Source organism: Pseudomonas sp. FBCC-B1565 (assembly GCF_059133265.1).
Genome location: NZ_CP101438.1, coordinates 5,998,085 through 6,113,427, shown reverse-complemented (window position 1 = coordinate 6,113,427; position 115,343 = coordinate 5,998,085). Strand labels below are relative to the sequence as shown.

General features: G+C 61.8%; 89 protein-coding genes, 2 tRNA genes and 1 riboswitch (2 of these 92 running past the window's edge). Of the genes, 63 read left to right on the top strand and 28 right to left on the bottom strand.

What is annotated here, in order from left to right; translation table 11 throughout:
• Positions 1 to 803 carry the 5' portion of an O-acetylhomoserine aminocarboxypropyltransferase/cysteine synthase family protein gene (locus tag NL123_RS28220; protein ID WP_494356785.1) on the bottom strand. Its footprint begins 475 nt before the window's first position, so only the first 803 of its 1,278 coding nucleotides appear in the window; it begins with the start codon at positions 801 to 803; its stop codon lies beyond the left edge, outside the window.
• A 174-nt stretch (positions 804 to 977) separates the two neighbouring features.
• Here NL123_RS28220 and NL123_RS28215 point away from each other — a divergent pair, with 174 nt between their 5' ends.
• Positions 978 to 1,814, top strand: a complete 837-nt coding sequence (locus tag NL123_RS28215; RefSeq protein ID WP_494356784.1) for a 23S rRNA (adenine(2030)-N(6))-methyltransferase RlmJ — start codon at positions 978 to 980, stop codon at positions 1,812 to 1,814.
• Positions 1,815 to 1,949: 135 nt separating this feature from the next.
• Here the strand turns inward: NL123_RS28215 and msrA are convergent, their stop codons facing one another.
• The 4 genes from msrA to aceE all read right to left on the bottom strand — a co-directional run bounded on the left by msrA (position 1,950) and on the right by aceE (position 9,977).
• Positions 1,950 to 2,597 carry a peptide-methionine (S)-S-oxide reductase MsrA gene (gene msrA, locus NL123_RS28210; protein ID WP_248485811.1) on the bottom strand — a complete coding sequence of 216 codons (648 nt, stop codon included), beginning with the start codon at positions 2,595 to 2,597 and terminating at the stop codon, positions 1,950 to 1,952.
• Between the two features lie 73 nt (positions 2,598 to 2,670).
• Complete coding sequence (locus NL123_RS28205; protein ID WP_248485812.1) at positions 2,671 to 5,364, bottom strand: putative bifunctional diguanylate cyclase/phosphodiesterase; 2,694 nt, start codon at positions 5,362 to 5,364, stop codon at positions 2,671 to 2,673.
• Between the two features lie 315 nt (positions 5,365 to 5,679).
• Complete coding sequence (gene aceF, locus NL123_RS28200) at positions 5,680 to 7,320, bottom strand: dihydrolipoyllysine-residue acetyltransferase (protein WP_494356783.1); 1,641 nt, start codon at positions 7,318 to 7,320, stop codon at positions 5,680 to 5,682.
• An 11-nt stretch (positions 7,321 to 7,331) separates the two neighbouring features.
• On the bottom strand, positions 7,332 to 9,977 hold the full coding sequence (gene aceE / locus NL123_RS28195; RefSeq protein WP_071497153.1) for a pyruvate dehydrogenase (acetyl-transferring), homodimeric type: 2,646 nt from the start codon (positions 9,975 to 9,977) through the stop codon (positions 7,332 to 7,334).
• Between the two features lie 383 nt (positions 9,978 to 10,360).
• Between aceE and glnE the strand changes: the two genes are divergently transcribed.
• Genes glnE through NL123_RS28155 form a run of 8 tightly spaced genes read left to right on the top strand, consistent with a single transcriptional unit; the run spans position 10,361 to position 20,301 of the window.
• Positions 10,361 to 13,300 carry a bifunctional [glutamate--ammonia ligase]-adenylyl-L-tyrosine phosphorylase/[glutamate--ammonia-ligase] adenylyltransferase gene (gene glnE / locus NL123_RS28190; RefSeq protein WP_494356782.1) on the top strand — a complete coding sequence of 980 codons (2,940 nt, stop codon included), beginning with the start codon at positions 10,361 to 10,363 and terminating at the stop codon, positions 13,298 to 13,300.
• Between the two features lie 54 nt (positions 13,301 to 13,354).
• Positions 13,355 to 14,389 carry a lipopolysaccharide heptosyltransferase II gene (gene waaF, locus NL123_RS28185; RefSeq protein WP_248485816.1) on the top strand — a complete coding sequence of 345 codons (1,035 nt, stop codon included), beginning with the start codon at positions 13,355 to 13,357 and terminating at the stop codon, positions 14,387 to 14,389.
• A 1-nt stretch (position 14,390) separates the two neighbouring features.
• On the top strand, positions 14,391 to 15,452 hold the full coding sequence (waaC, locus tag NL123_RS28180) for a lipopolysaccharide heptosyltransferase I (RefSeq protein WP_494356781.1): 1,062 nt from the start codon (positions 14,391 to 14,393) through the stop codon (positions 15,450 to 15,452).
• Complete coding sequence (locus NL123_RS28175; protein ID WP_058423508.1) at positions 15,452 to 16,576, top strand: glycosyltransferase family 4 protein; 1,125 nt, start codon at positions 15,452 to 15,454, stop codon at positions 16,574 to 16,576. Before waaC ends, NL123_RS28175 begins: the two co-directional genes overlap by 1 nt.
• Complete coding sequence (rfaP, locus tag NL123_RS28170) at positions 16,573 to 17,379, top strand: lipopolysaccharide core heptose(I) kinase RfaP (protein WP_494356780.1); 807 nt, start codon at positions 16,573 to 16,575, stop codon at positions 17,377 to 17,379. The genes NL123_RS28175 and rfaP overlap by 4 nt, the downstream gene beginning before the upstream one ends.
• A complete protein-coding gene (locus NL123_RS28165; RefSeq protein ID WP_494356779.1) occupies positions 17,379 to 18,113 on the top strand; it encodes a lipopolysaccharide kinase InaA family protein in 735 nt (244 codons plus the stop codon). Before rfaP ends, NL123_RS28165 begins: the two co-directional genes overlap by 1 nt.
• Positions 18,110 to 18,862: a lipopolysaccharide kinase InaA family protein gene (locus NL123_RS28160; protein WP_494356778.1), complete on the top strand. Its 753-nt coding sequence runs from the start codon at positions 18,110 to 18,112 to the stop codon at positions 18,860 to 18,862. The genes NL123_RS28165 and NL123_RS28160 overlap by 4 nt, the downstream gene beginning before the upstream one ends.
• Positions 18,862 to 20,301 carry a lipopolysaccharide kinase InaA family protein gene (locus NL123_RS28155; protein WP_494356777.1) on the top strand — a complete coding sequence of 480 codons (1,440 nt, stop codon included), beginning with the start codon at positions 18,862 to 18,864 and terminating at the stop codon, positions 20,299 to 20,301. The genes NL123_RS28160 and NL123_RS28155 overlap by 1 nt, the downstream gene beginning before the upstream one ends.
• 132 nt (positions 20,302 to 20,433) lie before the next feature.
• Here NL123_RS28155 and NL123_RS28150 read toward each other — a convergent pair whose 3' ends face one another.
• Complete coding sequence (locus tag NL123_RS28150) at positions 20,434 to 22,521, bottom strand: TonB-dependent receptor family protein (RefSeq protein WP_494356776.1); 2,088 nt, start codon at positions 22,519 to 22,521, stop codon at positions 20,434 to 20,436.
• A 198-nt stretch (positions 22,522 to 22,719) separates the two neighbouring features.
• Between NL123_RS28150 and NL123_RS28145 the strand changes: the two genes are divergently transcribed.
• The 6 genes from NL123_RS28145 (at position 22,720) to NL123_RS28120 (ending at position 29,356) form a co-directional block, all read left to right on the top strand.
• On the top strand, positions 22,720 to 23,076 hold the full coding sequence (locus NL123_RS28145) for a YceK/YidQ family lipoprotein (protein ID WP_179029573.1): 357 nt from the start codon (positions 22,720 to 22,722) through the stop codon (positions 23,074 to 23,076).
• Positions 23,077 to 23,218: 142 nt separating this feature from the next.
• Entirely contained in the window at positions 23,219 to 24,976 is a 1,758-nt protein-coding gene (locus tag NL123_RS28140) for a carbamoyltransferase family protein (protein WP_034095562.1), read from the top strand.
• Positions 24,977 to 25,873 carry an antimicrobial resistance protein Mig-14 gene (locus tag NL123_RS28135; RefSeq protein WP_248485825.1) on the top strand — a complete coding sequence of 299 codons (897 nt, stop codon included), beginning with the start codon at positions 24,977 to 24,979 and terminating at the stop codon, positions 25,871 to 25,873.
• Entirely contained in the window at positions 25,870 to 27,270 is a 1,401-nt protein-coding gene (locus NL123_RS28130; RefSeq protein WP_494356775.1) for a PIG-L deacetylase family protein, read from the top strand. The genes NL123_RS28135 and NL123_RS28130 overlap by 4 nt, the downstream gene beginning before the upstream one ends.
• A gap of 59 nt (positions 27,271 to 27,329) precedes the next feature.
• Positions 27,330 to 28,478: a glycosyltransferase gene (locus tag NL123_RS28125; protein ID WP_248485827.1), complete on the top strand. Its 1,149-nt coding sequence runs from the start codon at positions 27,330 to 27,332 to the stop codon at positions 28,476 to 28,478.
• Positions 28,475 to 29,356, top strand: coding sequence for a glycosyltransferase (locus NL123_RS28120; RefSeq protein WP_092246568.1), 882 nt, complete (start codon positions 28,475 to 28,477; stop codon positions 29,354 to 29,356). The genes NL123_RS28125 and NL123_RS28120 overlap by 4 nt, the downstream gene beginning before the upstream one ends.
• Before the next feature lie 53 nt (positions 29,357 to 29,409).
• Here the strand turns inward: NL123_RS28120 and NL123_RS28115 are convergent, their stop codons facing one another.
• Positions 29,410 to 31,266 (bottom strand): O-antigen ligase family protein, encoded by a 1,857-nt coding sequence (locus NL123_RS28115; protein WP_494356774.1) that lies wholly within the window; start codon positions 31,264 to 31,266, stop codon positions 29,410 to 29,412.
• Between the two features lie 157 nt (positions 31,267 to 31,423).
• On the opposite strand from NL123_RS28115, the gene msbA reads away from it, so the two are divergent.
• From msbA to NL123_RS28100, 3 genes are all read left to right on the top strand, one after another.
• Positions 31,424 to 33,229 (top strand): lipid A export permease/ATP-binding protein MsbA, encoded by a 1,806-nt coding sequence (msbA, locus tag NL123_RS28110; protein WP_058423495.1) that lies wholly within the window; start codon positions 31,424 to 31,426, stop codon positions 33,227 to 33,229.
• Positions 33,230 to 33,338: 109 nt separating this feature from the next.
• Positions 33,339 to 34,763: a bifunctional D-glycero-beta-D-manno-heptose-7-phosphate kinase/D-glycero-beta-D-manno-heptose 1-phosphate adenylyltransferase HldE gene (gene hldE / locus NL123_RS28105; RefSeq protein ID WP_071497176.1), complete on the top strand. Its 1,425-nt coding sequence runs from the start codon at positions 33,339 to 33,341 to the stop codon at positions 34,761 to 34,763.
• Positions 34,756 to 35,682, top strand: a complete 927-nt coding sequence (locus NL123_RS28100; RefSeq protein ID WP_494356773.1) for an NAD-dependent epimerase/dehydratase family protein — start codon at positions 34,756 to 34,758, stop codon at positions 35,680 to 35,682. Before hldE ends, NL123_RS28100 begins: the two co-directional genes overlap by 8 nt.
• Before the next feature lie 18 nt (positions 35,683 to 35,700).
• Here the strand turns inward: NL123_RS28100 and NL123_RS28095 are convergent, their stop codons facing one another.
• The 4 genes from NL123_RS28095 to NL123_RS28080 are packed head-to-tail and all read right to left on the bottom strand — an operon-like array spanning position 35,701 to position 39,077.
• Entirely contained in the window at positions 35,701 to 36,660 is a 960-nt protein-coding gene (locus tag NL123_RS28095; RefSeq protein ID WP_494356772.1) for a metal ABC transporter ATPase, read from the bottom strand.
• A 41-nt stretch (positions 36,661 to 36,701) separates the two neighbouring features.
• Positions 36,702 to 37,514 (bottom strand): aldo/keto reductase, encoded by an 813-nt coding sequence (locus tag NL123_RS28090; protein WP_248485832.1) that lies wholly within the window; start codon positions 37,512 to 37,514, stop codon positions 36,702 to 36,704.
• The gene (locus NL123_RS28085) at positions 37,511 to 38,686 is read right to left on the bottom strand and encodes an NAD(P)/FAD-dependent oxidoreductase (protein WP_494356771.1); all 1,176 of its coding nucleotides are present in this window, start codon (positions 38,684 to 38,686) and stop codon (positions 37,511 to 37,513) included. Before NL123_RS28085 ends, NL123_RS28090 begins: the two co-directional genes overlap by 4 nt.
• Before the next feature lie 55 nt (positions 38,687 to 38,741).
• Positions 38,742 to 39,077 carry a DMT family transporter gene (locus NL123_RS28080; protein ID WP_003188013.1) on the bottom strand — a complete coding sequence of 112 codons (336 nt, stop codon included), beginning with the start codon at positions 39,075 to 39,077 and terminating at the stop codon, positions 38,742 to 38,744.
• Between the two features lie 101 nt (positions 39,078 to 39,178).
• Here NL123_RS28080 and NL123_RS28075 point away from each other — a divergent pair, with 101 nt between their 5' ends.
• Positions 39,179 to 40,069, top strand: coding sequence for a LysR family transcriptional regulator (locus NL123_RS28075; RefSeq protein WP_494356770.1), 891 nt, complete (start codon positions 39,179 to 39,181; stop codon positions 40,067 to 40,069).
• A 23-nt stretch (positions 40,070 to 40,092) separates the two neighbouring features.
• Positions 40,093 to 41,370: a lipid IV(A) 3-deoxy-D-manno-octulosonic acid transferase gene (gene waaA, locus NL123_RS28070; RefSeq protein WP_494356769.1), complete on the top strand. Its 1,278-nt coding sequence runs from the start codon at positions 40,093 to 40,095 to the stop codon at positions 41,368 to 41,370.
• Positions 41,371 to 41,492: 122 nt separating this feature from the next.
• On the opposite strand, the gene NL123_RS28065 is transcribed toward waaA, so the two are convergent.
• Complete coding sequence (locus NL123_RS28065) at positions 41,493 to 42,932, bottom strand: TolC family outer membrane protein (protein WP_071497183.1); 1,440 nt, start codon at positions 42,930 to 42,932, stop codon at positions 41,493 to 41,495.
• Positions 42,933 to 43,128: 196 nt separating this feature from the next.
• Positions 43,129 to 43,234: riboswitch (TPP riboswitch) on the top strand.
• A gap of 149 nt (positions 43,235 to 43,383) precedes the next feature.
• Here NL123_RS28065 and thiC point away from each other — a divergent pair.
• Both thiC and cytX read left to right on the top strand, forming a co-directional pair.
• Positions 43,384 to 45,273: a phosphomethylpyrimidine synthase ThiC gene (gene thiC, locus NL123_RS28060; RefSeq protein WP_071497184.1), complete on the top strand. Its 1,890-nt coding sequence runs from the start codon at positions 43,384 to 43,386 to the stop codon at positions 45,271 to 45,273.
• A 123-nt stretch (positions 45,274 to 45,396) separates the two neighbouring features.
• On the top strand, positions 45,397 to 46,689 hold the full coding sequence (gene cytX / locus NL123_RS28055) for a putative hydroxymethylpyrimidine transporter CytX (RefSeq protein ID WP_494356768.1): 1,293 nt from the start codon (positions 45,397 to 45,399) through the stop codon (positions 46,687 to 46,689).
• Here the strand turns inward: cytX and NL123_RS28050 are convergent.
• Complete coding sequence (locus NL123_RS28050; RefSeq protein ID WP_494356767.1) at positions 46,655 to 47,392, bottom strand: RsiV family protein; 738 nt, start codon at positions 47,390 to 47,392, stop codon at positions 46,655 to 46,657. The genes cytX and NL123_RS28050 overlap by 35 nt on opposite strands.
• 193 nt (positions 47,393 to 47,585) lie before the next feature.
• Between NL123_RS28050 and NL123_RS28045 the strand changes: the two genes are divergently transcribed.
• The 8 genes from NL123_RS28045 (at position 47,586) to NL123_RS28010 (ending at position 56,518) form a co-directional block, all read left to right on the top strand.
• The gene (locus NL123_RS28045) at positions 47,586 to 48,203 is read left to right on the top strand and encodes an NUDIX domain-containing protein (protein ID WP_248485839.1); all 618 of its coding nucleotides are present in this window, start codon (positions 47,586 to 47,588) and stop codon (positions 48,201 to 48,203) included.
• The gene (locus NL123_RS28040) at positions 48,194 to 48,643 is read left to right on the top strand and encodes a DUF1249 domain-containing protein (RefSeq protein WP_012721893.1); all 450 of its coding nucleotides are present in this window, start codon (positions 48,194 to 48,196) and stop codon (positions 48,641 to 48,643) included. The genes NL123_RS28045 and NL123_RS28040 overlap by 10 nt, the downstream gene beginning before the upstream one ends.
• Before the next feature lie 97 nt (positions 48,644 to 48,740).
• Positions 48,741 to 49,556, top strand: coding sequence for a 3',5'-cyclic-AMP phosphodiesterase (gene cpdA, locus NL123_RS28035; protein ID WP_248485840.1), 816 nt, complete (start codon positions 48,741 to 48,743; stop codon positions 49,554 to 49,556).
• 184 nt (positions 49,557 to 49,740) lie between these two features.
• Complete coding sequence (locus NL123_RS28030) at positions 49,741 to 50,349, top strand: YqiA/YcfP family alpha/beta fold hydrolase (protein WP_248485841.1); 609 nt, start codon at positions 49,741 to 49,743, stop codon at positions 50,347 to 50,349.
• 44 nt (positions 50,350 to 50,393) lie between these two features.
• Complete coding sequence (parE, locus tag NL123_RS28025; protein ID WP_248485842.1) at positions 50,394 to 52,298, top strand: DNA topoisomerase IV subunit B; 1,905 nt, start codon at positions 50,394 to 50,396, stop codon at positions 52,296 to 52,298.
• Positions 52,298 to 53,293 (top strand): esterase-like activity of phytase family protein, encoded by a 996-nt coding sequence (locus NL123_RS28020; RefSeq protein ID WP_248485843.1) that lies wholly within the window; start codon positions 52,298 to 52,300, stop codon positions 53,291 to 53,293. Before parE ends, NL123_RS28020 begins: the two co-directional genes overlap by 1 nt.
• Positions 53,294 to 53,366: 73 nt before the next feature.
• Positions 53,367 to 55,631, top strand: a complete 2,265-nt coding sequence (gene parC, locus NL123_RS28015; RefSeq protein ID WP_058423478.1) for a DNA topoisomerase IV subunit A — start codon at positions 53,367 to 53,369, stop codon at positions 55,629 to 55,631.
• A gap of 176 nt (positions 55,632 to 55,807) precedes the next feature.
• On the top strand, positions 55,808 to 56,518 hold the full coding sequence (locus NL123_RS28010; RefSeq protein WP_248485844.1) for a PqiC family protein: 711 nt from the start codon (positions 55,808 to 55,810) through the stop codon (positions 56,516 to 56,518).
• Positions 56,519 to 56,622: 104 nt separating this feature from the next.
• Here the strand turns inward: NL123_RS28010 and NL123_RS28005 are convergent, their stop codons facing one another.
• On the bottom strand, positions 56,623 to 58,110 hold the full coding sequence (locus tag NL123_RS28005) for an AhpA/YtjB family protein (protein WP_248485845.1): 1,488 nt from the start codon (positions 58,108 to 58,110) through the stop codon (positions 56,623 to 56,625).
• Positions 58,111 to 58,243: 133 nt separating this feature from the next.
• Between NL123_RS28005 and serB the strand changes: the two genes are divergently transcribed.
• Positions 58,244 to 59,458, top strand: coding sequence for a phosphoserine phosphatase SerB (gene serB, locus NL123_RS28000; RefSeq protein ID WP_248485846.1), 1,215 nt, complete (start codon positions 58,244 to 58,246; stop codon positions 59,456 to 59,458).
• Between the two features lie 143 nt (positions 59,459 to 59,601).
• Here the strand turns inward: serB and asd are convergent, their stop codons facing one another.
• The 3 genes from asd to NL123_RS27985 are packed head-to-tail and all read right to left on the bottom strand — an operon-like array spanning position 59,602 to position 62,886.
• Positions 59,602 to 60,462 carry an archaetidylserine decarboxylase gene (asd, locus tag NL123_RS27995; protein WP_494356766.1) on the bottom strand — a complete coding sequence of 287 codons (861 nt, stop codon included), beginning with the start codon at positions 60,460 to 60,462 and terminating at the stop codon, positions 59,602 to 59,604.
• Between the two features lie 15 nt (positions 60,463 to 60,477).
• A complete protein-coding gene (locus tag NL123_RS27990; RefSeq protein ID WP_494356765.1) occupies positions 60,478 to 61,293 on the bottom strand; it encodes a rhodanese-like domain-containing protein in 816 nt (271 codons plus the stop codon).
• A gap of 57 nt (positions 61,294 to 61,350) precedes the next feature.
• Complete coding sequence (locus tag NL123_RS27985; protein WP_248485849.1) at positions 61,351 to 62,886, bottom strand: HDOD domain-containing protein; 1,536 nt, start codon at positions 62,884 to 62,886, stop codon at positions 61,351 to 61,353.
• A gap of 166 nt (positions 62,887 to 63,052) precedes the next feature.
• On the opposite strand from NL123_RS27985, the gene motA reads away from it, so the two are divergent.
• Positions 63,053 to 63,904 carry a flagellar motor stator protein MotA gene (gene motA, locus NL123_RS27980; RefSeq protein ID WP_058423471.1) on the top strand — a complete coding sequence of 284 codons (852 nt, stop codon included), beginning with the start codon at positions 63,053 to 63,055 and terminating at the stop codon, positions 63,902 to 63,904.
• Positions 63,905 to 63,907: 3 nt separating this feature from the next.
• Positions 63,908 to 64,927, top strand: a complete 1,020-nt coding sequence (gene motB / locus NL123_RS27975) for a flagellar motor protein MotB (protein WP_248485850.1) — start codon at positions 63,908 to 63,910, stop codon at positions 64,925 to 64,927.
• Between the two features lie 167 nt (positions 64,928 to 65,094).
• On the opposite strand, the gene rsgA is transcribed toward motB, so the two are convergent.
• On the bottom strand, positions 65,095 to 66,126 hold the full coding sequence (gene rsgA / locus NL123_RS27970; protein WP_017734951.1) for a small ribosomal subunit biogenesis GTPase RsgA: 1,032 nt from the start codon (positions 66,124 to 66,126) through the stop codon (positions 65,095 to 65,097).
• A 108-nt stretch (positions 66,127 to 66,234) separates the two neighbouring features.
• Here rsgA and orn point away from each other — a divergent pair, with 108 nt between their 5' ends.
• Positions 66,235 to 66,777 carry an oligoribonuclease gene (gene orn, locus NL123_RS27965; RefSeq protein WP_248485852.1) on the top strand — a complete coding sequence of 181 codons (543 nt, stop codon included), beginning with the start codon at positions 66,235 to 66,237 and terminating at the stop codon, positions 66,775 to 66,777.
• 50 nt (positions 66,778 to 66,827) lie between these two features.
• Positions 66,828 to 67,442 (top strand): trimeric intracellular cation channel family protein, encoded by a 615-nt coding sequence (locus tag NL123_RS27960; RefSeq protein WP_248485853.1) that lies wholly within the window; start codon positions 66,828 to 66,830, stop codon positions 67,440 to 67,442.
• Here the strand turns inward: NL123_RS27960 and queG are convergent.
• A complete protein-coding gene (gene queG / locus NL123_RS27955) occupies positions 67,439 to 68,503 on the bottom strand; it encodes a tRNA epoxyqueuosine(34) reductase QueG (protein WP_248485854.1) in 1,065 nt (354 codons plus the stop codon). The two genes, NL123_RS27960 and queG, sit on opposite strands and share 4 nt — an antisense overlap.
• 63 nt (positions 68,504 to 68,566) lie before the next feature.
• Between queG and NL123_RS27950 the strand changes: the two genes are divergently transcribed.
• The 12 genes from NL123_RS27950 to NL123_RS27895 all read left to right on the top strand — a co-directional run bounded on the left by NL123_RS27950 (position 68,567) and on the right by NL123_RS27895 (position 82,915).
• Positions 68,567 to 69,427, top strand: coding sequence for an NAD(P)H-hydrate dehydratase (locus NL123_RS27950; RefSeq protein WP_248485855.1), 861 nt, complete (start codon positions 68,567 to 68,569; stop codon positions 69,425 to 69,427).
• Positions 69,415 to 69,885 carry a tRNA (adenosine(37)-N6)-threonylcarbamoyltransferase complex ATPase subunit type 1 TsaE gene (gene tsaE, locus NL123_RS27945; RefSeq protein WP_071497202.1) on the top strand — a complete coding sequence of 157 codons (471 nt, stop codon included), beginning with the start codon at positions 69,415 to 69,417 and terminating at the stop codon, positions 69,883 to 69,885. Before NL123_RS27950 ends, tsaE begins: the two co-directional genes overlap by 13 nt.
• Before the next feature lie 15 nt (positions 69,886 to 69,900).
• Complete coding sequence (locus NL123_RS27940) at positions 69,901 to 71,322, top strand: N-acetylmuramoyl-L-alanine amidase (protein WP_248485856.1); 1,422 nt, start codon at positions 69,901 to 69,903, stop codon at positions 71,320 to 71,322.
• Entirely contained in the window at positions 71,322 to 73,238 is a 1,917-nt protein-coding gene (gene mutL, locus NL123_RS27935) for a DNA mismatch repair endonuclease MutL (protein ID WP_248485857.1), read from the top strand. Before NL123_RS27940 ends, mutL begins: the two co-directional genes overlap by 1 nt.
• Positions 73,238 to 74,209: a tRNA (adenosine(37)-N6)-dimethylallyltransferase MiaA gene (miaA, locus tag NL123_RS27930; protein WP_248485858.1), complete on the top strand. Its 972-nt coding sequence runs from the start codon at positions 73,238 to 73,240 to the stop codon at positions 74,207 to 74,209. The genes mutL and miaA overlap by 1 nt, the downstream gene beginning before the upstream one ends.
• Before the next feature lie 94 nt (positions 74,210 to 74,303).
• A complete protein-coding gene (gene hfq / locus NL123_RS27925) occupies positions 74,304 to 74,564 on the top strand; it encodes an RNA chaperone Hfq (RefSeq protein ID WP_248485859.1) in 261 nt (86 codons plus the stop codon).
• 12 nt (positions 74,565 to 74,576) lie between these two features.
• The gene (hflX, locus tag NL123_RS27920) at positions 74,577 to 75,878 is read left to right on the top strand and encodes a ribosome rescue GTPase HflX (protein ID WP_071491677.1); all 1,302 of its coding nucleotides are present in this window, start codon (positions 74,577 to 74,579) and stop codon (positions 75,876 to 75,878) included.
• Between the two features lie 96 nt (positions 75,879 to 75,974).
• Positions 75,975 to 77,150: an FtsH protease activity modulator HflK gene (gene hflK / locus NL123_RS27915; RefSeq protein ID WP_028615515.1), complete on the top strand. Its 1,176-nt coding sequence runs from the start codon at positions 75,975 to 75,977 to the stop codon at positions 77,148 to 77,150.
• On the top strand, positions 77,150 to 78,016 hold the full coding sequence (hflC, locus tag NL123_RS27910; protein WP_025857365.1) for a protease modulator HflC: 867 nt from the start codon (positions 77,150 to 77,152) through the stop codon (positions 78,014 to 78,016). Before hflK ends, hflC begins: the two co-directional genes overlap by 1 nt.
• 293 nt (positions 78,017 to 78,309) lie before the next feature.
• Positions 78,310 to 79,497: an ATP phosphoribosyltransferase regulatory subunit gene (locus tag NL123_RS27905; protein WP_248485860.1), complete on the top strand. Its 1,188-nt coding sequence runs from the start codon at positions 78,310 to 78,312 to the stop codon at positions 79,495 to 79,497.
• A 54-nt stretch (positions 79,498 to 79,551) separates the two neighbouring features.
• Complete coding sequence (locus NL123_RS27900) at positions 79,552 to 80,841, top strand: adenylosuccinate synthase (RefSeq protein ID WP_248485861.1); 1,290 nt, start codon at positions 79,552 to 79,554, stop codon at positions 80,839 to 80,841.
• 139 nt (positions 80,842 to 80,980) lie between these two features.
• Positions 80,981 to 82,915 (top strand): methyl-accepting chemotaxis protein, encoded by a 1,935-nt coding sequence (locus NL123_RS27895; RefSeq protein WP_248485862.1) that lies wholly within the window; start codon positions 80,981 to 80,983, stop codon positions 82,913 to 82,915.
• A 108-nt stretch (positions 82,916 to 83,023) separates the two neighbouring features.
• On the opposite strand, the gene NL123_RS27890 is transcribed toward NL123_RS27895, so the two are convergent.
• The 4 genes from NL123_RS27890 to NL123_RS27875 all read right to left on the bottom strand — a co-directional run bounded on the left by NL123_RS27890 (position 83,024) and on the right by NL123_RS27875 (position 86,079).
• Positions 83,024 to 84,583 (bottom strand): ABC transporter permease, encoded by a 1,560-nt coding sequence (locus NL123_RS27890; protein WP_494356764.1) that lies wholly within the window; start codon positions 84,581 to 84,583, stop codon positions 83,024 to 83,026.
• Positions 84,583 to 85,608, bottom strand: a complete 1,026-nt coding sequence (locus NL123_RS27885; protein ID WP_494356763.1) for an extracellular solute-binding protein — start codon at positions 85,606 to 85,608, stop codon at positions 84,583 to 84,585. The genes NL123_RS27890 and NL123_RS27885 overlap by 1 nt, the downstream gene beginning before the upstream one ends.
• A 145-nt stretch (positions 85,609 to 85,753) precedes the next feature.
• Positions 85,754 to 85,840 (bottom strand) — tRNA-Leu (locus NL123_RS27880).
• Positions 85,841 to 85,992: 152 nt separating this feature from the next.
• Positions 85,993 to 86,079 (bottom strand) — tRNA-Leu (locus NL123_RS27875).
• A 225-nt stretch (positions 86,080 to 86,304) separates the two neighbouring features.
• Here NL123_RS27875 and rnr point away from each other — a divergent pair.
• From rnr to dnaB, 7 genes are all read left to right on the top strand, one after another.
• The gene (gene rnr / locus NL123_RS27870; RefSeq protein ID WP_494356762.1) at positions 86,305 to 88,932 is read left to right on the top strand and encodes a ribonuclease R; all 2,628 of its coding nucleotides are present in this window, start codon (positions 86,305 to 86,307) and stop codon (positions 88,930 to 88,932) included.
• Positions 88,929 to 89,690 (top strand): 23S rRNA (guanosine(2251)-2'-O)-methyltransferase RlmB, encoded by a 762-nt coding sequence (rlmB, locus tag NL123_RS27865; RefSeq protein WP_003188074.1) that lies wholly within the window; start codon positions 88,929 to 88,931, stop codon positions 89,688 to 89,690. Before rnr ends, rlmB begins: the two co-directional genes overlap by 4 nt.
• Before the next feature lie 290 nt (positions 89,691 to 89,980).
• Positions 89,981 to 90,403, top strand: coding sequence for a 30S ribosomal protein S6 (rpsF, locus tag NL123_RS27860; RefSeq protein ID WP_010563335.1), 423 nt, complete (start codon positions 89,981 to 89,983; stop codon positions 90,401 to 90,403).
• 28 nt (positions 90,404 to 90,431) lie between these two features.
• Positions 90,432 to 90,662, top strand: a complete 231-nt coding sequence (gene rpsR, locus NL123_RS27855; protein ID WP_002551829.1) for a 30S ribosomal protein S18 — start codon at positions 90,432 to 90,434, stop codon at positions 90,660 to 90,662.
• A 36-nt stretch (positions 90,663 to 90,698) separates the two neighbouring features.
• On the top strand, positions 90,699 to 91,592 hold the full coding sequence (locus NL123_RS27850) for a YybS family protein (RefSeq protein WP_071497212.1): 894 nt from the start codon (positions 90,699 to 90,701) through the stop codon (positions 91,590 to 91,592).
• 18 nt (positions 91,593 to 91,610) lie between these two features.
• Positions 91,611 to 92,057 (top strand): 50S ribosomal protein L9, encoded by a 447-nt coding sequence (gene rplI, locus NL123_RS27845; RefSeq protein WP_003171376.1) that lies wholly within the window; start codon positions 91,611 to 91,613, stop codon positions 92,055 to 92,057.
• 111 nt (positions 92,058 to 92,168) lie between these two features.
• Positions 92,169 to 93,566: a replicative DNA helicase gene (gene dnaB, locus NL123_RS27840; protein ID WP_016976916.1), complete on the top strand. Its 1,398-nt coding sequence runs from the start codon at positions 92,169 to 92,171 to the stop codon at positions 93,564 to 93,566.
• Between the two features lie 9 nt (positions 93,567 to 93,575).
• Here the strand turns inward: dnaB and NL123_RS27835 are convergent, their stop codons facing one another.
• On the bottom strand, positions 93,576 to 97,598 hold the full coding sequence (locus tag NL123_RS27835; RefSeq protein ID WP_494356761.1) for a dermonecrotic toxin domain-containing protein: 4,023 nt from the start codon (positions 97,596 to 97,598) through the stop codon (positions 93,576 to 93,578).
• Positions 97,599 to 97,809: 211 nt separating this feature from the next.
• On the opposite strand from NL123_RS27835, the gene NL123_RS27830 reads away from it, so the two are divergent.
• The 6 genes from NL123_RS27830 (at position 97,810) to NL123_RS27805 (ending at position 108,695) form a co-directional block, all read left to right on the top strand.
• On the top strand, positions 97,810 to 100,113 hold the full coding sequence (locus tag NL123_RS27830) for a YgiQ family radical SAM protein (protein ID WP_494356760.1): 2,304 nt from the start codon (positions 97,810 to 97,812) through the stop codon (positions 100,111 to 100,113).
• A 203-nt stretch (positions 100,114 to 100,316) separates the two neighbouring features.
• A complete protein-coding gene (gene ssp4, locus NL123_RS27825; RefSeq protein WP_494356759.1) occupies positions 100,317 to 101,237 on the top strand; it encodes an Ssp4 family T6SS effector in 921 nt (306 codons plus the stop codon).
• The gene (locus NL123_RS27820) at positions 101,234 to 101,683 is read left to right on the top strand and encodes a hypothetical protein (protein WP_494356758.1); all 450 of its coding nucleotides are present in this window, start codon (positions 101,234 to 101,236) and stop codon (positions 101,681 to 101,683) included. The genes ssp4 and NL123_RS27820 overlap by 4 nt, the downstream gene beginning before the upstream one ends.
• A gap of 187 nt (positions 101,684 to 101,870) precedes the next feature.
• Complete coding sequence (locus tag NL123_RS27815; RefSeq protein WP_494356757.1) at positions 101,871 to 105,161, top strand: transglutaminase family protein; 3,291 nt, start codon at positions 101,871 to 101,873, stop codon at positions 105,159 to 105,161.
• 157 nt (positions 105,162 to 105,318) lie between these two features.
• The gene (locus tag NL123_RS27810) at positions 105,319 to 107,805 is read left to right on the top strand and encodes a circularly permuted type 2 ATP-grasp protein (RefSeq protein WP_248485871.1); all 2,487 of its coding nucleotides are present in this window, start codon (positions 105,319 to 105,321) and stop codon (positions 107,803 to 107,805) included.
• Positions 107,805 to 108,695 (top strand): transglutaminase family protein, encoded by an 891-nt coding sequence (locus tag NL123_RS27805; protein ID WP_494356756.1) that lies wholly within the window; start codon positions 107,805 to 107,807, stop codon positions 108,693 to 108,695. The genes NL123_RS27810 and NL123_RS27805 overlap by 1 nt, the downstream gene beginning before the upstream one ends.
• Before the next feature lie 46 nt (positions 108,696 to 108,741).
• Here the strand turns inward: NL123_RS27805 and NL123_RS27800 are convergent, their stop codons facing one another.
• The gene (locus tag NL123_RS27800) at positions 108,742 to 108,924 is read right to left on the bottom strand and encodes a hypothetical protein (RefSeq protein ID WP_071491659.1); all 183 of its coding nucleotides are present in this window, start codon (positions 108,922 to 108,924) and stop codon (positions 108,742 to 108,744) included.
• A 332-nt stretch (positions 108,925 to 109,256) separates the two neighbouring features.
• Here NL123_RS27800 and azu point away from each other — a divergent pair, with 332 nt between their 5' ends.
• Entirely contained in the window at positions 109,257 to 109,703 is a 447-nt protein-coding gene (gene azu, locus NL123_RS27795; protein WP_222540871.1) for an azurin, read from the top strand.
• Positions 109,704 to 109,839: 136 nt separating this feature from the next.
• On the opposite strand, the gene nadE is transcribed toward azu, so the two are convergent.
• From nadE to NL123_RS27780, 3 genes are all read right to left on the bottom strand, one after another.
• Entirely contained in the window at positions 109,840 to 110,667 is an 828-nt protein-coding gene (gene nadE, locus NL123_RS27790) for an NAD(+) synthase (RefSeq protein ID WP_248485873.1), read from the bottom strand.
• 3 nt (positions 110,668 to 110,670) lie between these two features.
• Positions 110,671 to 111,885 (bottom strand): nicotinate phosphoribosyltransferase, encoded by a 1,215-nt coding sequence (gene pncB / locus NL123_RS27785; protein WP_058423444.1) that lies wholly within the window; start codon positions 111,883 to 111,885, stop codon positions 110,671 to 110,673.
• A 103-nt stretch (positions 111,886 to 111,988) separates the two neighbouring features.
• A complete protein-coding gene (locus NL123_RS27780; RefSeq protein ID WP_248485874.1) occupies positions 111,989 to 112,885 on the bottom strand; it encodes a LysR family transcriptional regulator in 897 nt (298 codons plus the stop codon).
• Between the two features lie 153 nt (positions 112,886 to 113,038).
• Between NL123_RS27780 and amaB the strand changes: the two genes are divergently transcribed.
• Together amaB and amaA are read left to right on the top strand one after the other, a co-directional pair.
• Positions 113,039 to 114,529, top strand: coding sequence for an L-piperidine-6-carboxylate dehydrogenase (gene amaB, locus NL123_RS27775; RefSeq protein WP_494356755.1), 1,491 nt, complete (start codon positions 113,039 to 113,041; stop codon positions 114,527 to 114,529).
• Between the two features lie 157 nt (positions 114,530 to 114,686).
• On the top strand, positions 114,687 to 115,343 hold the 5' portion of the coding sequence (gene amaA, locus NL123_RS27770) for an L-pipecolate oxidase (RefSeq protein WP_494356754.1). 627 nt of this gene lie beyond the right edge of the window; the window shows 657 of its 1,284 coding nt (coding positions 1–657); its start codon is at positions 114,687 to 114,689; its stop codon lies beyond the right edge, outside the window.

Below are 115,343 nucleotides of genomic sequence, written 5' to 3'. Positions count from 1 at the left end.
GTGTTGCGCAGTGGCACGGTGCGGGCGCGGGCGATGAAGGCGGCGGGGCCGAATTTTTCGGTGTAGACCACGCCGTGATAGGCGGGCTCGGGGTTGTTGAGCCCGGGGAATTTCTGCGGGTAGTCGGTCCAGGGGAAGTTGCCGCTGTCGACGATCACGCCGCCCAGGGAGTTGCCGTGGCCGCCGATGTACTTGGTCACCGAGTGCACCACGATATCGGCGCCGAACATGATGGGTTTGCACAGGATTGGCGTGGCCACGGTGTTGTCCACCACCAGCGGTACGCCGCGCGCGTGGGCGACCTTGGCCAGGGCCTGCAGGTCTACGATGTTGCCCGCCGGGTTGCCGATGCTTTCGCAGTACACCAGCTTGGTGTCGTCGTCGATCAGCTCGGCGATGGCTTCGGCGGAGTCATCCCGGGCAAAGCGTACATCGACGCCGAAACTGGGCAGCAAGTGTGCAAACAAGGTGTAGGTGCCGCCGTAAAGCTGCGGGGTGGTGACGATATTGTCTCCGGCGCGGGTGAGCGTCTGGATCGCATAGTGGATCGCCGCGCTGCCGGCGGACACCGCCAGGCCTGCGATACCGCCTTCGAGCGCGGCGATGCGCTGCTCCAGCACGTCATTGGTGGGGTTCATGATCCGCGTGTAGATATTGCCGGGCACGTCCAGGTTGAACAGGTCGGCACCGTGCTGGGCGTTGTCGAATTCGAAGGCGACATTCTGGTAGATCGGCACGGCCACGGCTTTGGTAGTCGGGTCTGAGGTGAAGCCGTGGTGCAGTGCGATAGTGGCGTCTTTCATGATGGTGATGGACCTCCCTGGAGTGTGGATCGCCACAATAAGTCCGAGTCATGGCTGATATTTAGACTTTTTCCAGGTGGATACCTGTCTTTTCGATATAAGCACCGCCCGGCACGTTGCTCTGCACCAACGCTCGCGTAAAAGGTAAACTTCGCCCCCTGCGCAGGAGCAACCATGAATTATCGTCACGCCTTTCACGCCGGCAACCATGCCGATGTCTTCAAACACCTGACCTTGATCCGCCTCATCGCCCTGATGTCGCGCAAGGAGCAGCCGTTCGCCTACCTCGACACCCATGCCGGGATCGGTCTGTACGACCTGCAGGGCGACCAGGCCAACCGCACCGGTGAGTACCTGGAAGGCATCGCTCGCCTGTGGGGCGAAAGCGACCTGCCACCGTTGACCGCCGATTACATGCGCGTGCTGCATGAGATGAACCCGGATGGCGAGTTGCGTTACTACCCCGGTTCGCCGGAACTGGCGCGGCGCCTGACGCGCCCTCAGGACCGCGTGCTGCTCAATGAGAAGCACCCGGAAGACGGTGTGTTGCTCAAGGACAACATGAAGGGTGACCGCCGCGTCAAAGTGCACCTGGGCGATGGCTGGCACGTACCGCGCGCGCTGTTGCCGGTGCCGGAAAAACGCGCGCTGATGCTGATCGACCCGCCGTTCGAAAAGCTCGACGAGATGCAACGCTGCGCCGCCTCCCTCAAGGAAGCCGTGGGCCGCATGCGCCAGACCGTCGCGGCGATCTGGTACCCGGTGAAGGACCAGCGCCTGTTGCGCCGCTTCTACCAGGACCTGGCTGGCACCGGTGCGCCGAAGTTGCTGCGGGTGGAGTTGCTGGTGCATCCGCTTGACACCCCCAACACCCTGACCGGCTCGGGCCTGGCCATCGCCAACCCGCCATGGGGGCTGGAAGAGGAACTGCGTGAGCTGCTGCCGTGGCTGTCCAAGAAGCTTGGGCAGACCCAGGGTGGGTGGCAGATGGATTGGCTGATCGCTGAATAACCGGATCTACAGGCATATATAAAAACAATGTGGGAGGGGGCTTGCCCCCGATAGCGATCTGTCAGTTACAGATGTACTGACTGACACACTGCCATCGGGGGCAAGCCCCCTCCCACATTTTGACCCGTGTCGGCTTCAGATCGGGCAGGTCACGCCGGTGCCGCCGATCCCGCAATAGCCCTGCGGATTCTTCGCCAGGTACTGCTGGTGATACGCCTCGGCGAAGTACACCGTCGGTGCTTCTGCGATTTCCGTGGTGATCGCACCCAACCCCGCCTTGGTCAGTTCTCCCTGATACGCCTCGGCACTGGCCTGCGCCGCCGCCAGTTGTTCCGGGGTGGTCGCATAGATCACCGAACGGTACTGGCTGCCGATGTCATTGCCCTGGCGCATGCCCTGGGTCGGGTTGTGCAGTTCCCAGAACATTTTCAACAAATCTTCGTATTTCACTTTGGCCTGGTCATACACCACCAGCACCACTTCGCTGTGGCCGGTCAGGCCCGAGCAGACTTCTTCATAGGTCGGGTTGGGCGTGTAGCCGCCGGCGTAGCCGACCACGGTGCTGACCACGCCATCGCGCTGCCAGAACCGGCGTTCGGCACCCCAGAAGCAACCCAGGCCGAAGATTGCAAAGCCGACATCATCGAGGAACGGGCCCAGCAGCGGGTTGCCATTGACGAAGTGCGTCTCCGGCAATGCCATCGGGGTTTCACGGCCAGGCAGAGCTTGTTCTTGAGTAGGCAGCACGTTTTTGTTCACCAGAATTTCCGAGCGCAAGACCATGATCAGTCCTCTCGTCAGGTTGAGTTAGCAATAAAGATTGAGACCGCCAGTGTGCCCGAGTGTTACAGCGCTGTCAGGCGATTGGCCCGCGCGGGTAGCGTTTGAGCATCGCCAGCAGCTCGGCGCCGGGGATCGGCCGGTCGAACAGGTAGCCTTGGCCCACATCGCAACGGTGCCGGCGCAGGAACGCCAGTTGCTCGGCGGTCTCGATGCCCTCGGCCACCACCTTGAGCTTGAGGTTGTGGGCCATGGCGATCACTGCGGAGGTGATTTCCATGTCGTCCTGGTTGTCCGGGATTTCGTGGATGAAGCTGCGGTCGATCTTGATGATATCGATGGGGAATTTTTTCAGGTAACTCAACGACGAGTAGCCGGTGCCGAAGTCGTCCATGGCCAGGGTCAGGCCGAAGCTCTTCAATTGATCTAGCTGCAGGCGCGTGTCTTCGGTGGCTTCCAGCAGCAGGCCTTCGGTCAGCTCCAGCTCCAGCAGGTTGGCCGGCAGTTGTTCTTCCTTGAGGATCGTGGCAATCGAGGCCACCAGGTCCGGGTCGGAAAACTGCTTGGGCGACAGGTTGATCGCCACCTGCAAGTTACCCATGCCAGCGGCGGTCAACTGTCGGCTCATGCGGCAGGCCTGGCGTGCGATCCATTTGCCGATGGGGATGATCAGGCCGGTTTCTTCAGCCACGCTGATGAATTGGTCGGGGCGGATCATGCCCTTTTCCGGATGGTTCCAGCGCAATAGCGCTTCCATGCCGAGCAGACGGCCACTGCGCAGGCACAGCTTGGGCTGGTAGAACACGTCCAGTTCGTTCTGGGTGAGGGCGCGGCGCAGGTTGTTCTCCACGAACAGCTTGTAGCTGGCCTCGGCATTCAGTGCTTCGGTAAAGATCTGCACCTGGTGTTTGCCATTGGCCTTGGCCTTGTGCAGGGCCAGGCCGGCGTTGCGCATCAGGGTCTGCGGGTCGCGGCCATGCAGTGGCGCGCAGGCCAGACCGACGGAGCCGGTGACACTGATCAATTGGTTGTCGACGAACATCGGCTTGTCGAGGGTCGCCAGCAATTGGCTGGCCACCAGTTGGCCGCTTTCCAGGTCGGTGTCGTCGAGCAACACCGCAAACTCGTTACTGGCAAAGCGCGCCAGGCTGCCGCCGGTGCTCAGGCTGTTGCGTAGGCGGCGAGCCAGGCTGATCAGCAGCTTGTCGCCGGTCTGGTGGCCGAGGCTGTCGTTGATGCGCTTGAAGTTGTCGATGTCCACCAGCAGCAGGCTGATCGGGCTGTCGCTGTCACGGGCAAAGCGTTCATCGAGGTTGCGGATGAACGCCGGACGGTTGCCCAGGTTGGTCAGGTTGTCGGTGTAGGCCAGGCGCTCGATGCGCTGCTGGGCCAGCTTGGTCTGGGTGATGTCTTCGTAGATGCCGATGTAGTGCGTCAACTCGCGGTTGTCGCCGTACACCTTGGAAATCGACAACTGGCCCCAATAGGGCTCCAGGTTCTTGCGCCGGCTTTTGAATTCACCCTGCCAGCTGTTGCTCTTGGCCAGGCTCGAGGGTGCGTCGAAGAGCAATTCGCTGAGGTTCTCCAGCGCTGGCAATTGGGCCAGGCGGTGGCCGTGGACCTCTTCGGCGCTGTACTGGGTGATCGCGGTAAAGCTTGGGTTGACGTACTCCACCACGCCGTCGCAGTTGACCAGCAGAAAGGCATTGGCGCTTTGTTCCACGGCACGCTGGAACAGGTGCAGGGCGCTGGTGGCGGTGCGGCGGTTGTGGTTGTTGATCACCTGGGCGAACTGGTCGGCGAGTTCGCCGGCAAAGGCAATTTCATCGGCTTGCCAGGCGCGGGTGCTGCCGCTTTGCTCCAGGCACAGCACGCCCACCACATGACCATCGACACGGATGCTGGCGTCGAGCATGGCGTGGATGTCTTTGTCGCGCAGGCTGTCGGCCATTTCCCGGGTGCGTGGGTCGCGCAGTGCGTTGGTGGCGTCAATGGCCCGGCTGGAGTGCAAGGCTTCCAGGTAGTCCGGGAAACAGCTGGCGTCGATGGGCTCGGGCAAGTGGTGCTGCCCGTCCGCGCGGTGATAGGCGGAGATCGGCACCAGGCGCTGGCCTTCAAGGTTCCAGATGCTGGCGCAGTCGATTTGGTAGATATCGCAGGCGCTGCGGGTGATCAGCTCGGCGGCTTCCTGCAATGAATTGTGGGTGGTGTAGCGCTGGCGGGCCAGCAGCAGGATCAGTTCCTGCTGGGCGCGCACCCGCTCCAGATGCTGCAACTGTTCCTGCTGGGCGCGCTGGTTGAGTTCCAGGGCGATCTGCAGGCGGCTGTTCTGGTTTTCCAGGTCTGCCGTGGGTGCGGCAGTGGGGATCTCACTGAACAGGCCGTCAACCACCATCAGGTAGCCGCGCAGCAAGTGGCGATTGTGTTGTTTATAGGCCTCACCCATTTCCAGCAGACTCAGCGGGCCGTCGCTGGTGTGCAGGGTATAGCGCACCAGGTAATGCGGGCTCTGGGTCAGTTGCTGCTGGATGGTGTCGTGCAGTTGATAGCGCGCCTGGGGCTCCATCAGGCTGGCGTATGGGGTGCCGATCAGCGCGCACAGCTCGACAGCCGGCAGGCCGAATTGGCGCTCGCAGTTAGGGTCGAGGTAAAGGAGGGCCCAGCTTGCCTCATTCAGCCGCTCGAAACGCAGCATACCGAGGCGCGAAGGCACCGGTAACTGCGTCACTACCTCGGCCGCCATACGGGCGACATCGGGCTGGCTTTTCATGGGGGAAACTCACTTGAAATTACGCGCACGGCGCCGGGCTCGCGCCCTCTTTTCTGTTGCCTGCGGCAAGGTTGCATCATGCGGCGCGGGCTGACAAGAGAGGATGAAGGCTAAGTGCTATAAGGGGGTTATCGGCTGTAGAAGGGATTTCTGCAATCGAGGTGATGGAAGGTGTACAAACCTGTTTTGCGCGTCCAGCTTCTTGCTTGAAAACCGGCAAAAAAAGCCCCGCCAAGTGGCGGGGTTGAGGTACGAGCGTGGCGCTCGAAAATCGATGCAGCCAGGCCTCCTCGGTGAAGAGGAGGCCGTGGCGGCTTACAGCAGGATAGTGCGGATATCGTTCAGCACTTGGCCCAGGCGCTGGGTGAAGCGCGCAGCGGCGGCGCCGTTGATCACACGGTGATCGTAGGACAGCGACAGCGGCAGCATCAGCTTCGGCTGGAACGCTTTACCGTCCCAAACCGGCTGGATAGTCGCCTTGGACACACCCAGGATCGCCACTTCCGGCGCGTTGACGATTGGCGTGAAGCCAGTGCCGCCAATGTGCCCGAGGCTGGAGATGGTGAAGCATGCACCCTGCATGTCGTCCGGGGTGAGCTTCTTGTCGCGGGCCTTGGCAGCCAGTGCGGCGGCTTCGGCAGCGAGCTGCAGCAGGCTCTTCTGGTCGACGTTCTTGATGACCGGTACCAGCAGGCCATCCGGGGTGTCGACCGCAAAGCCGATGTGCACGTACTTCTTGCGAATGATCGCCTTGCCGCTTGGCGCCAGCGAACTGTTGAAGTCCGGCAGCTCCTTGAGCAAGTAGGCACAGGCCTTGAGCAGCAGCGGCAGCACGGTCAGTTTCACGCCGGCTTTCTCGGCCACGGCTTTCTGCGCAACGCGGAAAGCTTCCAGGTCGGTGATGTCGGCCTGGTCGAACTGTGTCACGTGCGGGATGTTCAGCCAGCTGGCGTGAAGGCCGGCCGCGCCGATTTGCATCAGGCGGGTCATCGGCACTTCTTCGACTTCGCCGAAGCGGCTGAAGTCGACGGTGCGGATCGGCGGAATGCCCGAACCACTGGTAGCGCCGCCAGCAGCTGGCGCTTCCTTGGCTTTCTGCATCATGGCCTTGACGTAGACCTGCACGTCTTCCTTCAGCACGCGGCCGTGCGGGCCGGTGGCCGACACAGCATTCAGCTCAACGCCGAACTCACGGGCCAGCTGACGCACGGCAGGGCCGGCGTGAACCTTGGCACCGCTTGGCGCAGGTGCGGCAGCAGCAGGGGCTGGAGCAGCCTCGGCTTTTGCAGCAGGTGCAGGTGCAGCAGCCGGAGCCGCTTCAGCCTTGGCGGCCGGAGCAGCAGCCGGTGCTGGCGTGGCGGCCGGCGCAGCGCCTTGTACTTTCAGCTTGAGGATGAAGTCACCGGTGCCGACTTCGTCTTCCAGCTTGACCGCGATGCTTTCCACCACGCCGGCAGCCGGCGAAGGGATTTCCATGGAGGCCTTGTCGGACTCCAGGGTGATCAGCGACTGGTCGGCTTCGACGGTGTCGCCGACCTTGACCAGCAGCTCGATGATCTTGGCCTTGCCCGACGAGCCGATGTCCGGGACATGAATGTCCTGGACGCTGGCGGCGGCAGGTGCAGCTGCCGGGGCCGGAGCGGCCTCGGCAGCAGGTTTTTCAGCAGCAGGCGCTGGTGCAGCAGCGGCAGCAGGAGCCGCCGCAGGGGCCGCATCAGCGGCACCTTCGATTTCCAGCTCCAGCAGTTCGTCGCCTTCTTTCAGGCGGTCGCCCAGCTTCACTTTCAGGCTCTTGACCACGCCGGCCTTGGGAGCAGGGATTTCCATGCTCGCCTTGTCCGACTCCAGGGTCAGGATGCTCTGGTCGGCTTCGACGGTGTCGCCGACCTTCACAAACAGCTCGATTACTTCACCTTCACCGCTGCCGATGTCAGGTACGCGAATGAGTTCGCTCACAAAAAATCTCCTCAGCAGTCCAGTGGGTTGCGTTTTTCCGGGTTGATCCCGAACTTGACGATAGCGTCAGCCACCACCTTCGGTTCGATCTCACCACGGTCAGCCAAGGCTTCCAGGGCTGCCAACACCACGAAGTGACGGTCAACTTCGAAGAAGTGACGCAGCTTCTTGCGGCTGTCACTGCGGCCGAAACCGTCGGTGCCCAGGACTTTGAATTCCTTGGACGGGACCCACTGGCGAATTTGTTCAGCAAACAGTTTCATGTAGTCGGTCGAAGCGATCACCGGGCCTTTACGGCCGGTCAGGCACTCTTCAACGAAGGTGCGCTGTGGCTTCTGGCCAGGGTGCAGGCGGTTGTGACGCTCTACGGCCAGGCCATCGCGACGCAGTTCGTTGAAGCTGGTCACGCTCCACACATCGGCGCCGACGTTGAACTCGTCACGCAGGATCTTAGCCGCTTCACGCACTTCGCGCAGGATGGTGCCGGAGCCCATCAGCTGGACGTGGTGCGCCGCTTCCTTGGTGTCTTCTTCGAGCAGGTACATGCCCTTGATGATGCCTTCCTCGACACCGGCCGGCATGGCTGGCTGCTGGTAGGACTCGTTCATCACGGTGATGTAGTAGAAAACGTCCTGCTGCTCTTCGGTCATCTTCTTCATGCCGTCCTGGATGATCACCGCCAGCTCGTAGCCGTAGGTTGGATCAAAGGTGCGGCAGTTCGGGATGGTGGCAGCCAGGATATGGCTGTGACCGTCTTCGTGTTGCAGGCCTTCGCCGTTCAGCGTGGTACGGCCGGCGGTGCCGCCGATCAGGAAGCCACGGGTACGGCTGTCGCCTGCTGCCCAAGCCAGGTCGCCGATACGCTGGAAGCCGAACATCGAGTAGAAGATGTAGAACGGCAGCATCGGCTGGTTGTGGCTGGAGTACGAAGTACCGGCAGCGATGAAGGAGCTCATGGCGCCCGCTTCGTTGATGCCTTCTTCGAGGATCTGGCCCTTCTTGTCTTCCTTGTAGAACATCACCTGGTCTTTATCGACTGGCTCGTAGAGCTGGCCGACGGAGGAGTAGATGCCCAACTGACGGAACATGCCTTCCATACCGAAGGTACGGGCTTCGTCCGGGATAATCGGGACGATGCGCGGGCCGATGTCCTTGTCCTTGACCAACTGCGCCAGGATCCGCACGAAAGCCATGGTGGTGGAGATTTCACGGTCGCCCGAACCGTCAAGGATGGCCTTGAGGGTGCTGAGGTCCGGCGTCGGTACGCTGAAGCTCTGCGCACGGCGTTGTGGCACGAAACCACCCAGCGCGGCGCGGCGTTCGGCCAGGTAACGGGCTTCGGCGCTGTTTGGCTCCGGCTTGAAGAACGGCAGGTTTTCCAGCTCTTCGTCCTTGACCGGGATGTCGAAGCGGTCACGGAACAACTTCAGGCTGTCGACATCGACTTTCTTGGTGTTGTGCGCAGTGTTCTTCGCTTCGCCGGCACCGGTGCCATAACCCTTGATGGTCTTGGCCAGGATGACGGTCGGTTGTTCCTTGTGGTTCACCGCTTCGTGGTACGCCGCGTAGACCTTGTACGGGTCGTGGCCGCCACGGTTGAGTTTCCAGATCTCGTCGTCGGACAGGTCGGCAACCATCGCCTTGAGTTCAGGCGTGTTGAAGAAGTGTTCGCGGACGAACGCGCCGTCTTTGGCCTTGTAGTTCTGGTACTCGCCGTCGATGACTTCGTCCATGCGACGCTGCAGGATACCGTCGACGTCCTTGGCCAGCAGTGGGTCCCAGAAACGGCCCCAGATGACTTTGGTCACGTTCCACTGGGCGCCGCGGAATACGCCTTCAAGTTCCTGGATGATCTTGCCGTTGCCGCGAACCGGGCCGTCGAGGCGCTGCAGGTTGCAGTTGATGACGAAGATCAGGTTGTCCAGCTTCTCGCGGCCGGCCAGGGAGATGGCGCCCAGGGATTCCGGCTCGTCGCACTCGCCGTCGCCCAGGAAGCACCAGACCTTCTGCTTGCCTTCAGGGATGAAGCCACGGGCTTCCAGGTACTTCATGAAGCGTGCCTGGTAGATCGCTTGAATTGGACCCAGACCCATGGAAACGGTCGGGAACTGCCAGAAATCAGGCATCAGCCAAGGGTGCGGGTACGACGACAGGCCGTTACCGTCCACTTCCTGGCGGAAGTTGTTCATGTGTTCTTCGGTGATGCGGCCTTCCATGAACGCACGGGCGTAGACGCCTGGCGAGGTGTGGCCCTGGAAGTAGATCAGGTCGCCGCCGTGTTCGTCGGTCGGGGCCTGGAAGAAGTAGTTGAAGCCGATGTCATACAGGGTTGCACTGGAAGCGAAGCTGGAGATGTGACCGCCCAGGTCCGAATCTTTCAAGTTCGTGCGCATTACCATCGCCATGGCGTTCCAACGTACCAGCGAGCGAATGCGGCGTTCCATGAACAGGTCGCCAGGCATGCGTGCTTCGTGGGTAACGGGGATGGTGTTGCGGTATGGCGTCGTGATGGCGTAAGGCAGTTGCGAGCCGCTGCGGGTCGCGAGTTCGCCCATACGGGTCATCAGGTAGTGAGCACGGTCTTCGCCTTCTTTGTCGAGAACCGATTCCAGGGCGTCCAGCCATTCCTGGGTTTCGACGGGATCGAGGTCTTGCATGGCTTGCTCCAGGGCGGAAAGGCTACCAGAATCGGTTGCCTGAAGTTTGCGACTGGCCTTGTGGGCAGACGACATAAATTCTTGGATGGCCGAAGGTTGCTTCGGCGTCCTGTAGTTTTACTACAAATCGTCGGCCATTTCAGCCTTTCGAATGTATATACGAGTAGTAAAACTACACAAGACTGAGCGTATGGCTCGGTCTGGCTGGTGAGCATAATCGTTATTGTTGATCTTTTGCGAACAAGAAAAGGTGAAAGTTTGATGTTGGCTGCCAAAATGAAATTAATTTCAGCTATTTCTAACCTTTGTTCGACAGTCCTTCATAGAGCGTGGTTCTTGCGTTCACAACACGTAGCCAATTACACGCCGATCAAGGATAGACCATGAGCCTTCCAACACTGGCCCAACTCCCGGCCATTCTCTTGCCAAAAGCCCAGCGGGCCGAGCAGTCATTTCGTGACGCAGTGGCCGCGCTGGACGATGATCATGGACTTTCTGCGTGGACGCCGCAACGGTGGGCCGACTTCGCCCGCGTGTGCGCCGCCAGTGATTTCGTCATTGAACAGAGTGTTCGTGACCCTTTGATGTTGCTTGAGCTGGCCGCCTTGGGCGAACTGGACCGAGGTTTCGCACCTGGCGAGCTGTGCGGGCAGATTGCTGGCGCCGTGCGACAAGCCGAAACAGAAGATGAGCTGGGCCGTGTGCTGCGTCGCCAGCGCACACGCCAGCAAGTGCGCATCATCTGGCGCGACCTGACCCGTCAGGCCGACCTGGTGCAAACCTGCCGCGACCTCTCCGACATGGCCGACGCCAGCATCGACCAGGCCTACCAGTGGCTGTACCAACGCCACTGCGTACAGTTCGGCACGCCCACCGGCCGACGCAGCGGCGAGCCGCAGCACATGGTCATCCTCGGCATGGGCAAGCTCGGTGCGGTGGAGTTGAACCTGTCGTCGGACATTGACTTGATCTTCGCTTACCCGGAAGGCGGCGAGACGGTGGGTGTGAAGCGCGCCCTGGATAACCAGGAGTTCTTTATCCGGCTTGGTCAAAAATTGATCAAGGCCCTCGACCCGATGACCGTCGACGGCTTCGTGTTCCGCGTCGACATGCGCCTGCGCCCCTACGGTTCAGCCGGTGCGCTGGTTCTGAGCTTCAACGCGCTGGAGCAGTATTACCAGGATCAGGGCCGCGACTGGGAACGCTACGCCATGATCAAGGCGCGGGTTGTCGCCGGCGACCAGGTGGCCGGTGCGCAATTGCTCGACATGCTGCGGCCGTTCGTCTATCGCCGCTACCTGGACTTCTCCGCCATCGAAGCGCTGCGCACCATGAAGCAGTTGATCCAGCAGGAAGTGCGGCGCAAAGGCATGGCCGACAACATCAAGCTGGGCTCGGGCGGTATCCGCGAAGTGGAGTTCATCGCCCAGGCATTCCAATTGATTCACGGTGGGCGCGACTTGAGCCTGCAACAGCGCCCGTTGCTCAAGGTGCTCGACACTCTGGAAGGCCAGGGCTATCTGCCACCGGCGGTGATTGCCGAGTTGCGCAATGGCTACGAATTCCTGCGTTACACCGAACACGCGATCCAGGCGATTGCCGACCGCCAGACACAAATGCTCCCGGACAGCCCCGAAGACCAGGCGCGCATTGCCTTTATGTTGGGTTTTGCCGACTGGGACGCCTTCCATGAGCGCCTGATGTACTGGCGTGGCCGGGTGGACTGGCACTTCCGCCAAGTGATTGCCGATCCGGACGAAGAAGAGGGCGAAGAAAGCGAGTTGGTCGTGGGCGGTGAGTGGTTGCCGCTGTGGGAAGAGTCCCAAGATGAAGAGGCTGCCTGCCGTCAGTTGGCCGAAGGTGGTTTTTCCGACGCGGCCAAGGCCCTCAAGGCGTTGGCAGGCCTGCGCAACAGCCCGCAACTACGCGCCATGCAGCGTTTGGGGCGCGAGCGTCTGGATGCGTTCATCCCGCGTCTTCTGGCCCAGGCGGTCGAGCATGCCAACCCGGACCTGGTACTGGAACGTGTGCTGCCGCTGGTGGAAGCCGTCGCCCGACGTTCCGCCTACCTGGTGCTGCTCACGGAAAACCCCGATGCCCTGCGCCGCCTGCTGACCCTGTGCGCCGCCAGCCCGTGGATCGCCGAGCAGATCACGCGCTTCCCGCTGTTGCTCGATGAATTGCTCAACGAAGGCCGCCTGTTCAAGCCGCCGTTGGCGCCGGAGCTGGCCGCCGAGTTGCGCGAGCGCCTGACGCGCATCCCGGAAGACGACCTTGAACAACAGATGGAAGCCTTGCGGCACTTCAAGCTGGCCCACCGCCTGCGCGTGGCCGCCTCGGAAATCGCCGGCAGCCTGCCGCTGATGAAGGTCAGCGACTACCTGACCTGGCTCGCCGAAGCCATCCTCGAACAAGTGCTGGCCCTGGCCTGGCGCCAGACCGTGGCGCGACACGGCTCGCCGCAGCGCCTGGACGGCACCCTGTGCGATCCTGGCTTCATCATTGTCGGTTATGGGAAAGTCGGCGGCATCGAACTGGGGCATGGTTCGGACCTGGACCTGGTGTTTATCCACGACGGTGACCCCCAGGCCGAGACCGATGGCGCCAAGCCCATCGACGGTGCGCAGTTCTTCACGCGCCTGGGCCAGCGCATCATTCATTTGCTGACCACCCAGACCAACTCGGGCCAACTGTATGAAGTGGACATGCGCCTGCGACCTTCCGGCGCATCCGGTTTGCTGGTGAGTTCATTGGGCGCGTTTGAGCGCTATCAACAAAATGAAGCCTGGACCTGGGAGCATCAGGCCCTGATCCGGGCGCGGGTGCTGGTGGGCAGCCAGGATGTGGGCCAGGCGTTCGAGCAGGTACGGGCGAACGTATTGGGACAGGAACGGGACCTGGCGAAGCTGCGCCAGGAGGTCAGCGAGATGCGCGCCAAGATGCGTGACAACCTGGGCACCAAGGGCACGGCGGCCGGCACCGGCGCCAATGCCTTCGAAGCCACGGCGCTGTTCGACCTCAAGCAGGACGCCGGAGGTATCGTCGATATTGAATTTATGGTGCAATACGCGGCTCTGGCGTGGTCTGCGCAGCATCCATCGTTGCTGCGCTACACCGACAATATCCGCATTCTGGAAGGCCTGGAGCAGGTGGGCTTGATGCCCGCCGCCGATGCCCATCTGCTGCGCGAGGTGTATAAGGCCTACCGATCCGCCGCGCACCGCCAGGCCTTGCAGAACGAGGCCGGTACGGTGGCCGGGGATCAGTTCGCCGACGAACGGCGCCAGGTGATGCGAATCTGGCAGGCGCTGGAGTTGAGCTGAAACACTATTACGGCGGGGAGGCATAAGCCTCCCCGCATCGTTTGTGGAAACTACATGAATATTCTGATCGTTGGGCCCAGTTGGGTCGGTGACATGGTAATGGCGCAGACACTGTTCCAGTGCCTGCGCGTGCGTTACCCGGACTGCCAGATCGACGTGCTCGCCCCCGAGTGGAGTCGCCCGATCCTTGAGCGCATGCCCGAGGTGCGCAAGGCCTTGAGCTTCCCGCTCGGCCACGGCGCCCTGGAACTGGCGACCCGCCGTCGCATCGGTAAATCCCTGGCGGGTGAGTACGACCAGGCGATCCTGCTGCCCAACTCGCTCAAGTCGGCGCTGGTGCCGTATTTTGCCGGCATCCCCAAGCGCACCGGCTGGCGTGGCGAGTTCCGCTACGTGCTGCTCAACGACGTGCGCACACTCGACAAAGCCCGCTACCCGCTGATGATCGAACGGTTCATGGCCCTGGCCTACGAGCCGGGTGCCGAGTTGCCCAAGCCGTATCCGCGCCCGAGCCTGCAGATCGACCCGGCGAGCCGCGACGCGGCCCTGGCCAAGTTCGGCCTGACCCTGGACCGCCCGGTATTGGCCTTGTGCCCCGGCGCCGAATTCGGCGAATCCAAGCGCTGGCCGTCGGAGCACTACGCGAAGGTGGCCGAGGCGAAGATCCGTGAAGGCTGGCAGGTGTGGCTGTTCGGTTCGAAGAAGGACCATCCGGTGGGTGAAGACATTCGCCAGCGCCTGATTCCCGGCCTGCGCGAAGAGGCAGTGAACCTCAGTGGCGACACGTCCCTGGCCGAGGCCATCGACCTGCTGTCCTGTGCCGATTCGGTGGTGTCCAACGACTCCGGCCTCATGCACGTGGCGGCTGCGCTGAACCGCCCGTTGGTGGCGGTGTACGGCTCCACCTCGCCGGGCTTCACGCCGCCGCTGGCCGATCAGGTCGAAGTGGTGCGCCTGGGCCTGGAGTGCAGCCCGTGTTTTGACCGTACCTGCCGCTTCGGCCACTACAACTGTATGCGCCAATTGCTGCCGCAGCCGGTGAACGAAGCCTTGCAGCGGTTGCAGGGCTCTGCGGTCGAGGTCCGATAGTTTGCGCGTACTGGTAATCAAGACCTCATCCCTGGGCGACGTGATCCACGCCTTGCCGGCATTGACCGACGCGGCGCGGGCGAACCCCGGCATTCAATTCGACTGGGTAGTGGAAGAAGGCTTCGCCGAGATTCCCACCTGGCACCCGGCGGTCGACAAGGTGATCCCGGTGGCGATCCGCCGCTGGCGCAAAAATATCTGGCAAACCATCAAGAGTGGCGAGTGGCGGCGGTTCAAGCAGCAAGTGCAGTCGACCAAATACGATCTGGTGATCGATGCTCAGGGCCTGCTGAAAAGCGCCTGGCTGACCCGCTACGTGCGTGCGCCCATCGCCGGCTTCGACAAAAATTCCGCGCGCGAGCCGATGGCCGCACGTTTCTATTCCCGACGCCTCGCCGTAGCACGTGGGCAGCACGCGGTGGAGCGTCTGCGCCAGTTGTTCGCCGTGGCGCTCGGATATGACCTGCCCAAAGGCCTGGGCGACTACGGCCTGAGCACGGAAAAACTCCTGGGCTTGCCGCCGAAAAAGCCCTTTGTGCTGCTGCTGCACGGCACCACCTGGGACACCAAGCACTGGCCCGAAGCCTACTGGCGCGAGCTGGCCGAGCGCATGGGCCGCCTGGGCGTCGACGTGAAATTGCCCTGGGGTAACGCCGCTGAAAAAGCCCGTGCCGAACGCCTGGCCCAGGGCCTGCAAAACGCCGAGGTGCTGCCCAAGCTGAACCTGGCCGGTGTGGCCCGTGTATTGGCCGGCGCCCGTGCCTGTGTGGCGGTGGACACTGGCCTCGGGCACCTGGCTGCTGCGTTGGACGTGCCGACCATCTCCCTGTTCGGCCCGACCAACCCCGGCCTCACCGGCGCCTACGGCAAGGGCCAGATTCATCTGGCCAGCGACTTCCCCTGCGCGCCGTGCCTGCAAAAGCAATGTACCTATCAACCGACGGCCGACGACCTGCGTCGGTTCGACCTCAAGCGCGAGTCGCCCCTGTGCTTCACGCGCCTGAACCCTGAGCGTGTGGCAAGCCGACTGAGCACGTTGTTACTGGCTGAGGAGCTGCACTGATGCAACTGGCTTTTGTGCTGTACAAATATTTCCCCTTCGGTGGCCTGCAGCGCGACTTCATGCGCATCGCCCTGGAGTGCCAGCAGCGCGGCCATCAGATTCGTGTGTACACGCTGATCTGGGAAGGCGACATCCCGCCCGGCTTCGAAGTGCTGGTGGCGCCGGTCAAGGCGTTCTTCAACCATCGGCGCAACGAAAAACTCAGCGCATGGATGGCCGCCGACCTGGCCAAGCGCCCGGTGGACCGCCTGATCGGCTTCAACAAAATGCCCAACCTGGACGTGTACTACGCCGCCGACGGTTGCTTTGAAGACAAGGCGCAAAACCTGCGGCACTCGCTGTACCGCTACTTTGGCCGCTACAAGCATTTTGCCGAGTACGAGCGCGCGGTGTTCGCCAAGGACGCCAAGACCGAAGTCCTGATGATTTCCGAAGTGCAGCAACCACTGTTCATCAAGCATTACGACACCCCGGTGGAACGCTTCCACCTGCTGCCGCCGGGCATTGCCCAGGACCGTCGCGCGCCGCCGAATGCCGCCGAAATCCGCGAAGGTTTCCGCAAGGAATTCAACCTCGGTGACGACGAGCTGCTGCTGGTGCAGATCGGTTCGGGCTTCAAGACCAAGGGCGTCGACCGCAGCCTCAAGGCCGTGGCCGCGTTGCCGTCTGAACTGAAAAAACGCACGCGCCTGTTTGTAATCGGCCAGGACGACCCCAAGGTATTCCAACTGCAAAGCGCTACCTTGGGCCTGGGCGATAATGTGCAGTTTCTCAAGGGGCGCAGTGATATCCCGCGTTTCCTGCTGGGCGCCGACCTGTTGATCCACCCGGCGTACAACGAAAATACCGGCACCGTCTTGCTCGAAGCCTTGGTGGCCGGGCTGCCGGTACTGGTCTCGGCCGTGTGTGGGTATGCCCACTACATCGCCGAGGCCGACAGTGGCCTGGTACTGGATGAGCCGTTTGAACAAGCACAGCTCAATCAATACCTGACGCACATGCTCACCGACACTGCACAGCGCGCGGCCTGGAGCCGCAATGGCTTGGCCTTCGCTGAGACGGCCGACCTTTACAGCATGCCGCAGCACGCTGCGGATGTGATTCTGGCGGAGCCAAAACGATGAAGTTGATTCTTGCCGAACCGTTCAAGACTTTATGGGCCGGGCTCGATGCCTTTGCCGAAGTCGAGAAACTGCAAGGTGAAGTATTCCGTGAACTGGCGGCGCGTCGCACCCTGCGTACCGAGGTGGATGGCCGTCCGTATTTCGTGAAGATCCACCGTGGCATCGGCTGGGGTGAAATCTTCAAGAACCTGATCACCGCCAAGCTGCCGGTACTCGGGGCGGGCCTTGAGTGGGCGGCGATTCATCGCCTGCAGGAGCTCGGCGTGCCGACCATGACCGGTGTGGCGTTCGGCGAAAAGGGCAGCAACCCGGCGGACCAACACTCGTTCATCATCACCGAAGAGCTGGCGCCGACCCTCAGCCTCGAAGACGTCACGATCAACTGGGTCGCCGAACCGCCTGCACCCGCGTTGCGTCATGCCCTCACGGCCGAGCTGGCGCGCATGGTCGGCGATATGCACCGGGGGGGTGTGAACCACCGCGACTGCTACCTGTGCCATTTCCTGCTGGACACTGCCAAGCCCATCGATGCGAACAACATCAAGCTATCGGTGATCGACCTGCACCGCGCTCAACTGCGTGCCCACCTGCCGCTGCGCTGGCGCGACAAGGACCTCTCCGCGCTGTACTACTCGGCGTTGGATATCGGCCTGACCCGTCGCGACAAACTGCGTTTCCTCAAGGGCTACTTCCGTCAGCCGCTGCGCCAGATCCTCGCCGAGCAATCAGCGTCCCTGAGCTTGATGCAGCGCAAGGCCGACAAGCTGTATGCGCGCAAGCTGCGTTATGGGGATGCGATCTGATGGCGGGTTGGAACCTGGAAGCTGCGTACGCCAGCCTGGCGGATGATTTCGGCAGCCTCGAAGCGGTCTTCGCCCTGCAAGGCGAGCGCCTGACCCGCGATCCGCTGTCGGAAGTGATCCGCGTGGAGCGCGGCGGGGTCAACTATTACGTCAAGCGCTACATCGGTGCCGGCAAAGGGCTGCGGCGCTACCTGGGCAAGCCGCGGGTCAAGTCCGAATGGCAGAACCTCAAGCGTTTTGCCAAATGGGGCATTCCCACCGCCGATGTGGTTGCCTGGGGGCTGGAGCGCAAGGGCCTGGCCTATGATCGTGGGGCGATGATCACCCGCGAACTGCCGAAGACCGAAGACCTCTCGGTATTGGCCGAGCGCAACGATGCGCGCCTGCACGATCCCAAGTGGGTCAACGCGGTGAGCCGTCAGCTCGCCGAATACACGCGCACCATGCACGATCATCGCTTTACCCATAACGACTTGAAGTGGCGCAACCTGTTGATCGATGACCACCAGACCCTGTACCTGATCGACTGCCCCAACGGCGATTTCTGGCGCGGGTTCTGGCTCAAGTACCGCATCACCAAAGACCTGGCCTGCCTGGACAAGGTGGCCAAGTATCACCTGTCCGCCACCCAGCGCCTGCGTTTCTACATGCAATACCGTCAGCGCCAGCACCTGAGTGCAGCTGACAAACAGCGAATTCGCCACGTGGTGAAGTTTTTCGAGGGACGTGAATGAGTGATTTCCTGGCGGCTGAGGACCGGGCGCTGCTGGAGCGCAACGGCTTGGCGACGTTCGACGCCCTGTGGGCCAAACAACTGGATGCAGTGGATGAACCCAACACCAGTCGCGGCGGCTGGAGCAGCGTCTTTCGCCTGGAGCTCGACGGCCACGGTTATTACCTCAAGCGTCAGAGCAACTACCTGACGCGCAGCCTGCACCGTCCCTTTGGCGAGCCGAGTTTCTCCCGCGAGTTCCGTAATATCAGTCGTTACCGCAAGCTCGGCATCCCTGCCTTGCAGGCGGCGTTCTACGGCGAACGCAAGGTGGGCGGCGAGCATCGCGCCATGCTGCTGACCCGTGCCCTGGACGGCTGGAATGACCTGGATTCGCTGCTGGAGCAGTGGCCCCAACTGAGCGATGCCCAGCACCGCGCGATCCTGCGGGCCTGTGGTGAGCTTGCTCGTCGGTTGCACAGCGTCGGCCAGGTGCATGGCTGTTTTTATCCCAAACATATTTTCATGCAGGCTACCGGCGACGGTTATGCCGCGCAGTTGATCGACCTGGAGAAAACCCGCCCGCTGCTGTTCGGCTGGCGTGATCGGGTCAAGGACCTGGAGCCGTTGCTGCGACGTGCACCGCAGTGGTCGGATGAACAGGTACGCCAACTGTTGGCCGCCTATCTGGATCAATCGAAGGACAGCGCGCTGGTCGCCACCTGGCTGCAGAAACTGACCGCGCGCCGTAGTCACAAGGAAAACCGTTGATGCGTCTGTCCGAGCTGAAAACCGCCGGCCGTACCCCCGAGCTGCCCCTGACCCTTGAGCTGGCCGATGCGGCGGGCCCAGGCCAGTTGCAACTGCTGAGCCTGTTGCGTGTGCTGCCGGGCGAGCGTTATGTGGGGGCGGCGGTTTGGCGTGGTCGTCCGGTACTGGCCAAATTGTTGGTGGGCGGCAAGGCGGCGCGGCACTTTCAGCGTGAACTCGGCGGCGTGCGCTTGCTCGCCGAGCAAGGCCTGACCACGCCGTTGCTGCTGGCCGATGGCTTGCAGGAAGGCGAGGGCGGCTGGTTGCTGTTCGAGTTCATCGAGGGCGCCGAAAGCCTGGCCGATGCCTGGCAGGCCATCGAAGACCTGCCGCCGCTGGCTGACGAGCAAACCGCCGTGCTGGCCGAAGCGCTGGGTGCGATCGCCCAGATGCACACCAAGGGCCTATGGCAGGAAGACCTGCACCTGGACAACCTGCTGCGCCAGGACGGCAAGCTGTACCTGATCGATGGCGCCGGGATCCGCGTCGAAGAGGCGGGCAAACCGCTGTCACGCAACCGTGTGCTGGAAAACCTCGGCGTGTTTTTCGCCCAGTTGCCGAAGAATCTCGAGCCGTTTACCGAAGAACTGCTGGTGTACTACCTGCTGAGTAACGGCGAGCATGCCCTGCCGCTGGAGGCCCTGGAGAAACAGGTGCGCAAGGTCAGCGCCTGGCGCCTCAAGGACTTCCTGAACAAAGTCGGCCGCGAATGCACGTTGTTCAGCGTGGTGCGCGGCGCCTTTGCCTTGCGTGCGATCCGCCGGGAAGAAGAACCGGCCATGCTGCCGGTGCTGGAACAGGCTGATGCGCTGCTGGACCAGGGCCATTTGTACAAGACCGGCGGCGCCGCCAGCGTGGCCAAGGTCGAGGTGGCCGGTCGGCCGCTGGTGATCAAGCGCTACAACATCAAGGGCTTCGCCCACTGGCTCAAACGCTTCTGGCGTCCGAGCCGAGCCTGGCACTCCTGGCGCGAAGGCAATCGCCTGGCGTTCCTCGGCATCGCCACGCCCAAGCCGCTGGCGGTGCTGGAAAAACGCTTCTTCTGGTTGCGCAGTCGCGCTTACCTGGTCACCGAATACCTGCCCGGCCCGGACATCATCGAGCGCTTCGCACCTTACGTTGAAAATGGTGACGCGCCGGAAAACGAACTGCAGGCGCTGGATCACCTGTTCGCCGAGCTGATCCGTGAACGTATCAGCCATGGCGATTTCAAGGGCCACAACCTGTTTTGGGACAACGACCGCTGGTCGCTGATCGACCTGGACGCCATGTGTCAGCACGGCTCCGACGCGAGCTTCGCCCCGGCCTATGCCAAGGACAGGGCGCGGTTTATGCGCAATTGGTCATCGGAGAGTGCGTTGTACAAACTCATCGATCAGCGCTTGCCCAAGCAGGTCTGATCCGGCAGGTCGTATGCAGTTCAAACTGTGGGAGCGGGCTTGCTCGCGAATGCTGTTGAGCAGTCACACATGTACCGGCTGACACACCGCATTCGCGAGCAAGCCCGCTCTCACATTTGATTTGGGGTGATTTCAGAATGTGTATTCTGCGCCGGCACCGGCATACCACGAACGCCCTGGCGCGGCTTCGTAATAGCGGTTGTTGCCGTCGCCGACGATCACCGAGCCGACGTATTGGCGGTCGAGCAGGTTATCCAGGCGCAGGGTCTGGTGGAAGGTCCAGTGTTCGACTTTCTGCTCAAAGCGGGCGCGCCAGTTGAATACGCTGTAGGCCGGGGCGGCGTGTTGGCTGTTGGTGTCTTCGACGTAGACCTGGCTGCGGTACATGCCTTCGAGGGCGGTGCTGACCCAGTCGCGGGGCTTCCAGTTGAGCTCTGCGAACAGGGTGGTGTGCGGTACGCCGGGCAGGTAGTTGCCCTTGTCGACGGCGGTGTTGCCGCCGCTGACGAAGTCACTGTCGTAGGTAGCTTGCAGGCGGGTGTAGGCGAGGTTGGCGGTCCACTGTTCGCTGAGTTGGCTTTCGATGCCCAGTTCGAAGCCGCGGCGCAGGGTGCGGCCGGCGTTTTGGTAACTGGTGCGGCCGCCCAGGGATTGATAAACCACCAGTTCATCCTCGGTGGTTATCTGGAATATGGCAGCGTTGATTCGTGTGTTGTTGAGCTGAGCTTTCAGTCCCACCTCGTACTGGGTGCTTTCCGATGGCTTCAGGCCAAAGTTGAAACCCTCGACGCTGCCCGGTGCATAGGCCAATTCGGCCTGGGTCGGTGTTTCGAAGCCTTTGCCGGCGCTGACATAACCATGCAGTTCAGGCGTGAACGCGTACATCACGCTCATTGACGGCGTATTTTTCTGATAGGTTTTGTTGCCGCTGGAATCGCCATTGCTGAGGAACTGGTCGTCAACGTCCAACTGCATAGTGCTGTGTCGGACGCCGGCTTGCAGGGTCCAGCGGTCGAGGGCCCAGTTGGCCTGGATATAGGGATCGAGGCTGCGGGCGGTGTCGATTTCATCGCGGCGCAGTTGGCCTTTCACGCCGAGGGTGTTGCCGCTGTAGTTCTGGTAGCCGTGGCGACTGTCTTCGCTTTGATCGAAATCCAGGCCGGAGATGATCATTAGCTCGCCCGGTGCGCTTTCAATAGGCTGCATCCAACGCACGCTGCCGCCATAGAACTTGCGGTCGAATTGCACCACGCCGCCGCCACGCTCGTTGGCGGGTGTGCCTCTTGGAATCGACAAATACTGAATCACACTCCGCCGCCCCGTATACCCATTCACCTGCAGCGTCGCATCGCCAAAATACCGCTCGTAATTCATGCCCAATTGCTGATGATCAATGCTTTTGCGCGTGTTGTACGTCAGCGCGTTGGCGCTCACCGAGCGTGGGTCGGCCTTGTACGCCGCCCACGTCTGCCCCAGCGGGTCCTGGGTGCCGTTCTGTTCCAGGCTGCTGTAGATCAGCGCCAGTTTGCTGTCGTCATCCGGTTGGACGTTGAGCTTGGCGAAGGTCTGGTCGCGGCGTGCGCTGCTGTGGTCGCGGTAGCCGTTGGTGTCCATGCGCGAAGCGTCGAGCACAAAACCTGCGTCATTCGCTGCGCCTTCGGCGCTCAGGTGGTTTTTGTTCAGGCCGTCGCTGCCCACCAGGGTTTCGGCGCCGATACGCGGCGGGCCTTCGCCGTCTCGGGAGAACATCTGGATCACGCCGCCGGCATTGCTGCCATACAGGGTCGCGGCAGGGCCGCGCAGCACTTCGATGCGTTCGGCAGTGTCGAGGTTGAACGTGGCCGCCTGGCCCTGGCCGTCCGGGGTGCTGGCGGGAATGCCGTCGGCAATCAGCTTGATGCCGCGCACACCGAACGCCGAGCGGGCGCCAAAGCCACGGGAGGAAATCTGCAGGTCCTGTGCATAGTTCTGGCGGTTCTGTACCACCAGGCCGGGCACGCGGGACAGGGCTTCAGAGGCGTTGATGCCCAATTGGCCGTCGTTGATCTGTTCACGGCTGATGCCGTCCACCGAGTACGGCAGGTCGAAGGTCGGGCTGGCGTTGCGTGAGCCGGTGACCACGCTGGGGTCGAGGACCAGCGGGGCGTCTTCAGCCCGAGCGGCATCGCTCAGGGCGAACAGGCCAGGCAGCAGCAAGGTGAAGCGGGCGAGGTTTTTCATCGGTCAGCGGGAATCCATGGCGCGCATAGGCGGTAGACGCGCAAAGGGGCGCGAGTTTAGTGGCTCGGGCGATTTTTATCATTTGGGAATCGTCCTACGCTGCAAATCAATGTTGCTGCTTTGGGTCACCTGCCCTTGCGATGTTAGCGTGGTCAGCCTTGGCAATAACAATGGCAGATGGGCCATAAGGAGAGGGTCATGAGGATGGGGTCGAAAGTCTTGTGCAGTGTGCTGCCGCTTGTGTTGGCGGGCTGCGGAACCATCAATACCGTGTTCCGGCCAGACGCGGTTACCAGCCAGAACCTCAAGGACTCGCGCAGTCACTGCGAAAACGTGCCGCGCGTCTACAGCGGGGTGATCTACGGGTTCTGCACGCTCAATGGCGAACCGGCGCCCGACAAGAGCCTGAAGGACAACAGCCTGATCGACCATGGCGGTAGCATGCTACCCATTGTCGCGGTGGAGTTTGTCGCCTCCGGCGTCCTGGACACCCTGGTGCTGCCCTACACCGTTTATCGCCAAAGCCAGGACGGCAGCATCGAGATCTTCCGCTGATCCCTCTTGACGCTCGTCGCTAACAGCTTCCCGCCGCTTTTACGCTATAATCCCGCCCTTTAGCTGTTTCCCGCCCAGGCGGGAGGCACACTTTTTTCAGGCGCAACCCGCCTGCATGCAGACTAAAAGAGGCTAGACCCCTGTGGCATTGACGATTCTTGGCCTGTCCGGCGCCCTTAGCCATGATCCTTCCGCAGCCTTGTATATCGACGGCAAGCTGATCGCGGCCGCCGAAGAAGAACGCTTCGTACGTGACAAACATGCAAAGAACCGCATGCCCTACGAGTCGGCGAAGTTCTGCCTGGAGCAGGCCGGCATCAAGCCTTCCGACGTTGACGTGGTCGCGATCCCGTTCGCCCCGATCAGCCTGTTCGGCGAGGCGCGCTGGCACTACGCCAAGCGTTACTGGTACGCCCCGGACCGCGCCCTCGATGCGATCCTGATGGGCAACCGTCGCTACAAGCGCTACCGCAACAAGATCGTCTGGTGCCTGGAGCAACTGGGCTTCGATCCGAAGAAAATCAAGATCGAACCGGTTGAACACCACCTGGCCCACGCTTCCAGCGCCTACCACTGCTCCGGCTTCCAGGAGAAAACCGCGATCCTCGGTATCGACGGTAAAGGTGAGTACGCCACCACGTTCTTCGGCTACGGCGAGAACGGCAAGATCCACAAGATCAAGGAATTCTACGATCCGGACTCCCTCGGCGGCCTATACGGCGCGATCACCGAGTTCCTCGGTTTCGAGATGCTCGACGGTGAGTTCAAGGTCATGGGCATGGCGCCGTATGGCGATGCCAGCAAGTACGATTTCTCGCGCCTGGCCTCCTTTGAGAACGGCGAGTTGGTGATCAACACCGACTACGCCAACGTCATCGGCCTGCGTCGTTATAAAGAGAAGGGCAAGGGTTTCTACTTCTCGCCAAAACTGATCGAGTGGCTGGGGCCCAAGCGCGAAGGCGATATCGCCGACGAGCCGTACATCCATTACGCCGCCAGCATGCAGGCGCTGTTCGAGAAGCTGGCCCTGCAGATGATCGACCACTACCTGGGCGACATCCTCAAGGACACCGGCAAGCTGGCTTTCGCCGGCGGTTGCGCGCTGAACGTCAAGCTGAACCAGAAAATCATTGCCCGTGACGACGTCAAGGAGCTGTTCGTGCAGCCGGCGTCCGGCGATGCCGGTACTGCCGTGGGTGCGGCGGCCTACGTGTCCCACGCCCGGGGTGTGCCGGTGGAGAAGATGGAGCACGTCTACCTCGGCCCGTCCTACAGCAACGAAGACGTGATTGCCGCGTGCGCCAAGCACGAGAGCAAGCCGAACTGGCGCAAGATCGAGAACATGCCCCAGCGCATCGCCAAGATCATGGTCGACGGCAACCCGGTGGCCTGGTTCCAGGGGCGCATGGAGTTTGGCCCGCGCGCGTTGGGCGGTCGTTCGATCATCGGTTGCCCAAGCGCCACCGGCGTGGCGGATCGCATCAACCACCAGATCAAGTTCCGCGAGCGCTGGAGGCCTTTCTGCCCGTCGATGCTCGACACCGTTGCGCCGCAGATGATCAAGGTCGACCACCCGGCACCGTTTATGACCTTCACTTTTGAAGTGGCCGAAGAGTGGAAGACCCGCGTGCCGGAGGTGGTCCATGAAGATGGCACCTCCCGCGCCCAGGTGCTCAAGCGTGAGTACAACCCGCGCTACTACGACATGATGAAAGAACTCGAAGTGCTGACCGGCAACGGCGTGTCCCTGAACACCTCGCTCAACCGTCGCGGCGAAGCGATGATCTGCTCGCCGACCGACGCACTGAACATGTTCTTCGGCTCCGACCTGCAGTACCTGATCATGGAAGACATCCTGGTCGTCAAGGACGGCGTGGACCCTTATGACGCCGTGGTCTAAATGCTGAACCGCTTCCAGGCGTGGCGTGAGCGTGGCTGGACGCCTGTCGAGGCCGAGGTTTACGCCCAGGCCTGGCAGCGGTTTGGCGGCAGCGTTGCGACCCATCCGCAGTTTGTCGAGCGCTTGGCGGGCCTGGCGCAGATTCCGGTGCGTTACCTGGGCTGGGAACAGGACGGTGAACTCCGAGGGGCGATTGCCACCTGGGGGCGCGACCTGGCCTTGTCCAAGGACGTACTCAAGCGCAGCGGCAAGAAAGGCCTGTTTGACCTGGGCAATGCCGAGATCATCCTGCCGATCACTGCCGATGCGCAGTTGCCGGTGCGCCATCGCGGGCGCTACCTGTCAGCGCTGAACGAGGGCCGCATCAGCACCCTCAAGTCCCAGGCCGAGCAGTTGGCCATGGCGCGTACCCCCGAAGACCTGTCGAAGAAGTTTCGCTACAACCAGCGCCGCGAATTGCGTCTGCTGGAAGAGGCGGGCGGCGTGGTGCGGGCGGTGAGCGAGTTTTCCAGTGTGGAGCTGGCGGCGATCTACTGCGATCTGTTCCAGCGCCGCTGGGGCTTTCCCGCCACAGGCGCCGAGCGCCTGGCCGAGGTGCTGGCGCTGCTCAAAGAGTTCCTGATCGGCTCGGTGCTGTTTCTCAACGATGCTCCGATTGCCGTACAGCTTGTGTACCGCGTCGAGGCGCCGGAGTGGATCAGCATCGAGTACGTCAATGGCGGTGTCGACCCTGAAACCCGGGCATTCAGCCCCGGCAGTGTGCTGAGCTTCCTCAACACCCAAAGCGCCTGGGAACAGGCGCGGGCCGTGGATAAACCGCTGCGCTTTTCCTTCGGGCGTGCCGACCGCGAGTACAAGGAGCGCTGGTGCAACCCGGTGCCGGTGTTCAGCGTATGAGCCGCAAACAGCAACTGCTCAAGCGCCACCGGCGCAATAAACGCATTGCCCTGCTGATCGGGCTGCTGCTGTTGATCGCGGCCGGTGTGCTGGTGGCCTGGTGGTTACCACTGATCCTCGCGGTTGTGCTGTGGGTGGCCCATGAAGCCTGGTTTGCCGACCACCTGTTTTATTCGCCCAAGGACGACTACCAATATCGTTTTGCGTCGAGTGGCCAACAGGTCGGGCTGCGTCTGGAAGGCGGCAGGTTGCTGGCAGAGACGCCGCTCGAGCTGGCTGGCGATGAAACGCTGATCGTCGAAGTGCAGCTCAAAAGCAACCTATGGGGGCGTTTGTTTGATCCTGCAGTTGAATTTCTGGACGATCGCCAGGCGTTCGAACGTGGGGTGGCCGGCAAACGTTACCTCAACCTCACCGGTTCGGCGGCGGCATTGGTCGGCGGTGAACTGCGCCTGCGCGGTCGTTTTTGCCGCGTGATCGGACAGCCGGTCTTGTGGGTGTTTCGCCAGCCTGACGTAGCCCGTCAGCGTGTGATGGTGATCGCCCCCCATGCCGACGATGCCGAACTGGCCGCCTTCGGCCTTTACAGCCAGGCGGATGAAAGCTGGATCGTGACCCTGACCGCGGGTGAGATCGAGGCCGAGCACTATCAGCAAATGGGTTTGCCCAAGGCTGAAGCGGCGCGGATCAAAGGGCGCTTGCGTGCCTGGGACAGCATTGCCGTGCCGCGCTGGGCCGGCGTGCCCGAGGCGCACTGCGTGCAGTTGGGGTATTTCTGCCTGCAACTGCCGGCCATGCGTGACGCCCCCGATCAACCCCAGGCATCGCGCGAAGCGCAGTTGGACGATACGCGGCTGTTCCGCCAGTTCAATGCCTTGGCGTTGCCGGGGGATGTGGACGGTGCGCCGACCTGGAACAACCTGATTGCCGACCTGCGTGCAGTGTTGCTCAAGGCGCGTCCCGAGGTGATTGTGTTGCCGACGCCAGTGCTCGACCCTCACCCTGACCATATCTGCGCCCACACCGCGGTGGTGCAGGCATTGCAGGGGCTTGAGTGGCAGCCGACCATGTTGCTTGGCTATGCCAACCATCTGCACGATAACGACCGTTGGCCCATGGGTGATTCAGGCGCTGGCATCGCTTTGCCGCCGCAGTTCGATGCCGTCCAGGTACTTGAGCCCTATTGCCGGGTGCTCAGCCTGAGCCAGCAGCAGGACAAGGCCATGGCGCTGGGCATGATGCATGATCTGCAGCCCCGTGCACCGTTCAAGCGCCGGGTGCGTCGCCTGTTGCAGCAATGGCTGGCCGGCCGTGGTCCATCGCCTTACGGCGAGAACGAATTTTTCCGCAAGGCTGTGCGCCGTCACGAGCTGCTTTGGGTGCTGAAGCAGGACTGAAATTGACTTTTTTCGTCGGGCTGCCCGCGTGTAGCAGCCCGATTGCCTCATGGAGTGATATGAAGCCTCGTTTCAAGGTTTTGCAGTTGCAGCCTGACTACAACGTCAAACTGAATGACTTCGCCGATCTCGGCGAGCAGATCGTCAAGGCGCTGCCGACGGAGCGGTTCGAGGTGACGTCAGCCTTCCTGAGCGGTCGGCCGCAGCCGGGCCAGCCGTTGAGCGTGGCGGATCATTCCAAGTATTTCGAGTTTCCCGAGAAGGCCCTCAAAGGCATTCGCCTGGGCGCCATGTGGGAAATCTACAAGTACTGCCGTGAGCAGAAATTCGATGTAGTCATCTGTAACCGCTTCAAGTCGGTGAACATGATGCTGTCGCTCAATCGCTGGTTGAAGATTCCGTTGTGCATCGGTATTTCCCACGGTTTCGGCGAGTACGAACGCGCCTATCGCCGGCGCCAGACGCGCCGCCTGGTCAGCCCGGCCTGGCGCTTTGTCGGGGTATCGGCGGCAGTCAGGGATTACCTGATCGGCCTCAACTGCGGCTTTACCCGCGATAACACCACCTTCGTCACCAATGCTATCGATATTCCCCAGGCCGAAGCCTTGCAGTTGCCACGCGAGCAGGCTCGCCAGGCGCTCGGGCTGCCGCTCGACGCACGGATCATCGGCGCGCTGGGGCGCTTGGTGCCGATCAAGGGCCATACGCACCTGCTGCAGGCGTTTGCCCGTCTCAAGGACAAATACCCCAATGTCCAGGTCGGCATCATCGGTTCCGGCCGTGCCGAAGCCGACTTGCGCGCGGATATCGAGCGCCTTGGCCTCACTGGCCGTGCGCACTTGCTGGGCTTTCGCGAGGATGGCCTCAAATATGTACGCGCTTTCGATATCTGGACCATGCCTTCCTTGCTGGAGGGCCTGGGCCTGGCGTTGCTCGAAGGCATGAGTGGACGCCTGCCGGTGATTGCTTCCAACGGGCCGGCCATGCTGCCGCTGGTGGAAGGGGCGGGTGGTTTGTCCCACGAGCCTGGCAATGTCGAGCAACTGACAGCGGCCCTGGACACTTATCTGGCCATGAGCGACGAGCAATTGCGCGCCAAGGGTGAACAGGTATTCCGTTATCTGGAAGAGAACCACGCCCTGGCCGAGTTCCAGCAAAAGTACCTGAACCTCATCGAAACCGGTTTGAAAGAAGTAGGTAGAGCATGACAGCGCAACAACCCCTGGTCTCGGTGATCATCGCGTCCTACAACCACGGCCGGTACATCGAGGAGAGCATCCTCAGCGTGCTCGGCCAGACGTACCCGAACATCGAGCTGCTGGTGGTGGACGACGGTTCCAAGGATGACAGTGTCGAGCGGATCCAGCGCCTGCAGGCCGAGCACGGCTTTGATTTCCAGGTGCAGCAGAACCAGGGCCTGACCGCCACGCTCAACGGTGCCATCGCCCGCGCCAAGGGTAGCCTGATCGCACCCTTCGGCTCCGATGACATCATGCTGCCAGACCGTATCGCCACCCAGGTGGCCTACATGGAAGGTAAACCGAAGGTGGGCATGTGCGCTGGCAATATCGAGTTGATCGATGGTGACGGCAACCTGCACCCGGAGAAAAAGCAGCGCCGCGACGTACCGTTTCGCAGCCTGGATTTCGACGACATGTTCATGGACCGCAAGCCCTTCCCGCCGGCGCCGACCATGTTGATTCGCCGCGAAGTGCTGGAAGAAGTCGGCGGCTTCGACCCACTGATCCCTCTGGAAGACCTGCTGATCCAATTGAAGATCACCGCCGCGGGCTACACCATTGACGCGCTCGGCGTGGTGATGGCGCAGTATCGGCAGCACGCAAGCAACACCTACAAGAACCATCGCTACATGATCCAGAACATTCTCAAGACCTATGCCCATTTCAGCGAGCACCCGGCCTATGACGCGGTGCGCTACAACTTCCTCAACTCGATGTTCCTGAAGACGGCTGATCGGGACCGGCCACTGGCGCGGGAGATCCTCAAGCAGATCCCGCTGAAGTTCTGGGGGCGCAAGACCTTGCGTGGCTTGGTGCGGTTGTATCTGGCGCCCCTCAGGAAGTGAGGCGGGGGAGGTATGAAAAAGGCGACTATCAGCAGTGATAGTCGCCTTTTTTATCAGGTGGCGGGGCTGGCCAATGCCTGCACTTGCTCGCGGATCTTCGCCGTGGCGCCTTGGCTGGCAACGGACGCATAACCTTTGGCCAGCTGTTCGAAGTGTGTCTCGAACAACCAGGCGCGGTCCTGTGGGTAGCGCTGCATATGGCGCAGGTTGCGCTGGCGCAACGCGTTGCGCAGCGGCGACGGGAAGATGCGCAGGTCGGCAATATCGATCAGGGCAAACTCACCGTCATCCATCAACAGCACGTTACCCAGGTGCAGCGAACGGAAGTACACACCGCGCTCATGCAGCTTGGCCATGAACTGGCCGAAACGTTCGATCAGCGACTCACGCAGGCTGTTGTCCAGGCCTTGCAGGGCCTGGCGCAGGGTCAGGCCGGGCAGTGGCGCGTAGCTGACGGCGGTGCTGGCGTCGCGCAGGCTATAGAGGCCTAGAATCTGCGGCGTAGGGATGCTCAGGGTGCGCAATTGCTCGGCGTTGCTGGCAAACCGCTCGGAGTAGGGGTTGAAGCTGCCCGAGGTGTACCAGCGGCGCGCACGAAAGATCTTCAGGAAGCGGCCGTCGGCCAGGCGCAGGACTTTCGGGCCCAGCCCGTCGGCTTCGATCACATGGGCATTGCTGCACAGCTGGTCGAAAGCTGCGGGCTTGAGCGCTTGTACCGGCATGCGCAACAGGCTGTGACGGCGCTGGGCGATGCTCAGGCCGGCAATGATCGCCAGTGGGATCCACAGCACGAACCAGTGCTCTTTCGGGCGTGACAGGATGCCACCCCCTTCGGTCAGCCCGGCGCCGATGCCATAGGTCAGCAGCGACGAAGCCAGGATGAAGAGTGGCTGGGCGCGTTCTTTCAGGCCCTTGTACAGCCCCCAGCCGATCATGAAGATCCACGGGATAAAGCCGATGATGCCGACGTAATACAGCACGCCCAGGGCAAAACTGTGCGGCTCGCGCAGCTGATAGCCGTCGGACAGGGTCAGGTACAGCTCGGAGTCGTAGCTGTGGCCGATCCATGGATGTTCGGCAATGCGTTGCAGTGACATGCCCCACAGTTCAAGGCGAAATGAGCTGCCTCGTTCGGTAATGGATTCCGGGTATAGCAGGAGCAGTCCAATGGCCCCCAGAACCAGGCCTGCTATCAGCAAAGCCGAGCGGCGGTTGCGGCTGACGAAGGTCATCCACAGGATGGTGAGTGTCAGGGCTACCAGCGGTGTGCGCGAGCCCGTGGCCAGAACCGCCGCGAGCATGACTGCCAGAGCCGGGGCGCTGAACCACAGGACTTTCAGGCGCTGGGTGGTCATGCAGACATACAGCCAGTAGACGCAGAAGAAACCGAATAGATGAGAGCTGAGCAGCGGATTGTCGAGAGCGCCACGCCCACCGATCATGCGCATGCCCGGTTCGAAGCCTTTGACGAACGCCACCAGGTTGCACAGGCTCACCACCAGTGCGATTACCGCCGCACTGAAGAAGATCGGCTTGAACAGATCGTTGCGGTAATGCAGCAACAGCCCGCAGCCACCAAACAGCATGAAGGTATTGAGCGGGCGCTTGAACAGGTCGGTGTCGGCGGTGGGCTCGGGGCTCCACAGCAGGCTGGTCAGGGCCCAGGCGGAGAAGACCAGGAAGGCGAGCGCCAGGGGCTCGCGCAGTAACGCTTTCAGCTCCCGGGGGCGCATGCACAACATGAACAGCGTCGGTACGCTGAACAGGATGTAGACAATTCGATGCAGCACGTTTCGGTTGGATACGAAGAACAGTGAGCTCAGCAGCAACAACAAGCCAATGGGTAAAATCCACAGAACCAGAAAGTCGAAAACGCGATTTGAGCCATAGATCAGCCGCTTGGAGTGCATACAGGAAAGCCATTCCGTGTTGAGAAGCCGACCATCTTAAAGTAGTGGCTATATAATGTCGCCGGTTGAGGCCAACCGGTTTGAGGGTCATGCAGGGTGCAAGTACAACAGAGAAGCTGTGCTAAAGTCAGCCTCCTTTTTCAAAACGCCGCGTGATATGACCGACTCCAGTCCGAGCGCAAGCCCTTCGAGCTTGAAAATATACTTCCGCCTGCTCAGTTACGTTAAGCCCTACGCCGGCTTGTTCGCGCTGAGTATCGTCGGATTTCTGATTTTCGCGTCGACCCAGCCCATGCTGGGGTACATCCTCAAGTACTTCGTCGACGGCCTTTCCAACCCTGAAGCCGTGCTATTCCCTACCGTGCCGTTCCTTCGGGACCTGCAACTGCTGCAAGCCGTGCCGCTGCTGATCATCCTCATCGCGGCCTGGCAGGGCCTGGGTTCGTTCCTGGGCAACTACCTGCTGGCCAAGGTTTCCCTGGGCCTGGTCCATGACCTGCGCGTGCAGTTGTTCAACAACTTGCTGACGCTGCCCAACCGCTACTTCGACAACCACAACTCCGGGCACCTGATTTCTCGCATCACCTTCAACGTGACCATGGTCACGGGGGCGGCGACCGATGCGATCAAAGTGGTGATTCGTGAAGGCATGACAGTGATCTTCCTGTTCGCCTCGCTGCTTTACATGAACTGGCGCCTGACGCTGGTGATGATTGCCATCCTGCCGTTGATCGCAGTGATGGTGAGCACGGCCAGCAAGAAATTCCGCAAGCAGAGCAAGAAGATCCAGGTGGCGATGGGCGACGTGACCCACGTGGCCTCCGAAACCATCCAGGGCTACCGCGTGGTGCGCAGCTTCGGGGGTGAGGTCTACGAGGAAAAACGCTTCCTCAAGGCCAGCCAGAGCAACACCGACAAGCAACTGCGCATGACCCGCACCGGGGCGATCTATACACCGGCGCTGCAACTGGTGATTTACACCGCGATGGCGGTGCTGATGTTCCTGGTCCTTTATCTTCGCGGTGACGCATCGGCCGGTGACATGGTGGCCTACATCACCCTGGCCGGCCTGCTGCCCAAGCCGATTCGCCAGCTCTCGGAAGTCAGCTCGACGATCCAGAAGGGCGTGGCGGGTGCCGAAAGCATTTTTGAACAGTTGGATGAAGAGGTCGAAGTCGACAACGGCACCATCGAGCGCGACAAGGTCAGCGGCCGTCTCGACGTACGCAACCTGAACTTTACCTACCCAGGCACCGAGCGCCATGTGCTCAAGGACATCAGCTTCACCGCCGAGCCTGGGCAGATGATCGCCCTGGTCGGGCGCTCGGGCAGCGGGAAGTCGACCCTGGCCAGCCTGATCCCGCGCTTCTACCACCACGCAAGCGGCGAAATCCTGCTGGATGGTGTCGAGATCGAAGACTACAAGCTGCTCAACCTGAGGAAACACATTGCCCAGGTGACCCAGCATGTGACCTTGTTCAGCGACACCGTGACCAACAACATCGCCTACGGCGACCTGGCGGGTGCGCCGCGGGCGGACGTGGAAGCGGCCGCGGCGGACGCCAATGCCAAGGACTTCATCGATCAGTTGCCCAAGGGCTTCGACACCCAGGTTGGCGAAAACGGCGTGTTGCTGTCCGGTGGCCAACGCCAGCGCCTGGCGATTGCCCGTGCCCTCCTGAAGAATGCACCGCTGCTGATTCTCGACGAGGCCACGTCGGCCCTCGACACCGAATCCGAGCGCCACATCCAGGCGGCGCTGGACAAGGTCATGCAAGGTCGCACCACCCTGGTGATCGCGCACCGTTTGTCCACCATCGAGAAGGCCGACCTGATCCTGGTGATGGACGACGGTCGAATTGTCGAGCGTGGCACGCACAGTGAGCTGCTGGCACAGAACGGCTATTACGCCCGCCTGCATGCCATGGGCCTGGATGCGCCGATTTCCGCAGACATTACCTGAACCTCCCGGTAGGAGCCGGCAAGCCGGCTCCTTGCAAAACCCTCCCGCAAACCTCCCGCAACCCTGTGCTAATATCGCGCCCCTGTTCATTTTGTATGTGGGTTGCTCCATGAAGTTGTCCATGCCGCGATTCGATCAAGCCCCTGTCTTGGTGGTCGGCGATGTCATGCTCGACCGTTACTGGCATGGTGGTACCTCACGGATTTCCCCTGAGGCGCCGGTGCCGGTCGTCAAGGTCGAGCAAATCGAAGACCGTCCAGGTGGCGCTGCCAACGTTGCCCTCAATATTGCCGCCCTCGGCGCCCCGGCCTCGCTGGTCGGCGTGACCGGCGACGACGAAGCCGCCGACAGCCTGGCCAACAGCCTGCGCGGTGCTGGCGTGCGTGCGTTGTTCCAGCGCATTGCCCACCAGCCGACCATCGTCAAGCTGCGGGTGATGAGCCGTCACCAGCAATTGCTGCGTATCGATTTCGAAGAACCCTTCGCCACCGACGCCCTGGCCCTTAGCGGCCAGGTCGATCAGTTGCTCGAAGGCATAAAGGTGCTGGTGTTGTCCGACTACGGCAAAGGCGCCTTGAAGAATCACCAGGAACTGATCCAGGCCGCCAAGGCCCGGGGCATCCCGGTATTGGCCGATCCCAAGGGCAAGGACTTCTCGATTTATCGCGGAGCCAGCCTGATCACGCCGAATCTCAGCGAGTTCGAAGCCATCGTCGGCGGTTGCGCCGATGAGCACGACCTGGTGACCAAGGGCGCGGCACTGATGGCCGACCTCGACCTCGGCGCCTTGCTGGTGACCCGTGGCGAGCACGGCATGACCCTGCTGCGCCCCGGCCACCCGGCGATGCACTTGCCGGCACGTGCCCGTGAGGTGTTCGACGTCACCGGCGCCGGCGACACCGTGATTTCCACCCTGGCCGCCTCGATTGCCGCCGGTGAAGAACTGCCCCACGCTGTGGCCCTGGCCAACCTGGCGGCGGGCATCGTAGTGGGCAAGCTGGGTACCGCTGCCATCAGCGCGCCTGAGTTACGCCGTGCGATCCAGCGTTCCGAAGGCTCGGAGCGGGGCGTGCTGACCATCGAGCAATTGCTGCTGGCGATTGACGATGCCCGCGCCCACAACGAAAGCATTGTGTTCACCAACGGCTGCTTCGACATCCTGCACGCCGGTCACGTGACCTACCTGGAACAGGCCCGCGCCCAAGGCGATCGCCTGATCGTCGCGGTCAACGATGACGCCTCGGTCAGCCGCCTGAAAGGCCCTGGCCGTCCGATCAACAGCGTCGACCGGCGCATGGCCGTGTTGGCCGGTCTGGGCGCTGTGGACTGGGTGATCAGCTTCCCTGAAGCAACCCCGGAAAACCTGCTGGCCCAGGTCAAGCCGGATGTGCTGGTCAAGGGCGGCGATTATTCCGTCGACCAAGTGGTCGGGGCCGATATCGTCAGCGCCTACGGTGGCAAGGTCAAAGTGCTGGGCCTGGTCGAGAACAGCTCGACCACCGCCATTGTCGAGAAGATCCGCAACAATGAGTAAGCAGGTTCTTGTCACCGGCGGTGCGGGCTTTATCGGCTCGCACCTGGTCGATGCGCTGCTCGCCAAAGGCTACGGTGTGCGGGTGCTGGATAACCTCTCCACCGGCAAGCGCACTAACCTGCCGTTGGACAATCCGCGCGTCGAACTGCTGGAAGGCGATGTGGCCGATGCCGAGCTGGTCGCCCGTGCCGCTGTCGGCGCAGCCGCGGTGGTGCATCTGGCGGCGGTGGCCTCGGTGCAGGCGTCGGTGGATGATCCGGTCAGCACGCACCAGAGCAACTTCATCGGCACCTTGAATGTCTGCGAAGCCGTGCGCAAGGTCGGCATCAAGCGCGTGGTGTATGCCTCCAGCGCTGCGGTATACGGCAACAATGGCGAAGGCGCTTCCATTGACGAAGCCACCACCAAGGCGCCGTTGACGCCCTATGCGTCCGACAAGTTGGCCGGCGAGCACTACTTCGATTTCTATCGTCGCCAGCATGGCCTGGAGCCGGTGATCTTCCGTTTCTTCAATATCTTCGGGCCACGCCAGGATCCGTCATCGCCGTATTCCGGTGTGATCAGCATCTTCAGCGAGCGGGTGCAGCAGGGCGTACCGATTGCCGTGTTTGGCGATGGTGAGCAAACCCGCGACTTCATGTACGTGGGCGACCTGGTGGACTTGTTGGTGCAGGCGATTGAAGCGCCCGAGGCTCCCTTGGGTGCAATCAATGTCGGCTGGAACCGCACCACGACGCTCAAGGATGTGCTGCAAGCCTTGGAAGACATCGTCGGCAAACTGCCCGAAGTGACTTACGGGCCGGCGCGCTCCGGGGATATCCGGCATTCGCGGGCGAACAACCAGCGGTTACTGGCGAGTTTTACCCTGCCCGAACCCACCCCATTGAAGGTGGGATTGGAACGCTTGCTCAAAGGCTGACGCGATGTGTAGCCTGATTCAGGCCTTGGTTTTTTTCTTCGGCACGATCTTGCGCAGCACCCTTTGGGCCAGGCGCTTCAATTTCGACTCTTTCTCAGGCTCAGCCAGGCCTTGCTGGCGCAGCCAGTCCTTCCAGCGAATCCGCTCCTCACGCACCAACCAGCCTTCCTGCTGGGCGAAGCTTTCCGCCAGGTACAAACCCCGCGTGCTCGCCGGGTACAGCTGGTCTTTCTTGACGGTGTAGAGCTCGGCCAGGGGCTGGCCGTCTTTCAATGGCATCAGGTACAGGTCCGGGCGTTGACGGTCCAGGCGGGCGACCAGTTGGTCGCCTTCAAGGCGCTCGTCGACATGGAACAGGCTCAGGGATTTGGCTTCCTTGGGCACTTCCAGGCGCAGGTCATAGATCAATTGCAACGAGGCGGTGGGCAGGTGCACATAGGCGCGCGGGCGTTCGATCAACTGGGTGGTGGCGCAGCGCACCGGGCGAGCCGCGCCGGACAGCGGGCTGAGGCGAAAGGGCAGGGCTTCGCGGTAATGCAGCGCGGAGGAATAGGGCGCCGGCAGCCAGGTGTCGTTGAAGCGCCCGCCCAGCCAGCCTTCCGGCGTTTCCAGCAGGCACTCTTCGGCAATTTCCTGGATGGCGGTGTGCAGCGGCAGGTTCAGCTCATGGGCGGGCACGTAGCCGGAGATCAGCTTGAGTACCACGTCGCCACGGTCCTGGCGGCGCTGGCGCACCAGCACCCAGTAATCCTTGTTTTGCCAATGCAGGGTCAGGCGCACCGACACGCCAAGGTTGGCCAGCTCCAGGGCGAAACGCTCGGGGTCTGCCACCTCCACCGGCTTGCGCCGTTGCAGGGTCTGGGCAAAGTTGAGCGGCATGCCGACGCTCTGGTAGCTCAGGCCTTCGGGGGTGGCTTCGACGTGTAGCGGCAGTGTCTTGAAGTTGCTGGGGTTTTTTCTTATGAGCGTTCGCGGCATGTCGGCTCCTTCTTGCGACGGGGTCGGCCGCGTCGGCGGCATCAGAGTTGACGAATGACCTGGGCAGCGGTCGCCACGTTATGGGCCAGGTGCAGCGGATTAATGGTCCCGACAATAGCACTGGCAACGCCTGTTTGCGCAAACAACAACATGAAACTGGCGCGAATTGGATCCATTCCAGGCTCCAGGCAAACGTGGCCGCTGGCCAAGGCCTTTTTCACCAGGATGCCCTTGCCGTGGGCCGCCGCATATTCAATGACGGCTTTCTCGGCCTGTTCGTTCAAATTGTAGGTGACCATCGCGCAATCGCCCTGTTCCAGAGCCTTCACGCCACCCTCGACGGTCTTGCCGGAAAAGCCGAAACCACGGATCTTGCCTTCCTGTTTCAGCGCCGCCAGGGTCTGGTAGACCTCGCAGTCATTGAGGATATGCAGGTCGTTACCGTCGGAGTGCACCAGCACCAGGTCGATAAAATCGGTTTCAAGTCGTTTCAAGCTGCGTTCGATCGACATCCGGGTGTGGGCCGCGCTGAAGTCGTGGCTGGACGCGCCATTCTCGAACTCTTCGCCGACTTTGCTGACGATCACCCAGTCTTTGCGCTGGCCGCGCAGCAGCGGCCCCAAGCGTTCTTCGCTCATGCCGTAGGCTGGCGCGGTGTCGATCAGGTTGATGCCCAGTTCGCGGGCCTGGCGCAACAGCATGCGCGCTTCGTCGTCGCCGGGGATCTGGAAGCCGCTGGGGTATTTCACCCCTTGGTCGCGGCCCAGCTTGACGGTGCCCAGGCCCAGTGGCGAGACCATCAGGCCGGTGCTGCCCAGGGGGCGATGAAGGTCGTGCAGGGTAGGCAGGCTCATGGCAACAGTTGCTCCCAGGCAGGCACGCCGATGGCGGGTTTTGGCAGCTCGGGCAGCGGCTCGTCGACGCTTGGGCGGATGCCGTCACGTTCCAGGCTGTTGATCACCCGATCGGCGAAGTCCGGTGCCAACGCCAACTTGGTGGGCCAGCCCACCAGCAGGCGGCCTTGTTCGGCGATGAAGGCATTGTCGGGGCGGGTCAGGCCCGATTGCAGGGGCTCGGCGCGGTCGACGCGCAGGGTCGCCCATTGGGTCTGGCTCATGTCGATCCACGGCAGCAATTGCGCCAGCTCTTTCTGGGCCGTGGCGATCTGTTCCTGCGGCGTGCGCGCCACGCCATCGGCCTCGGCAATATCGCCGCCCATGTACCACACCCAATTGCCATCGGCGGCCGGGTGAGTGGTGACAGTGATGCGCGGCTTGGTGCCGCCGCCCAGGCAGTGGGCATACAGCGGTTTGAGGCCGGGGCCTTTGGCGATGATCATGTGCAATGGACGTTTTTGCATGGCTGGCTGGCTGATGCCCAGCGCGGTCAGCAGATCAGCCGTACCGGCGCCGGCACTCAACACGATGCGCTGGGCGCGGATCTCGCGACCGTCCACCCTCAAGCCCACCAGCGTGTCGCCTTCCAACAAGGGTTCGATGTGCTGGCCAGCGAGCAAACCATCGCCGGCCAGCTGGGCCAGGCGCTCAATCAGGCTTGGCACGTCGATGACCAGCTCCGCCAGGCGATAGACCTTGCCCTTGAAGCGGCGGTCTTGCAGCGCCGGCGGCAAATCGTCGCCCTTGACTTGGTCGACACGGCCACGCACGGCCTTGCTGGCGAAAAAGCTGGTGAGGTTGCCGGCGAGCGTGCCGGGGGACCACAGGTAATGCGCCTCAGACAACAGGCGCACGCCGCGCAGGTCCAGCTCGCCGTTACCCGCCAGTGCTTCGCGCCAGCGGCGCGGCATATCGGCAATGGCTTCGGACGCGCCGGTGATCGCGCCATGCAGGGCGTATTTCGCGCCGCCGTGAATGATCCCCTGGGACTTCACGCTTTGCCCGCCACCCAAGGTGGCGTTTTCCACCACCACCGTGGAAAACCCCTGGCGGCGCAGGCGCGCATTCAGCCAGAGGCCGGCAACCCCGGCGCCGACAATCAGAACGTCGGTGGAAATAACGGATGGCATGGGCGACCTCAGTGTTCAAGACAAGAGGCGCAGTATACAGGCTGTTGAGGAGTGGTCAGTGCCCGGCGGTTTTCGAGAACAGCTGGATCACCACCACGCCCAGCACAATCAGGCCCATCCCCAGCATCGCCGGAACATCCAGCTTCTGCCCGTAGATAAACAACGCCGCGATACTGACCATCACAATGCCCATTCCAGCCCACACCGCGTAGGCCACGCCCACCGGTACGGTGCGCACCACCAGCGTCAGCATCCAGAACGCCACGCCGTAGCCGACGATCACCAGCAGCAGTGGGATGGGCGTGCTCCAGCCCTTGATGGCTTTCATGGAAACCGTGGCGATCACTTCCGAGCAGATGGCGATGGCCAGGTAGTAGTAGGCGGCATTCATGGGGCAGTCCTCGGGTAAAGCGATCAGTTAAGGCTGGCATTCTAGAGTCTTGTCAGATGGGGTAAAGTCATTACCTATCCGAATCAGAGATGGGTTAGGTCATGAGCGTGCAGTGGGATCTGGAACAGATGCGCCTGTTTGTCAGCGTCGCCGAACAGCGTTCGTTTTCAGCGGTGGCGCGCCAGCAGCGCAAGGCTCAGTCGGCGGTCAGCAATGGGATTGCCATGCTGGAGGCGGACCTGGGCGTCAGCCTGTTCGAGCGTAGCAGCGGCCGCCAGCCTCGGCTGACCGCAGCCGGCAGCGTGCTGCTGGAGGAAGCGCGCGAAGTGCTGCGCCAGTGCGAGCGGCTCAATGGCCGGGCACTGTCATTGACCCGTGGCGAGGAAGCTTGCCTGCGCCTGGCCCAGGATGAAGCCATGTTGTTCCAACCGGTGCTCGACAGCCTGGAGGCGTTGGCGGGCCAGTACCCATTGCTGGAGGTGCAGTTGTCCAGCGCGGCCCAGGGTGATGTGGCGCGCAAGCTGGTGGAGCGCAAGGCTGACCTGGGCCTGCTGTTCTATCACGACCAGATCCCCGAAGCCCTGGAGCGGCGCGTGGTTGGCAGCGTGGAGATGGTCACGGTATGCGGGGTGAACCACCCGTTGGCCAAGGAAACCTATGTAACGTGCCAGCACCTGGCGCAGTTCCGCCAGTTGCTGATGTCGACCCAGACCAGTGTCTACCCCGGCAGCGAAGCCGCCAGCCCGCTGGTGTGGCGCGCCGACAGTTTCTACGTGTTGGCCGAATGGCTGATGAGTGGCCTGGGCTGGGCCTGGCTGCCCCGGCATATCGTGCAGTACCCGACCTACCAGCAACAGATGGTCGAACTGGACAGCGAATGGACGCCGCCGGCGCTGGTGGTCGAGTTGGTCTGGCGGCGCGACGAGCATCTGGGGCCGGCGGCGCGCTTCCTGGCCAAACGATTTGCCGAGTGCTTGCAGGCGATCGACTGAAAAAGCCGATAAACTCCGCCGCCATGAATAGAACTCTCTACAGCTGTCTGTTTTACCTGGCGCTGCCCTTGGTGGCTTTACGTCTGTGGCTGCGCGCGCGCAAGGCGCCGGCCTATGCCAAGCGCGTCGGCGAGCGCTTCTCCTATGGCTTGCCGGTGATGCGGCCGGGCGGGATCTGGGTGCACGCCGTGTCGGTGGGCGAAAGCATTGCCGCTGCGCCCATGGTGCGCGGGTTGCTGGAGCGTTATCCGACGCTGCCGATCACCGTCACCTGCATGACGCCGACCGGGTCCGAGCGCATCCAGGCGTTGTTCGCCAATGAACCGCGAATCCAGCACTGCTACTTGCCGTATGACTTGCCGTGCGCGGCCGAGCGTTTCCTGGATCGCGTACAGCCCAAGCTCGCGGTGATCATGGAAACCGAGCTGTGGCCCAATCATATCCATGCCTGCGCCCAGCGCGGGATTCCGGTGGCATTGGCCAATGCGCGTCTGTCGGCGCGTTCGGCCAAGGGCTATGCGCGCTTTGCCAAATTGACAGCGCCGATGTTGGCCGAAATGAGCCTGTTCGCTGTGCAGACGCAAGCCGAAGCGCAGCGCTTCCTGGATTTGGGGGCTCGGCCGGAAACCGTCGAAGTCACCGGCTCGATCAAGTTCGACCTGACCATCGAACCCCAGTTGCCGGTGCGCGCCGCCGCGTTGCGGGAGCAATGGGGCGCCAGCGAGCGCCCGGTGTGGATCGCCGCGAGTACCCATGAGGGTGAAGATGAGGTGGTGCTGGCGGCCCATCGCCAACTGCTCGACAGCTACCCTAACGCGCTGCTGATTCTGGTGCCGCGCCATCAGGAGCGCTTCGGCCCGATGTTCGAGCTGTGCGCACAGCAAGGCTTTGCCACGGTGCGTCGCTCCAGTGGGGAACCCGTCACCGCGAACACATCAGTATTGCTCGGCGACACCATGGGCGAGTTGCTGTTTCTCTATGCGTTGGCTGACAGCGCTTTCGTAGGCGGCAGCCTGGTGGCGACCGGTGGGCACAACCCACTGGAACCGGCGGCGCTGGCCTTGCCGGTGATCATGGGACCACATGTGTTCAACTTCCTCGAAATCACCGCGATGATGCGTGAAGCCGGGGCGTTGCGCGCGGTGGATGACGCAGAAGGGTTGGCCGAAGCCGTGCGCCAGTTGTTCGAACTGCCGCAGGATGCGCGCAAGATGGCGCAGGCGGGGCTCAAGGTGATGCAGGCCAACCAGGGCGCGTTGAAGCGTTTACTGGATGGTTTAGGTCGACTGCTGGCTGACTGAATCATCACCTGACTCAATGTGGGAGGGGGCTTGCCCCCGATGGCGGTATATCAGTCACCTATACGGTGCCTGACACTCTGCTATCGGGGGCAAGCCCCCTCCCACATGGGGTTGCAGTGGATTCAGTTGGCGGGGCGGGCCTTGAGTTGTTCGGCCGCAGCCTTGGCCAGGTCCGGCGGCAGGAAGTCGCGGTCCGGGTTGTAGTCGGCCTTGAGGTAGCGCGCCAGGTCTTGCAGATCGCCTGGGTTCAAGGTGCCCGCGGCCTGCTTCAAGCGCAGGTTGTCGAGGATGTAGTCATAGCGGCTGTTGTTGTAGTTGCGTACCGACGCATAGAGCTGGCGCTGGGAGTCGAGCACATCGACGATATTGCGCGTCCCCACCTGATAGCCGATTTCCGTGGCTTCCACCGCGCTCTGGTTGGAGATGATCGACTGGCGGCGCGCCTGTACCTGCTCCACGTCGGTGTTCACCGCGCGGTGCAGGTTGCGGGTGTTTTCCACCACCTGGCGGCGCAGGCCTTCGCGCTGCTGCTCGGTCTGGCCCAGACGCGAGTAGGACTCACGCACCTGCGAGCTGGTCAGCCCGCCGCTGTAGATCGGGATGCTCAGGCGCAGGCCGATGGTGCGCTGCTCGACATCTCCACGGTACGGCGTGCCGAAGGCATTCGGGTTGCTGAAACCGAGGGCGTCGTTGTCGCCTTTTTCATATTGCGCCACGGCGTCCAGGGTCGGCGCGTGGCCGGCCTTGCGCTGCTTGAGGGTTTCCTCGGCGGCCGTGACCGCATAGTTGCTGGCCAGCAGGTTCAGGTTCTGGCGGCCGGCGGTTTCGACCCAGGCCTTGGCGTCGTTCGGCAGCGGCGGCAACACCGGCAGCGTGTGGACGATGCCCTGGATTGAGTTGTACTGGCGGTTGGTCAGGGTGATCAGCGCTTCGAACGCGTCCTCGACCTGGCGTTGGGCCAGGATGCGGTTGGCGCGGGCGGTGTCGTAGCTGGCCTGGGATTGCAGCACGTCGGTCTTGTCCGACAGGCCCACGTCAAAGCGCTCGTTGGACTGGTCCAGTTGGCGCTTGAACGCATTTTCTTCGGCCTTGGTCGAGGCCAGGTTGTCCTGGGCGCGCAGCACGGCGAAATAGTTTTCGGCGCTCTGCAGGATCAGGTTCTGTTCGGTCGCCGACAGTTGCAACGCGGCCTGCTCATTGGTGGCCTCGGCGGCTTGCAGCTGGAACCAGCGGTCGGCGCGGAACAGCGGCTGGCTAAGGGTGGCGCGCCAGGAGTGCGCATCGCGGTTGGCGGTGGCGGCCGGGGTGTCGATCTGGGTGCGCACGTTGTTGATATCGGCACCGCCGGTCAGGTTCGGCAGCAAGCCGGCACGGGCCTGGGGCACCACTTCCTTTTGCGCGCCGTACTGGGCACGGGCGGCGGCCAGGTCGGCGTTGTTGTCCACCGCTTCCTGGTAGACGCTGACCAAGTCGGTTTTGGCGGACAAGGGCGCTTCAGCTGCCCAGACCATTCCGTTGGTCGCACAAGACACGGCAAGAGCCAGTGAAAGTTTGCGCAGCATGAGGCGATCCCTAGTTTGAATATTACGGTGATAATTTAGCGCCCAAGGCTAAGGCCGGCCATTCCTGGCGTCAAGCATTGTGGCGGCAACCGAGTGTAGTGGTGCTGACTCGGCGCAACAATCCCGCAATCACGCCATTCATCACGCTGAATGCACCGCCATTGGCAATTTGCCCACGGCATGGTCTAGACTGGCCGCGTTCTTGTCGGGGTGCCTTGTTGGAAGGCTGAGATCGGTAAATACCGGATCCCGTTGAACCTGATCAGGTTAGCGCCTGCGTAGGGAACAAGATTTCTCGTCACCCGGCGAGTCCTCTTGTGCTTCGTCCGGGATGTTGTTCGACAATCGAACAGCCCTCGTGCGCCAAGCACAGCACTGGTTCCAGTGCGTCCGTCCGTCACAGGTTCGCTCCGACAAAAATCCACCGCCTGGATAAGTTGGAGAGCCCGTGATGACTACAACATTAAAAAACACCGTGCATTTGAGTGAATCGGCCAAGGTCGACTCCGGCTCCGTGCAGCCGTTTACCCGCTCGCAGAAGATCTACGTGGAAGGCACCCGCCCGGACATTCGTGTACCGATGCGACAAATCAGCCTGGACGTCACCCCCACCGATTTCGGCGGTGAAATCAACGCGCCGGTCACCGTGTATGACACCTCCGGCCCCTACACCGACCCCAACGTGATCATCGACGTGCGCAAAGGCCTGGGCGATGTGCGCTCGCCGTGGATAGAAGTGCGTGGCGACACCGAGCGGCTGCCGGGCCTCAGCTCGCACTTTGGCCAACAGCGCCTCAGTGATGCCGAGCTGACCGCGTTGCGCTTCGCCCACGTGAAGAACCCGCGTCGTGCCAAGGCCGGCGCCAACGTCACGCAGATGCACTACGCGCGCAAAGGCATCATCACCGCCGAGATGGAATACGTCGCCATCCGCGAGAACATGAAGCTCGAAGAAGCCCGCGCCAGTGGCCTGCTCGACCAGCAGCACGCCGGCCACAGCTTTGGCGCCAGCGTGCCGAAGATCATCACCCCGGAATTTGTGCGCGAAGAAATCGCCCGCGGCCGCGCCATCATCCCGGCCAACATCAACCACACCGAACTGGAACCGATGATCATCGGCCGTAACTTCCTGGTGAAGATCAACGGCAACATCGGCAACAGCGCCCTGGGTTCGTCCATCGAAGAAGAAGTGGCCAAACTGACCTGGGGCATTCGCTGGGGTTCGGACACGGTGATGGACCTGTCCACCGGCAAGCACATCCATGAAACCCGTGAGTGGATCATCCGCAACTCGCCGGTGCCGATTGGCACCGTGCCGATCTACCAGGCCCTGGAAAAAGTCGGCGGCGCCGCCGAAGACCTGACCTGGGAGCTGTTCCGCGACACCCTGATCGAACAGGCCGAGCAGGGCGTCGACTACTTCACCATCCACGCCGGTGTATTGCTGCGCTATGTGCCGCTGACCGCCAAGCGCGTTACCGGCATCGTGTCCCGTGGCGGCTCGATCATGGCCAAGTGGTGCCTGGCGCACCACAAAGAGAACTTCACCTACACGCATTTCGACGAAATCTGCGAAATCATGAAGGCCTACGACGTCAGCTTCTCCCTTGGCGATGGCCTGCGCCCGGGTTCAATTGCCGACGCGAACGACGCCGCGCAATTCGGCGAGCTGGAAACCCTCGGCGAACTGACCAAGACCGCCTGGAAGCACGACGTGCAAACCATGATCGAAGGCCCTGGCCACGTGCCGATGCAGTTGATCAAGGAGAACATGGACAAGCAGCTCGAGTGCTGCGACGAGGCACCGTTCTACACCCTCGGCCCGCTGACCACCGACATCGCGCCGGGTTACGACCACATCACCTCCGGCATCGGCGCGGCGATGATCGGCTGGTTCGGTTGCGCCATGCTCTGCTATGTCACGCCCAAGGAGCACCTGGGCCTGCCGAACAAGGATGACGTGAAGACCGGGATCATCACCTACAAGATCGCGGCCCACGCGGCGGACCTCGCCAAAGGCCATCCGGGCGCGCAGATCCGCGATAACGCCTTGAGCAAGGCGCGTTTCGAGTTCCGCTGGGAAGACCAGTTCAACCTCGGCCTGGACCCTGACACCGCGCGTTCCTATCACGACGAAACCCTGCCGAAGGATTCGGCCAAGGTCGCGCACTTCTGCTCGATGTGCGGGCCGAAGTTCTGCTCGATGAAGATCACCCAGGAAGTGCGTGAGTACGCAGCCAACCAGCGCATTGAAGCGGTGGATGTGGACGTGGCCAAGGGCTTGGCGGAGCAGGCGGAGCGGTTCAAGCAGGAAGGCAGCCAGCTCTACAAGAAGGTCTGATTCAAGACGTCTGTACCGGCCTTATCGGGGGCAAGCCCCCTCCCACATGACTCAAACTGTGGGAGGGGGCTTGCCCCCGATAGCGATCCAGCAAACAACAAATGCCCCTCAGAGATAACACCCTTGAGCATTCAACCGAGTACTTACTCCCCCGATATCGCAGTGCCGAGCGACAAAAGAGTCTTCGGCGCCCGCGACCTGTTCTCCCTGTGGTTCTCCCTCGGCATCGGCCTGATGGTCCTGCAGACCGGCGCGTTGCTGGCGCCGGGCCTGGGCTTGTCCGGTTCGTTGCTGGCGATTTTCCTCGGCACCCTGGTCGGCGTCCTGCTGCTGGCCGCTGTCGGCGTGATCGGCAGCGACACCGGCCTGTCCGCCATGGCCGCGCTCAAGCTGAGCCTGGGTGCCAGGGGCGCCAGCCTGCCGGCGCTGCTCAACCTGCTGCAACTGATCGGCTGGGGCTCGTTTGAAATCATCGTGATGCGCGACGCCGCCAGCCTGTTGGGCGCGCGGGCGTTCAGCGACGGCAGCCTGTTGGCCAGTCCATTATTGTGGACGCTGTTCTTTGGTGGCCTGGCGACCTTGCTGGCGGTCAGTGGCCCGCTGACGTTTGTGCGCCAGATCCTGCGCAAGTGGGGGATCTGGCTGCTGCTCGCCGCCTGCCTGTGGCTGACCTGGAACCTGTTCGCCAAAGCCGACCTCGCCGCACTCTGGGCCAAGGCCGGTGACGGTTCGATGCCGTTTGCGGTGGGCTTTGATATCGCGATTGCCATGCCGCTGTCATGGCTGCCGCTGATCGCCGATTACTCGCGCTTCGGCAAGCGCGCCCAAAGCGTGTTCGGCGGCACGGCGCTGGGGTTCTTTATCGGTAATTTCTGGCTGATGAGCCTGGGCGTGGCCTACACCCTGGCGTTTGCGCCGAGCGGTGAGGTGAATGCGCTGTTGCTGGCGTTGGCCGGGGCTGGCCTGGGGATTCCGCTGCTGCTGATCCTGCTGGATGAGTCGGAAAACGCCTTTGCCGATATTCACTCGGCGGCGGTTTCCAGCGGCATGCTGTTGCGCTTGAAGGTCGAGCACCTGGCGCTGGCCATCGGTGTGATCTGCACGCTCATCGCCTGCTTTGCACCGTTGGCCCAATACCAGAACTTCCTGTTGCTGATCGGCTCGGTATTCGCGCCGCTGTTCGGCGTGGTGCTGGTGGATCACTTCATCCTGCGGCGCCGTGGTCAGGGTACTGTCGCCAACCTGCGTTGGCCGGCACTGCTGGCGTGGTTGGGTGGCGTCGTGACGTATCACCTGTTGGCCAATCTGTATCCGGACATCGGCGCGACCCTGCCGGCGCTGGTGCTGGCAGGGCTGTTGCAGTTAATTCTGGCTAAAGCCTTCAGCGGCGTGCAGGCACCAGCTCAGGCTGGATGATGCCGTCCAGGCGTGAGTAGGGAATCTGCAATTCGACGTGGCCCAGGGCGTACGGCGCGATGGTTTTGGTAGGGTACTTGAGGATCACGCCACCATAGGTCAGCGCCACGTTCGGGGTTTTCTGGAAGGGGTAGGTCTTCACATACTCCGGCTCCAGGCTCAGGCGGGTGCTGATCAGCCAGCTGTTGTGGGCCACCTGGGCGGCTTTCCAGAACGCGTCTTCCTTGTCGGGCAGCAGCATGTCGGTCAGGGTCAGGGCCTTTTGCCGCTGGCGCGAATAGTTGATGAATGCGCGGCCCGGCTCGCCGTGGGTGGCGCCCTGGTCCAGGTAGCTGGACAATTCGATGATCACCAAGCCGTCATGCTGTTCACGTACCTTGGCCTGCAAATACATGCTGTTGCGGGGGGCGGCGGTTTTGAGGAATTGCTCGCGATAGGTCTCCAGGCTGGTCGGCAGGGGATCGCTTTGGGTCATTTCCAGCAGGCGCTGTTCAATCAATGCGTCCAGCTTGGGGTCCTTGGCAAAGTGCACGGTGTCGATATTCACCAGCGGGCAATCGGCGCTGGCGCAGCCCGGCTTGCTTTGCTCGGTGGCGTCGCGGGTGGCTTCCAGCGGAGCTTTGTAGCTTGGCTGGAACAGGCTCTGGCACGCGCCGAGGGTCAATGCGATACAGGCCACGGAGGCGATTTTTAAAAGCGACATGTAAGTCCTTCGTCTATCGATAAGAGCGAAATTTGTGCAGCTTCGACTGCCAGCACGGCAGTCAGTTCGCCACTAAGCTGATTAGAGTGTGTTTGACGCCCGCCGTCTATCCCGGCAACTGGAAAGGGGCTGCATCCAGAGGCATGAGCGCGTTAGGATGGCGCCAATTGCGCAGGCTCAACGAGGAAGGGACATGACGGATTCAGCAAAATCGACGCCGAGCACAATCGAGATTGTTCAGCGCGACAATGCCTACCAGGGCTTCTACAAGCTTGATCGCGTACAACTGCGCCATGAGAAGTTCGATGGCGGCATGAGCCGGGTGATCAACCGCGAAGTTTTTGTTCGTCATGATGCCGTGTGCGTGCTGCCCTACGACCCGCAGCGCGATGAAGTGGTGCTGATCGAGCAGTTCCGCGTCGGCGCCATGGGGCGTACCGACAACCCGTGGCTGGTGGAGATGGTCGCCGGCCTGATCGACAAGGATGAAGAGCCGGAGGAGGTTGCACACCGCGAAGCCGAGGAGGAAGCTGGGCTGACATTCTCCGCGCTGTGGCCGATCACCAAGTATTTCCCGTCGCCCGGCGGCAGTACCGAATTTGTCCACTTGTACCTGGGCCGTTGCGACAGCTCGGGCGCAGGCGGCGTCCATGGATTGGAAGAAGAAGCTGAAGATATCCGCGTCACCGTGTGGGCCTTCGAAGATGCCCTGCAAGCGGTACGCGACGGCAAAATTTCCAACGCAGCCAGCATTATCGCCCTGCAATGGCTTGCGCTTAATCGCGCGGAAGTGAGGGGGTTATGGCAGTAAAGGCACGGGAACGTTATCGAGTCGACCTGATCGGGCTGCAAGCCGCCTGCGAGGCCAACTATGCGCGGCTGATGCGCCTGCTGCCCGACATGCGCCATGCCCCCGAGGCACGGCGCATTGGCGTGACCCACGGCGACCAGATGCTCGGCGTGCTGGCCCTGGAAGTGATCGTCAATTGCCCCTACACCACCACCCTGCGCGTGCGCCAGGAACACAGCCTGCCTTGGCTGCCGGTGCCGCAGTTGGAAGTCCAGGTGTACCACGACGCGCGCATGGCCGAAGTGATCAGCGCCGAACATGCGCGGCGCTTTCGCAGCATCTATCCTTACCCCAACGTGTTCATGCACCAGCCCGATGAGAAAGCACAGCTGAATGTGTTCCTCGGTGAATGGTTGAGCCACTGCCTGGCCCTGGGCCATGAGTTCGAAGCCGTGCGGTAGATGTGAACTGCGTCCGCTTCCTGGGTTTCCTCTTTGTGTCCTGCCCCAGCATAATCACGCCAAACGTCCATTCCTGCGATTGCCTTGGGAGAGCGCCTTGCCGAGCGTATCCACCGTGAGCCCCGATGCACCGGCCTTGCTGGTGCAACTGTCCGACAGCCACCTGTTTGCCGAGGCCGATGGCACGCTGTTGGGCATGAACACCCGTGACAGCCTGCAAAGGGTGATCGAGTTGGTGCGTGCGCAGCAGCCACGCATTGATCTGGTGTTGGCCACCGGGGATCTTTCCCAGGACGGCACATTGGAGTCGTATCAGCAGTTTCGCGATATGACGGCGCCCATCGGCGCCCCGACGCGCTGGATTCCCGGCAATCACGACGAGCCGCAGATCATGGCCCACGCCGCGGTGCACAGCGATTTGCTGGAGCCGGTGGTCGATGTCGGCCAGTGGCGCATCACCCTGCTGGACTCCGCCGTACCCGGTTCGGTGCCCGGTTACTTGCAGGACAGCCAATTGCAACTGCTCGCCCAGGCCCTGAGCGAGGCGCCAAACCGTCACCACCTGGTGTGCTTCCACCATCATCCGGTGTCCATCGGTTGCGCCTGGATGGAACCCATTGGCCTGCGCAACCCAGAGGCCCTGTTTGCCGTGCTCGACCGTTTCCCGCAGGTAAGGGCGGTACTGTGGGGGCATGTGCACCAGGAAATCGACCGCGAGCGCAACGGCGTGCGCCTGCTGGCGTCGCCGTCCACCTGCATCCAGTTCGCGCCGGGCAGCGAGGATTTCAAGGTCAGTGAGCAAGCACCGGGCTACCGCTGGCTGCGCCTGCATGCCGACGGACGGTTGGAAACTGGCGTAGAGCGGGTCCAGGGCTTCGAATTTACCGTGGACTACGGCAGCAACGGCTATTAACTGTGGGAGGGGGCTTGCCCCCGATGGCGGTGGATCAGTCACATCTAACCGTGCCTGACACTCCGCTATCGGGGGCAAGCCCCCTCCCACATTGGATCTTCGGTGTATTGAGGGCTGAGGTCATCACACACGGCCCCGATCCCTGTAAACTGCGCCTCTTTGGCTGAGTCATGGAGAGCCCGGCATGTCCGCTTCGATCCTGTATATCCACGGTTTCAACAGTGCGCCCGCGTCCAACAAGGCCACTCAGTTGATCACCGTGATGGGCGCCATCGGCCTGGCTGATCAACTGCGTGTACCGGCCCTGCACCACCATCCCCGTCAGGCGATTCCTCAACTGGAAGCCGCGATTGCCGAACTGGGTCGGCCACTGCTGGTCGGCAGCTCACTCGGCGGCTACTATGCAACCCATCTTGCCGAACGCCATGGCCTCAAGGCATTGCTGGTGAACCCGGCGGTCAGTCCCCATCGGATGTTCGACGGTTACCTGGGCACCCAGAAGAACCTCTACACCGATGAAACCTGGGAACTCACCCACGACCACGTGACGGCCCTGGCCGAGCTGGAAGTACCGGCGCCCCAGGACGCCGCGCGGTATCAGGTGTGGTTGCAGACCGGGGATGAAACCCTGGACTATCGCCTCGCCCAGCAGTATTACCGAGCCTGTGCCTTGCGCATCCAGGCCGGCGGCGACCATGGTTACCAGGGGTTCGCCCGGCAATTACCGGCAATGTTGAGCTTTGCCGGCATTGGCGCAGATCAGTATCAATCCTTCGACTTTGCTGCACTGTAAAGTCGCAGGTCATTTTTTAATCGAACGACTCACGACGAGACCCCATGGCCACTCCCAGCGCTAGCTCTTATAACGCCGACGCCATCGAAGTCCTCTCGGGCCTCGACCCGGTGCGCAAACGCCCCGGCATGTACACCGACACCAGTCGGCCGAACCACCTTGCCCAGGAAGTCATCGACAACAGTGTCGACGAAGCCTTGGCCGGGCACGCCAAGTCGGTGCATGTCATTCTTCACGCTGACCACTCCCTGGAAGTGTCCGACGATGGTCGCGGCATGCCGGTGGACATCCACCCGGAAGAGGGCGTGTCGGGCGTCGAGCTGATCCTCACCAAGCTCCATGCGGGTGGCAAGTTCTCCAACAAGAACTACCAGTTCTCCGGTGGTCTGCACGGTGTGGGTATTTCCGTGGTCAACGCCTTGTCCACGCTGGTGCGGGTCAAGGTCAAGCGTGACGGCAACGAGTACCAGATGACCTTCGCCGATGGCTACAAAGCCACCGACCTGGAAGTGATCGGCACCGTTGGCAAGCGCAACACCGGCACCAGCGTGTACTTCGCGCCGGACCCGAAATACTTCGATTCGCCGAAATTCTCCATCAGCCGCCTCAAGCATGTGCTCAAGGCCAAGGCCGTGCTGTGCCCTGGCCTGCTGGTGACCTTTGAAGACAAAGGCACCGGCGAGAAGGTCGAGTGGCATTACGAAGACGGCCTGCGTTCGTACCTGGAAGACTCCGTCAGCGACTTCGAACGCCTACCCAACGAGCCGTTCTGCGGCAGCCTGGCCGGTAATAAAGAAGCCGTGGACTGGGCGCTGCTGTGGTTGCCTGAGGGTGGCGACAGCGTGCAGGAAAGCTACGTCAACCTGATCCCCACGGCTCAGGGCGGCACCCACGTCAACGGTTTGCGTCAGGGCCTGCTCGATGCCATGCGCGAATTCTGCGAATACCGCAGCCTGCTGCCACGCGGCGTGAAGCTGGCGCCGGAAGACGTGTGGGAGCGCATTGCGTTCGTGCTGTCGATGAAGATGCAAGAGCCGCAATTCTCCGGCCAGACCAAAGAGCGCCTGTCCTCCCGTGAAGCGGCGGCGTTTGTCTCCGGTGTGGTCAAGGATGCATTCAGCCTGTGGCTCAACGAGCACCCTGAACTGGGCCTGGCCCTGGCCGAACTGGCAATCAACAACGCCGGCCGTCGCTTGAAGGCCAGCAAGAAAGTCGAGCGCAAGCGCATCACCCAAGGCCCGGCGTTGCCTGGCAAACTGGCCGATTGCGCCGGACAGGACCCGATGCGCTCCGAGCTGTTCCTGGTGGAAGGTGACTCCGCCGGCGGTTCCGCCAAGCAAGCGCGGGACAAGGAATTCCAGGCGATCCTGCCGTTGCGCGGCAAGATCCTCAACACCTGGGAAGTCGATGGCAGCGAAGTCCTTGCCAGCCAGGAAGTGCACAACATCGCCGTGGCCATTGGTGTAGACCCGGGCGCAGCGGACATGAGCCAGTTGCGCTACGGCAAGATCTGCATCCTCGCCGACGCCGACTCCGATGGTTTGCACATTGCCACGCTGCTCTGCGCGTTGTTCGTGCAGCACTTCCGCCCGCTGGTGGATGCTGGCCACGTCTACGTCGCCATGCCGCCGCTGTACCGGATCGACCTGGGCAAGGAGATTTTCTACGCCCTGGACGAAGCCGAGCGCGATGGCATTCTCGACCGCCTGGTAGCCGAGAAAAAACGCGGCAAACCGCAGGTCACGCGATTCAAAGGCCTGGGTGAAATGAACCCGCCGCAACTGCGCGAAACCACCATGGACCCGAACACCCGGCGCCTGGTGCAGCTGACCTTGGACGACTTCGCAGCCACCTCGGAAATGATGGACATGCTGCTGGCGAAGAAACGCGCGCCGGACCGCAAGTCCTGGCTGGAATCCAAAGGCAACCTGGCCGAGGTTCTGGGCTGATGCGCACAGGTTTCGCCCTGGCGATCCTGATATTGAGCAGTTTGGCGGCCACCCAGGTGGCTGCCGCGCCTGCGGTCGAGCTCAAACTGGTGTCTGAACACCCGGTGGATGGCATGCGTGGCGGCAACCTGTCGGGCCTGGCGTTGTGCGGCAACGAGTTGTGGACGGTTTCCGACCGTGATGACGACCAGATCTACCGCCTGGACATCAGCGCACCGACCTGGAAGGCTGAAACGGTAAAGATCGACGTGCCACCGGTGCCCGAGTCCGGCTTGCCGTGGGGGTTGCGTTCACGTACCAAGGCCGCGTCTTTCATTCGCGGTGGCGACCTGGATTTTGAAGGGATCACCTGCGATGCCGCCGGTAACCGCTACATTGTCAGCGAAGCCCATGCGGCGGTGCTGCAAGTGCCGGTGACGGGCGCGCCTGAGTGGTTGAAGATCGCACCCAGCATGGTGCGTGAAGCGCGGGCCAGCGGTATGTTGCTGCACTTCAATGCATTGTTTGAAGGCCTGGCGATCAACCCCGAAGGCAACCAGATCTGGCTGGCGGCTGAGCGTGAACGGCGTGGCCTGATTTCCATCAAGCGTCCGCAAAGCCTGTGGGACTGTGACGGCCCCTGCGTCTTGCTGAGCGAAGCCGGCCAGGAAGTGCAACCAGCCCAGTTCCCGAACGCCAAGGCGGTGTCCAAGGATTTTGCCGATCTGGCGCTGTTCAACGGCAAGCTGTTTACCCTGGAACGCAATGCGTTCCAGATTTGCCGGCGTGACGCGATTACGGCCAAGGTTGAGCTGTGCTGGTCGTTTGCCGACGAGACCCTGACGCCTGAGCGGCGTTACCCCCAGCCTTATGGCCTGGCGGAAGCTCTGGTGGTGGATGCCGACGGTGCCTGGCTGGGCATCGACAACAATTTCGGCCCGCGTGCCGATGGTGAAAAACGCCCCATGGTCTATCGTTTTGCCGCCCCTGCCGGTGGCTGGAGCGCCAAGCCATGAGCCGATATTTTTTTGAATTGACCCGGCGCCGTGGCATTTCCGCTGCGCCATACCCAAGCATGATGAGGCCCGCATGAGTGACATCCTCGCAGACAGCTTAGACGGCGTAGAACGCCGGTCGCTGGCTGACTTCACCGAAAATGCCTACCTCAACTACTCCATGTACGTGATCATGGACCGTGCCTTGCCGCATATCGGCGATGGCCTGAAGCCCGTACAACGGCGCATCATCTATGCCATGAGTGAGTTGGGCCTGGACGCCGATTCCAAGCACAAGAAATCGGCGCGTACCGTCGGTGACGTACTCGGTAAGTTCCACCCCCACGGCGACTCGGCGTGCTACGAAGCCATGGTGCTGATGGCCCAACCGTTCAGCTATCGCTACACACTGGTGGACGGCCAGGGTAACTGGGGTGCGCCAGATGATCCCAAGTCCTTCGCAGCCATGCGATACACCGAAGCGCGCCTCTCGCGTTACTCGGAAGTGTTGCTGAGCGAGTTGGGGCAGGGCACCGCCGACTGGGGACCGAACTTCGACGGCACGCTTGACGAGCCGCTGGTGTTGCCGGCACGTTTGCCGAATATCCTGCTCAATGGCACCACCGGTATTGCGGTGGGCATGGCCACTGACGTACCGCCGCACAACCTGCGTGAGGTCGCCACGGCCTGCGTACGTTTGCTGGATGAGCCCAAAGCCACGGTGGAGCAGCTCTGCGAGCATATCCAGGGCCCGGACTATCCGACCGAAGCGGAAATCATCACACCGCGCGCCGACCTGCTGAAAATGTACGAAACCGGCAAGGGCTCGGTACGCATGCGCGCCGTGTACCACATCGAGGATGGCGACATTATCGTCACCGCGCTGCCGCACCAGGTGTCCGGCGCCAAGGTGCTGGAGCAGATCGCCGCGCTGATGCAGGCCAAACCGTCGAAACTGCCGCAGGTTGCCGACCTGCGTGACGAATCCGACCACGAAAACCCCTGCCGCATCGTGATCATCCCGACCAACAGCCGGGTCGACCACGAAGTGTTGATGCAGCATCTGTTTGCCAGCACGGACCTGGAGTCCAGCTATCGGGTCAACGTCAACATCATCGGCCTGGACGGCAAGCCGCAGTTGAAGAACCTGCGCAACCTGCTGGTGGAGTGGCTGGAGTTCCGGGTGCAGACCGTGCGTCGCCGCCTGCAATTCCGCCTCGATAAGGTCGAGCGCCGCCTGCACCTGTTGGACGGCTTGCTGATCGCCTACCTCAATCTGGATGAAGTGATCCACATCATCCGTACCGCCGAGCACCCGAAAGCCGAGCTGATCGCGCGGTTTGAGCTGAGCGAGATCCAGGCGGACTACATCCTCGACACCCGCTTGCGTCAATTGGCGCGACTGGAAGAAATGAAACTGCGCGACGAACAGGACGCGCTGCTCAAGGAACAAGCCAAGCTGCAAGCTCTGCTGGGCAGCGAAGCCAAGCTGAAAAAGCTGGTGCGCAGCGAGCTGATCAAAGACGCCGAAACCTACGGCGACGACCGTCGTTCGCCAATTGTGCAGCGTGCCGAGGCGAAAGCCCTGACAGAAACCGAGCTGCTGCCAAACGAGAAAATTACGGTCGTTCTGTCGGAAAAGGGTTGGGTTCGATCCGCCAAGGGGCATGATATTGACGCCACCGGTTTGTCGTACAAGGCCGGCGACGGGTTCAAGACCGCTGCGGCCGGGCGTTCCAACCAGTTTGCGGTGTTTATCGACTCCACCGGGCGCAGTTATTCGGTGCCGGCTCACACCTTGCCATCCGCACGGGGGCAGGGCGAGCCGTTGACCGGGCGCCTGACGCCGCCACCTGGGGCGAATTTCGAATGTGTGCTGCTGCCGGACGATGATGCGCTATACGTGATCGCGTCCGACGCGGGTTATGGGTTCGTGGTCAAGGGTGAAGACCTGCAGGCCAAGAACAAGGCGGGCAAGGCTTTGCTGAGCTTGCCCAACAACGCCAAGGTGATCCTGCCGCGGCCGGTGGATGATCGTGAAAGCAACTGGCTGGCGTCGGTGACCACCGAAGGGCGCTTGCTGGTGTTCAAGATCAGCGACCTGCCGCAGCTGGGCAAAGGTAAGGGCAACAAGATCATCGGTATTCCCGGCGAGCGGGTGGCCAGTCGCGAAGAGTACGTGACCGACATCGCGGTGATCCCGGAAGGCGCGACCCTGGTGCTTCAAGCCGGCAAGCGCACCTTGTCGCTGCGTCCTGATGACCTGGAGCATTACAAGGGAGAACGTGGTCGGCGTGGCAACAAACTGCCTCGAGGCTTCCAGCGAGTGGATGCCCTGCTGGTAGAAGCGCCGGTTTAACGCGTTTTAGAGCTCTCGATCTACGATTTAACGCGTAGATCGACGCTTTGGCGCTGGAGTCATGGCGCATATTCACGGATGATATGGCCTTTCCAGCGCCGGCGTGGCCGAGCGTGTTTAGGTTATTTTTAGTATTACATTGTGGTTTGCCTTGTGGCAGCCACCTGGATGGGATGATGACTGCTCCACGCCTTCCTTTTATTTTCATGCTCGCTGGCCTTTTGGGGTTGGCGGGTTGCAGCACCCATCAACCGGTGTCGCTGTACCAGCTGGACAGCGGAAGTCCGGCTCAACCTGCACAGACCGCCGGCATGGCCGTTTTGCTCGGCCCGGTGGTCGTAGCCGACTACCTGCAACGCGAAACCCTCCTGCAACGTCAGAACGATGGAAGCCTGCAAGGTTCCACCGATGGTCGTTGGGCGGGGAGTTTGTCCTCTGATATCAACCAGTTGATGTTGCGCCAGGTGGCGGGTCAGTTGGACAGCCAGCGTGTGGTCCTCGCGCCTGCACCCACCGGTTTTACCCCGGATGTGCAGGTGTTGCTGACCATTACCCGGCTCGACTCCGGTGCGTCGCAACCGGCAATCCTCGACGCACAATGGCGTTTGATCGACCGTCGTGGCCAGGTGCGCGATAACCGCATCGTGCATTTGCAGGAACAGCACACCGGCTCCACTGCGTCCCAGGTCCAGGCCCAGGGCGTGCTGTTGCAGCATTTGGCGCAGCAGTTGTCGGTGGCGCTCAAGCCATTGGCCAACCAGCCGCCGATTGCCGAAGCGCCGCGCAAGCAGAGCGCCCCGGCGCAGGCCAAGCCGGCCGCTCCGGAAAAGCCGAAGATGCCAATGGCGACGCCGATCCGTACGGATATGGAAGTGTTCAGGTTCTGATCTGAATCGCGCACAAACAAAAGGCCCGCTGAGTAAGCGGGCCTTTTTGTTTGTGCGCAATTTGAGCCAGGCTGCGGACCCAATGTGGGAGGGGGCCTACCGTTTTATTTGGTGCGGGTCTCATGCATCCGCGCCAACTGCCGCTCCAGCATCGACGGATAGGGCTCCATCAACCGCTCCACACAACTGGCACCCTCAGGGCTGGCAATCGGGCGGATACGTGCGCGTTGGCGGATCAGCGTGTCTTCACTGATCTTGCGCTCCACCAGCAGCAGGTTGCGGCTGTGTTGGGACAAGGCCAGGGCATCCTGGGCGATCTCGGTGAGCAACAGGTCGATCTGGCTTATGCCGAACAGATCGTCGCCCACTGTCAGGCCAAGCTGCAGTTGCAGGGTAATGCCGCTGTCTGCCACTTCGATCTGCAGTTCATGACCCAGGGCGCGCAGCAGTTCGCCGCAGCAAATGGCGTTGGTCAGGTAGTCTTCACCACTGTCTTCGCTGTGGAACAGCATCAGCGTGCTGCCATCGTTCAGAGTGTGCAGTTCGCTCTGGTACAACGAGGCGGCCTGGTCGAGGCAGTCACGGTAGCGTTCCAGCAATTCGGTCAGGCGTGCGCGTGGCAGGCGACGCAGTTGATCCTGCGCACCCAGTTGCACCGCCAGAACGGCGCTGTACTGCGGTTCCGCACTCTTTACCGGAGCCGGTTTGGCGGCGACGGCCGGCGCGCTGGCCGAGGTGTCGCGCAGGTCGGCGAACGGGTCTTCGTCGTCCAGCTCGTCTTCTTCAGCTTTGAACGCCTGGCGGGTGGCAGGTTTTAGGCCCGCTACCGGCGCGTCTCCCACTTCAAACTCAGGCTCATCGTCGAACTCAGGTTCTGGCTCAATCTCGCGCACCACCGGTTCCGGGGCGAAGCTGGCGTGAAGTTGGCGAGCGAGGTCGCCTATTTCGTCCTGGCGATCAGTGGCCGGGGTATGTTCGTCGATGTCCCGCAGCCAGATGCGCAGTTGCATCAAGGGCGTAGAGATATGCCGTCCCAGGCGCAGGCTCAGGGCCAGGGCCAATGCCAGCAGGATCGCGCTGAGAATGCCCATGCTTTGCAGGCTGATGGTCATCGGCTGCTGGAATTGCTGCATGTCGAGGCTGATGCGCAGTTGGCCGGCCTTCACATCCTGAAAGGTGATATTGCTCGAATACAGGCCTTCGGCCTCACCCAGCAGGCCGTTTTTCGGGCGTTGCCCGGCTTCGGCCATGATCCGGTTGTCCACGCTGTAGATGGCGGCGTGGGCCACCAGCGGGTTCTTGGTCAGGTTGTTGAGCAGCACGTTGAGGCTGAGGATGTCGTTGGACACCAGCAACTCAGTCGCCGAGGTGGCGGTCTGTGTGGTCAGGCTCTCGCCCAGGGCGTCGGCTTGTTCGTGCATGGCCTGTTTGAACTGCAATCCCATCACGCAGGCATAGATCACCAGGGCCAGGGCGACCAGGATCACGTTATGGCTGGCGATGCGTAATGCGATCGGTACACGGCGGTGGCGCAGTGCCCGGAAGATCAGCAGGAAGAAGTTATCGGTTTTTACTGGCGTGGGCCGGTTCACTTGCGCTCGGCTCTTGGTCCGTGAAGTTGACGCGCAGTATAGCGACAGCCCCATGACCGGCAAAGCGCTGGCTGTGCCCGATGGTCACTGAAAGTGGGTAGAATGCGGTTTTTTTCCAGCCTGGGGGTGCGCCTTGCGCGAAATTGTCCTGATTAACATCACTGGGGAAGACCGCCCGGGTCTGACCGCAGCCATTACCGGCGTTCTGGCCCAGGGTGGTGTGAACATTCTCGACATCGGCCAGGCGGTGATCCACGACACCTTGTCGTTCGGCATCCTGGTCGAGATCCCGAGCACCGAGCAGGCGTCTTCGGTGCTCAAGGACATCCTGTTTACGGCGTACAAGCTGGACCAACAGGTGCGTTTCACCCCGGTGTCCGAAGCCGATTACCAGCAATGGGTGGCCGGCCAGGGCAAAAAACGCCACATCGTCACGCTGCTGACCCGCAAGGTCACCGCCGAGCAACTGCAGCGTGTCAGCTCCATTACCGCGCAATATGGCCTGAATATCGACCATATCGACCGTTTGTCGGGTCGTATGCCATTGGACACGCCGGCCGACAAGGGCAAGGGCTGCATCGAGTTCTCCGTGCGCGGCGAACCGGCCGACCCGCAGGCCCTGCGTGCCGAGTTCCTCAGCGTGGCCCAGGAGCTGAACGTCGATATCGCCTTCCAGGAAGACTCACTGTTCCGCCGCAACCGCCGCCTGGCAGTGTTCGACATGGACTCGACGCTGATCGAGGCTGAGGTCATCGACGAGCTGGCCAAGGCTGCGGGTGTTGGCGAGCAGGTCTCGGAAATCACCGAGCGCGCCATGGCCGGTGAACTCGACTTCCGCGCCAGCTTCAAGGAGCGCCTGGCGCTGCTCAAGGGCCTGGACGTGAGCGTGCTGGACGCCATCGGCGCTTCCCTGCGCCTGACCGAAGGTGCAGAGACCCTGTTCGCCGAGCTCAAGCGCCTCGGTTACAAGACCGCCATCCTGTCGGGCGGCTTCACCTATTTCGCCAAGCAATTGCAGGCTAAATTAGGCATCGACTATGTGTTCGCCAATGAGCTGGAAGTGGTGGATGGCAAGGTGACCGGTGTGGCGGTGGAGCCGATTGTCGACGCGCAGCGCAAAGCGGATCTGCTCAAGGAATTGGCTCACAAGGAAGGGTTGCGTCTGGAGCAGACTATTGCGGTCGGCGACGGTGCGAATGACTTGCCGATGTTGGCAATCGCGGGGTTGGGCGTGGCGTTCCGGGCCAAACCGTTGGTGAAGCAGTCGGCCAAGCAGGCGATTTCGACGCTGGGGCTGGACGGTGTGTTGTATCTGCTGGGCTTTCGCGATCGCGACGGTCAGCTGTAACTCGATCTCACAGTAGGAATACAGTTAAAAATGTGGGAGGGGGCTTGCCCCCGATAGCAGAGTGTCAGCAAGCACATGTTTCAGCTGATACACCGCAATCGGGGGCAAGCCCCCTCCCACATTTGACCTTCACTGAATTCAAATCAGGCTTTCGGCAGTGCGATGCCTTGGCCCATCTGCACCGGCGTCCCCGCCGCCAGTTCTTCTGCCCACTTCACCTGATCCGGCCCGAACAGCACAATCGCCGTCGAGCCCAGCTTGAAGCGACCCAACTCGGCACCTTTTTCCAGGTGGATCGGCGCACGTGCAGCTTCGTCGTAGCGGAAGGTTTTCAGCTCACGCTTCGGCGGTGTCACCAGCCCGGCCCACACGGTTTCAATCGACGCCACAATCATCGCGCCCACCAATACCACGGCCATCGGGCCGCGTTCGGTGTCGAAGATGCAGGCAACGCGCTCGTTACGTGCAAACAACTCGGGTACGTTTTCAGCGGTGGTCTGGTTGACCGAAAAGATGCGTCCAGGAATGTAGACCATCTCGCGCAGCGTGCCGGCCAACGGCATGTGCACGCGGTGGTAGTCCTTCGGCGAGAGGTAGATAGTGGCGAAATCACCGCCCATGAACGGCGCCGCTACGGCTGCATCGCCACCCAGCAGTTCCAGCACGCTGAAGCTGTGGCCTTTGGCCTGGAACACGCGGCCATGTTCGATCGGACCCAACTGGCTGACCGCACCATCGGCTGGGCTCAGCACCGCGCCTGGGGTTTGATCCAGCGGGCGGGCGCCGTCTTTCAGGGCACGGGTGAAGAAGGCGTTGAAGTGCTCGTAAGCGGTGACGTCTTCTACCAGGGCCTGGGACATGTCCACTTGATAGCGCTTGGCAAACCAGGCGGTGAAGGCATTCTTGAACCAGCGCACGCGGCACTCGGCGACACAACCTGCCAGGCGCGACAGCAAGTGGTGCGGCAGCAAGTATTGGCTGAGGATAAACAACTGCTTTTTCATAACTGTCCTTAAACCTTAAATCTCGACGGGGGTGTCGGGGTGGTTGCCCCATTCGCCCCAGGAACCGGCATAACCTTTGACTCGCGGATAACCGAGCGCCTTGGCCACCAGGTAGGTGAAGCCAGAGCGGTGGTGAGTCTGGCAGTGAGTGATGATTTCTTTATCTTTGGTCAATCCGAGGTCTTCGAGAATCTGCGGCATGTCACGGCGGATACGCAGGTTGCGTGCCTTGTCCATACCCGCGGTCCATTCGAAGTTGACCGCGCCGGGGATATGCCCGCCTTTGGCAGCGAGGACCTTCTCGCCGGAGTATTCCAGCGGCCCGCGAGCATCCCAGATGCCCAGGTCGGCAGCACCCAGGCGGCTTTGCAGGTATTCACGCGTGGCGGTGGGGCCTTCGTGCAGCGTGAGGCTGACCGGGCCACCGACAGGCGCGGGCACGTCGGTGGAGACCGGGTGGTGTTCTTCCAGCCAGGCCAGCAGGCCGCCATCCAGGTAGTGGTATTTCTGGTGGCCGATCACGTCGAGCATCCAGATAAAGCGCCCGGACCAGCCGCCGCCTTCGTCGTCATAGACCACGTAGGTTGCATCCGGGGTGTGGCCCAGTTCGCCGAACAGTTTTTCCAGGTCCGCCTTGCTGGGCAGCAGGCCGGGCGCCGGCGGCTGGCCCAGTTGGGTGCGCTTGGGGTCAACGAAATGCGCGCCGGGGATATGCCCTTCGGCGTAGCGGGCAGCGCTGGTGAGGTCCACCAGAATCAGGTGTTCGGCACCGAGGCGACCAATCAGGTCGCTGGACTCGATCACCAGCGGCAAGCCAGAGAAGTCAGGCATGTGAGGTCTCCTGGGCACAAATGTTGGCGATAAAAGACGGCGATTGTAGCGCAAGCATCAGGCGCTGCGGTTGGTAAAGCAGTGCAGGGCTTTTTCGATGCATTGGGCGGTTTTGCCGAAGGCCTGCACGGTGGTTTCCGAGAACGGCCCGCCACCCTGGTCGGCCACCATCAGCATCACCACCTTGCCATTGCAACTCAGGGAGCGCAGCAGCAGATGTTCGCCGGTGAACAGGCGGCGCAGGATCGGCGGCAGCAACGCTGAGAACTGGGCATGGTTTTCGGGGTTGAGGCGCACCTGGGCGGACTTTTCCAGCAGACGTTGCAGCAGGGTGCTGTTGACCACGTCCAGGCTCAGGTTGGCGGCGTCCTTGGGCAGGCCATCGACCTGGTGCACGCGCAAGGTACTCAAGGCGCGATCGGCCATCAGCAGCATGACCCGCTGCATGCCACTGGCGACCAAGGCCTCTTTGGCGCACGTGGTCAGGTGCATCGCGTTGGCAAAGCGGCTCGGTTCCACCAAGAGTTCAGTGCAGCGCTTGCGCCACACGGCCAGGGCCTCGGCGGTGGGCGGTGGCGCCGGCAGCAGGCCGCGATGAATCTTCGCCACATGCCACGGCCAGATCAGCGACAGCGCCGGGTGCCAGAGGTCGGGCATCAGGGTGGTACGGGCACTGGTGACAGCTTGTTGGTGGACCAGTTGCTGCACCTCGCCCAACGGTTGTTGCAGGTACAGCGCTGTGAGCAACTGCCAGCGTTCGGTGTGCGGGCAGGTCCAGGATTCCTGGGCCGACATCGCCAGGCCGTTGGCCAGCAACACGGTATTGGCCGGCTGGTTCAGCCAGCGCCGCAGGTTGGGTTCGGCGTCGAGCAATTGCTGATGGCGCAGTGGGTCGTCCTCACGGGCGATATGCAGGGCCTTGACCAGCAGGCGCTGCTCGCTCATCAGCAACTTATAGCCCTGGGACACCCAGATCGGCAGGTGCCAGGCTTCGGTCAGGCCGACGCACAGGTCCAGCAGGCGTATGCCGAACAGTTCCTGCTCGACCGCGCGGGCTGACTGGCCCTTGTGGATAACCCGCAGCTCCCACTCCTCCAGAAGCTTGGGGTAGGCCACCGCCATCGGCCACAGTGGCGACAGGAACAACAGGCTGCCCCAGTGGATGTCCTGCCACAGCCGCGCCAGGCGACTGCCGAACAAACCGTTGGCCTGCTGCGACGCGTGCTGGCTGACCAGCAACAGTTGGCGCAATGCCACGGGGATCTCGTGTGCGGGCACCGAGGGCAGGCGCGCCAGCAATTCTTCGGCGCGCTTGAGGCCCAGGCGATTGAGCGCCACCTCGAGGTTTTCCGCCGGTTCCGCCAGGCTGCCATGGGTGTGGCTGTTGGCCTCGCGCATCACGCTGAGCACCAGGGCCGGGCTGTTTTGCATCAGCTCGGCAATATCCCGCAACGAACTGCGGTTATCACGGATGCCTTTGCACACGCGGTCGTGGCTGGCCTGGGGAACGGGCAGCAGCACATCGTCCAGGCGCTTGATCCAAGCGGCGAGAGAGTTGGGTTTTGCAGTTGGGACTGTCGTTTCATTAGCCATGATTGGGGCGCGATCATCACTTGCGGTCTACACGCCCGGAGCGGGCCGAACTGGCTTTTCGCCTTAACGGGCTATAGTCTGGCGCAGTTTTGCCGATAAGTAGAACAAGAGTTTTCTGCTACACCCAATATGTCCATGAACCCGACGGCGCAAGTACTCATCTCCTATGGCTAAAATTATCGGCATCATCGTCGTCTTCGCAAGCGTGCTCGGCGGGTACGTCCTGTCCCACGGTAAAATCGCTGCGCTGATCCAGCCTTTCGAGGTGATGATCATCGGCGGTGCGGCACTGGGTGCATTCCTGCAGGCGAACCCCGGCTACATGACCATGCACGTGATCAAGAAGTCGCTGGGCATGTTCGGTTCGCGCTTCACCCATACCTTCTACCTGGAGGTGTTGGGCCTGGTCTACGAGATCCTCAACAAGAGCCGCCGCGAAGGCATGATGGCCATCGAGGCCGACATCGAAGACGCCGCCGCCAGCCCGATTTTCGCCAAGTACCCGGCCGTGCTCAAAGATGAGCGCATGACCGCCTACATCTGTGACTACCTGCGCATCATGTCCTCCGGCAACATGGCCCCCCACGAGCTGGAAGGCCTGTTCGACATGGAGTTGTTCAGCCTCAAGGAAGAGCTGGAGCACCCCTCCCACGCGGTGACCGGCATCGCTGATGGTATGCCGGGTTTCGGTATCGTCGCGGCGGTACTCGGTATCGTGGTGACCATGGCATCCCTGGGTGAGGGCGACCAGGCCGCTATCGGCATGCACGTGGGTGCGGCGCTGGTCGGTACCTTCTTCGGTATTCTCGCGGCCTATGGCTTCTTCGGCCCGCTGGCGACTTCCCTGGCCCATGACGCCAAGGAAGAAGTGAACCTGTACGAGTCGATCAAGGCCAGCCTGGTTGCTTCCGCTTCCGGCATGCCGCCGTCGCTGGCGGTGGAGTTCGGCCGCAAAGTGCTGTACCCCAAGCATCGCCCAAGCTTCGCCGAGCTGGAACAAGCGGTTCGCGGTCGCTAAGCCATGGAAAACAACCAGCCGATAATCATCAAGCGCGTCAAGCGCTTCGCTGCGGGGCACCATGGTGGCGCCTGGAAAATCGCCTTCGCCGACTTTGCGACGGCGATGATGGCGTTCTTCCTGGTGCTGTGGCTGATGTCCACCGCCACGCCGGAACAGAAGATCGCCATTGCCGGCTACTTCAAGGACCCGATTGGTTTCTCGGAAAGCGGCACGCCCTTCGTGATCGACCTGGGCGGCTCGCCGCAGTTGGCGCCTGAGCGCACCATCAACCCGGAGGTCAAGACCGAAGCGCCTCAGGAAAAAATCCCGATCGAGCGCGATACTGTCGAGTCGATGGCCGAACAGGTCGAGCAGGAGCGTCTTGAACTGTTGCTGCAAGAACTGCAGACCAAGGTTGAGGAAAACCCGCAACTGTTGAAGTTCAAGGATCAGATTTCATTCGAGATCACCCCGGACGGCTTGCGCATCCAGATCACCGACGCAGCCAACCGCCCGATGTTCGACTCCGGCAGTGCGCGCTTGAAGCCGTACTTTGAAGACATCCTGCTGGCCATGGCCGACACCATCAAGGCGGTGCCGAACAAGATCAGCATCAGTGGCCACACCGACGCCAAGCCGTATGCAGGGCAGGGCGACTTCGGCAACTGGGAGCTTTCCGCCAACCGCGCCAACGCCGCACGCCGTGCGCTGGTGGCCGGCAGCTACCCGGACCCGCAAGTGGCGCGCGTGGTAGGGTTTGCATCGTCGCAGCTGTTTGACCCCAAGGACCCGTTCAACCCGATCAACCGCCGTATCGATATCGTGGTGCTGACCAAAAAGGCCCAACGTGCGATCGAAGGTGACCAGCCCCCAGCGGCGCAACCTACTCCGGGGGCCGGCGCGCCGGGTGAAGTACCGGCCGATCCGAACGCGATTCCGCCAGGACAGGAGCCGTTGCCGGCGCATGAGCTGCGTCAGAAGCTGAACCTGTTTGATGACGGTGGGGTGAAGGATCCTACGGTGCCTAAGACGGGTTCTTAGGCAACTAAGGTCTTTTTGTGGTGAGCGGGCTTGTCCCGCGTAGGGCTGCAAAGCAGCCCTGGCCCGAACGACGCATTCCCTCCAGATAAAACGCGTCATTAGGCTTCGGGGCTGCTGCGCAGCCCAACGCGGGACAAGCCCGCTCGCCACAATGTTGTCTGTGCGGCTCAATAACTGCTTTCGGGCAAACTCGCAATAATCGACCGATAGCTGTTCATCCGCTGCTGCTGCACGCGCCCATCTTCCAGGGCCTTGAGCAACGCACAGCCCGGTTCGCGGTCGTGTTTGCAGTCGCGGAAGCGGCAGGTGCCGATCAGGTCGTTGAATTCGATAAAGCCCGCTTCGACATCGCTGCGGCTGACGTGGCCGAGGCCGAATTCGCGGATACCGGGGGAGTCGATCAGCTCGCCGCCGCCGGGGAAGTGGAACAACCGTGCGGTGGTGGTGGTGTGGGTGCCCTGGCCGGACAGTTCCGACAGTGGGCCTACGCGGGTGTCGACTTCCGGCAGCAGGCTGTTGACCAGCGAAGATTTACCTACGCCGGACTGGCCCACGAACACGCTGATGCGTCCGTCCAACTGCTGTTGCAGCTGTTCCATGCCATTACCGTGATGCGCCGAAACCTCCAGCACGGGGTAGCCGAGGGTGCGGTACACCGCCAGTAACGCGTTGAGCGCCGGGGCATTCTGCTCGTCGATCAGGTCGAATTTGTTCAGCAGCAACAGCGGGCGGATGCCGGCATGCTCGGCCGCCACCAGGTAGCGGTCGATCAGGTTGGCATGGGGCTCGGGCAGTGGCGCAAACACGATCACGATCATGTCGACGTTGGCGGCTACCGGCTTGAGCTGGCCACGGCTATCCGGGCGGCGCAGTTCGGTGGTGCGCGGCAGTTGGGCGACGATCACGCCGATGCCCTGGTTGCCGGCACGCCACACAACCTTGTCGCCTGTGACCAGCGCCGGCAGGTTGGCGCGCAAGTGGCAGCGGAACACCTGGCCTGCGAGTTCGCCTTCGAGCGCCTCGACTTCGACCTGCACGCCGAAGTGCGCGATCACCAGGCCTGTTTGTTCAGGGCCGAGGTCGCCGCCCTCGAGCGCTTCCACGGCGGAGGATTCACGTTTGGCGGCGCGCGCGGCGCGTTCACCCTGAATCTTTTCGATGCGCCAGTTTTGGCGACGGTTGAGCTGGCGTTTGGCCATTGGTGTTCCGTGTCGATAATGCAAAGGTTGGGTAAAACGGTCGCGAGTCTAGCACGGCCCCGCCTGCTAAACTGCGCAGCTACGCCAAGGTGCCAAGAGAATCAAACCATGCAAAACCCACAGAACCTGATTTGGATCGATCTGGAAATGACCGGCCTGAACCCTGACACCGACGTCATCATCGAGATGGCCACCATTGTCACCGACAGCAACCTCAACACCTTGGCCGAAGGTCCGGTGATCGCCATCCACCACAGCGACGCCGTGCTCGGCACCATGGACGAGTGGAACACCCGCACCCACGGCAACTCCGGCCTGACCCAGCGCGTGCGTGACAGCCGCGTCAGCATGGCCGAAGCCGAAGCCGAAACCATCGCCTTCCTGGAAAAGTGGGTGCCCAAGGGCAAGTCGCCGATCTGCGGCAACAGCATCTGCCAGGATCGCCGCTTCCTCTATACGCATATGAAAGCGCTGGAAAGCTATTTCCATTACCGTAATCTCGACGTATCCACCTTGAAAGAACTGGCTGCCCGCTGGGCGCCGGAAGTGAAGGACAGCTTCCATAAAGGCAGCACGCACCTGGCGCTGGATGATATCCGCGAGTCGATTGCCGAGCTGCAGCATTACCGCAAGCATTTCATCAAGGCCTGAACTCCCTCAATGGTGAGCCGGCTCGCCACAGTTTTGCAAGGATCGCCCTCATGCTGCTGATGCTCTACCTCATCGCCATCACTGCCGAAGCCATGACCGGCGCGCTGTCCGCCGGGCGGCGGGGTATGGACTGGTTTGGTGTGGTGCTGATCGCCTGCGTGACGGCGCTGGGTGGCGGGTCGGTGCGCGATGTGCTGCTGGGGCATTACCCGCTGACCTGGGTCAAGCATCCGGAATACCTGGTGCTGACCTCCGTCGCCGCGCTGGTGACGATCTTTATCGCGCCGCTGATGCGCCGCCTGCGTTCGTTGTTCCTGGCATTGGACGCCCTGGGCCTGGTGGCCTTCACCCTGATCGGCAGCATGACTGCCCTGGAAATGGGCCATGGCATGCTGGTGGCGTCGGTCAGCGGCGTAATCACCGGCGTTTTCGGTGGCATCCTGCGGGATATCTTCTGCAACGACATCCCGCTGATCTTCCGCCGTGAGCTGTACGCCAGCGTGTCGTTCCTGGCCGCCTGGTTCTACATGCTGTGCCTTTATCTGGAGCTGCCCAGTGAGCAATCGATCCTGCTGACGCTGTTCAGCGGCTTTCTACTGCGCTTGCTGGCGATCCGTTTCCACTGGGAAATGCCCAAGTTCGTCTACAACGACGACGTGCACTAGCGCGTCGCGTGCTGGTTCAGTGCCCATTCCACATGTTCGCGCACCAGCTCCGAGGGATACTCCCGCCGCGCCTTCAAGGCTTCCAGCACGGGAATGCTCGACGGCGCGTTGCCCAGGCCTACCGCCAGGTTGCGCAACCAACGCTCATAGCCTGCGCGGCGCAGGGGTGAACCTTCGGTACTGCTGAGGAATTTATCCTCGTCCCACATAAACAACTCGGCCAGTTCGGCGTTATCCAGGTTGTGGCGTGGCTTGAAATCGCTTTCGGTGGTGGCGCGGGCGAAACGATTCCATGGGCAAACGATCTGACAGTCATCGCAACCGAACACGCGGTTGCCGATCAACGGGCGCAGGTCTTCGGGGATCGCGTTCTTGAGCTCGATGGTCAGGTAGGAAATGCAGCGCCGGGCGTCCAGCACGTAGGGGCCGACAAAGGCATTGGTGGGGCAGATGTCCAGGCAGGCGGTGCAGCGCCCGCAATGTTCGGTGCTATGAGGTTCGTCCACCGGCAGCGGCAGGTCGACAAACAGCTCGCTCAGGAAGAAGTAGCTGCCCGCCTTGCGATTGAGCACCAGGGTGTTCTTGCCGATCCAGCCCAGCCCGGCTTTTTCGGCGATGGCTTTTTCCAGCACCGGTGCGCTGTCGACGAAGGCACGGAAGCCGAAGGGGCCGATCTGCGCCTGGATACGGTCAGCCAGTTGCTGCACGCGCTTGCGGATCAGCTTGTGGTAGTCGCGGCCCAGGGCGTAACGCGAGATATAGGCTTTTTCCGGCTTGGCCAGCAGTTGCGCCATTTGTGTGTCGCCGGGCAGGTAGTCCATGCGCAGCGAGACCACGCGCAAGGTGCCGGGCACCAACTCCTCCGGATGGGAGCGTTTGCTGCCATGGGCGCCCATGTAATCCATCTCGCCGTGATAGCCCGCGTCGAGCCAGCGTTGCAGGTGCTGTTCATGCTCGGCCAGGTCCAGGCCGCTTATGCCGACTTGCTGAAAGCCCAGCTCGCGGCCCCAGTCTTTGATCGATTGGGCGAGGGCAGGCAGATCGGTGGTGATGGCAGGCATGAGACAAGGGAAACCGCAGGTTAGATAGGTATAATTCTGCCAGACATCGGAGCTTGAAGACGCATGCCGCAGACAAAACACGCAATAACCGACGTACAACCGCTGTTGCACGGCCATTTGCCGCAACTCGCTGCGCGTTCCCCGGACGCCCATAAAGGCCAGTTCGGCCACCTGTTGGTCATCGGCGGTGACCGCGGCTTTGGCGGCGCCGCGCTGCTGAGTGCCGAAAGCGCCCTGCGCAGCGGCGCGGGCATGGTGTCCCTGGCGACGCGCCTGGAACATGTGCCCGCGGCCCTGGCGCGCCTGCCGGAAGTCATGACCGTTGGGGTGAGCTCGGCCAATCAATTGATGGGCCCGCTGGAAAAGATCTCAGTCATCGTGATCGGACCTGGACTCGGTGATGCGTCCTGGGGCAAAAGCCTGCTTTCCGTCGCCGCCAACGCCACCCTGCCGCAGGTGTGGGATGCCGACGCGTTGAATCAGCTCGCCACCGGCAGTGTCACTCTGCCGGCTGATTGCGTGATCACCCCGCATCCGGGGGAGGCGGCGCGCTTGTTGGGCATATCGACAGCCGAGGTTCAGGCCGATCGTCTTAAGGTAGCGCGCGCGTTGAGCCAGAAATTCAACGCAGTGGCTATTCTCAAGGGCGCAGGCAGTTTGATTGCCAGCCCGGACGGGCGCGTTTCACGCTGTGACCAAGGCCACCCGGCGATGGCCACGGCAGGGCTGGGCGACGTGTTGGCCGGCCTGGTGGGTGCACTGCTGGCCCAAGGCATGCCCGCCTATGAGGCAAGCTGCCTGGCTGTGTGGCTGCACGCGACGGCGGGAGATCGCCAGGGGACGTTCGGTCGCGGGTTGGCCGCCAGTGACCTGATCCCTGCCATTCGTCAATTGCTGGAGGAGCAGTCACCGTGTCTGAAGTAATTCTTTTCCTGGCCGATGAAGAGGCCATGGTTGCCTTCGGTCAGCGCATCGCCCAGGTCACGGCGGGAGCGGGGCTGATCTTTCTCGAAGGCGACCTGGGGGCGGGCAAGACCACGCTGTCGCGGGGGATCATTCGCGGGCTGGGCCACACGGGGGCGGTAAAAAGCCCGACGTTCACCCTGGTAGAACCCTACGAAATCGGCGACGTGCGAGCGTTCCATTTCGACCTCTATCGCCTGGTCGATCCCGAAGAACTGGAATACATGGGGATCCGGGATTACTTCGACGAAGATGCGCTGTGCCTGATCGAGTGGCCAGATAAAGGCACAGGCTTTTTGCCAAAGCCTGACCTGACCATTACCATTACGCCGCATGAGCATGGACGTCAGTTGAAGTTGTTGCCCCAGAGCGTGCGCGGCCAGTCGTGGTGCGCGGCTTTGGCATTGGAATTCAAATAATTGGTGGGGTTAGGTATGCGCTTTCGCGCGTTGGTTGCTGTCGTGGGGGTGTTGCTTGCGGCAATGACTGTCAATGCTCTGGCTGCTTCACAGGTGAAGAGTGTTCGCCTGTGGCGAGCGCCGGATAACACGCGCCTGGTGTTCGACCTGTCTGGCCCGGTCCAGCACAGCGTCTTTACCCTGACGTCGCCTGATCGCCTGGTGATCGATATCAACGGCGCGACCCTGGCCGCGCCGTTGAAAGTCTCCACCACCAATACCCCGATTACCGCCATGCGCTCGGCCCAACGCACGCCGACCGATTTGCGCGTGGTCATCGACCTGAAAAAGGTCGTGACCCCGAAAAGCTTCTCCCTGGCGCCCAACGCCCAGTATGGCAACCGGCTGGTGGTCGACCTGTTCGACAACGCCGCCGATGCCGCGCCGCCGCCTGCGCCCACCCCGAGCGTGGCAACGGTGCCGGCGGTGCCGGTCAACCCGTCGCAACCGCAGGTCAAGCTGCCACCGCCGCCACCGGCCCCGGCCGGCAAACGCGACATTATTGTTGTGATCGATGCCGGTCACGGCGGCGAAGACCCGGGGGCTTCCGGCTCGCGCGGCCAGCATGAAAAAGACGTGGTACTTGCCATCGCCCGCGAGCTGCAGCGCCAGGTCAATGGCATGAAAGGCTACCGTGCCGAGCTGACCCGTACCGGCGACTACTTCATTCCGCTGCGCGGCCGTACCGAAATCGCCCGCAAGAAAGGCGCCGACCTGTTTGTGTCGATCCACGCCGACGCCGCGCCTTCGGCCGCTGCCTTTGGCGCTTCGGTGTTTGCCCTGTCGGATCGCGGCGCTACGTCCGAGACCGCGCGCTGGCTGGCCGACAGCGAAAACCGTTCCGACCTGATCGGCGGCGCCGGCAACGTGTCCCTCGATGACAAGGACAAAATGCTCGCCGGCGTGCTGCTCGACCTGTCGATGACTGCGTCGCTGACCTCCAGCCTGAACGTGGGCCAGAAGGTGCTGAGCAACATCGGCCGGGTCACCTCGCTGCACAAGCAGCGTGTGGAACAGGCCGGGTTCATGGTGCTGAAATCGCCGGATATCCCCTCGATCCTGGTGGAAACCGGGTTTATCTCCAACTCCAACGAGGCCTCGAAACTGGCCAGCGCCAGTCACCAGCAGGCGCTGGCGCGTTCGATCAGCGCCGGTATCCGCCAGTTCTTCCAGCAGAACCCGCCGCCGGGCACCTATATCGCCTGGCTGCGTGACTCGGGGAAAATCGCCCAAGGCCCGCGTGACCATCGTGTGCAGCCGGGCGACACCCTGGCCATGCTGGCGGTGCGGTTCCAGGTGTCGGCCGCGACCTTGCGCAGCGCCAACAACCTGAAAACCGATGAATTGAAAGTCGGCCAGGTGTTGACCATCCCCGGCACTGAATTGGCGGCACAATAATGAGTGAATCACTCCTCGACAGCGGATCGCGCATTGAGCTGCTGAGCCCGCGCCTTGCCAACCAGATTGCCGCCGGCGAGGTGGTCGAGCGCCCGGCGTCGGTGATCAAGGAACTGCTGGAAAACAGCATCGACTCCGGCGCCAAGCGCATTGATGTCGATGTGGAGCAGGGCGGCGTCAAGTTGTTGCGCGTGCGTGACGATGGCAGCGGCATTTCCGCCGATGACCTGCCGCTGGCCCTGGCGCGTCACGCCACCAGCAAGATTCGCGACCTGGAAGACCTTGAGCGGGTGATGAGCCTGGGCTTTCGTGGTGAGGCGCTGGCCTCCATCAGTTCCGTGGCCCGTCTGACCCTGACCTCCCGCACCCGCAGCGCCGAACAAGCCTGGCAAGTGGAAACCGAAGGTCGTGACATGGCGCCTCGGGTCCAGCCGGCGGCACACCCGGTCGGCACTTCGGTGGAAGTGCGCGACCTGTTCTTCAACACCCCGGCGCGACGCAAATTCCTCAAGGCCGAAAAAACCGAATTCGATCACCTGCAGGAAGTCATCAAGCGCCTGGCCCTGGCCCGCTTCGATGTAGCGTTCCACCTGCGCCATAACGGCAAGACCATCCTCAGCCTGCATGAAGCCAATGATGACGCCGCGCGTGCGCGCCGGGTGTCGGCGATTTGTGGTGCGGGCTTCCTGGAGCAGGCGCTGCCGATTGAAATCGAGCGCAATGGCTTGCGGTTGTGGGGCTGGGTCGGGTTGCCGACGTTCTCCCGTAGCCAGGCGGACTTGCAGTATTTCTTCGTGAACGGCCGTGCGGTACGCGACAAGCTGGTGGCCCACGCGGTGCGCCAGGCTTACCGCGACGTGCTGTTCAACGGGCGTCACCCGACGTTCGTGCTGTTCTTTGAGGTCGACCCATCGGTGGTGGACGTCAACGTGCACCCCACCAAGCACGAAGTGCGCTTTCGTGATGGTCGCATGGTGCATGACTTCCTCTATGGCACCTTGCACCGCACCCTGGGGGATGTGCGCCCGGATGATCAGTTGTCCGCGCCCATTGTGACGGCAGTGGTCCGCCCGAGTGGCCCGGAGGCCGGTGAGTTCGGCCCTCAGGGCGAAATGAGCCTGGCGGCAAATCTGTTGCAATCGCCGCAGTCGCAACCTTCTTATACCGCGCCGAATGCTGGCTCCGGCTCGGGTTATCAGTACCAATACACCCCGCGCCCGCAATCGGCGGTGCCGGTGGCCGAGGCCCAGGCCGCGTATCGCGAGTTTTTTGCGCCGCTGCCGGGGGCTGAGCCGGGTGCACCGGTCGCCTTACCGGAGGGCGGTGGTGATATTCCGCCGCTGGGTTATGCGTTGGCGCAGCTCAAGGGTATCTACATCCTGGCGGAGAACGCCCACGGCCTGGTGCTGGTGGACATGCACGCCGCCCACGAGCGGATCATGTACGAGCGCCTCAAGATCGCGATGGCCAGCGAAGGCCTCAGCGGGCAGCCGCTGCTGGTACCGGAATCCCTGGCAGTCAGCCAGCGTGAGGCCGATTGCGCCGAAGAGCATCACAGCGTGTTCCAGAAGCTGGGCTTTGAATTGCAACGCCTGGGCCCGGAAACCCTGGCCATCCGCCAGATTCCCGCGCTGCTCAAGCAGGCTGAGGCCAACCGGCTGGTGGCAGACGTGCTGGCAGACCTGATGGAGTACGGCACCAGTGACCGCATCCAGGCGCACATCAACGAGCTGCTCGGCACCATGGCCTGTCACGGCGCCATCCGTGCCAACCGCCGCCTGGCCCTGCCGGAAATGAACGGCTTGCTGCGCGATATGGAAAACACCGAGCGCAGCGGGCAATGCAACCATGGCCGACCGACCTGGACCCAGATGGGCCTGGACGATCTGGACAAACTGTTCCTGCGCGGCCGTTGATGAGTGCCTTGCCCCCCGCGATCTTCCTGATGGGCCCCACGGCCGCCGGCAAGACCGACCTGGCCATCGAACTGACCAAGGTGCTGCCGTGCGAGCTGATCAGTGTCGACTCTGCCCTGGTTTACCGGGACATGGACATCGGCACCGCCAAGCCTTCGAAAGAGCTGCTGGCCCAGCATCCACACCGGCTGATCGACATCATCGACCCGTCCGAGAGCTATTCGGCTGCAGATTTTCGCACCGATGCACTCGCCGCCATGGCCGACATCACCGCGCGGGGCAATATTCCGCTGCTGGTGGGCGGTACGATGCTCTACTACAAGGCGTTGCAGGAAGGCCTGGCGGACATGCCGCCGGCCGACGCCCAGGTGCGCGCCGAGCTTGAGGAAGAGGCTGCACGCCTTGGCTGGCAAGCCCTGCACGACCAGTTGGCGGCGGTCGACCCGGTCTCCGCCGCACGCATTCACCCCAACGACCCCCAGCGCCTCACCCGTGCCCTGGAAGTCTGGCGTGTGAGCGGGCAGACCATGACTGAACACCGCCTGAAACAAAGTGCGCAAAGTGCTGACGCAGGCGCTTCGGGACAGTCACAATTGCCCTATACTGTGGCGAATCTGGCCATCGCTCCGGCAAATCGCCAGGTGCTGCATGAACGAATTGCACAAAGATTCACAATTATGTTGGAACAGGGGTTTGTGGACGAGGTCGTAGCTCTGCGTTCCAGAGGTGACCTGCATCCAGGGTTACCTTCGATACGTGCCGTAGGCTATCGCCAAGTCTGGGATCATCTGGATGGCAAGCTGACGTCAGCCGAAATGCAGGAACGCGGCATCATTGCCACGCGCCAATTGGCGAAACGCCAGTTCACCTGGTTGCGCAGCTGGAGCGATTTGCACTGGCTGGACAGCCTGGACAGCGACAATCTGTCACGCGCCTTGAAATACTTGGGAACGGTCTCCATATTGAGCTGAGTCCTTGCAATTGCCGTCTATCCTTGGGGGTGTGACGGCCATAAGCTATCTATTTTCCGATTTTTTATTATTGATCCTTAAAGGAGTGCGGCACATGTCAAAAGGGCATTCGCTACAAGACCCTTACTTGAATACTTTACGTAAAGAGAAAGTGGGGGTTTCCATCTACCTGGTCAACGGTATCAAGCTGCAAGGCACGATCGAGTCGTTCGACCAGTTCGTGATCCTGCTGAAAAACACCGTCAGCCAGATGGTCTATAAGCACGCTATCTCGACAGTCGTTCCAGTTCGTCCAATCCGTCTGCCTAGCGCAACGGGTGATGAACAGGGTGACGTTGAGGCAGGTAACGCCTGATAGGAGTCTCCTTTGTTCTTTGAGCGCCACGGTGGTGGTGAGCGAGTGATCCTCGTTCACTTGGATGGACAGGACCCTGAGGCGCGCGAAGATCCGCAGGAGTTTCAGGAGTTGGCAAATTCGGCCGGCGCCGAGACCGTTGCGTTTTTTAACGTGCCGCGTCATCGGCCAACCGCCAAATTCCTGATTGGCAGCGGCAAGGTCGAGGAACTGCGCGACCTGGTCCACGCCGAAGAAGCCGATCTGGTGATCTTCAATCACATCCTCACGCCCAGTCAGGAACGTAACCTCGAACGTGTCTTCGAGTGTCGCGTGATCGACCGTACCGGTCTGATTCTCGATATTTTCGCCCAGCGCGCACGTACCCATGAAGGCAAGCTCCAGGTCGAACTGGCCCAGCTTGACCACATGAGCACCCGGCTGGTCCGCGGCTGGACTCACCTTGAGCGCCAGGGTGGCGGTATCGGTATGCGTGGCCCGGGTGAAACCCAGCTCGAAACCGACCGGCGCCTGCTGCGGGTTCGCCTGCGCCAGATCAAGGGCCGCCTCGAGAAAGTGCGCAGTCAACGCGAGCAATCGCGGCGGGGTCGTTCCCGCGCGGATATCCCAACCGTGTCCCTGGTGGGTTATACCAACGCCGGCAAATCCACACTGTTCAACAACGTGACGAAATCGGACGTGTACGCGGCCGACCAACTGTTCGCCACCCTCGACCCGACCCTGCGCCGTCTGGACCTTGACGACCTGGGGCCGATTGTCCTGGCCGATACCGTGGGTTTCATTCGTCACTTGCCGCACAAGCTGGTCGAGGCATTTCGGTCTACGCTCGAAGAGTCGAGCAATTCCGACTTGCTCCTGCACGTGATCGATGCGGCCGAACCGGATCGTATGTTGCAGATTGAACAGGTGATGCTGGTGCTGGGCGAGATTGGCGCCCAGGACTTGCCGATCCTCGAGGTCTATAACAAACTCGATTTGCTTGAAGGCGTTGAGCCACAAATCCAGCGCGATGAGAACGGCAAGCCCCAGCGGGTCTGGCTGTCGGCGCGTGATGGCAGTGGTCTCGAGTTGCTTGAACAAGCGATTGCCGAGTTGCTCGGCAGCGATTTGTTCGTTGGCACCTTGCGCTTGCCCCAGCGTTTTGCTCGACTGCGTGCACAGTTTTTCGAGTTGGGCGCGGTACAGAAAGAAGAACACGACGAAGAAGGTGTCAGCTTGCTGGCCGTTCGATTGCCGCGCTCGGAGCTGAATCGGCTGGTCAGCCGTGAAGGCGTGGTACCGACAGAGTTCATCGAACAACACACTTTGCAATAAAAGCCTCCTAAAGCGGTTGTGCCGCAGTGGCAGGCATTCTGTAGCATTGGTCGGCGCGCCGTGGGTGCGTCTTTGCTTTATCAGATGGAGAGCGCTATGGCTTGGAATGAGCCGGGTGGCAACTCGAATAATCAGGATCCTTGGGGTGGTAAACGCCGCAATAATGGCGACCGCAAGGGGCCACCAGATCTCGACGAGGCCTTCCGAAAGCTGCAGGAAAGCCTGAATGGGTTGTTCGGTGGTGGGAAAAAACGTGGTGGTGACGACGGCGGTCGCACAAGCAAGGGCGGTGGCTATGGCCTGCTGGGCCTGGGTCTTGTCGTGCTGGCGGCCGTTTGGCTGTACAGCGCCGTTTACGTAGTGGACGAGCAGGAGCAGGCCGTGGTGCTGCGCTTCGGCAAGTACTACGAAACTGTTGGCCCGGGCCTGAACATCTACTTCCCGCCGATCGACAAGAAGTACATGGAGAACGTCACGCGTGAGCGTGCCTACACCAAGCAGGGCCAGATGCTGACCGAAGACGAGAACATCGTCGAAGTGCCGCTGACCGTGCAGTACAAGATCAGCAACCTGCAGGACTTCGTGCTGAACGTCGATCAGCCGGAAATCAGCCTGCAACACGCCACCGAAAGTGCCCTGCGCCACGTCGTCGGTTCGACCGCGATGGACCAGGTGCTGACCGAAGGTCGTGAATTGATGGCCAGCGAGATCAAGGAACGCCTGCAACGGTTCCTCGATACCTATCGCACCGGTATTACCGTCACCCAGGTCAACGTACAGAGCGCAGCCGCACCGCGCGAAGTACAGGAAGCCTTCGATGACGTGATTCGTGCCCGTGAAGACGAGCAGCGTTCGCGCAACCAGGCTGAAACCTACGCCAACGGCGTCGTGCCGGAAGCCCGTGGTCAGGCCCAGCGCATCCTCGAGGATGCCAACGGTTACCGCGACGAAGTGGTCTCCCGCGCCAAGGGTGAGGCGGATCGCTTTACCAAGCTGGTTGCCGAATACCGCAAGGCGCCGGAAGTCACGCGTGAGCGTCTGTACCTGGACACCATGCAGGAAGTCTTCAGCAACACCAGCAAGGTTCTCGTGACCGGCAGCAAGGGTGGGCAGAACAACCTGCTGTACCTGCCGCTGGACAAGATGATCGAAGGTGGTCGTAGCAGCACCAGCGCACCGTCCACCGGTTCCAATGCCGCTGCCAACGAAGCGAGCGCCCGTGCGGCCGCTGACTTGCTGCAACAGCAAACACGTACCAGGGAGAGTCGTTGATGAGCAATAAATCGCTGACCGCCCTGATTGTGGGCGTCGTCGTGGTCATCGCTGCCTGGAACTGCTTCTACATCGTGGCTCAGACCGAGCGTGCGGTGCTGCTGCAATTCGGTCGCGTGGTCCAGGCGGATGTCCAGCCGGGCCTGCATGTGAAAGTCCCCTACGTCAACCAGGTGCGCAAGTTCGACGCCCGCCTGATGACCCTGGATGCACCGACACAGCGCTTCCTGACCCTGGAAAAGAAAGCCGTGATGGTTGACGCCTACGCCAAGTGGCGCGTCAAGGATGCCGAGCGCTTCTACACCGCGACCTCCGGCCTCAAGCAGATTGCCGATGAGCGTTTGTCGCGCCGTCTGGAATCGGGCCTGCGTGACCAGTTTGGTAAGCGCACCCTGCACGAGGTGGTTTCCGGTGAGCGTGACGCGCTGATGGCTGACATCACGCGTTCGCTGAATACGATGGCGGAAAAAGAGCTGGGTATCGAAGTGGTCGATGTTCGGGTCAAGGCCATCGACCTGCCGAAGGAAGTGAACCGCAGCGTGTTCGAGCGCATGAGCACCGAGCGTGAGCGTGAAGCCCGTGAGCACCGCGCCAAGGGTAACGAACTGGCTGAAGGTATCCGTGCGGATGCTGACCGTCAGCGTCGTGTACTGTTGGCCGAAGCCTATCGCGAGTCTGAAGAGGCCCGTGGTGATGGCGACGCTCAAGCTGCGGCGATCTACGCCAAGGCTTATGGCCAGGACCAGGAGTTCTACGCGTTCTACCGTAGCCTGCGTGCCTACCGTGAAAGCTTTGCGAACAAAACCGACGTCATGGTGCTGGACCCAAGTAGCGATTTCTTCCGCTACCTGGAAAAAGCCAAGTAATCAGCTCGTCACTGTGTAGGAAGCACTCCGTCGGGCGGCTAAAACGCCTGGCGGGGTGATCCTTTCAGAAAACGGGTGTATGATGCGGCAGCCGGGAAATTCCCGGCTTTTTTGCGTCTGCATGTTTGATTCGGCAGGCGTGACAGGTTTTTCGAGGAAAGTGCCCGACGAGGCCGATTGCAGGCCGTTCGTCACGTCGCTCTTGCGCGTGGTTTATGCAGGCGGCGCGCATTTTCTGCTTCACTCAAGGCTCGGCCGAGGGCTGGCCGCCCGGATCAAAGGGGAATGGCGTAATGGCAACGGTAGACCGCTGGCTGCTGCCAGATGGCATCGAAGAAGTACTGCCACCGGAAGCTGCGCGCATCGAAATAGCGCGTCGCCAGGTGTTGGATCTGTTCCAGAGCTGGGGTTACGAGTTTGTCGTGACCCCCCATATCGAGTACCTGGAATCCCTGCTGACCGGCGCGGGCCAGGACCTGGATCTGCGCACCTTCAAGGTCATCGACCCGCAGTCGGGCCGTCAGATGGGTTTCCGCGCCGATATCACGCCGCAAGTGGCGCGCATCGATGCGCACACCCTGCGCCGCGAAGGCCCGAGCCGCCTGTGCTACGCCGGCAGCGTGCTGCACGCACAGCCGCGTGCCTTGTCGTCTTCCCGTAGCCCGATCCAGTTGGGCGCCGAGCTGTATGGCGATGCCAGCCCGAGCAGCGACGTTGAAGTGATCAGCTTGATGCTGGCCATGCTGCAACTGGCCGACGTGCCGGATGTCCACATGGACCTGGGTCATGTCGGTATTTACCGTGGCCTGGCCCGTGCGGCTGGTTTGTCCGGTGAAGTGGAACAACAGCTGTTCGATGCCCTGCAACGCAAGGCCATCGATGAAGTGATCGCCCTCACGGCTGGCGTGCCTGCCGATCTGGCTGACATGCTGCGTGCACTGGTCAACCTGTGCGGCGGCCGTGAAGTGCTGGTGGCAGCCCGTGAGCGCCTGGCCAATGCGCCGGCGCCGGTACTGGCGGCACTGGATGACGTGCTGGCAATTGCCGAGCAGTTGTCGGCGCGCTTCCCGGAGCTGCCGCTGTACTTTGATCTGGGTGAGTTGCGCGGTTACCACTACCACACCGGCGTGGTGTTCGCGGTGTTTGTACCGGGTGTTGGCCAGGCCATCGCCCAAGGCGGTCGTTATGACGATATCGGCGCCGACTTCGGTCGTGCGCGTCCGGCCACCGGTTTTTCCACCGATTTGAAAACCCTGGTGACCCTGGGGCGTGCTGAGGTCGAGCTGCCGTCTGGTGGCATCTGGATGCCCGACAGTACGGACGCAGCACTCTGGCAGCAGGTTTGCCAGTTGCGCAGTGAGGGTCAGCGTGTTGTCCAGGCCCTGCCTGGACAGCCATTGGCCGCCGCCCGTGAAGCGGACTGCGACCGGCAATTGATTCTGCAGAACGGGCTTTGGCAAGTATCGCCACTGGCTTCTTGAGTTTTCCTGCCGGCCATCGCCGGCACCAAGTTTGCGCGAATGAGGACAAGTGTTATGGGTAAGAATGTCGTAGTCCTGGGCACCCAATGGGGTGATGAGGGCAAAGGCAAGATCGTTGATCTGCTGACCGAACATGCTGCCGCCGTAGTGCGCTACCAAGGTGGCCACAACGCTGGCCACACCCTGGTCATCGATGGCGAAAAAACCGTTTTGCACCTGATCCCGTCGGGCGTACTGCGCGAAGGCGTGCAGTGCCTGATCGGCAACGGCGTAGTGGTTGCACCGGACGCCCTGCTGCGTGAGATCACCAAGCTGGAAGAAAAAGGCGTACCCGTGCGCGAGCGCCTGCGTATCAGCCCGTCTTGCCCGCTGATCCTGTCCTTCCACGTTGCGCTGGACCAGGCCCGTGAAAAGGCCCGTGGCGAGCTGAAGATCGGTACTACCGGTCGCGGCATCGGCCCGGCGTACGAAGACAAGGTTGCACGTCGTGGCCTGCGTGTGGGCGACCTGCTCAACATGCCGCGCTTTGAAGACAAGCTGCGTGAACTGGTGGATTACCACAACTTCATGCTGGTCGGTTACTACAAAGAGCCAGCCATCGAGTTCGAGAAAACCCTGGCCGAGTGCAAGGAATACGCAGAGCTGCTCAAGCCACTCATGCTCGACGTAACCGCCGAGCTGCACGACCTGCGTCGCGCTGGCAAAGACATCATGTTCGAAGGCGCCCAAGGCTCCCTGCTGGACATCGACCACGGTACCTACCCGTACGTGACCAGCTCCAACACCACCGCAGGTGGCGTTGCGACCGGTTCCGGCGTTGGCCCGATGTTCCTGGACTACATCCTGGGCATCACCAAGGCTTACACCACTCGCGTAGGTTCGGGCCCGTTCCCGACTGAGCTGTTCGACGACGTCGGCGCTCACCTGGCCAAGCAAGGTCACGAATTCGGCGCGACCACCGGCCGTGCTCGTCGTTGTGGCTGGTTCGACGCCGTTATCCTGCGTCGCGCTATCGATGTGAACAGCATCTCGGGCATCTGCCTGACCAAGCTGGACGTCCTCGACGGTCTGGAAACCATCAACATCTGCATCGGCTATAAAGATGCCGAAGGCAAGGACGTTGCTCCGACCGACGCCGACAGCTACGTGGGCCTGCAGCCTGTGTACGAAGAAGTGCCGGGCTGGACCGAATCGACCGTGGGCGCCAAGACCCTGGAAGAGCTGCCGGTTAACGCCCGTGCCTACATCAAACGTGTCGAAGAGCTGATCGGTGCGCCGATTGACATTATTTCGACAGGTCCGGACCGCAACGAAACCATTGTTCTGCGTCATCCGTTCGCTTAATAAGCTGTTGATGTAAAAAGCAAAGGGCTCCTTCGGGAGCCCTTTGTCGTTTCTGTCGCCTGGGCGGCACGACCCTTGCTTTGGTTCTTTCTTTCGCGGTGCTATCAAATTAATGGCACCCGTGGTGGAGGGATTCCCGATGTCTGCCGTTCTCTCATTGTTACAAAGCCGTCTGTTGCGGCCAGTGTTCGTTACCCTAGGTATCGCTCTTTTGGTGCAAGTGCTGGTGGCGGTCGCCCTGACGCGAAGCACGGTCACTGCACTGGAGGCAGATCTGGGCAATCGCCTGGGTGTCGACAGCCAGAAGCTGTCCGGCGAATTGGCCCAGGCTGGCAAGGAAGTCACGTCCAGTCTCGATAGCTTGTCTACGAGCACCCGTCAGCGTCTAACCGCAGGGCTCTCGACCCGCCTGCAGGAAGAGCAGAAGCAACTGCGTGCGACCCTGGAAAAAGACCTGAAAGACTCTGCCAATGACATGGCGCAACTGCTGGCCTCGGTGGCGCCCCGCGCCATGTGGGACAGCGACGTGCCGACGCTGTCGGAGTTCGCCCGGCGCGCCCAGCGCAATCCCAACGTGCTGTTCGTGGTCTATGACGACGCGGCGGGCGAGCACCTGACGCGCTACCTGAACCGTGAAAACCCGATCAACCAGGCGTTGTTGGACAAGGGCAAGGGTGATCGTGCCCTGGATAAAGTGTTGGATGCGGCCAAAGATGATCCTTCGGTGTTCTACGTGGAGGCGTCCATCAGCCCCAATGGCGTAGAGATCGGCAAGGTGCGCATGGGGGTTTCGACGGCTGCGGTTGAGGCTGACCTGCAAGCGCTCGATAAACGTTTTGCGGCGCTGATCGCCAGCGGGGATCAACTGGTCGGCGATAGCCTCAAGGGCGCGGCGGCCGACAGCGCTGCCGCCATGGGCGCCCGCTTGCAATCTGCGCAAGCCACGGCCACCCAGATGACGGCCAATACCACGAGCGCCGTTCAGGACGCTGCTGGCACCCTGCGCTGGCGTATCGGCATGGGGCTCGCGCTGGTCGGTCTTGGCGTATTGCTGTTGATCGCTGTGGTGCTGGGTCGCCGTGTGGTCAACCGCTTGAAGCTGCTGATCGCGGCCATGGACGATTTGGCGGCGGGCGAGGGTGATCTCACCAAGCGCGTGCAGATCAGCAGCAAAGATGAAATCGGCGACATGGCTTCGGCGGTCAATCGCTTTGTGGATAAGTTGCAGCCCATCGTGCGTGAGGCGGGGGATGTGGCCCAGCGTACCGGTGTGGAAATTGGTGCCATGACCCTGCGCAACGCAGGTGCCGATGCGGCCGCCGGCTTGCAGCGCGATGAAGTGGCCGAGAGCTTGCGCGCACTGTCGCAAATGGCCGATGAGGCGCAGGCCGAAAGTCATGCGATGCAGGCGGCGTTGCAGCAGGTGGTGGATATCCGTCAGGCCACGGACGAGAACTCGCGCACCTCGGCTGAAGTCGGCAGTTTGATCGAGGCGCTGGCGGGGCAAGTCCAGGCCGGTTCCACGGTCATCGAGCGCCTGGCCCAGCAAAGCGAGCAGATCGAGGTGGTGTTGACTGTCATTCACGGCATTGCCGAGCAAACCAACCTGTTGGCACTCAACGCGGCGATCGAAGCGGCGCGTGCCGGCGAGACCGGGCGCGGCTTCGCGGTGGTGGCAGACGAAGTACGGGCACTGGCGAGCAAGACCCAAAGCTCCACCGGCGATATCCAGGCGCATATCGTGGCGTTGCAGCAAGGCGCGCGGGAGGCGGTGGAAACCATCGGCAAGGCTGGGCGTCAGGCGAATGAGGGCTTGCTGGTGCTGCGTGACAGCGTGCGCTTGCAGCAGACGGTGCAGGCCTCGGTGGAGCAGGTGCATGCCGCGATTGGTTTGGCGACGCGTGCAGCCGAGCACCAGGCCCAGGGCGCCCATGCGGTGCGCGGCCGGGTCGAGGTGATCCATGCCCAGGCCGAGCGTGCTGCTCAGGCGGTGGTGGAGACTACCGCCAGTGGCAAGGTGCTGGATGGGTTGGCGGCGCAGTTGAAGGCGAGCCTGGGGCAGTTCAGGGCGTAGTTTTGCCTGTACCGGCCTCATCGGGGGCAAGCCCCCTCCCACATTTGTCAGCATTCCATAGCTGGAACTCGGTCAACTGTGGGAGGGGGCTTGCCCCCGATGGCGGTCTCAACGGCTCAGATACATCCGCGTCGTGAGCAAATACACCGGCAACCCGGATACCAGAATCAACAGCGCCGCATAAGGCGCCGCCGCCGCGAACTCCACGTTCGAGGTATGCGCCCAAACGGCTGTGGCCAGGGTATTCAACCCGGTCGGGCTCAGCAGCAAGGTAGCCGTCAATTCCTTCATCGCATCCAGGAATACCAGCGCAAACGCAGCACCCAATGCCGGGAAGATAATCGGCAAGGTCACCCGGCAAAACGCGCTGAACGACGACGCGCCTAGAGTCCGTGCCGCCTCTTCCAATTGCGGCGCCGCCTTGTTCAGCGCCGTACGAATCGGTGCCTGGGCCAGCGGCAAAAACAAAAGCGCATAAGCAATCAGCAACAACGCCGAGGTCTGGTACAGCGCTGGCACGTAATGCAGGGCGAAATACACCAGACTCAGTGCGATCACCAGGCCGGGCAAGGCGTGCAGCAAGTAAGGCAGGCGCTCGGCCCAGATCGCCAGTTGGCCTTTGTAGCGCACCACCAGCAGTCCGACCGGCACCGCCAGCACCAGGCAAAGCGCGGCGCCGCCGAGCGACAGCGCCAGGGAGGACAGCAACGCCTCACTGATCTCGGCCAGCGGAAATGCAGCCGACGAACCTACTGCCAGCCAATAACCGAGCATCCCCAGGGGAATGCCGCTGCCGATGATCGCCAGCGCCAGGCAATACACCTGGCTCAGTGGCGCCCACTTACCCAATCGAACCTGCTCCGCATGTCGCGCTGCGCCCTGGCCAATGCGCACGTGCCGGCCCTTGCCGCGCACGCGCAGCTCCAGCCATAGCAGCGTCAGGCACATCACCAGCAGCACGGCCGAGAGCATCGCCGCATTCGCGTTGCTGAATTCCAGCTCGAACTGCTGGTAGATCGCGGTGGTGAAGGTCTGCAACCCAATGATCGACAGCGCACCGAACTCCACCAGCATATGCAGCGCGATCAGTAATGCCCCAGCCAGCAGCGAGGGCCACAGTAGCGGCAATGTCACGCTAAAGAAGATGCCCCAGCGGTTCAGTCCCAGGGTACGGGCCGACTCTTCCAGTGCGGGATCAAGATTGCGCAGCGTTGCCGCCACCGGCAAGAACACCAGCGGGTACTTCGACAGGCTCATCACCAGGATCGCCCCGCCGAGCCCTTCGAAACTGGCGCTCAACGACACCCAGGTAAAGCTGCTGACAAACGCCGGCACCGCAAACGGCAGGCACAGGATCACACCCCAGATGCGCCGCCCCGGCAGGTTGCTGCGCTCCAGCAACCAAGCCAGGGACAGGCCGATCACGCCGCACGCTACCGTTACCCCGACCATCAGCGCCAGGGTGTTGCGCAGTAACCCAAACACATACGGTCGCCACAGCAGATGCACCGCCTCCGCCCAGCCCGCTTGCCAGGCCTTGGTGCCGACGTACGCCAGCGGCAGTAGGCTCAAGCCAACCAGAAATAGCACCGGTAGCAACAGCCAGATCGACGGGCGCTTGCGCCGCGGGCTGAACCCTGTGCGCAGGGCGGGTAGCGATGGGTTCATCAGTTCAAGCCAACGTCACGTTCCAGGTCCAGGGCTTCTTCGGCGTTGCCCAGGTCGGCCGGGGTGACTTTCGGCGGTTGCAGTTCGCTGAAAGGCTTGAGACCGCGATTGGATTCCATACCCTTGCGCAGCGGGTATTCGGCCGAGGTATTGGTGATCACGCGCTGGCCTTCTTCACTGGCCATGAATGCCAACAATTGCTGGGCTTCCTTGGGGTGCTTGCTGGATTTCAGCGCGGCGGCGGAAGACACGGTGATCAGGCCACCGGCGTCGCCATTGGTGAAGTAGTGCAGTTGGGAATCCAGATTGGTCTTTTCTTTCTTCAGGGCGAACCAGTAGTAGTTGTTCACCAGAACGGTGGCCACTTCGCCGTTTTCGACGGCTTTCAGCGCAACCATGTTGTTGCTGTACACCTTGCCGAAGGCGCGCAGGCCGGTCAGCCATTCTTCGGCGGCTTCACGACCGTGCAGCTTGATGATCGCCACAGCCTGTTCCTGGAACGCGCCGCTGGTCGGCACGAAGCCGACCTTGCCTTGCCACTCGGGGCCGGCAAAGTCGAGTACCGATTTGGGCAGGTCTTTTTCGGCGATCAGTTTCGGGTTGAACGCCACGACACGGGTGCGTGCGGTTACGCCCATCCAGTCGCCATGGGCGCCAACATAATCCTTGGGCAATACGTCGAGGGTGCTGGCGTCGATCTTGGCCAGCAGGCCTTGCTCGCCGAGTTTGTTCAGCGGCGGCGATTCTTCGGTGTAGATCACGTCGGCAGGGGAGCGGTCGCCTTCTTCGACGACCTGGCTGGCCAGCTGGTTGCTGCTGCCTTTGCGCACGTTGACGTGGATGCCGGCCTTGGCTTCGAAGGCCTTGGCGAGCTCGTCGCCGACTTCTTTGTGCTGGCCGTTGTACAGGGTCAGGGAGACCTTGTCGGCGGAGTAGGCGGTGGGGGAGAGCAAGGTCAGGCCGAGCAGAGTGAGGGTCAGGCCACGCAGAAGGGATGTCTTGAGACGGGTATCGCGGATGGTCATCCGAAGTTTTCCTCGCTTGTGTGCAACAAATCATTGCAAGGATAAACGATAAAGTTTCTCAGGTGCGGATGCAGGTGGAAATCGACAGGGAAGTTTTCAAACCCCGGAAACGAAAAAACCCGCTTTCGCGGGTTTGATCTGAATTTGGTGCCCAGGAGAAGACTCGAACTTCCACGACCTTGCGATCACCAGCACCTGAAGCTGGCGTGTCTACCAATTTCACCACCTGGGCATTATCAACAACGCTTGCGCTGTTGATGGAGCGAACTATACGGAGGGCTTTTTGATCTGTAAACCCCTGATTCAAAAAAATAAATCAAGTTTTCCGTTAAAAATCAAAGCCTTGAAACGAAAAAACCCGCTTTCGCGGGTTTGATCTGAATTTGGTGCCCAGGAGAAGACTCGAACTTCCACGACCGTAAGGTCACCAGCACCTGAAGCTGGCGTGTCTACCAATTTCACCACCTGGGCATTATCAAACAACGTTGCCGTCGTCGATGGCGCGCACTATACGGAGGGGATTTTAAGCTGTAAACCCCCGCCACGAAAAAAGCCTGGAAAATTTCGCCAGTGGTCGTGCAAGGTGCCCGTTGCGGGCTGCAAAGGGCTTTAAAAGGCTTGTTGACGTCTGAAATTTCCCGTTTCAATACGCGTATGCCAAACTAACCCGCATATAGACAAGGTGAAAACTCTCTAATGGCCGATTGGCAGTCCCTCGATCCCGAGGCCGCTCGTGAAGCGGAAAAATATGAAAACCCTATTCCTAGCCGCGAACTGATCCTGGCGCATCTCGCCGATCGGGGTTCGCCTGCTAGCCGCGAGCAGTTGGTCGAAGAATTCGGTCTGACCACCGAAGACCAACTCGAAGCCCTGCGCCGCCGCCTGCGCGCCATGGAGCGCGACGCACAACTGATCTACACCCGCCGTGGCACTTACGCGCCTGTGGACAAGCTCGACCTGATCCTCGGTCGCATAGCCGGTCACCGTGACGGCTTCGGCTTTCTGATCCCGGACGACGGCAGCGACGATCTGTTCATGAGCCCGGCGCAAATGCGCCTGGTGTTCGATGGCGACCGTGCCCTGGCGCGCGTTTCCGGTCTCGACCGTCGCGGTCGCCGCGAAGGCGTGATCGTCGAAGTGGTGTCCCGTGGTCACGAGACCATCGTTGGTCGCTACTTCGAAGAAGGCGGCATCGGTTTTGTCGTGCCGGACAACCCCAAGGTGCAGCAGGAAGTGCTGATCACCCCGGGCCGCAACGCCAACGCCAAGATCGGCCAGTTCGTCGAGGTGAAGATCACCCACTGGCCGACGCCGCGCTTCCAGCCGCAGGGCGATGTGATTGAAGTGGTCGGCAACTACATGGCGCCGGGCATGGAAATCGATGTCGCGCTGCGCACCTACGATATTCCTCACGTCTGGCCTGAAGCCGTCGTGAAAGAAGCGCGCAAGCTCAAGCCGGAAGTCGAAGAGAAGGACAAAGAGAAGCGCATCGACCTGCGCGATCTGCCGTTCGTCACCATCGACGGCGAAGACGCCCGCGACTTCGACGATGCGGTCTACTGCGAGGCCAAGCCAGGCAAGCTGCGCCTGTTCTCCGGCGGCTGGAAGCTGTACGTGGCGATTGCCGACGTCTCCAGCTATGTGAAGATCGGTTCGGCCCTGGATGCCGAGGCGCAGGTGCGTGGCAACTCGGTGTACTTCCCCGAACGCGTGATTCCGATGCTGCCCGAGGAGTTGTCCAACGGCCTGTGCTCGCTGAACCCGAAAGTCGACCGTTTGGCCATGGTGTGCGAGATGACTATCTCGAAAACCGGCGAAATGACGGACTACCAGTTCTATGAAGCGGTGATCCACTCCCAGGCGCGCCTGACCTACAACAAGGTCAGCACCATCCTGGAGCAGCCGAAAACCAGCGAAGCCAAAGCCTTGCGCGGCGAGTACGGCCATGTCGTGCCGCACCTCAAGCAGCTCTATGCGCTGTACAAGGTATTGCTGGGCGCACGTCATACCCGTGGCGCGATCGATTTTGAAACCCAGGAAACCCGGATTGTCTTCGGTTCCGAGCGCAAGATCGCCGCGATCACTCCGACTACTCGTAACGACGCGCACAAGCTGATCGAGGAATGCATGCTGGCGGCCAACGTGGCCACCGCTGAATTCCTGAAGAAGCACGAGATCCCTGCGTTGTACCGTGTGCACGACGGCCCGCCGCCGGAACGCCTGGAAAAATTGCGCGCGTTCCTCGGTGAGCTCGGCCTGTCCCTGCACAAAGGCAAGGACGGCCCGACGCCGAAGGATTACCAGGCTCTGCTGGCCAGCATCAAGGACCGTCCGGATTACCACGTGATCCAGACCGTGATGCTGCGCTCCCTGAGCCAGGCGGTGTACAGCGCCGACAACCAGGGCCACTTCGGCCTGAATTACGAGGCGTACACCCACTTCACCTCGCCGATCCGTCGTTACCCGGACCTGCTCACGCACCGCGCCATCCGCAGCGTGATCCACTCCAAACAGAACACTCCGCACGTCAAGCGCGCCGGTGCCATGACTATTCCGAAGGCACGGATCTATCCGTACGACGAAGCGGCCCTGGAACAGCTGGGCGAGCAGTGCTCCATGAGCGAGCGCCGCGCCGACGAAGCTACCCGCGACGTAGTGAACTGGCTCAAGTGCGAGTTCATGAAGGATCGCGTAGGCGAATCGTTCCCTGGTGTGATCACGGCCGTGACCGGCTTTGGTCTGTTTGTGGAGCTGACCGATATCTACGTCGAGGGCCTGGTGCACGTCACCGCCTTGCCGGGCGACTACTACCACTTTGACCCTGTGCACCACCGCCTGGCGGGCGAGCGTAGCGGTCGCAGCTTCCGTCTGGGCGATACCGTGGAAGTGCAGGTCATGCGCGTCGATCTCGACGAGCGCAAGATCGACTTCGGCATGCCCGACAAGCCCGCAGAAGCGCCGGGCAGCCGTAAAAAGCGTGGCAGCGAACCGACCAGCAAAGGCAAGGGCGCGCCAGCTAAAGCGGCCGCCGTGGAGCCAGCGCCTGCCAAGGCCGGTCGTCGTTCATCGACCAAGGAAAAGGCCCCCGAAGCCTACCGCCCGAGCGACGCAGCGGCGAAAAATGCCGAACTGCGCAAGAGCCGTGAGTTGAAGCAGCAGTTGCTCAACGAAGCCAAAAGCGGTGGTAAAGCGGCGTCTGGGGGAAAGTCCCACGGGGCGGAAAAGCCGTCGAGCAAGCCCAGTAAACACCGTAAAGGCCCGCCAAAAGCGGGTTCGGCTCCCGCGAAAAGCGGCGGCTCGCGCAAACCTAAGGCCAAGTCATGAGTCTGGAAAAAATCTACGGCGTCCACGCCGTAGAAGCACTGCTGCGTCACCATCCCAAGCGCGTCAAGCAAGTCTGGCTGGCGGAAGGCCGCAGCGAGCCGCGCGTACAAGCGCTGGTTGAACTGGCAACGCAAAACAAGGTTGCCATCGGCCAGGCCGAGCGTCGTGAAATGGATGTGTGGGTAGAGGGCGTTCACCAGGGCGTGGTGGCGGACGTAAGTCCGAGCCAGGTCTGGGGCGAGGCGATGCTCGATGAGCTGCTCGACCGTACCGAAGGTGCACCGTTGCTGCTGGTGCTCGACGGCGTGACCGACCCGCACAACCTCGGCGCCTGCCTGCGTTCGGCGGATGCTGCCGGCGCGCTGGCGGTGATTGTGCCCAAAGACAAGTCGGCGACCCTGACGCCGGTGGTGCGTAAAGTCGCGTGTGGCGCGGCGGAAGTGATTCCGCTGGTGGCCGTGACCAACCTGGCACGCACCCTGGAGAAACTCCAGCAGCGTGGCCTGTGGGTCGTGGGTACGGCGGGGGAGGCCGAGGTCAGCATTTATGACCAGGACCTCACCGGCCCGACCATCCTGATCATGGGCGCCGAAGGTAAAGGCATGCGTCGCCTGACCCGTGAGCATTGCGATTACCTGGTGCACCTGCCGATGGCCGGTAGCGTCAGCAGCCTCAACGTGTCGGTGGCTACCGGCGTCTGCCTGTTCGAAGCCCAGCGCCAGCGTGGCGCGAAGGCCAAGGCCAAACCGAAGAAGTAATCAAAATGTGGGAGGGGGCTTGCCCCCGATAGCGGTGTGTCAGTTGCAGATGATGTGGCTGATCCTCCGTAATCGGGGGCAAGCCCCCTCCCACAGTCGTTTTGGGGTGCTTGGAAGATTGTTCAAATAATCACCAATCACCTTGCGCGCATCCTCCCCCTTCTCTACAATTGCGCCCCTTGCCTTCCTGGCGGGCACCGATGTGCCTCCCTGCGGCAAGATCCATAAGTGTCATTCACTCCTTGTCTGACCGTTTTTGAGCGGCAGGCTACAACCCGTAAGGAGCATTCATGCGTCATTACGAAATCATCTTTTTGGTCCACCCGGATCAAAGCGAGCAAGTCGGCGGCATGGTTGAGCGTTACACCAAGCTGATCGAAGAAGACGGCGGCAAAATCCACCGTCTGGAAGATTGGGGCCGTCGTCAACTGGCCTACGCAATCAACAATGTTCACAAGGCTCACTACGTGATGCTGAACGTTGAGTGCACTGGCAAGGCCCTGGCCGAGCTGGAAGACAACTTCCGCTACAACGATGCAGTGATCCGTAACCTGGTCATCCGTCGCGAAGAAGCCGTTACCGGCCAATCCGAGATGCTCAAGGCTGAAGAAAACCGCAGTGAGCGCCGTGAGCGTCGCGACCGTCCTGAGCACGAAGGCGCTGATAGCGTTGATAGTGATGACAGCGACAACAGCGATAACGCTGACGAGTAATCCACGGACCTTTTAAGGAGCCTATCAAATGGCACGTTTCTTCCGTCGTCGTAAATTCTGCCGCTTCACCGCTGAAGACGTGAAAGAGATCGATTACAAAGATCTCAACACTCTGAAAGCCTACGTATCCGAGACCGGCAAAATCGTTCCAAGCCGTATCACCGGTACCAAAGCACGTTATCAGCGTCAGCTGGCCACCGCTATCAAGCGCGCCCGCTTCCTGGCCCTGCTGGCCTACACCGACAGCCACGGCCGCTGAGACCGGGCAGTCGACAAGTAGTAAGGGATTGAATGCATGCGCGCCTTAGCTGAGTTCATCATGCGCGGTCGCGTGCAGGCCACTCTGGTAGTGGCTGGATGTGCAGCATTGCCGTTGTTGTATTGGTTGGGTGCTGCCGCAGGTTGCCTTGTGCTGCTGCGGCGCGGTTTGCAGGATGCCCTTGGCGTCCTGGCCCTGGGAGTGCTGGCCGCCTTGATCTGGTGGCTGCAACTGGGCGAACCCAAGGTACTTCTGGTGCTGCTGGGGTCGTCGAGCCTTGCGTTGGTTTTGCGCGCAAGTGAGTCCTGGGCCCGCACGCTGCTGGTCAGCGTGGCAGTGGGGTTGGTGTTTTCGGTGTTGATCGACGCGGCTTTCCGCCCGCAGATCGAGGCGCTGTCGCAAGAGATCGTCAAGATCCTGCCGATGGCCCTCGGGGAACTCTACCAGCAGCTTTCGGTAGATGAGCGAGCGCGTCTTGCGACACTGATTGCACCGGCCCTGATCGGCCTGATGGCGGTAATGATGCAGATCGTCAGCGTGCTGAGCCTGATGCTTGGGCGTTATTGGCAGGCGTTGTTGTACAACCCGGGTGGTTTTGGTCGCGAGTTTCGCAGTATCAGAATCCCCGTGGGCCCGGCGATGTTGCTGCTGGCACTCATGGTGGTCGGACCGTACTTCGGTTCACAAGCCACCTTGCTGGTGCTGTTTTGCAGCGTACCGCTGGTGTTTGCCGGACTGGCCCTGATTCACGGGCTGGTCGCGCAGAAGCGCCTGGCCAAGTTCTGGCTGGTGGGGATGTACGTAACAATGGTGCTGTTCATGCAGCTGATCTATCCGTTACTCGTGGTTTTGGCCATTGTCGACGGCCTGATTGATTTTCGCGGTCGTCTGGCGCCGAAAGACGCCGATAACGCGAACGGTGAAGGTTAAAAGTTAGAGGATTTTCACATGCAACTGATCCTTCTGGAAAAAGTCGCCAACCTGGGCAACCTGGGCGACAAAGTGAACGTTAAGGCCGGCTACGGTCGTAACTACCTGCTGCCATACGGCAAAGCCACCGCTGCAACCGCTGCCAACCTGGCTGCGTTTGAAGAGCGTCGTGCCGAGCTGGAAAAAGCCGCAGCAGACAAAAAAGCTTCGGCTGAAACTCGCGCTGCCCAACTGGCTGAGCTGGAAGTGACTATCACTGCCACCGCCGGTGACGAAGGCAAGCTGTTCGGTTCGATCGGCACCCACGACATCGCTGATGCACTGACCGCCTCCGGCGTTGAAGTGCAGAAGAGCGAAGTTCGTCTGCCGAACGGCACCATCCGCAACGTAGGCGAATTCGACGTAGCCGTGCACCTGCACGCCGAAGTTGAAGCCACCGTACGCGTTGTCGTGGTAGCAGCTTAAGCCGCACCTAACTGACTGGCACCTCGCGTGCCAGGCGGTTAACATCGGGCACGATCCTGTTTACAGGTCGTGCCTTTTGTTTTTCTACACACCCCCAAATTCCAAGTGGCCATGAACGATATTTCAGCTCCTGAGCAATACGATCTGCAAACCGCTGCCCTGAAGGTGCCGCCGCATTCCATCGAGGCCGAACAGGCCGTGCTCGGTGGTTTGATGCTGGACAACAACGCCTGGGAACGCGTGCTGGATCAAGTCTCGGACGGTGATTTCTATCGCCATGACCACCGCCTGATCTTCCGTGCCATCGCCAAGCTGGCCGACCAGAACTCGCCGATCGACGTGGTGACCCTGGCCGAACAACTGGACAAGGAAGGCCAGACCTCCCAGGTCGGCGGCCTGGGCTACCTGGGCGAACTGGCGAAAAACACGCCGTCCGTCGCCAACATCAAGGCCTATGCCCAGATCGTTCGCCAGCGCGCCACACTGCGCCAGCTGATCGGCATCAGCACCGAGATCGCCGACAGCGCCTTCAACCCCGAAGGGCGCACCGCCGAAGAGATCCTTGACGAAGCCGAGCGCCAGATCTTCCAGATCGCCGAGGCCCGCCCGAAAACCGGTGGCCCGGTGGGCGTCAACGAGCTGTTGACCAAGGCCATCGACCGCATCGACACCCTGTTCAACACCGACGCCGCCATCACTGGTATTTCCACCGGTTATGCCGACCTCGACGAGAAGACCAGCGGCCTGCAGCCGTCCGACTTGATCATCGTCGCCGGTCGTCCGTCGATGGGTAAGACCACCTTCGCGATGAACCTGGTGGAAAACGCCGTGTTGCGCAGCGACAAGACCGTGCTGGTGTACTCCCTGGAGATGCCCGGCGAATCGCTGATCATGCGGATGCTCTCGTCGCTCGGGCGTATCGACCAGACCAAGGTGCGTTCCGGCCAACTGGAAGACGACGATTGGCCGCGCCTGACCTCGGCGGTCAACCTGCTCAACGACCGCAAGCTGTTCATCGATGACACTGCGGGCATCAGCCCATCCGAGATGCGCGCCCGTACCCGCCGCCTGGTGCGTGAACACGGCGACATCGCCCTGATCATGATCGACTACCTGCAGTTGATGCAGATCCCCGGTTCCAGCGGCGACAGCCGGACCAACGAGATTTCCGAAATCTCCCGGTCCTTGAAAGCTCTGGCCAAGGAATTCAACTGCCCGGTGGTGGCGCTGTCCCAGCTCAACCGTTCCCTGGAACAACGCCCCAACAAGCGCCCGGTGAACTCCGACTTGCGCGAATCCGGCGCGATCGAGCAGGACGCCGACGTGATCATGTTCGTGTATCGCGACGAGGTGTACCACCCCGAGACCGAGCACAAGGGCATTGCCGAGATCATCATCGGCAAGCAGCGGAACGGCCCGATCGGCTTTATCCGCCTGGCGTTCATCGGTAAGTACACACGCTTCGAGAACCTCGCGCCGGGCAGTTATAACTTCGACGACGACGAGTAAAACCCAGGCTCAAGGGCGCGTCTCGGGGAGCGGGCCGAACAACGCGCGGATGGTCGGTTCGTTGTACTGGTAGTTCCAGCGCAGCTCGGTGCCGGCGCAAATATCCTCACGGGTAAAGAATGCTGTCAGCCTCAGTGATTCCCGAGGTTGCTCGCCTTTCTGGGTCTCAACATTGAAATACACTGCTTCGACGTTGTAGCCACCGCTTGCCTGGCGCACCGGGTAACCGGCTTCGTAGTCAAAGATAGTGTTCATGCGCGACAGCACGTTATCGCCTGAGAGCACGACTTCGCGGTTGATGGGGCTCGCGGTCGTCTCGTGTGGGATCTGATAGGGGCGCACGTCGATCAGGTACGGGTCCCGGCGAAACCCGGCGATGTGATGGGGCAGTAAACCGCCGCCGTATACTCCCAGCACTTCCCCCTTCGTCAAGTCTTTCGTGCTCACCACGCACGACTGTCCTATCAATACCGACTCTTCGGCGAAGCGGCACTGGGCTTGAGTAAAGGGCACCACTTCGATTTTTTCGTCATACAACTGCGCAACCTTTTCATAACCTTCCCACTGGATGTACGGCAGTACCGGCTGCTTGTCGAACAGCGCACCGCTCGTTGGGGATTTGCCCTGGCTTTGCATGGCTTTGATGCGCATCGGTTGGCCGTCCACATCGCGTAGGGGATAGCGGCCATTGTTGGCGCGGTCGTAGAGACCTCGGTAATTCTGACTGAACTGGTACGAGGCGTGGGAGCGCATACTGCGCAGCTCGCTGGGCCCGTATGGATGAGGTGGGTTGGGGAGGGGCGACGGTAGACTTTCCAGCGCTGACTCATAGTCGACGTTCGAGTCGGCCGATTCGAACAGCTCGCTGGACGTGGAGCCGGAGCGCCTCCTGGGGGGTGTCGGCATCCCGCCCAGTAGTGCATCCTTCTGCGGATCAATCTGCCAGCCGCCCTCTGCGTTCTTGCCGATATACGGTTGGTAGGCCCTGAAGCGGCTGCGGGCGTCAAGCAAACGCCACCCCAGCGCGTCGGCTTTGACCAGATAGTAGTTGCCGGACTCCAGCACGTAATAGCGGTAGCTGCCATCCGGCAGGGGCGGGGCTTGGTAGACGCCGTCTGCGCGCAAGGTCAGCCCTTCGGGGGGCGTCGGGCTGGCGAAAAGCGGGTCGAAAGGCAGCCCCGGTACAGCAGGGGAGTCTGCCCACGGTGTTGGCGCACGTCTGGGCGGCGCGGGTTTGGCCAGCAGTTCGAGGCTGGCCTTGCGCAAGGCGCTGGGCAGGTCCGCAACTCCCGACTGGCGCAGCACGTGACTGCGCTCGCGGTCTGAAAGGCTTTGATCGATAGCCGTGAGCAGGTCGGCTGGTGCGCCCAGCGCTTGGCCTTGAGCGGTATGGCAAGTGAACTGCTCTCGTTCATGCACCAGCAAGTGCCCGGTGTCGTTTTCGCCGGCTCCGTTGCTATAGAGCAAGGGGCCGGTGAGCGTTTGCTCGCGGATCTCCAGTCGACTGGATGTTGGCCAGCCGGGCAAAGACTCCAGTGCTGTCAGCACCAGCACAGGGTAGTCGGGGCTGCGGGTTGTCTTCAGGTAGAGGCTTTCGTAGGCACGATGGACGCTGGATTGGTTCAGGTATTGGCCGAATTCCCAATGCTGTTGCGCGGTGAGGGAGCGTTCCAGCTGTAATCGCTGCTGATCTGCGAAGCTCAGCCCGCAGGTCGCCTCTTCCAGATGATATTTCGATAGGCCGGGCAGGATGTCACGGATCGTCTGCTCCAGCGCAGACGCGGGTTGTTCGGCGCGGTCGTTGAGCCAGGTAAACACGCGGTCTGCGTGCTCATGGGCCTCGGCCGCCAGGGTGAATGCGAGGTTTTCGACGTTGCTGGAGCGTCCGACCCGTCTGGCGGGCAGTTCATTGAACTGCGCTTGGGTCAGTTGTTCTTCCAGGCAGTCCAGCAACTCGCCTTTGCGAAAGCGTGCTTCAGGGACTGTGATTTCCAGCCCCTGGTTGCCGTGGCTGAACAGGACCCGTTGCTGTTCATCGACCACCTTCAGCACGCGGTTCGTCGGCCATTTTGGCAAGGATACCAGCAGGTGAAACTGGATAAGTGGAGAGTGTCGACTCACTTCGCTGCCTTCGGCACGGGCGAAGTTGAAGTCTTCGATTTCCTGCGCCAGGTTGAAGCGCCTGACTGTGTCGCGCAGGCCCGGCGGCGGGCGTACGACTTCCTGATGCGCCTGGCGCAGCAGGCTGGCGTCGGCACCACTGACCCGCAGGATCGGCTCCACCGCTGATGCCTTGATGTTTGACGCATCAGGGCCCAGCCGCTTGATCAGTTTGAAGTCGTCCCAATCGCGGGCGGTTTCGTGTTCCTGGCGCCACCCGCCGACGTCATTGCTGAGCATCTGCGGCTGATAGGCGCGCGGGTCGCTGGGGTGTTGCAGGCGCCATTGCGAGGTGCGCGGGTCGCGGGCCAGGGCGTGCAGGTGGTCATCGAGAGACACGTAATGCTGCCCCTCGTAGTGCTGCAGCCCCTGGGCGTCGACCGGCACCTGCGCTGGCAGTGTCTTGAGTTGGCGGTACGGCACCATGTCCGGGTTCCACAGGCGCATGCCCTGTTCCTGCACCTTGACCGCGATCAACCGCGCGCCGAACCCTCCGGCTTTCACCGCGCCTGCGGTAGCGACGCCCTGGGCGACGGTGTCCACCACGTCCATCATGTCATTCAGGGCCTGGTCGCTGTCCCCTCGGCTCCAGGCGGCAAACCCGTTGTAAAGGCTGTCGACCAGCTGTGCGGCTGTTACCACCAGCAGCACTTCGCCCACGATGGGAATGAATGACGCCGCGAAGAACAGTAGCGACTTACCGGTCTCGGCAAAGTAATGCAGGCGTTTCTGCCGGCTCAGGGCGTCGGCATCTGCCGTTGGCACCGCCAGGGTGCGGGCGTCGTCGCGGATCTGTTGGATACGTTGTATGGCGACCGCCTGGAACGCGTCGCCCTGGATCAGGGTACGGCTGACTTTGGCTTCAAGGCGGGCCGCAATCACCCTGGCGGGAGAGTCGATGCGTGGCGCGACGGTCCTGGCGGGCAGCACCGTGAGCAGCGTGCCCTGGTGTCGAAGCGGTACCAGTCGCTGGAAAAAACCGAAGTAGGCGGGCTGGGCCAGGCGTTGTACCAGCGAGTGTTCCAGGGACTCCATTGACTCATGCTTGCGGAACGAGCCGACGGGATCGTCGGGTATATAGAGCAGTTGCTGTCGATCCACTTGCGTATCGTGGATGACCAGCACGCTCGGCAGCACCACGCCGCCCAGGGTCAGGTGGTTGCATTGCAGGTCGGGATGGCCGCCATTGCGGGCCAGGGCCAGTAGAGTGCTGTACAGTCTTTGATCAATCCAGCCCCTCAAATGAGCGATATGCGAGGCGGTTTCAAACCGAGTCTGTTCACTTCGGGAAAAAAGCTGGCGTACCTGCACGGCTGCCTGGGGTGTGTCCTTGGGCGCAAGCAGCGTCTCAAGGTGTTGGAGGTAATGCTTCCCCAGGTCGAGGCTGCGACAGAAACCGGCGAACATGATCGGTGAGATGGGCTGCCGGGTTATCGCGGCGCCATACACATTGTAAATGGCCGATCCGGCTTCCATCCCGCCATCCTCGGCTTCATCCGCTTCAAAGTTCTGCAGTGCGGCTTCCAACAGGGGTTGTTGGGTGGTCCTGGCGTGGGTCTTGATCAGGCCCAGCAGGTGATGGTTTTTCCATTCGCGCAACACAACCCCACGCTCACTGTCGAGCAGGCCGAAGAAGGTGTTGTGGAGCGCAAGTTCGAAATACGGCCGGGCGTACTCCGAAGGGCTTTTGAGCTGGCTGAGCAGCGCCTTGAGGTCATGCCGGGCCTGGTTGCTGTCGATCAGGCTGCGGCGCAAGTCATCGCGCCGCATCTTGTTGGCCCGGGTGAGCCAGGAGGGCAGCTTTTTCCGAATGAATTCAGTGTGGGCCGGGAGTGCGGGGGGCGTGACAGGTTTTGGCGTCAGGGCGCTCATGGCATGTCCTAGGGCGGGTTGGTTTGCCTCAGGTTACCCACGAAGATTGCCCGCAATGGCTAACGGGGTAGTGCGCGACGATAGGCGAAACCCTGTAGCGGCTTGGGTTGAAATGCCGGTGCGGCAAAAGCCGACCATTGCCGTCGGAATTGGTCAAAATTTGTGCTATATTCCGCGCCCGCGATTTTCCATCTCAACACCGGTCACCGTCATGCAAACAGCCAAGCCTTTATTTGACTATCCCAAGTACTGGGCCGAATGTTTCGGTCCAGCGCCATTCCTGCCGATGAGCAGGGAGGAGATGGATCAGCTTGGCTGGGATTCCTGCGACATCATCATCGTCACCGGTGATGCGTACGTTGACCATCCGTCGTTCGGCATGGCGATCATCGGCCGGCTGCTGGAGTCCCAGGGCTTCCGCGTCGGGATCATTGCGCAGCCGAACTGGCAGTCCAAAGACGACTTCATGAAGCTCGGCGAGCCGAACCTGTTCTTCGGCGTCGCGGCCGGCAACATGGACTCCATGATCAACCGCTACACCGCCGACAAGAAAATCCGCTCCGACGACGCCTACACCCCTGGCGGCATGGCCGGCAAACGCCCGGACCGCGCCAGCCTGGTGTACAGCCAGCGGTGCAAGGAAGCCTACAAGAACGTGCCGATCGTACTCGGCGGCATTGAAGCCTCCCTGCGTCGCATCGCCCACTACGACTACTGGCAGGACCGGGTGCGCAACTCGATCCTGATCGACGCCACCGCCGATATCCTGCTGTACGGCAACGCGGAACGCGCCATCGTCGAGGTTGCCCAGCGCCTGTCGTGGGGCCACAAGATCGAAGACATCACCGATGTGCGCGGTACTGCGTTCATCCGTCGTGACACGCCGGTGGGCTGGTACGAAGTGGACTCCACGCGTATCGACCGTCCGGGCAAGATCGACAAGATCATCAACCCGTACGTGAACACCCAGGACACCCAGGCCTGCGCCATCGAGCAGGAAAAAGGCCCGGTTGAAGACCCGGAAGAAGCCAAGGTCGTCCAGATCCTGGCCAGCCCGAAAATGACCCGCGACAAGACCGTGATCCGCCTGCCCTCGGTGGAGAAAGTCCGTGGCGACGCAGTGCTCTATGCCCATGCCAACCGCGTGTTGCACCTGGAAACCAACCCAGGCAACGCCCGCGCCCTGGTGCAGAAGCACGGCGAAGTGGACGTGTGGTTCAACCCGCCACCCATTCCGATGACCACCGAAGAAATGGACTACGTGTTCGGCATGCCGTACGCCCGCGTCCCGCACCCGGCTTACGGCAAGGAAAAAATCCCGGCCTACGACATGATCCGCTTCTCGGTGAACATCATGCGTGGCTGCTTCGGCGGCTGCACCTTCTGCTCGATCACCGAGCACGAAGGCCGCATCATCCAGAACCGTTCCGAAGAGTCGATCATCCGCGAGATCGAAGAGATCCGCGACAAGGTGCCGGGCTTTACCGGCGTGATCTCCGACCTCGGCGGCCCGACCGCGAACATGTACCGCATCGCCTGCAAGAGCCCGGAGATCGAATCCGCGTGCCGCAAGCCATCGTGCGTGTTCCCTGGTATCTGTCCGAACCTGAACACCGACCACTCGTCGTTGATCCAGCTGTACCGCAGCGCCCGTGCGTTGCCGGGTGTGAAGAAGATCCTGATCGCCTCCGGCCTGCGCTACGACCTGGCGGTCGAGTCGCCGGAATACGTGAAAGAGCTGGTCACCCACCACGTCGGTGGCTACCTCAAGATCGCCCCGGAACACACCGAGGAAGGTCCGCTCAACCAGATGATGAAACCGGGCATTGGCAGCTATGACAAGTTCAAGCGCATGTTCGAGAAGTACACCAAGGAAGCAGGCAAGGAGCAGTACCTGATTCCGTACTTCATCGCCGCCCACCCGGGCACCACCGATGAAGACATGATGAACCTGGCCCTGTGGCTCAAGGGCAATGGCTTCCGCGCCGACCAGGTGCAGGCGTTCTACCCGTCGCCGATGGCCACCGCCACGGCCATGTACCACTCGGGCAAGAACCCGCTGCGCAAGGTCACCTACAAGAGCGACGCGGTGACCATCGTCAAGAGCGAAGAGCAGCGCCGTCTGCACAAGGCGTTCCTGCGTTACCACGACCCGAAAGGCTGGCCGATGCTGCGTGAAGCACTGACCCGCATGGGCCGCGCCGACCTGATCGGGCCGGGCAAGGACCAACTGATCCCGCTGCACCAGCCGAGTACCGACAGCTACCAGAGCGCCCGTCGCAAGAACTCGACGCCGGCTGGCAGCCACAAGGTCGCCAAGGAAACCACCACGAAGATCCTCACCCAGCACACCGGCCTGCCGCCGCGCGGCAGTGACGGCAGCAACCCGTGGGACAAGCGTGAGCAAGCCAAGGCTGCGGCCCAGGCGCGCAACAAGCAGGCCGCCAAGGAACGCGCGGATGCGGCCAAGGGCAAGGGCGGCAAGCCTGCGCGCAAGCCGGTCGTGCCGCGTTGATCGCAGCCTGAACATGCCAGACGCCAGCCTCGTGCTGGCGTTTTGCTTTCTAGCTGTTGGGTAACCTGTTTGCTAAGGTGGCGCCCATTAAATCGCTATCGCAGGCAAGCCCCCTCCCACATTCGACCGCATTCCAAATGTGGGAGGGGGCTTGCCCGCGATGGGGCCCGCCTGGTCACCATCATTCTCAAGGAAGAACACTCATGGCTAACCCCCTGGCCTCCATCGGCATGGACTCCAACCGCTCGCAGTTCATGGCGCGCCAACGCATCGAAAGCCAGATCAACCTGCCACGCCTGTTCGCGGCCATTGACGCCGATCCAGGTATCGTTGGCGCAGGCGTCGTATACATCGACGCCGATTTCAACGTCATCACCCTGCGCGAATTCAAGCCCATCTGCAGCATCAAGCCTAAGCGCATCATTTTGCGTGAAGCACAGAAGTACATTGCGCCGACGCAGTTTGCTCAACATGTCGTGAGCAATCCTCGAGAGTCCCGACTGATTGGCGAAGCCGTCAATACCGGAATCTCCTGCCTGGGGGCTGTCATCAGCTGGGCTGCGATCGCCAGTGGAACCATTCTGGTGCCTTTCAGTGCCGGCGCCAGTTCCGTCATCGTTGTGGTGGGATATGCGGCTGCCGGTGCAAGTTCGCTCCAGTGTTTCAACGGCATTGCTCGAACAGCGCTGGAGGTCGCCAAACCGGAGGTAAACGATTGGCTCGACAGTGAGGGCTGGTACCAGAATGCATCCGTTGTGTTGGACGCCGTATCACTGGCCGGCGTAGGTGGTTCGGCCCTGACGACGGTCAAGCTGGTCAGGGCTGCCAAAGCATCGACGGGCAAGAGCCTGCGTGACGTGCTTCGCGGTTTGAATCGCCAGGAAAGAGCCAAGCTGACGAAAGAGCTGCTCAGCATCAACCATCCCAGCTTGACCGCGAAGATGCTCAAGTTGAGGCAGGCGTCGGGCGAACTCACCAAGCGTTTCACCCCTACGCAGCTCAAGCACAGCACCACTACCCAGATCAAAGACGTCCTGGGCGCAACCATAGGATTTGGCGGGAGTGCGTACTCCGGAAACGTCAATACCATCGCGATAGGGTTGTACGAGGAAATAAACGAATGAACGAGTTAATGACGCTACGCGACTTTTTCAGGCATTACTTTCTGACGTTTATTGGCGGTGTATTCGCTGCTTACTTTTCGTTGGCGTTGGCTGTGGCGCTGGCCTTTGTCACCTATTTTCGTGATGTGCCCCTTGCTCAAGTGGGGCTCAAGATCATGTCTGCCGGGGCGCTGCTCATTCTGTTGACGGTCCATAGCAACTTTATGATTTTGCGGGGCCGCCCCTCCTGGGTGTGGGTGATGGTCGGCATCTACGTCGCCTGTCTACTGTTTGTAGTTCCGATGATTCAATTCCAGCCTCACAAAATTCTTTATGGGTTGGCGCTGTTATTCCCATTGCTCGGATTATTGACACTTAACAGCAAGGTTCAACGAGAGATGCGCCAGACGCTGCTTGAGATCCGCCACCTGCGCCAAGCCGCGATTGCCAGGCGCAAAACCGCTTGATTGGGTAGATTCCCCACCCACCTTCACACCCGCGCCACAAATATGTGCGTCACTTGCACCAGAGCATCGCCGTTGGCGCCGTTTTGGTGCTGTACTGCACCGGGTCCCACGATAAAGCGCAATGACCGCCGCTCTGGCATAAGTCTTGCGCGCTTTGTGTCCATGCCCTGGCTCGCAGGAGGCCGCCGTGTCGATTCATGTCGCGTTGCACCACGTTACGCATTACCGCTACGACCGCGCTGTCGAACTCGGCCCGCAGATCGTACGGTTGCGTCCGGCCGCCCATAGCCGCACGCGGATTCTGTCCTACGCACTGAAAGTGCTGCCCGAGCAGCACTTCATCAATTGGCAGCAAGACCCCCAGGGCAATTACCTAGCGCGGTTGGTGTTCCCGGAGAAGACCGATGAGCTGCGCATCGAGGTCGACCTGGTCGCCGAGATGGCGGTGTTCAACCCGTTCGACTTTTTCCTTGAGCCCTACGCCGAAAAAATCCCCTTCAGCTATGCCGCCGATGAACAGCGCGAGCTGGCGCCGTACCTGGAAACCCTGCCGCTGACGCCGAAGTTTGCGGCCTACCTTGCGGGCATCGACCGTACTCCATTGCCGGCCGTGGATTTCCTGGTGGGCCTCAACCAGCGCCTGGCGGCCGATATCGGCTACCTGATCCGTATGGAACCGGGCGTGCAGACGCCGGAATTCACCCTGGAAAACGCCTCCGGCTCCTGCCGTGATTCGGCCTGGCTGCTGGTGCAATTACTGCGCAACCTGGGCTTGGCGGCGCGGTTTGTGTCTGGCTATCTGATCCAGTTGACCGCCGACGTCAAAGCCCTCGACGGCCCGTCCGGCACCGAAGTGGACTTCACCGACCTGCACGCCTGGTGCGAAGTGTATTTGCCCGGCGCCGGTTGGATCGGCCTGGATGCCACCTCTGGGTTGTTCGCCGGTGAAGGGCATATTCCGTTGGCCTGCAGTCCCGATCCCTCGTCTGCCGCGCCGATCAGTGGGTTGGTGGAGCCGTGCGAGTGTGAATTCACCCACGAAATGTCGGTAGAGAGGATTTGGGAGGCCCCACGGGTCACCAAGCCCTACACCGAGGAACAGTGGCTGGCGATCCAGGCACTGGGCCGGCAGATCGATGGCGACCTGCTCAAGGACGATGTCCGCCTGACCATGGGTGGCGAGCCGACCTTTGTCTCCATCGACGATCCCGACGGCGCCGAATGGAACACCGCCGCCCTCGGCCCGGACAAACGCCGCCTGTCCGCCGAGCTGTTCCAGCGCATGCGCAAGCACTACGCGCTCAAAGGGCTGGTGCACTTCGGCCAGGGCAAGTGGTACCCCGGCGAGCAACTGCCGCGCTGGTCGCTCAACTGCTACTGGCGCCGCGACGGCGTGCCGATCTGGCACAACAGCGCGTTGATCGCCGATGAGCAAGCAGATTACGGCGCGGACGGCGTGATGGCCGGGCGTTTCCTGGCCAGCGTCGCCGAGCGCCTTAAGCTGCCGGCACGCTTTGTGTTCCCGGCCTTCGAAGACAATTTCTACTACCTGTGGCGCGAAGGTGCGCTGCCGCAGAACGTCACCGCCCAGGACCCGCGCCTGGGCGATGAGCTGGAGCGCGAACGCCTGCGCAAGGTGTTCGCCCAGGGCCTGGATAAAATCATCGGGCAAGTACTGCCGCTGGCGCGTACGCCTGCCAATGATCGTTGGCAGAGTGGGCGCTGGTACCTGCGCGATAACCACTGCCGTTTGGTGCCGGGGGATTCTCCCCTGGGCTATCGCCTGCCGTTGGCCTCGCAGCCGTGGGTGACGGCGGCGGAGTATCCGTTTGTGCATCCGACTGACCCTAACCAGGATCAGCCCGAGCTGCCGACTACCGCCCAACTGCAAAGCCATGGCGAACCTGCGCCGAGTGATGAGCGCGTGCCCAAGGTGGACGAGTCTGCCGACTGGCTGACCCGCACCGCGCTGTGCGCCGAAGCGCGGGAAGGGCGGCTCTATCTGTTCATGCCGCCGCTGGAGCGCGTCGAGGACTATCTGGAGCTGGTGGCGGCCATCGAAGCCACCGCCGAAGAACTGCACTGCCCGGTCTTGCTCGAAGGCTACGAGCCACCGGCCGACACGCGCCTGAGCAACTTCCGCGTCACGCCGGACCCGGGTGTGATCGAAGTCAACGTGCAGCCGTCCGCCTCTTGGGACGAGTTGGTGGAGCGCACCGAGTTCCTCTACGAAGAGGCGCGGCAAACCCGCCTGACTACCGAGAAATTCATGATCGACGGGCGCCACACCGGCACCGGTGGCGGTAATCATTTCGTGCTCGGTGGCGCCACGCCCAAGGACTCGCCGTTCCTGCGTCGCCCCGATCTACTGCGCAGCCTGATCAGCTACTGGCACAACCACCCGTCGTTGTCCTACTTGTTTTCCGGCTTGTTCATCGGCCCGACCTCCCAGGCGCCACGGGTCGACGAGGCGCGCAACGATGCACTGTACGAGCTGGAAATCGCCTTCGCACAAATGCCTGCTCCCGGCGAAGAATGCCCGCCCTGGATGGTCGACCGCCTGCTGCGCAACCTGCTGATCGACGTGACCGGCAACACCCACCGCGCCGAATTCTGCATCGACAAACTCTACTCACCGGACGGCGCTACCGGCCGCCTGGGCCTGCTGGAACTGCGTGCATTCGAGATGCCGCCCCATGCACGCATGAGCCTGACCCAGCAACTGCTGTTGCGCGCCTTGGTCGCGCGCTTTTGGCGCGAGCCCTACGCACCGCCTAAGCTGGCGCGCTGGGGTACCGAGTTGCACGACCGTTTCCTGCTGCCGCACTTCATCGAGCAGGATTTTGCCGATGTGATCGTCGAGCTCAACGCAGCTGGCTACCCGCTGCGCGCCGAGTGGTTTGCCGCGCACCTGGAATTCCGTTTTCCCAAGGTCGGCGACTACGCCGTCAGCGGTATCGAGCTGGAACTGCGCCAGGCCCTGGAGCCCTGGCATGTGCTGGGCGAGGAGGGCGCGGTGGGTGGTACGGTGCGCTATGTGGATTCGTCGCTGGAACGCCTGCAAGTCAAACTGACCGGGCTGCCACCGCAACGCTACCTGCTGACCTGCAACGGCATCCCGGTGCCGCTGCAAGCCACCGGACGCGTTGGTGAGTTTGTCGCCGGTGTGCGTTACCGCGCCTGGCAACCGGCCAACTGCCTGCAACCAACCATCCCGGTGCATGCGCCGTTGGTGTTCGATCTGCTGGATACCTGGATGCAGCGTTCGCTGGGCGGCTGCCAGTACCATGTGGCCCATCCGGGTGGACGCAATTACGACAGCTTGCCGGTAAATGCCAATGAGGCGGAGAGCCGGCGGATGGCGCGGTTTTTCAGGCTTGGGCATAGCCCCGGCAAGCTTCCCGTACCGACGGTAACCGTCAACGATGAATTACCGATGACCCTGGATATGCGGCGCCACCCCAATAAAAATGACTGAACACTGTTTAAATGTGGGAGGGGGCTTGCCCCCGATTGCGGTGTGTCTGCTGTCCATCTGTTGCCTGACAGTCCGCCATCGGGGGCAAGCCCCCTCCCACAGTAGATTGCAGTGAATTTGAGTTAATCTGAGCCCCCTTGCCCCTGCCGAGCGTTCCATGTCCGACTTGCTCGACCGTTACCCGCTGACCGCGGGCACTTATCACGAACTGCTGGACGACAGCGGCGCAGTGCGTGCCCATTGGCAGCGCCTGCTCGACCACCTGCAACGCAGCACGCCCGCACAACTGGCCCAGCGCCAGGCGCTGCTGACCCGGCAGATCCAGGAAAACGGCGTGACCTACAATGTCTACGCCGACCCCAAGGGCGCCGACCGCCCCTGGGAATTGGACCTGCTGCCCCATGTGCTGGCCGCCGATGAATGGCAGCACCTGTCCGCCGGTATCGCCCAGCGTGCACGCTTGCTCAATGCCGTGCTTGCCGACCTGTACGGTCCGCAACGCCTGATCAAGGAAGGCTTGCTGCCGGCCGAGCTGGTGTTCGGGCATAACAATTTCCTGTGGCCGTGCCAGGGTATCCAGCCGCCGGACGGTGCCTTTTTGCACCTGTACGCCGTGGACCTTGCGCGCACGCCGGATGGCCGCTGGTGGGTCACCGCCGACCGGACCCAGGCGCCGTCTGGCGCCGGTTACGCGTTGGAAAACCGCACCATCGTGTCCCGTGCCTTTCCGGATCTGTACCGCGACTTGCAGGTGCAGCACCTCACCGGTTTCTTCCGCACTTTGCAGGAAACCCTGGCCCGCCAGGCGCCGGGTGACGACCAGCCGCCGCTGATCGTGCTGCTCACCCCGGGCCGGTTCAACGAAAGCTATTTCGAGCACCTCTACCTCGCCCGCCAACTCGGCTACCCGCTGGTGGAAGGTGGCGACCTCACTGTGCGTGACAGCACGGTATTCTTGAAAACCCTCAGCGGCCTGCGCCGGGTGCACGCGATCATGCGCCGCCTGGATGATGACTTCTGCGACCCGCTGGAACTGCGCACCGACTCGGCCCTCGGTGTGCCCGGCCTGCTCGATGCGGTACGGCAAGGCAACGTGCTGGTGGCCAATGCCCTGGGCAGCGGTGTGCTGGAATCCCCCGGCTTGCTGGGCTTCCTGCCGAAGATCAACGAGTTCCTGTTTGGCGAAGCACTGATCCTGCCGTCCATCGCCACCTGGTGGTGCGGTGAAGCGCCGGTACTGGCCGAGGCGCTGGAGAAACTGCCGGAGCTGCTGATCAAGCCTGCGTTTCCGTCGCAGAGTTTCACCCCGGTATTTGGCCGCGACCTGGACGACGCACAGCGCCAGGCCCTGGCCGAGCGCATGCGTGCGCGGCCCTACGCGTACGTCGCCCAGGAGCTGGCGCAGCTGTCCCAGGCGCCGGTGTGGCACACCGTCGATGACCACCTGCAACACCGTGCCATCGGCATGCGGGTGTACGCCGTGGCCAGCGATGAGGGCTATCGCGTGTTGCCCGGCGGCCTGACACGAGTGGCCGCCGAAGCCGATGCCGAAGTGGTGTCGATGCAACGCGGTGGTGCCAGTAAAGACACCTGGGTGCTCGGCGAGCGCGCTTCCGGTGGTGAACATTGGCGTGCACAGCGCGCAATCGGCGCCCATGACCTGGTGCGCCGCGATCCTTACCTGCCGTCCCGTGTGGTGGAAAACCTGTTCTGGTTCGGTCGTTATTGCGAGCGCTGTGATGACAGTGCGCGCTGGCTGCGCATCGTGCTGGCGCGTTATGTGGACGGTGACGATCCGCTGGCCTTGCAGGCTGCCGTCGAGCTGGGCGAGAACCTGCGTTTGCTGCCGGAAGAGGGCGAGTTGCCGGAACGCCTGCTGGCGGCGTTGCTCGGTGACGACTGGCCCTCAAGCCTGCGCGCCAACCTGCAACGCTTGCAGTGGGCGGCGTCCCAGGTGCGCGGCAAGCTGTCCCGGGAGAACTGGCAGGCCCTGGTGGAGCTGCAACGTGAAGCCCTGGAGCTGGAAAGCGAGTCACCGGATTTTGGCGAGTTGCTGGACTTTCTCAACCGCCTGGTAATGTCCCTGGCGGCGCTGTCCGGGTTCGCCCTGGACGACATGACCCGCGACGAAGGCTGGCGCTTCCTGATGATGGGCCGGCGCATCGAGCGCCTGCAATTCCTCAGCAGCAGCCTGGCGGCATTCCTGCGCGGTGTGGCCGTGTTCGATCAGGCCGGGTTGGAGTGGTTGTTGGAATTGGGCAACAGCAGCATCACCTATCGCTCGCGCTACCTGGCGGTGCCGCAGTTGATCCCGGTGCTTGATTTGTTGCTGCTGGATGAACAGAACCCTCATGCGGTGCTGTTCCAGCTCAAACTGGTGAGCCGCACCCTGCGCCGTCTCAACGATGACTTTGGCGTGCCGCGTGAAACCGGCCTCGGCCCGTTGGTCGAGCGCTTGGCGCGCTTTGATTTGGGGTGCCTAGAGAACCCGTTGTTCGGCGAGTCCAGCGTGCGTGCCGCGCTGGACGGCCTGGCCGACCTGCTGCAAGCGGTGGCCGATGAGAGTGGGCAAGTGTCGGATCGCCTGGCCTTGCGCCATTTTGCCCATGTGGATGATGTCAGCCAGCAAACGGTGTCAGTGTGATGAGTGCGCGCTACCAGATTTTCCACGATACCCATTACCACTACGACAGCCCGGTGTCACTGGCCCAGCAGCTGGCGCACCTGTGGCCACGGCCGTGCGCCTGGCAGCGCTGCAGCTCGCAGCAACTGGATATCAGCCCGCAGCCGTCGTCGCGCCGCGATGAGCTGGACGTGTTCGGCAACCCGATCACCCGCCTGGCATTCGAGCGGCCCCATGACGAACTGCTGGTCAATGCCGGGCTGACCGTGGAAGTGCTGGCGCGGCCGGTGCTGGATTTCCAGCAATCGCCGGCCTGGGACCAGACCCGCGACCGCCTGACTTACAGCAGCCAGCCGGTGCCAGGCGAGTTGATCGAAGCCTGCCGCTATCGTTTCGAATCGCCCTACGTGCACCTGAAGAAAACCTTCGTCCAGTTCTCCGAAAGCTGTTTCCCGCCTGGCGCGCCTTTGCTGCTGGGCGTGCAGGCGTTGATGGAAAAAATCTTCAGCGAATTCACCTTCGATGCCGAAGCCACCCAGGTCGCCACGCCGCTGGTGGAAGTGCTGGAGCGCCGTCGCGGCGTGTGCCAGGACTTCGCCCACCTGATGCTCGCCTGCCTGCGCTCCCGCGGCCTGGCAGCGCGCTATATCAGCGGCTATCTGCTGACCCAGCCACCGCCCGGCCAGCCACGGCTGATCGGCGCCGATGCGTCCCATGCGTGGGTCTCGGTGTATTGCCCGGTTTCAGGCTGGGTGGACTTTGATCCGACGAACAATGTGCAGCCGGCACTGGAGCACATCACCCTGGCCTGGGGCCGGGACTTTTCCGATGTGTCGCCGTTGCGGGGGGTGATTCTGGGGGGAGGGAGCCATGACCCGGAGGTGCGGGTGACGGTGATGCCGCTGGAATGATGGTTGATTGTGCCGAGCCGGAGCAGCCGGCTCAGCACAAAGGAAATTATTCAGCCGGATCTTTTGGTGTTTCGCTCTCGTCGCTCGTTACTTCAGCATCTGCATCCGGGTTCAGTGCGCCGGCCTCTTCGTCTGCAGCGGCTTTCTTGCGTTGCAGTTTTTCCTCTTTCTTCTGTTCCTTGGCCAAGTCTCTCTGACGTTTGGCGAAGGAGTAATTAGGTTTGGCCATGGGCGATCCTCTAGGGTCGAAGGTGAGGGTGGCGGCGCGCAGCTGCCTTGGGCTGCCATGGTAGCAGCTTAGCACCGCGCTTGGCCTTCACTTACCGCAGGCGTAGGCGGCCAGCAGGCCGTTGAACAGTTGATTGAGGTGCATGGCTCGGGCTCCAGTGGGTGATGGGCCGATCATAATCAGCGTGCGGCACTTTGGCTGGTTGATTGTGTCGATAAGTCTGATAGCCTAAAGTTGTATACAATCTGTTGATTCAGGTCATAAGAATTTCTGCCTGCTTCAGGCACCCTTGTCGCATTACGCGTTTTTTAAACCCTGCCTTGGAGATTCACATGTTTGCCAAACTCGTTGCTGTTTCCCTGCTGACTCTGGCGAGCGGCCAGTTGCTTGCTGCAGAGTGCAAGGTCACTGTCGACTCCACCGACCAAATGTCCTTCAACACCAAAGCCATCGAAATCGACAAGAGCTGCAAGACATTCACCGTCGAGCTGACGCACTCCGGCAACCTGCCGAAAAACGTCATGGGCCATAACTGGGTGCTGACCAGCGCCGCCGACATGCAGCCGGTTGCCACTGACGGCATGGCCGCCGGTATCGACAAGAACTACCTGAAAGAAGGCGACACTCGCATCATCGCCCACACCAAAATCATCGGTGCCGGCGAGAAAGACTCGGTGACCTTCGACGTGTCGAAGCTGGCCGCCGGGACTGACTACGCGTTCTTCTGCTCGTTCCCAGGCCACATCTCGATGATGAAAGGCACTGTGACCGTCAAGTAACACCGCATCATCGTTCATCGGGGGCAAGCCCCCTCCCACATTCAACCGCATTCTCATGTTGGAACTCGGTCAACTGTGGGAGGGGGCTTGCCCCCGATGGCGTCTTGACAATCAACACGAAACTTTCGGCTTCACCTTATGGCGCAAACGGCATGACCCGCTTGTGCTCCGTCTTGCGATACGTCTCGCAGATAATCCTGAACGCTTCCTCACGTACCGGCTCGCCGTGCAGGAACGCATCGATCTCCGCGTAGGTCACGCCATGTGACGCTTCGTCCGGCTTGCCCGGCGACAGGTCTTCCAGGTCCGCAGTAGGCACTTTTTCCACCAGCGACTCCGGCGCCCCAAAGTGCCGCGCAATCGCACGCACCTGGTTCTTCACCAGCCCGCTCAACGGTGCCAGGTCGCACGCGCCGTCACCGAACTTGGTGAAAAAGCCCATCACCGCTTCCGCCGCATGGTCGGTGCCGATCACCAGGCCACCGGCTGCGCCGGCGATGGTGTACTGCGCCACCATGCGCATGCGCGCCTTGGTGTTGCCCAGCACGAAATCGCGGGACACCGCCGCTTTGCCTTCAAATGCCGCGACCTCACTGGCCAGGGCTTTGACCGCCGGGCCAATGTTCACGGTGTGGCGCTCGTCCGGCTCGATAAAGTCCACCGAGGCCGTGGCGTCGATTTCGTCGAACTGGGTTTCGTAAGGCAGGCGCACGGCGATAAAGCGGTAAGCCTCATCACCCGTGCTTTCACGCAGTTCCTTCATTGCACGTTGGGCCAAGAGGCCGGCGGTCAGGGAGTCGACGCCACCGCTGATGCCCAGCACCAGCGCCTTGAGCCCGGACTTGCGCAGGCAATCCTGGATAAACGCCACGCGGCGGGCAACCTCGGCCTCAAGGGCGGCCTGGTCGTTGAACGGCGCTTGGACCTTGAGCTGCTGCGCAATCTCACGCTGTACGGCTTGCATGATTCACTCCTTGCTTGGTAGGGCAGGTACTTTGAAAACGTGACGCAAATAGGCGACGAAATTCGGGTCGGTGCAGTGGGTCTTGCCCGCTTCATCGGAGATCTTTGCGACGGGCTGGCCATTGCAGGCCGTCATTTTAAGTACGATGCTCATCGGCTCGACACCCGGAATGTCACAGGTCAGGTTGGTGCCGATGCCAAAGCTCACATTGATCCGACCACGCAGCGCGCGGAATATTTCCAGGGCCTTGGGCAGCGAGAGGCTGTCGGAGAACACCAGGGTTTTGCTCATCGGTTCGATGCCGAGCTTGTGGTAGTGGGCGATGGCTTTTTCCGCCCACTGCACCGGGTCACCGGAGTCATGGCGCAGGCCGTCGAACAGCTTGGCGAAGTACAAGTCGAAGTCGCCGAGGAACGCGTCGGTGGTGATGCAGTCGGTCAGCGCAATGCCCAGCAGGCCACGGTATTCGCGGACCCAGCAGTCCAGCGCGGCGATCTGGCTGTCGATCAGGCGTGGGCCGAGTTGCTGGTGGGCCATGATCCATTCGTGGGCCATGGTGCCCAGCGGCTTCATGTCGAACTCGCGGGCCAGGTGTACGTTGCTGGTGCCGACAAAGCGCCCGGGGAAGTCATGCTTGAGCACGCTGACCACTTCTTCCTGCACGCGGTACGAGAAGCGCCGGCGCGTGCCGAAGTCGGCCACTTGCAGCTCGGACAGCTCGTCGCTGCTGGCGTTGGCGGTCAGCCAGTCGAACTTGCGGTACAGCTGTTCGCGGGCCTGTTCGAGGATCACCGTCTGGTAGCGATAGCGATTACGCACTTCGCTGACGATGGCCAGCATCGGCACTTCAAACAGAATCACATGCAGCCACGGCCCGCGCAGGCGGATGAACAGCTCGCCGTTCTCGATGCCAGTCTGCACGTAGCGCAGGTTGAAGCGGAACAGCCCAAGGAAACGCAAAAAGTCCGGCTTCATGAAGCTGATACGCTCCAGGAAGCCCAGTTGATCGGGGCTCAGGCTCAATTCGGCGAGGCGCTCGATCTGATAGCGGATCTCCGCCAGGTACGGGCGCAGGTCTTCGCTGTTACGGCAACGGAACTCCCATTCAACTTCCACATTGGGGTAGTTGTGCAGCACCGCCTGCATCATGGTCAGCTTGTAGAAGTCGGTGTCGAGCAAGTTCTGCACGATGCGATCGGCAAACACACTCTCGCTCATAACGGGAATCTCCAGACGGGACGGCGATGGGCGCCGACCTTTACGCACAATTAAGAAAGGGGGCTAGTGGCGCATAGACGTGGGTCGGTTTGCCAGTGTTTTTTCAGTCGGCATCTAGCTGCTCCATCATCCACTTCACAAAATCACGCACTTTGGGCACCTCCGCCGAATGCTCCGGGTAGGCCAGGTAATAGGCGTCCTGGCTCGGCATCGCATGTTGCCAGGGGATCACCAGTTTGCCCTCGGCCAGTTCCTCTGCCACCAGGAAGCGCGGCAGCAAGGCTACGCCGCAGCCCACCTGCGCCGCCCGAATGCACATATAGAAGGTATCGAAACGTGGCCCGTGGTAGCTGTGTTCGGTCTGGTAACCCTGGCTGGCGAACCAGTCATGCCAGCCCTGGGGGCGCGAGGCGTTTTGCAGCAGCACCAGGTCGCTGAGTTGCGTGGGGTCGGTGAAGGGCCGCGCCGGCAGGCTTTCCGGTGCGCACACCGGCACCAGTTCTTCGCTGAACAGCTTCAGGCTCTCGGTGCCAGGGCGTGAACCCTGGCCGAAATAGAAGGCCATGTCGGCCTTGCCTTGCAGCAGCTCGTCCGGCTCCTGCTCGTTGCACAGGTCCAGGTGGATCTGCGGGTGACGCAGCCGCCAGCCCTTGAGGCGCGGCACCAGCCAGCGCGCGCCGAAGGTGTAGGGCGTGGACACGCGCAGTACTTCGGTCTCGCCGCCGTAGGAACGCAGGTAGTGGGTGGACATCTCCACCTGGGTGAGGATCTTGCGCACTTCCACCAGGTACAGGTCGCCTGCCGGAGTCATCTGCAAACGGCGGCGCACCCGGCGAAACAGCAGGTGTTGCAGCAATTCTTCCAACTGCGCCACCTGTTTGCTCACGGCGCTCTGGGTGAGATTCAGCTCCTCGGCGGCGCGGGTAAAGCTCAGGTGGCGGGTGGCGGCTTCGAAGCACTGTAAGGCGGTGATCGAGGGCAAATGTCTTTTGTTCAGCACGGCGTGCCTCTTTTTATGCTTTGCATGAATAAACGGAATGATATCTCGCCTAATCGTCGTTTGTTGGCAAGTCTTGGGCCAGCTACAAATAAGGCCTGGATCGCCGTGTGTGTGACGGTGCGAATTTTCTGTTTGAAATTGAAGGAGTGACCCATGGTTGCCGCATTGCTTGATCGTCTCGGGGTAAACCCGGCGTTGTACCAGTCGGGTAAACAACCTGTGCATTCGCCGATCGATGGCAGCCGTATCGGCAGTGTGCACTGGGAAGGCGCCGCCGAGGTGGAGCAACAGGTCAGTCGCGCCGAGCATGCATTCGAAGCCTGGCGCAAAGTGCCCGCGCCGCGCCGTGGCGAACTGGTGCGCCAATTTGGCGATGTGTTGCGTGAATACAAGGCCGACCTGGGCGAGCTGGTGTCCTGGGAAGCCGGCAAGATCACCCAGGAAGGCCTGGGCGAAGTGCAGGAAATGATCGACATCTGCGACTTCGCCGTCGGCCTGTCGCGCCAATTGTACGGCTTGACCATCGCCTCCGAGCGCCCGGGCCACCATATGCGTGAAACCTGGCACCCGCTGGGCGTGGTCGGCGTGATCAGTGCCTTCAACTTCCCGGTGGCGGTGTGGGCGTGGAACACCGCCCTGGCGCTGGTATGCGGCAACGCGGTGATCTGGAAACCGTCGGAAAAGACCCCGCTCACCGCCCTGGCCTGCCAGGCGTTGTTCGAGCGTGTACTGAAAAAATTCGACGGCGCCCCGGAGTACCTGAGCCAGGTGATCATCGGCGGCCGCGACGCCGGTGCCGCGCTGGTGGACGACCCGCGCGTCGCCCTGATCAGCGCCACCGGCAGCACCCGCATGGGCCGCGAAGTGGCGCCGAAAGTCGCCGCACGGTTCGCCCGCAGCATCCTGGAGCTGGGCGGCAACAACGCGATGATCCTTGGCCCAAGCGCCGACCTGGACATGGCCGTGCGCGCCATCCTGTTCAGCGCCGTTGGCACTGCCGGTCAGCGCTGCACCACCTTGCGTCGGCTGATCGCCCATGAATCGGTCAAGGAAGAAATCGTCACCCGCCTCAAGGCGGCCTATTCCAAGGTGCGCATCGGCCACCCGCTGGAAGGCAACCTGATCGGCCCGCTGATCGACAAGCACGGCTTCGACAACATGCAGGACGCGCTAGAGCAGGCCCTGAGCGAAGGCGGCAAGGTGTTCGGCGGCAAGCGCCAACTGGAAGACACATTCCCGAATGCCTACTACGTGTCGCCGGCGATTGTGGAAATGCCCGAGCAAAGCGATGTGGTGTGCACCGAGACCTTCGCGCCGATTCTCTACGTGGTCGGCTACACCGACTTCGCCGAGGCCCTGCGCCTGAACAACGCCGTGCCCCAAGGTTTGTCGTCGTGCATCTTCACCACCGACGTGCGTGAAGCCGAGCAGTTCATGTCGGCGGTGGGCAGCGACTGCGGTATCGCCAACGTCAACATCGGCCCGAGCGGCGCGGAAATCGGTGGCGCGTTCGGTGGGGAGAAAGAGACCGGTGGCGGGCGTGAGTCGGGTTCGGATGCGTGGCGCGGGTACATGCGTCGGCAGACCAATACTGTCAATTACTCGCTTGAGCTGCCATTGGCACAAGGCATTACATTCGACTGATTCTGCTGGCTGGAATGAGATCAAAATGTGGGAGGGGGCTTGCCCCCGATAGCGGTGGATCAGCTGTACATCTGTTGGCTGACACATCGCCATCGGGGGAAAGCCCCCGCCCACATTTGACCGAGCTGTTTGTTAGGTTTCATCACGGAGTCTGGCAATGCCATTACGCGAAACATGTTTATGGGAACACCTCACCCCCAGCCGTCCGGATCGCGCTGCGCTCAACGGCGAGGTCAAGGTGGACGTGTGTGTGATCGGCGCCGGGATCACCGGTCTGTCGGCGGCCATTCATTTGCTGGAACAGGGTAAAAGCGTGGCCGTGCTGGAGGCGCATCGCACTGGCCATGGCGGTTCGGGGCGCAACGTGGGGCTGGTCAACGCCGGGATGTGGATTCCGCCGGACGAGATCGAAGCCGGTTTCGGCGAGGCGGTGGGCAGCCAGCTCAACCGCATGCTGGGCGCGGCACCGTCGCTGGTGTTCAGCCTGATCGACAAATACAACATCGATTGCCAGTTGCGCCGTGAGGGCACCTTGCACATGGCACACAACGCCCGTGGCGAGGCGGACCTGCGCAGTCGTGAAGAACAGTGGAAGCGCCGTGGCGCACCGGTGGAACTGCTCACCGGCCAGGCCTGCGAGCAGGCCACGGGTACTAAAAAAATCGCCGCCGCCTTGCTGGACCGGCGTGCCGGCACTCTGAACCCGATGGCCTACACCAGTGGCCTGGCCAGTGCTGCCGCCGGGCTGGGCGGGCAGTTGTTCGATCATTCGCCGGTCACTCAACTTGAGCGCCAAGGTGCGCAGTGGTCGGTG

Bases quoted from the DNA above. Each gene is read 5' to 3' on its own strand.
- msrA (WP_248485811.1), bottom strand. From the start codon at position 2,597: ATGGTCTTGCGCTCGGAAATTCTGGTGAACAAAAACGTGCTGCCTACT.
- waaF (WP_248485816.1), top strand. From the start codon at position 13,355: ATGAATATTCTGATCGTTGGGCCCAGTTGGGTCGGTGACATGGTAATG.
- NL123_RS28205 (WP_248485812.1), bottom strand. From the start codon at position 5,364: ATGAAAAGCCAGCCCGATGTCGCCCGTATGGCGGCCGAGGTAGTGACG.
- motB (WP_248485850.1), top strand. From the start codon at position 63,908: ATGGAAAACAACCAGCCGATAATCATCAAGCGCGTCAAGCGCTTCGCT.
- NL123_RS28075 (WP_494356770.1), top strand. From the start codon at position 39,179: ATGAGCGTGCAGTGGGATCTGGAACAGATGCGCCTGTTTGTCAGCGTC.
- NL123_RS27950 (WP_248485855.1), top strand. From the start codon at position 68,567: ATGCCGCAGACAAAACACGCAATAACCGACGTACAACCGCTGTTGCAC.
- hflC (WP_025857365.1), top strand. From the start codon at position 77,150: ATGAGCAATAAATCGCTGACCGCCCTGATTGTGGGCGTCGTCGTGGTC.
- NL123_RS28145 (WP_179029573.1), top strand. From the start codon at position 22,720: ATGAGGATGGGGTCGAAAGTCTTGTGCAGTGTGCTGCCGCTTGTGTTG.
- NL123_RS28130 (WP_494356775.1), top strand. From the start codon at position 25,870: ATGAGCCGCAAACAGCAACTGCTCAAGCGCCACCGGCGCAATAAACGC.
- NL123_RS27890 (WP_494356764.1), bottom strand. From the start codon at position 84,583: ATGAACCCATCGCTACCCGCCCTGCGCACAGGGTTCAGCCCGCGGCGC.
- hldE (WP_071497176.1), top strand. From the start codon at position 33,339: ATGAAGTTGTCCATGCCGCGATTCGATCAAGCCCCTGTCTTGGTGGTC.
- ssp4 (WP_494356759.1), top strand. From the start codon at position 100,317: ATGGCTAACCCCCTGGCCTCCATCGGCATGGACTCCAACCGCTCGCAG.
- rsgA (WP_017734951.1), bottom strand. From the start codon at position 66,126: ATGGCCAAACGCCAGCTCAACCGTCGCCAAAACTGGCGCATCGAAAAG.
- NL123_RS27940 (WP_248485856.1), top strand. From the start codon at position 69,901: ATGCGCTTTCGCGCGTTGGTTGCTGTCGTGGGGGTGTTGCTTGCGGCA.
- mutL (WP_248485857.1), top strand. From the start codon at position 71,322: ATGAGTGAATCACTCCTCGACAGCGGATCGCGCATTGAGCTGCTGAGC.
- NL123_RS28045 (WP_248485839.1), top strand. From the start codon at position 47,586: ATGACGGATTCAGCAAAATCGACGCCGAGCACAATCGAGATTGTTCAG.
- pncB (WP_058423444.1), bottom strand. From the start codon at position 111,885: ATGAGCGAGAGTGTGTTTGCCGATCGCATCGTGCAGAACTTGCTCGAC.
- rnr (WP_494356762.1), top strand. From the start codon at position 86,305: ATGGCCGATTGGCAGTCCCTCGATCCCGAGGCCGCTCGTGAAGCGGAA.
- NL123_RS28095 (WP_494356772.1), bottom strand. From the start codon at position 36,660: ATGCCGCGAACGCTCATAAGAAAAAACCCCAGCAACTTCAAGACACTG.
- NL123_RS28065 (WP_071497183.1), bottom strand. From the start codon at position 42,932: ATGCTGCGCAAACTTTCACTGGCTCTTGCCGTGTCTTGTGCGACCAAC.
- NL123_RS27810 (WP_248485871.1), top strand. From the start codon at position 105,319: ATGTCCGACTTGCTCGACCGTTACCCGCTGACCGCGGGCACTTATCAC.
- NL123_RS28010 (WP_248485844.1), top strand. From the start codon at position 55,808: ATGACTGCTCCACGCCTTCCTTTTATTTTCATGCTCGCTGGCCTTTTG.
- NL123_RS27960 (WP_248485853.1), top strand. From the start codon at position 66,828: ATGCTGCTGATGCTCTACCTCATCGCCATCACTGCCGAAGCCATGACC.
- amaB (WP_494356755.1), top strand. From the start codon at position 113,039: ATGGTTGCCGCATTGCTTGATCGTCTCGGGGTAAACCCGGCGTTGTAC.
- NL123_RS28120 (WP_092246568.1), top strand. From the start codon at position 28,475: ATGACAGCGCAACAACCCCTGGTCTCGGTGATCATCGCGTCCTACAAC.
- waaA (WP_494356769.1), top strand. From the start codon at position 40,093: ATGAATAGAACTCTCTACAGCTGTCTGTTTTACCTGGCGCTGCCCTTG.
- NL123_RS28080 (WP_003188013.1), bottom strand. From the start codon at position 39,077: ATGAATGCCGCCTACTACTACCTGGCCATCGCCATCTGCTCGGAAGTG.
- NL123_RS27835 (WP_494356761.1), bottom strand. From the start codon at position 97,598: ATGAGCGCCCTGACGCCAAAACCTGTCACGCCCCCCGCACTCCCGGCC.
- miaA (WP_248485858.1), top strand. From the start codon at position 73,238: ATGAGTGCCTTGCCCCCCGCGATCTTCCTGATGGGCCCCACGGCCGCC.
- rplI (WP_003171376.1), top strand. From the start codon at position 91,611: ATGCAACTGATCCTTCTGGAAAAAGTCGCCAACCTGGGCAACCTGGGC.
- NL123_RS27900 (WP_248485861.1), top strand. From the start codon at position 79,552: ATGGGTAAGAATGTCGTAGTCCTGGGCACCCAATGGGGTGATGAGGGC.
- NL123_RS27805 (WP_494356756.1), top strand. From the start codon at position 107,805: ATGAGTGCGCGCTACCAGATTTTCCACGATACCCATTACCACTACGAC.
- NL123_RS28165 (WP_494356779.1), top strand. From the start codon at position 17,379: ATGGCGGGTTGGAACCTGGAAGCTGCGTACGCCAGCCTGGCGGATGAT.
- azu (WP_222540871.1), top strand. From the start codon at position 109,257: ATGTTTGCCAAACTCGTTGCTGTTTCCCTGCTGACTCTGGCGAGCGGC.
- motA (WP_058423471.1), top strand. From the start codon at position 63,053: ATGGCTAAAATTATCGGCATCATCGTCGTCTTCGCAAGCGTGCTCGGC.
- msbA (WP_058423495.1), top strand. From the start codon at position 31,424: ATGACCGACTCCAGTCCGAGCGCAAGCCCTTCGAGCTTGAAAATATAC.
- NL123_RS28050 (WP_494356767.1), bottom strand. From the start codon at position 47,392: ATGTCGCTTTTAAAAATCGCCTCCGTGGCCTGTATCGCATTGACCCTC.
- thiC (WP_071497184.1), top strand. From the start codon at position 43,384: ATGACTACAACATTAAAAAACACCGTGCATTTGAGTGAATCGGCCAAG.
- NL123_RS28135 (WP_248485825.1), top strand. From the start codon at position 24,977: ATGCTGAACCGCTTCCAGGCGTGGCGTGAGCGTGGCTGGACGCCTGTC.
- NL123_RS28030 (WP_248485841.1), top strand. From the start codon at position 49,741: ATGTCCGCTTCGATCCTGTATATCCACGGTTTCAACAGTGCGCCCGCG.
- NL123_RS27985 (WP_248485849.1), bottom strand. From the start codon at position 62,886: ATGGCTAATGAAACGACAGTCCCAACTGCAAAACCCAACTCTCTCGCC.
- hflK (WP_028615515.1), top strand. From the start codon at position 75,975: ATGGCTTGGAATGAGCCGGGTGGCAACTCGAATAATCAGGATCCTTGG.
- NL123_RS27800 (WP_071491659.1), bottom strand. From the start codon at position 108,924: ATGGCCAAACCTAATTACTCCTTCGCCAAACGTCAGAGAGACTTGGCC.
- NL123_RS28125 (WP_248485827.1), top strand. From the start codon at position 27,330: ATGAAGCCTCGTTTCAAGGTTTTGCAGTTGCAGCCTGACTACAACGTC.
- rpsR (WP_002551829.1), top strand. From the start codon at position 90,432: ATGGCACGTTTCTTCCGTCGTCGTAAATTCTGCCGCTTCACCGCTGAA.
- NL123_RS28115 (WP_494356774.1), bottom strand. From the start codon at position 31,266: ATGCACTCCAAGCGGCTGATCTATGGCTCAAATCGCGTTTTCGACTTT.
- NL123_RS27905 (WP_248485860.1), top strand. From the start codon at position 78,310: ATGGCAACGGTAGACCGCTGGCTGCTGCCAGATGGCATCGAAGAAGTA.
- rpsF (WP_010563335.1), top strand. From the start codon at position 89,981: ATGCGTCATTACGAAATCATCTTTTTGGTCCACCCGGATCAAAGCGAG.
- NL123_RS27885 (WP_494356763.1), bottom strand. From the start codon at position 85,608: ATGACCATCCGCGATACCCGTCTCAAGACATCCCTTCTGCGTGGCCTG.
- NL123_RS28085 (WP_494356771.1), bottom strand. From the start codon at position 38,686: ATGCCATCCGTTATTTCCACCGACGTTCTGATTGTCGGCGCCGGGGTT.
- NL123_RS28040 (WP_012721893.1), top strand. From the start codon at position 48,194: ATGGCAGTAAAGGCACGGGAACGTTATCGAGTCGACCTGATCGGGCTG.
- NL123_RS28215 (WP_494356784.1), top strand. From the start codon at position 978: ATGAATTATCGTCACGCCTTTCACGCCGGCAACCATGCCGATGTCTTC.
- orn (WP_248485852.1), top strand. From the start codon at position 66,235: ATGCAAAACCCACAGAACCTGATTTGGATCGATCTGGAAATGACCGGC.
- NL123_RS27830 (WP_494356760.1), top strand. From the start codon at position 97,810: ATGCAAACAGCCAAGCCTTTATTTGACTATCCCAAGTACTGGGCCGAA.
- hfq (WP_248485859.1), top strand. From the start codon at position 74,304: ATGTCAAAAGGGCATTCGCTACAAGACCCTTACTTGAATACTTTACGT.
- queG (WP_248485854.1), bottom strand. From the start codon at position 68,503: ATGCCTGCCATCACCACCGATCTGCCTGCCCTCGCCCAATCGATCAAA.
- NL123_RS27990 (WP_494356765.1), bottom strand. From the start codon at position 61,293: ATGCCTGACTTCTCTGGCTTGCCGCTGGTGATCGAGTCCAGCGACCTG.
- NL123_RS28150 (WP_494356776.1), bottom strand. From the start codon at position 22,521: ATGAAAAACCTCGCCCGCTTCACCTTGCTGCTGCCTGGCCTGTTCGCC.
- dnaB (WP_016976916.1), top strand. From the start codon at position 92,169: ATGAACGATATTTCAGCTCCTGAGCAATACGATCTGCAAACCGCTGCC.
- glnE (WP_494356782.1), top strand. From the start codon at position 10,361: ATGAGCCTTCCAACACTGGCCCAACTCCCGGCCATTCTCTTGCCAAAA.
- rfaP (WP_494356780.1), top strand. From the start codon at position 16,573: ATGAAGTTGATTCTTGCCGAACCGTTCAAGACTTTATGGGCCGGGCTC.
- rlmB (WP_003188074.1), top strand. From the start codon at position 88,929: ATGAGTCTGGAAAAAATCTACGGCGTCCACGCCGTAGAAGCACTGCTG.
- asd (WP_494356766.1), bottom strand. From the start codon at position 60,462: ATGAAAAAGCAGTTGTTTATCCTCAGCCAATACTTGCTGCCGCACCAC.
- NL123_RS28175 (WP_058423508.1), top strand. From the start codon at position 15,452: ATGCAACTGGCTTTTGTGCTGTACAAATATTTCCCCTTCGGTGGCCTG.
- NL123_RS28160 (WP_494356778.1), top strand. From the start codon at position 18,110: ATGAGTGATTTCCTGGCGGCTGAGGACCGGGCGCTGCTGGAGCGCAAC.
- aceE (WP_071497153.1), bottom strand. From the start codon at position 9,977: ATGCAAGACCTCGATCCCGTCGAAACCCAGGAATGGCTGGACGCCCTG.
- NL123_RS28100 (WP_494356773.1), top strand. From the start codon at position 34,756: ATGAGTAAGCAGGTTCTTGTCACCGGCGGTGCGGGCTTTATCGGCTCG.
- parE (WP_248485842.1), top strand. From the start codon at position 50,394: ATGGCCACTCCCAGCGCTAGCTCTTATAACGCCGACGCCATCGAAGTC.
- NL123_RS27895 (WP_248485862.1), top strand. From the start codon at position 80,981: ATGTCTGCCGTTCTCTCATTGTTACAAAGCCGTCTGTTGCGGCCAGTG.
- nadE (WP_248485873.1), bottom strand. From the start codon at position 110,667: ATGCAAGCCGTACAGCGTGAGATTGCGCAGCAGCTCAAGGTCCAAGCG.
- NL123_RS28020 (WP_248485843.1), top strand. From the start codon at position 52,298: ATGCGCACAGGTTTCGCCCTGGCGATCCTGATATTGAGCAGTTTGGCG.
- parC (WP_058423478.1), top strand. From the start codon at position 53,367: ATGAGTGACATCCTCGCAGACAGCTTAGACGGCGTAGAACGCCGGTCG.
- NL123_RS28090 (WP_248485832.1), bottom strand. From the start codon at position 37,514: ATGAGCCTGCCTACCCTGCACGACCTTCATCGCCCCCTGGGCAGCACC.
- NL123_RS28155 (WP_494356777.1), top strand. From the start codon at position 18,862: ATGCGTCTGTCCGAGCTGAAAACCGCCGGCCGTACCCCCGAGCTGCCC.
- NL123_RS27850 (WP_071497212.1), top strand. From the start codon at position 90,699: ATGCGCGCCTTAGCTGAGTTCATCATGCGCGGTCGCGTGCAGGCCACT.
- NL123_RS27820 (WP_494356758.1), top strand. From the start codon at position 101,234: ATGAACGAGTTAATGACGCTACGCGACTTTTTCAGGCATTACTTTCTG.